This is a genomic window from Lysinibacillus sp. F12 (genome assembly GCF_057773605.1).
In genome coordinates this window covers 1-115,343 of sequence record NZ_JBYMLP010000001.1, presented here as the reverse complement: position 1 = coordinate 115,343, position 115,343 = coordinate 1, and the positions used below count along the sequence as shown (strand labels likewise).

Below are 115,343 nucleotides of genomic sequence, written 5' to 3'. Positions count from 1 at the left end.
ATTGTGCCTACAACGGGCTGAAGGAAGAAAAATAAGCCCCCACTAGAAGCATTCATTAGTTGAAGCCCTTTATTCCACAATAAAAAACCTCCAGCAGTTGAAACAATACCTAAGTATAACAAGCCGCCTGAAATTGTAGGCTGTAAAACAACGGATAAATTCAAATCTTTTAGCCTTGGAATGACAAAAGGCGTTAGTAGTATGACGGCAATCAAAGAAGAGTAGGTTGTTACAACAATTTGAGAGTAATGACTTGGAACCTTTTTTACTAGTACTGACATTAATGCCCATGTTAATGCAGCAACCAATAAGTAGAGTCCACCTAATTGTTGGGTTAAATTAATTCCGCCATGGCCTACAATAGCACCAACGCCAATTGTGGCAAGAATAATGGACAATCCTTTTTTCGGCGTTATGTTTTCCTTCAATATGATACGAGCAAAGACCACCATAAAAGCAGGTGTTGTAGCCGTAATAATCGCACCCATTTGGGCAGTGGAAAGCATAGTGCCCATTTCTTGGGTAACTATCGAAATTGTATTCCCAATGAGGCCGACAAGAATAATAAGGAGCCTATCTTTTTTGGCGATTTTCCAAGATTGCTTCATCATAATGCCAATTAAACCAAGCGCTAATACGGCAATCAAATAACGAATCCAAACAAGCTCCAACGGTGGCACGACTTCCACCACTACTTTAACAACTACATACATAGCGCCCAAATGCTCGCCGCAAGCGATAAAAAGAGGGCACCGATAATTTTAATTCTCATGTTTTTTCCTCCGTTTTCATAGATACCTATGTCCTTAACGGAGAAAAAGCGCTTCTACCGTTAAGGAAGAAGAAGTGCTGGAACGTCCTGTTCAAACAATGGAGCATACATCATTTAGATCACACCATCCTATTCATATATTTTTATAAGTACAAGGGAAACGTCATTGATTTCAGCAAGGCGATTCAGATTGAATAGCAATACTAGTTTCGAGCTGTTCTAAACAACGATACACTACTAAAAACAAAGCCTATAAATCCACAAACGAAGAACATATAAGCTACAAGCTGGGACATAGCTTCCAAGTGATTGGTAAAGATTTTATAGGCTCCTACTAAAAATAATGCTAAGCCGCTAACTAAACAGATGAAAATCCTACTCTTAACAGTCATCACATCCCCCCTGAAAATTAGATTGACGAACGAAGCTTGATACATGCCACTTCTTTTTTGCTCTTTTAGGGAATAGTCAGCCTAAAAAAACCTATAAAAGAGGAGGGACACCAATAAAACTAAAATAGCTCCTACTCCATAAACAGAAATAACTGTAATCATGTCCTTTTTCATGAAAACACCACCTAATTTGAAACTTCATCCATCAAAGTGGTTCTTTTTATCACCAGTTTACTAAAAATTGATGCAAGCACTTGCTGAAATAACATGCCAAACACGACAGGCATTGCTACTTTACCCGGGAAGTATGTAGTAGCAACAATGACCCCAACGGCAATATTTCTCATACCGCCAGTATAAACAAAGGTAGCCATATGTGAATAGTCTTTTAGCAAATAGCGACCTATGTAAAAGGCGAAAACATAGCCGGATACAGCAATTAAAAACACTAATAATATCACGAACAATAGGTGTAGATTAAAATCCTTCAAGTATGGAGCGATCGCACTGCTATTAATTAAAATGACAGTAAATAAACATAGCTTTGAAAAAGGTGCAAGCTTCTTTCCAATTTTCTTGGGTATTTCTCCCTTTGACCATTCATTCACCAATATACCGACAATCGTCGGCAAGACAATCATTAAAACTAAGTTAAATACAAGCGATAGAACGTCTAATTCAATTTTTTCACCCGACACAAAGAAGAGAATGAAAGGGAGAATGAATGGAGAAAGTAGCGTATCGATTAAAATTATGGATAAGCCTAATGGTAAGTTTCCTTTGCAAATATTGATCCAGATAACACTTGTAACCCCTGTTGGAAGTGCAACCGCTAAAACAAAGCCGACCGTTAATAAATGGTCGTCAAAGATCACAGTGGATAAGAAATACGCCCATAACGGCATGAATAGGTGAAGAAAAATAATGGAGAAGATAATAAGTCCTGGATGCTTCATAAAGATTTTTACATCTTTAAATTTCATATGTAAGCTTCCTGAGAATGTCATGAATGCAAATAGCCAGGACACGAGGAATAATAAATTTTGTCCCCAGCTTTCAACTAATACACCTAAAATTAAACTTAATGGTGTCAAGATGGCAATGTATTTTTGGAGAAATACATTTAATTTTTCTAACATCAAAAGACCTTCTTTTTCATCTGATTTTATACCTTAATTATAATAATAACAGGAAGAATAGGGGGATAGGCAAATAAAAAAGCAGAAGGTTCGATAGCATCCGGTCTAATAGGCTTACCAGTGATTTATCGCTATTTTCACCAAGACAACGTATAATAAGTGAAGCAGAAGAAAAAGAATTTATTTTTCCTCTAGTCAAAAAAAGAGGTGCAATTACTTGAAACAGTTTGAAACAGCATTACCTGAGCAGTATGAAACATTAAAAAAACAGGCCAATTATACATCTAGCTGGCGAGAGCGTTTAGACGCAGTCGAAAAGTTATCGGCTTATCAACATGACAAAATCATAGATTTATTATTAAATCGTATGCAGCATGATACTGTCTACAAGGTGCAGGTAGCAGCCTATGAAGCACTTGTGGCGCTTGGCGAGGACGTAGAGAAACCATCACCTGCACGTTTTGATATTATCAAGGGAACAGACAAAATTTTCCTGCGGGTTAAAAAAAGCTTGCCGAAGGACCATACAGTGGCAGACTTTGCAGATAAACTAAAACGTATGCGTTTAGATGTCTTTGATGCGTATGAAGGCGACAAAGGTGTACAATTTATGAACTGGTTAGAGGAACGTTGGGCAAAACTGTAATCAATTGTATACCGATTTATGAAGGAAAGTTATTCTCTCCCAATGTAGAGAGAATGGCTTTTTCTTAGCTAAAGCTGCGGTTCAACAAATAATAAAATGTATTACTTTTTTACTTTGCATCAGGGAACGACGCATACTTTACATAACGATCTTTAATTAACCGGCACTTTTTACGAAATAAGGAAAGCATCAGATGTCAGCTATGTATATATAGCTAAAAGAGCACCAACATTGACTTATTCCTGCCTTTTAGTGTGTTTCCAAGCTTTCGTGTGGGAACGTTTATTGAATTTATAATCTATAAAGTATTTATTAATCAAGAATAGTCATTGCAGTAATACATCAGAAAATGAATACAAAACATTAGTTATCCACGATAATGATGAAAACACCAAATAACAAGAAACATACTCACTATCCCCCAAGCAGTGGAACTCCATAGCCACCAAATTACGGATTTAGCTTTGAATGAATTTTCCTCGTTTATAAAAGCAACCTTACTTTCCATCCCTTTTTTCATGGAAGTGAGAACAATAAATCCAATTATTATGAAGCCAATAGTTATCCAAAGTAATAGGTCCATTTTTACACGCCCTTTATAATTGAAAGTCACTCCAATTTATTATAGTAATTAGATTCTACAAGGAAAACAATAAACCTTGTGATCATTCAAGTGCAATTTAGTATTTAAAATACCCTGTGAAAATAATAGATAAACACATGCTGAAACTTAAAGTTCCAAAAGCTATGTTTGGAATCTTTTCTTTCAATCTGACCTGATTGTAGATGAATAGATTTTGCACATCAACAAAGGATTTTTAATCAAACTTTATTGATCAATTTGCTTGTCTCATTTGCATCATTTCATAGTTTCTTTATTGATTATTTGATATTTGTCTCCATTATAGTAAAACAGCCCCTTCAAAATGAAAGGGGCTGTTCGTGGGGGCTGAAATTACCCTCAAGTCCAAGGGATTTATCGAATTTTGACTTGTCTTTTATCAGTTTCCTTCGAAAAAGGAATCCGTACAATACCAACGATCAATAAAATATTACCTGTCCATCTTAGCCAGACATAATAGGGATGATCCTTTAACAGAAACAGTGAGGTTAGTATAATAATCATCCCAATCCCAATGAGCAATTTTATATAAATGGGTATTTTCGACATTTCCTTCCTCCTTTTAAAATAATGTACTTATCATCAATCTATAATGTTGCTAAGTACTTAAAAGACTAGAAGTGGGTAACGATAATTGCTATTGATCCAAAGATAAGGATGCCCATATTTAGCATACTAATCATTGAATAGTTTCAATATATTATAAAATTTATGTTTACTAAACCTTCCTAATAACTTATGTAAGTCATGTAAAACATATGAAGGGTCACTTTGGTTAGAAGTGACCCTAAGTAACAAATCAGGAGGTTGTTAAACTAGTTTAGCTTAACTATTACTATATATATGATGAGTTCACTTCGTATATCTAGTTGATGGCCTCTTCAGTAGAAATTAAAACTATATTGAAGAAAAATTATTTTTTTAGCAAAAAAATAGTTATCGGAGGACTCGTATTTTCAGTAAAAATCTATAATACCCATACAAACATAAATAAGGGAGCAAATAGGAGAAAAAGGTAAAATAAATATTCCATCCGTTTTGGTAGATGACCCTTTCAAAGAAAACAAATATCCCTTCTAAAAAAGTGGTGAGCAAAGTCATTAAAAATAGAACCAAAAAAGGTTTGTTCGTTTTTTTTATGAAATAGATACAGTAGCAGGATAAGACAGGGTATATGCCAACATCAAAAGGGAGTGAAGCGAAACTTTTTTGTTCGGGAAAAGGTAGCACCTCCCAAAAATCGAAATAAAAGCCGAGAGCATTCATGAGATAAGCAACGACACTAAAAAATGGAGCCACTAAAAAAAGCAATATTTTTTCTTTTTTGTATAGATGCATGAGACAAATCATCCAAGGAATGAGAAAAACTAAAAATAAATGTAAAATCATCTTTTACCCTTTCATTACTAACTAATCTAATCTTTATTAGTATTACTGCAGAACCGTAGAAACATACAGATGTTGGTGATGTGGAATATAACAATACGTCAAAAATATTTTAATTGATGTGGACAATAATGAGGACGGGAGTTGAATAAAGTGAGTGGAATTGATAAACGTAATCGATTAAGCGAGGAGCCATTTACGTATGAAATTACGAAAAAAGGGACTGTCGCTATTTATTACGAGGGGAAACAAATTAAAGTGGTTAAGGAAAACGAGGCAGAGCGTCTTTTAGCAAAAATCCATGAAGCGGAACAACAGACAATAGAAGTTCAATTATTATTAGCGAAAATGACGGGCAATTTTAAAAGAGGGAATGAAAAATTAGGGAAACAAAAAAGAAAGGTTTAGCTATGGAGAATCAAAATTTATGTGATGAATGATTTTTCGGTATAATATTTATGCAATTTATACATCCAATTATTGTATTTCATTTTCCTTTTTAAGGCATTGAGCTAGGTGCGGATCGTGATTTTTTATACCTCATCATCCACTTATAAAAATACAAATGATTGTTATGTCCAATTATAGGGGACTTCTAATGGCGTGCTTTCTTTTGAATTTGAATATTTTGTTAATCATTCGCTCATTTTACCATTTCTGTGGAAATACGTGTTATTCTATATTGGAATAATAAATAGGGAGGCGTTAATATGTATTACAGCAATGGTAACTATGAAGCTTTCGCACGTCCTAAAAAACCTGAGGGGGTAGATGAAAAATCTGCTTATCTAATTGGTTCGGGTCTAGCCTCGCTGTCAGCAGCATGTTTTTTAATTCGGGATGGCCAAATGAAAGGTGAGAACATTCATATTCTTGAAGAGTTAGATATTTCAGGAGGTAGTCTGGATGGCATACTTAATCCGACGAGAGGGTTTATTATTCGCGGTGGTCGAGAAATGGAGGACCATTTTGAATGCTTATGGGATTTATTCCGTTCCATTCCTTCATTAGAGGTAGACAATGCTTCTGTTTTAGATGAATTTTATTGGTTAAACAAAGAAGACCCCAATTATTCAAAATGCCGATTAATAAAAAATAGAGGTCAAAGACTTGAAGATGATGGCAAGTTTACCTTATCGGATCAGTCATCTGAGGAAATGATTAAATTATTCTTTACGCCTGAGGAAAAGCTAGAGGATAAAAAAATCACAGATGTTTTCTCTGAAGAATTTTTTGAATCGAACTTTTGGCTATATTGGTCTACGATGTTTGCATTTGAAAAATGGCATTCAGCTATGGAAATGCGCCGTTATATTATGCGTTTCATTCACCACATTGGTGGACTACCAGACCTATCAGCATTGAAATTTACGAAATATAACCAATATGAATCATTAGTATTACCGATGATAAAATATTTAGAAAGCCATGATGTTGATTTTCAATATAATACGGTAGTAGAGAATGTTTTGGTCGATAAAGTGGGCGACAAAAAAGTAGCTCATACGTTAGTTTTAAGAAAAAATGGCGTGAAAAAGAATATTGAGCTAACAGAAAATGAATTGGTGTTTGTGACAAATGGTAGTATCACGGAGAGTACAACATACGGAGATAACTATACACCAGCCCCTATCAATAAAGATTTAGGTGGAAGCTGGTCACTGTGGAAAAACATGGCTGCCCAAGATACAGACTTTGGACGACCAGAAAAGTTCTGTGATCATCTTCCAGAAGAAAGCTGGTTTGTTTCCGCCACTCTAACGACATTAGATGATCGTGTGGCTCCCTATATTGAGAAAATTAGTAAAAGGGACCCTTATGCAGGTAAAGTAGTGACTGGAGGCATTGTCACAGCTACAGATTCTAATTGGATGCTAAGCTATACGTTAAACCGACAACCTCACTTTAAACAACAACCAAAAGACCAATTAGTCGTTTGGATTTATGGTTTACTATCAAATAAACCAGGTGATTTTATTAAAAAAAGTATTACGGAATGTACTGGTATTGAGATAGCACAAGAGTGGTTATACCATATGGGTGTACCGGTTGATGAAATTCCTGACATCGCCCAAAATTCTTGTAATACTATTCCGTGCTATATGCCTTATATCACCTCTTATTTCATGCCAAGAGCCATGGGGGATCGTCCACTAGTTGTACCAGAAGGCTCTGCTAATTTAGCCTTCATTGGTAACTTTAGTGAAACAGCAAGAGATACGGTTTTTACAACTGAATATTCAGTAAGAACTGCGATGGAGGCAGTCTATCAACTATTAAATATTGATCGTGGAGTTCCAGAAGTATTTGCATCTTCTTTTGATGTTCGCACTTTATTAGCTTCAACTGCTCGCTTATTAGATGGCAAACAATTAACAGATATTGATGCCCAATTTATCTTAAAACAAATTGGTAAATTAGGTATTCACAAAACAAAAGATACGATTATTTATGACTTATTGAAAGAAAGTAAATTAATATAGACATGGGTAATTAGCGGAATCAGCTTACTCAATAGACAAAGCCCTTAAAGGGACTTTGTCTATTTTTATGACGAACATAAATCTTCATCCTAGAAAGAATGAACGGAATGTAATGAAACTATTAAATTTAGTCTATCGTAGCGAGCGGATACCGAATCAATCGAATTACGTTTCTCAGCAGATTTTATTAACGAAGAAATAATCAATGGGTAATAGGTTCTTTGAGCGAAAATATGTATGAGCCGCTGCCATAAAACGAAATAAACATCAAAATGTCGCCCCTATATAGGCGACTTTTTGATGCTATTCATTTGAAGATTGGAGCGCAAACATTTTTATAAAATTGCTCTATAGCGAGGGAGAAACTATACTATAATTCAAAGCGCATCGTATGGTTTATATCCTTAAACCCAAGTTTTTCATATAAGGCTATAGCTCCTTTATTTCCAGACAGAACGTTCAACTCCAAGTAATTTAATTTGCGAGTATCAGCCCATTTCTTCGCTTCTAACAGTAAGGCAGACCCGATTCCTTTACTTTGGTATCGCTTTCCAACAATGACATCAATAATAAAGGCGTAAGTGTATTCGACCATGCATGTATAGCGAGGAGTCGTCATCTCCTTTATTAATAAAAATCCTAGGATTTCATGATCTTTTTCAGCGATTAAAATATCCGAATCATCCTCGATAATGGTATATCGAATAAAATTAACATCTTGTTTAGCAGGTCTGATATATTTAGGTTGTAGAATAGACATTTCTAAAAAGAGCTCTTGGTATAACACCTCGATCTGTGGAATGGCATCAAGTGTGGCAATTTTTATTTCCATCGTCATATACCTCCATTTATGTTTTACTAATATGGAATATTTTACATGATTGGATGAATAATAGAAAGGGGAGAGAGCATGAGATTATGGCATGTGGATGTAATAGGCTTCCTACCAAAAGGGCAGCTACTTTCACAATGGCGAGAATTAAACAGTATATTTGCCAAGGAAGATAAGCATATACTCATTAATTATATTTATGAATATCCTAAAGACGACTTGTTTATTTATACGGAAATGGTCATTGCTGAAATGAAGAAGCGTGGCTATCAAATTAGAGCCTATGAAAAAATGAATAAATACTTTGAGGATTTAGGGCCTGTCGAGGCAAAAACACCTTTTAAGCAACATCATAATAGGGAATATCTTGAAATTTGTTATTATAATTTAAAAGAGAAATTTATTCGCGGTCAGAAAGATTATGATGAGGACATGTATCAACAATTATGTATGTTTGTAAATAGCAATCATTGATAGGGAAGGTGGGGTTGGCCATGCTACAGGCTATTATTTTTGATGTAGATGGGACGATGTTGGATACAGAAAAAGCGATTTTACAGTCGCTGCAAAGGACATTGCGTGAGGAAACGCAAAAAGAATATGCTTGTGAGGAATTACGATTTGCCCTAGGTATTCCAGGGAAGGACACATTACAGCGTTTAAACGTTGAGGATATAGAGGCGGTTCATCAAAAGTGGTCTGCAGCTGTTCTTGATTTTTCTCATGAGGTTTCCGTCTTCCCTAATCTGGAAGCGGTCATCCAATCCTTAGCAAGTAAACCATTAGAGCTCGGCATTGTTACATCGAAAACTAGACAAGAAGTAATAGATGAATTTGATCCGTTTGGGTTAAGTGAATATTTCACCCAAATTATTAGTGCCAGTGATACGGAGCAACATAAACCCCACCCAGAGCCTCTTTTAAAATGTCTGGAATTATTGCAGATAGCCCCTGAAAATGCTATCTATATAGGGGATTCCATATATGATCTACAATGCGCAAAAGAAGCAGGAGCGAAATTTGCCCTTGCCCTGTGGGGTGCCAAAACGACTGAGGGGTATGAAGAGGCGGATTATGTGTTACAGGAACCGTCGGATATCCTGACCCTTATATAGAAAGAAGGTGTATCCATTATGTGATACACCTTCGACTATTAATCCCAAATTTTCGGTATCGTCACTTTCGCTGTTCGCAAATAATCCAGTAATTGCCCCGTATGAACGGACTCATGATAGGCAATCCTCAGCAACATATCGCCTAAATTTCTTATGTATCCTACATCTGAGCGGTCAATTTGAATACTTGTTAAATCCTCATCTGTGAATGATTGAACTGTTTCGATAAATTCAAGTCTATAGGGCGCTGTCGTTAATAATTCTGCTTCAACAGTGGAGTATGCTTGGTTTTCAAAGGGTGAGTCATAATCAGTTAGACTACCTTTATTTTTAATTGCTAGATGGTAATAATGCTCACTTTCAAGAACATGTCTTACCATTTCGATGCAAGACATAGCCTCATTGTCGGGCTTCCAAAGTAATTTTTCTTGGGGGATCGACGTCCAAAGTTTTATACTACGTCTACGTACTTCTTCAAAATTTAATACTAGTACATCAATTGAATTCATATTCTTCCTCCATTCGCTAGTATAATAAAATTATACACGAATGTACGTTCTTCTGGGGAGCTATTTCTATCAGCTTAGCGTATGATTCTTTAATTGTTTATATAAAAAATCATAAATTTGGCTTGTGCTTTTTTCTTCACTATTTGTATAACACGTCTATTATGTTAAAGATACTTTCTGACGTGGTGATTCGCAAAAAATAATTCTTGGTACCGATCATCTTGGTACATTTCCTCAAACCAATCATTCTGTAGTAGTCTTTCCAAATTGCGATCGAATTTTCTTGTATGTAAAGTCGTAGAACCATTCAATGCATTGGCTAAAATTGCTAACAAATTGGGTGTTCAGGAGATACAATCCTTTTTGACACTTGCTGCTGTACGAGAGAAGTGCAACGGTATCTCCCAATTTTGGTTGGGTTCTTTATCGCAGTACATTCTTCGTCAGTTTCGATTATATGCGAAACTGGATGGGGTGACGATTTTTACTTTACTGTTGAAAAAGGTTACCAACGTGCAGTTGTGAAAATTAACTTAGATGCACGATTTATTGAAGATAGGTTAACTTACCGTGAAATATTAGAAATTAAAGACAAAAACTTTATATCAGCATATAAAGAATTTTTTTATAAATGAAATTTTATTAGTCGTGTAGGGTAGTTATCAATAACTTATAAAAAGTAAAAGAGGCATGCAAAAATCATTTATCAAGTGAATTTTAGAATTTTTACTTCGCGAAGTTAAATATGCCTTCCTAAATCAAAAAATGTTGGACCGATTGTATCCTGGTCTACCATTTTTTTCTTTTTGTCCCAACATCTTTAAGGATTGAGAGTAGCAACAGATAATTCTTTTTAAGATTAAATGTAAAAAATTTCATTTTATAGAAGGGATATTCCAATTTAGTGTTGAATTAATAAAGTGTGTAATAAAATACCAAAAATAGGAGGTTTTATTATGTCGAAGGCGAAAAAAATAATTTTGCCAGTATTAATGATCTTTACTATTTTTTGTTTAGGTTTTTCTCCAGCTCAAGATATGTCTGTGCAAGCTAAGGATTCTCCGAGTGTTGTTGTAGTTTCTGGCAAACTTGCTAAGGAACTGGTAAATTCGACGCTCCGAGCAGTCAAGGAGGGTGAAGTTGAGAATGTAGCTCCTGTGTCTGCTTTTGATTTGGAAGGTTCGAGTGTGTACACTGTTGGGGGTGGAGTTACGGTTGTTACAGTTCCTTTGCATGGGGATTATAGCCTTCCTAGTAATATAACAGTATTCTTCGATGAGGATAATACTGTATTACAAACAAATGAAATGTTGGTTACCAAGAATGATTTAGGAAACTTCCGAGTTGAGACGTATTTGGATGGATCACTTAGTAATTCTGTGGATACTGAGCTTGCATATATTACAGATGAAGAGATGCTTGCAGAGGAGCCAGTTATGGAAGCGATGGGTGTAGGAGCAGTGGCGAGTTGTCTTGGTGCAGTACTTGGTATTGGTGCTACGGCGGCATATATTATTGCAGTTGCGTGTGGTGGTTCGTGTGCAACACCGACACCAGTGACTGCTGCGATATGTGCTGCATGTATTGGTGCATATGCAGTTATTGGTGCCGGTGGTATTGCCGGAGCGGTAGCTTGTTTCAATTACCTGTGAGGTGAATAGATGCATAAGGTTTTGGCAATCTCGATTTTGGGAATGGGTATAACTGGGGCCGTTTTAATCATCTCGGTCGCATTGTTATTCAAATCTCCAATTGGAAATGTGGTACTGATGGTTACAGCTGCTTCAACAATAGCATTCATTATATTCGCTGTTGCAGCTTTAGTATTTCGTCGGCGATTAGATGCAAATAGAGAGTAATATATTTATTAAATTAATAACGAGAATAAAAGGGGTTGGGAAAAAACAATCTCTACTTAAAAAGCCTGTGAATTTTTACGAAGAGTAAAAATTCACAGGCTTTAAATTTATATCTGAAGAGATTTAGTTTTATATATCGAAGAAGGAAATAAAGAACAAAAGCAATGAAAATCAATAATAAATTAAACACTAATCACAAGATAATATTAGGAGTGCATGTATTCGTTCAAAAACAAAAAACCTACTATATTTACAACTGATTATGTTCATTTTTTTTAGTTATGGCAGACAATATTATTATGCTTACTTTCAATGTTAATAATGATTAACCAAATGAATGAAGTAGACCGTTCTTATCTCTCGTATTCAATGACCGAAAAATGGGAAGGGCACACCCCTCGGAAGTGCCCCACAGTAACAAATCAGGAGATGCCTTGTTAAACGACTTTCGCTTAACATTACTATTTATATGATTGGATAACTTGGTTTTGTAGACCCTTGTACCGACCCTTAAAAAAATCTATTTATAATTATAGGCTATATGAAGAGATAAACCAGGTACCCATTATTTATGAGTACCTGGTTTATTGTATGAATGAGGATGAAATTGTCTATGTAAAAAATGGATGCCTATAAAAATGCTGCTGACACCGATGATTCTTAATAATACGTTTTGGAGAAATTGCCTATCGCCTACTGTGATAACGATAAACATAAGGCCCATTGTTAATAATGCAGAGCCAAAGATCCCTTTTATTACTCTCATAAAGATGTTCGGTTGATAATGTTGCAGAAATAATCGCTCCTTTCTGAAAAGTAAAAGGATCACTAGGCTGGTTTAAGTGACCCTTTCATTATATTGAAGGGATATTTCTAGGTGCTAAAGGGATGTATTAGTATCCACCACTCATAAAACTAGCGCCAACGATAATTAAAAGAATGAAAAGAACAACGATTAATACAAATGATGAACCGTTATAGCTGCCGCCATTGTCGCCGCCATAATAACAACCGCCACTGTTCATATTACCTACATTTCCGCCGTATCCGTATCCCATTGAAGATCCCTCCTTTCTACAACCTATAATATGTAGGAGGGGAGGATAGAGAAATGTTATTTACCCTATACTAGCTTATTTATTTTCAAGAATAGCATAAATAGAGGGAAATAAAAGAGGCTATTCTTTCAGCAAGTATGGTCGTCTCCCCCTAAAGGTACGTTCCTTCCGATAAAGAATCTGTCTATTGGGTTCTTTTTTTATAAAGAAACCGTCTAAATGTGTCTTAGTGTTCAAAATTCGAAAGAAAATATTCCTAAATATAACATTTTATGTTGATATTTTTACATAATATGTTATTTTTATAGAGGTAATATAGTACTAAAAATTAAATATATTACCAAAAAACCTGAATAGGACTATAGGAGGATATAACATGAAGAAAAAATTTACATTCAATCAGTTATTAATTGGGGTTAGTACAATGGCCATTTCGTTAGGTGGGTTACAGGCTGAAGCATCCGCAGCAGAAAAAACACCGTATAATGTATTACAAATGAAACCTATTGGCATAGAAATGCCGAAAGATGAAATGGTGCATTCCACTATGGCAGAGGAAACATTATCCTATGAAGAACGTTTGGAAATTGGAGATTTTTCACAACGCCCTGCTCCAACTTTAGAGCGCATGGATACACAGCAATTGCAAGAGCAGTACTCGATGGCAGAGCTAAATAAAATGAGCGATCGGGAGCTTATTCATACGCTTGGAAATATACGTTGGTTCCAAATTACAGACTTATTTCAATTCAATGATGACACAAAAGCCTTTTATCAAAATGAAGAGCGCATGCAAGTAATTATCAATGAGTTAGGGAATAGAGGAAGCTCTTTTACAAAAGATGATTCAAAGGGGATTGAAACATTTGTTGAGGTACTCCGTTCTGCTTTTTATGTAGCGTTTTATAATAATGAACTAGGTTATTTAAATGAGAGAAGTTTCCATGATAAGTGTTTACCAGCATTAAAAGCAATAGCCAATAATCCGAACTTTAAACTTGGTACAGATGAGCAGGATAAAGTAGTATCTTCTTATGGAAAATTAATAAGTAATGCTTCTAGTGATGTGGAAACCGTTCAATATGCTACGAAAATTTTAAAACAATATAACGACAATCTTTCTACATATGAAGCCGAAAATTCAAAAGGACAAGCTATTTACGATTTAATACAGGGTATTGATTATGATTTACAGTCGTACTTATATGATACTCGTAAAGAGGCTAATACAACGATGTGGTATGGAAAGATTGATGGCTTTATTGAGGAAGTTAATAACATTGCGCTTATACATAATGTGACGGATAACAATAGTTGGTTAATCAATAATGGCATTTATTATGCAGGGCGTTTAGGGCAGTTCCATAGTAAACCGGATAAAGGTTTAGAAGTTGTGACACAGGCGATGCATATGTATCCCTATTTAAGTGAAGCTTATTTTGTGGCAGTAGAGCAAATTACGACCAATTATGGTGGACGTGACTTACATGGTAATACGGTGGATTTACAAAAAGTACGTGAAGAAGGAAAAAAACAGTATCTACCGAAAACATATACATTTGATGATGGATCGATTGTATTCAAAACGGGAGATCAAGTAACGGAAGATAAAATTCAAAGATTATACTGGGCTGCAAAAGAGGTAAAAGCACAGTATCATCGTGTAATCGGGAATGATAAAGCACTGGAGCCTGGTAATGCTGACGATGTCTTAACAGTTGTCATTTATAACTCTCCCGATCAATATCGATTAAACCGTCAATTGTACGGATATGAAACAAACAATGGTGGTATTTATATTGAAGAGACTGGAACGTTCTTTACATATGAACGTACACCTGAGCAAAGCATTTATAGTTTGGAAGAGCTGTTCCGACATGAATATACGCACTTTTTACAAGGCAGATTTGAGGTGCCTGGTCTATTCGGGACAGGTGATATGTACCAAAATGAGCGATTAACATGGTTCCAGGAAGGAAATGCAGAGTTTTTTGCTGGGTCAACACGTACAAATGATGTTGTGCCACGTAAGAGCATAATTAGTGGGCTGTCACATGATCCGTCACAACGCTATACAGCTGAACAAACAATGTTTGCAAAATATGGTTCCTGGGAATTCTATAACTATTCATTTGCATTACAGTCTTATATGTATACTCATCAATTTGATATGTTTGATAGAATTCAAGATTTAATTCGCGCGAACGATGTGAAAAATTATGATGACTATCGTGAGTCGTTAAGTAAAGATTCACAGCTTAATATGGAATTCCAAGCGTATATGCAGCAATTGATCGATAACCAAGAAAAATATGAGGTGCCACAAGTAGCAGAGGATTATTTAATGCAGCATGAACCAAAAGCATTAAACGAGGTTCAGCAAGAAATTGTCGATATGGCACAATTGCAGGATGCAAAAATGACCAAGCATCAGTCTCAATTTTTTAATACATTTACACTCGAAGGGACATACGTAGGTAGTGCCACACAGGGTGAGTCTCAGGATTGGAAAACGATGAGTAAGCAAGTAAACCAAGTGCTGGACCAATTGTCTAAAAAAGAGTGGAGCGGCTATAAAACAATGACAGCGTATTTTGTCAATTATCGTGTAAATGCGGCTAACCAGTTTGAGTATGATGTGGTTTTCCACGGCGTTTCTACAGATGAAGGCGAAACGCAAGCACCAATTGTAAATATAAATGGTCCATATACAGGCATGACCCATGAAAATATTCAGTTTAAAAGTGATGGGACAAAAGATAAGGATGGAGAAATAGTTTCTTATCTTTGGAATTTTGGGGATGGCACAACAAGTGAAGTGGCAAACCCTACTCATGTATACGAAAAAGAAGGAACTTACAATGTGACATTAACAGTGAAAAATAATAAGGGACTAGCAAGTAAGGGGCAAACAATTGCAACTGTTCGAAAGGGAGGACAGACAGAGCAAGAACAAGCAACAATCATTCCATTTAATAAACCACTAAAAGGTAGTTTGATTGATAATGATACAAATGTCTATCAATTTGACATTACGTCTCCAGAAGAACTAGATATTTCTGTTGTAAATGAAAATCAAATTGGTATGACATGGGTGCTCTATCATGAATCTGATATGCAAAACTATGTAGCATATGGACAGGAAGATGGAGATACAATCAAAGGTAAGTTTAATGCGGAGCCAGGAAAGTATTATTTATATGTTTATAAATTTGATAATAAGAATGGGACATATACCGTTCAAGTACAAAATGATACAAAAGCTGAGATAGAACCAAACAATCGTCCAGAAGAAGCCACTATACTTCCATTTAATACACCATTAAAAGGTCGATTAATGGATGATGATCATACGGATGTTTACGAATTCAATGTTACATCTCCAAAAGAACTAGATATATCTGTTTTAAATGAAAACCGAATTGGTATGACATGGGTGCTTTATCATGAATCAGATAGTCAAAATTATGCATCTTTTGGACAGGAAGAGGGAAACATGATAAACGGTAAATTACATGCAGAGCCAGGAAAGTACTATTTATATGTTTATAAATTTGAGAATGAGAACGGAACATATACAGTACAAGTGCAGTAATGAAGGGAAGGAAATGCAAATAGTAGTATAGAAAATATGCCCGTTCAGCGGTAGACAATAGCCATCGAGAGGATTCACTCTTGATGGCTATTGTCAATATGATAGGTAAAGTAGATGTGAAAGCAGTTCGACTCGCTGTAGTGGCAATCATCGGCCTTACGTTTACGAGCTCTAAATGTTAAAAGATTGTCGGTATCATCCCTCCATCCATACGAATTGGAGAGCCTTTGAATGCGGAAGCATAGGGACTACAAATAAATGTAGTAATTCTCCCGATTTCAATTGGTTTGATAAATCTCTGTATTTCCGATTGAGGGAGATTAGTCTTCATAAATTTTTTTTCTTTCTCTGGAAAGCTCATCTCTAAATTAGCATTCTCTTAAGAGCATCACGATAATCACGAGCATGGTAGGCCGTTAAAACAGTAGGCGGGAAATGATTGCTATCAAAGCTAGTTGCCAGTTTAATGATTCCTTCGGCCATGTTGTCAATAAGATCAGCAAAAGCCTACCAAATTCCGTAATATTGTGCTAAAGAAACAGTTGGTTCAGTCATCAATGCGATAGGTAGTTGTGCTTTTTGAATAACATCGTGAGGGGCTACCCCTAATTGACGGAGCCCCTCCCAAAATCCTAACGGCATTTTCATATGAGTGGACGTACGTAACATCAACGTATCAGGCTCCTTTATTCATTTTATTGTGTAGATGATGTTACGTTTAAACGGAACAGTATATATAGTATCTTTTTCATCGCGCCATGTAACTAGCAAACACTGACTACCAACTTGCTCATTGCGCCAAATTTTTAGAATTAAAACGTGTGCATTACTTTGCAAAATAACGGTACTTTATAAATGAATCAGAAAGGATTGGGCTATATCATACATTCTTTTTTATAAACATCCTTTTGGTTATTTTCTTATAGTGTTTAAGTAAAATCAAAATTTTACTAGATACAGCTTCGTTATATTGGTATAAAGTAGTAAATATAGGAAATTGATATAGATATTATTAAGGTATTGAAAGGTTGTAGCTTTAAATGAAGAAAAATTATTTATTATTATTATTTTTAGTTGTATTAATGTATGGATGTTCTAATGGAGTAAAGGAGACACCTACTGTCACAGCTAAGGATGCTGAAAAAATAGTAACAAATGATCAAGAGAAGCAAGTGGTCAATCGTCAATTATATGAAAAACTATCTGAAGCAGTGGAAACTTTAGGTTTTACATATGACATGCATACTTTTGCAGACAATGAGCATGATCGAGGAGTTTTATATGCGGAATTAGTCGATTTTGATAATGATGGTGTTAACGAGGTTTATACATTCATGAAAGGAGCTGACTACCCACTATCCGCTTATCCTCATCGTAATAAAGATAATTATATACAAGAAATTTGGACAGGACATGCAAATGGAGAAAATGCGTTGCTATCTTTTTCAAGTGAAATTGATAAATTGGTATGTTCGGCTTGTGACATGAATGTTTCTTTAGTAAAGGGGAAGGATGGGCGTACTTTCCTTAAAATGTTTTCCCATCAAATGAGTCAAGGTATTGCAAATAACAAAATATGGGTATACGCAAAGGATTCCAAAAAATCAGAGATGGAATTAGTTGTGTCCGGTAATTTCGGTCATAATAATGAGGGTGATCTCTTTTATACATTAAATGATGAGGAAACAGATCGAATTACGTTCGAAGAAGAATTAGCACGATATGATGGAGAGGAGCGTCCCATACTGATTAGCAATTTTGCTGAGAAAAATTACGGTTTTGATTCTTCTAGTCCAGCCACTATTGTTGGAAAAACCCTTGCAACTCTTTCACCGAGTGTAAATACTATTGTAGGCAAAGAAAAATTACTTGAGAAGGATAAAAAGAAAGAGATTGTTAAAGCATTAGATGAATTTAGTAGTATGAGGAGCATTAATCATCATGACCCGAAAATTGTCATGTCTTTAGTGTTAGACGTTGTCCAGAAGTACAATATTGATCATGAGTATTCGGACAATGGCGAAATGGTTTATGATGGAGCTATCGTTCAAGCGAAATATAAAGAAGCATTCGGTGTTGAACTTGCTATAGATAGTATGAACTTTCCATCGAGAGATAGCCAAGACATTGTAACTTATGAGTTGGGTAAGTTTTATATCTATCCAACTGGCTTTTATTTCGATTCCATTCATCGTAATTATCAAGATGTCTATCAAGTATCTAAAGATGTCTATTATGTAACATTTCTTGACTCTGAATTTAATGACTTAGAATATTCCTTAACAAAAGATGTAATGGTCACTTCTGAGGATATGTTTAAGAAGGACATTGCAAGTTGGCCAATGGATGCTCGGGTATGGCTAAAGCCAGATATACAAAGATATGCGGTAGTTAAATATGTGGATGGAGAACCAAAAATTCAATATATGGGAGCACAAAATTTAACCGATAACCAATTACAAACGTTTTAAATAGTACGGTTCTTCTTATCATTCCGACAAGTGAAATATGATACTATAAACTAATAGCATGTATGCTGGAGGGATGATAGTGAAAGCAGAAAAACGTTTACGGTTTTGCGAAAAAGGACATAGTTTTTACAAAAGCACGGACTGTCCCAGCTGCCCGACCTGTGATAAAGAAAATAAGCCTACGAGTGGCTTCCTTTCAAAGCTGAGTGCTCCTGCAAGAAATGCCTTAGTTCACGAGGGGATTGATCCCTTACATGCACTATCCAAATACACCGAAAAAGACCTATTAAAAATTCATGGAATTGGACCAGCGTCTGTACCTATGTTGAGAGCTTCATTGAAAGAAGAGGGATTATCATTTACGAGTGAGGGAGAAAACTAAAATGACAAATAAAGAATTATCCGTTGAACAACGCGAGGAACTATTGCAAACATTGCAAGCTCGATTTGAAAAAAATATGAATCGTCACGAAGACCTTGAGTGGACAAATGTCCAGGCTAAACTGGAGGCTAATTTGGACAAACTGTGGTCGCTCCATGAAATGGAAGCAACTGGGGGAGAACCGGATGTTGTGCACTATCATCCAGAGACAGATGAATATATCTTTTATGATTGTTCGGCAGAAAGTCCAAAAGGTCGCAGAAGTGTATGTTATGACCGAGAAGCATGGGAAGCAAGAAAAAATCATAAACCAGAAACGACCGCCATGGATATGGCTACAGAAATGGGAATAGAGCTTTTAACGGAAGAGCAATATCGGGAGTTACAGCAACTAGGTAAATTTGATCTAAAAACATCTAGCTGGATTCAAACCCCTGAAAAAATCCGTAAGCTGGGCGGTGCCATCTTCTGTGATCGTCGCTACGACACCATCTTCGTATATCATAATGGGGCAGATTCTTACTATGCTGCTAGAGGTTTTCGAGGATCACTAAAGGTTTAAGTAAAAATGATAATGAAAAAACAATGATCTCTAGGTAATCAAATTACTTGATTGCCTGAGATTTTTTTATAAGTACATGCAAACATGTAACGAGCAAAAAAAATTGATAATGGATTTTTTTACTTAGTACTAGACAAATATGGTTTTTTATTATACAATGATATTAATAAAATCGGTCGTAGTCGTAAAGAAACAATGAATTCACATATTACAAAGAGTAATCGTGTTTTTTGGATACTTTTTGCAATATGTGAATTTTTTCTTTAGAGATGTAAGATTTTATTTAATACAATTAATGGAGGTCATTCAAATGACACAAGGTACAGTAAAATGGTTTAACTCAGAAAAAGGTTTTGGATTCATCGAAGTAGAAGGCGGACAAGACGTATTCGCACACTTCTCAGCTATCCAAGGTGAAGGTTTCAAATCACTTGAAGAAGGCCAAAAAGTAGAATTCACAATCGAAGATGGTCAACGTGGACCACAAGCTGCAAACATCGTAAAACTTTAATATTTGCATGCTTTCAATACCCATATCGGGTACTAATAAAAAACCAGGCGCTCATTTATAATGAGTACCTGGTTTTTTTTCTATGATTACATAAGAACACTTATAATGGCATGGGGTTTTATGACATTTATATTTCTTTTGATTACTTCCACACCATTTTTCCCATGATAAAGATAGATGGGGGGTGTTGGTTCATGGATTATGAATATACAGTGAAGTTCCACTTCAACGAAAGTCGTGAAGAGGAATATAAAATCAAAACTAATATCGGCCAAGAAACATTTACAGAAGAAATGTTTAATGGGTTCAACGAGAAACCTTGGTATACCTTTACAGAAACTGAACATTTTCAATCAATATTAATTAATACGAAAGATGTTTATAAGGTATCCATCGTACAACATACTATACAATTTGATTAATGTATGACGAAAGCCACATCTGTTTTGAACTGCCCTGTAAAAGTTAGACATCAATCTAACTTTTACGGGGGTTTTTTATCATGTCGTTGACTCTATTGACAAGGAAGAAAAAATTAAAAAGAGTCACCCAAGGAAAGTGACTCTAAAAAAGATAAGTGTATGGATGATTGTTATTCCCAGTATTGGAGGATTTATTGCTTTCACGGGACGGATTAATGGGTTGAACCCTTGTAAAAATATTAATATGAATTATACAGGAAAGCAGCTCCAACGATTATGAGAAGAATGAATAGAACAACAAGAAGTGCAAATCCTGCACCATTCCCGTAGCCTCCACCGTTACCACCATAGTATCCAGACATAATGATAAACCTCCTTTCGTAATTTTATAATATGTATGCCTAACAAGTTGATTAGCGATAAATGTCATAGGAACATCAGAAAAAAATTAAAAGTTTAATTCATGAAGGTGAAATTGAATTGGATACAAAGGGAAACGGAGGATTTTTTGAATTATGAAGTGGAAGGGTGTGGTTATATATAACGGTCATTTGTAAGCTGTATGAATAATCCAAAATCAAAAAGTAAGCGCACGAGCACCTGCTTTTGATAGGGACTACATCCAAATGGACCATCATTACATATTAGTTTTTTCCTTTTTTCTTTTCTTGCATAATATGATCTAATGATGGTATTAAATACAGAAGTGGATATGATTATATACCATGGTGCCCCCACCATCTTCCCCGTCGTAACTCGATCATAAATTCCCCAAACTAATACAGAAACCAATAAAAATACGGCAGTATATCTTTCTGATTCTGGATAAATTTTGTACTTTTTGTAGCCATGCTCACTAATGATTAACCACCTCATTTATTTTTTATAGGACTATATTCTATTTGGGGAATCTCTAAAATATAAGCTGATGAAGAATGCCAAAAGGTAGCGCATTGGATTTATTTAACCTAATATTGGAATATTAAGTAATTGTTAGTATATTATAGGGTGTGCGGAAAATAATCAATGGGGGTGATGAAACGGTGGTTAAGGCTTTATTTGCCAAACGTGTTGCAACGTTTATTCCCCGAGGCTTTATATGTGCATACTATGGCAGTTACATAATTACGGCATTCAATTATCAGTTAAATGAAATTCAAGACCACCAATGTCTGATCTTTCCGCTCATGCGTGAAATCTGAATCTGAAATTATAGTGAGGTATACATCTAGCTGACGGAGATGAGCCGTGCTTGATTTAAACTTTTTTATCTCAAAGAATGAGGGTGTTTAATAGGAATGGTACAGAAATCACCTTTGTCGTTTATGGTGGAAAGGAGTGGATAGCTTAAATGGAAGGGGCTATAAAACAAAAATAACTAGACAGGGGCAAGGTCTTATTCATGTTGAAATTGTCATCTTTGATTGGCATCACGAATTAGTTTTATGTTATCTGATTGACATAAGGAGGATTTGAATGAAAAGTTTAGCAGGGACACTATCATTATGTTTTTCATTTACATTATTCATCTATTTGTTTGGCTTAAAAATGGAGCATTCCATCAAATATAATGCAGGATTCTTTTTCCTTCCCGTTATTTTACTAGGACTTTCACTCTTTTTCTTTATTTCAGATTACAAAATAAATATAAAAAAATAAGGGAAGGGGGCAATGTATTTGCTTAGGCGATGACAATACATTATTCAGTAACGGCGTTGGAATTAATTCAATTGGATGTAGCTTCGAAGCAAACATCAAAGCCGAATAATCTTTTTTATCAAGCATCCTCTTATGATAATTTGGATGCTTATTAATATGTATCTAATTGGAGGGCTAAACAATAGTAAATGGTAAAATACGGATTTCAAAAAATCCTGGTAATTCGACGCTAGCCCTCTGTTAGCACATTAAATACCTAACATATATTATTCCTTCAAATCAGAGGCTAACATTCCATATACAATGCTATCAGTCCACTCATTTTTATTCCAAAAATCTTGTGTGAAATGGGCTTCTTTTCTCATGCCAATTCGTTCACATAATTTTTGTGAAGCGATATTCCGTGCATCCAGTTTAGCTTGTATACGATGTACATTAAAAACATCAAATAATTTACCTACTAAACTACTAACTGCTTCGGTTGCCAAACCTTTCCCAGCCACTTCATTAGAAAAGCTATATCCAATTTCAACTGTATCTTTCATATCTGTATACCATACAGACAAATCACCAATTACTTTGTTCTTATATACAACTGCCAAACTTAGCATGGACTCATTAGAGAGTAATCCATTTGCTACTTTCTTATTGAATTTTTTCTCCATATTTTCATGAGTCCATTTATTATGTAATAGGAACTTACAAGTATCTTCATTATTATAAATAGCAAATACGTCCTGTAAATCGGTATTCTTAAAAGGTCTAATTATTAATCTTTCTGTTGTGAATTCCAAGCTAGTTCGCCTCCCTTTCATTCATTCTACAAAATCAACCAAAAACATACAATGTTTAGGTGCTTAATAGAAAACCTTAATGAAAAAATATGAACCTGTGCCTTGAGATGTTTTCTGAAAGTTTGAGGTTGGGCCTGATATACTGACTAGTGGTGATTAGAAAGAATTAGATATTTTAAACAATGTAGTAAAAAGTAGCCTTAAAACTCAGGAGGTCACATCATAATATTACAATTATGTGAAGAAGATTTATTAACTTGATATTTCGAAATTAGTTTTTTTCAATTGTTTTTTCTTATGTTCACAAGAAATATTACTTTTGTAGTATGGAAAATTAGGAACATCATTAAAAGTGTTCTCAGATGACGTGAATTGACTCTTGAATTAGAAAAATTGCCATTTAGATAATGGAGGATATTTATTATGAAAAATAACTTAATTAAAAGTATTATAGGATTAATTTGGTTTACATTGGTTCTCAGTATTATTTCACCTAGTTTTGCACAGGCGAATGAATCTTAGGGTTTACAAATAAATTCTTTGAGTCAAGAAACAGTTGTAAATAATGGAATGGATAAAGAAAAAGTGATAAATGATTTTTTGTATAATGAAGAAGATTTCCAAGACACTCTTCCATATGAAGAGTCTTTCTCGATAAATTGAAATAAACTACTAGAAAACTCTAACTCAAATGGTGGAAATTGTAATTGAGGTGTTTTATGGAGGACATTAAATTAAATAATTTTATTGTAAGAATAGATAAGGATAAAACTCTTGAATTGTATAAAGAACTTCCGAAAAAACTCATTGTGGTTGCGAGGATTGTCAACTTTTCGCTAAGCAAATTCAACAGGCGAGTCCAGAAGTTTTGAAATTCTTGGAGTGGACCCTACAAAAAAGGCAGAAGTGTCTTTTGGACTTGCAAACCATATTGACGATTTACCAAGTCCGATGATTCCAAGTACTTTTTCAAAGCCAATTGTAGAATTAGCTGTAAGAATAACAATGCCACATGTGGACATATAATATAGAAAGTAATTATTCTATAAAACTATATATACCATTATAATTTTTAACTTCAAAGCCTAGGTACTCAATTTGAGTCGAGGCTTTTCTTTGTGTTTTGGTAAATTTAGTAATTCTAAGTATACTTTACATTAAATTTATACTAGGAGCGATGAAGCATGTTGAAAGCTTTGAATTGTCAAATGGTGCTGCAGTATTCAATCCCAATGACAGCACTCGTGGTTACTGAGGGAGTTACATCATCACAAATGACTCCAAACAATTTACATACATCCAAATTTTAATTGAGAAATTCGACTAGCAGACAAAGATTGAGCCGTGTTTGGTTTAAATCTTCTTATCTCTCGAAGAATGAAGATGTTTGATGAAAAGGTACGGAAACCATCTTAGTCGTTTAAGGTGGAAAGACGTGGTTAGCTAAAATAGAAGGGGCTAAAAACGGAAATAAAGAGCAGTGACATTGAATACTTTGCGTGAAAAACAAATCAAACGCAACCGTAAAATAGTATTTTTATAATTTTTTGGTAAAATTAATAAGTATGTCCTGTTAGAAAATGTATTGGGGGTGTCTATATTGAGAATAATTGGAGTTGCGCTTTTAATTATGGCTGGATTGATTTACACAATAGAGTGTGGGTTTACCATGCTATCAACTAGCATTGTTCAAGCTGGATTTTTTGCAGGTAATATGTCCGGAGAAGTTCCGGATATTAAAATGAGTTCGTTTACCGACAATTTATTTGTTCCACTTTTTTTTGTTTTAGGAATAATTACACTAGTTTATAGTTTTCTTAAAAAATAAAAAACAAAGAGATTTTTTTGTTCCTATTAAAGTTATTTCTTCCAAATAAGTTGCAGATGCAATTGTAAGTCGAGTAGTTGCTATTGCACGTAAGCTAGGCACAGGGTGAAGATTGGACAGGTAATATTGATCATCCCCATTTTGTGGTTAAGCCAATTTGGATTATGCCGAAGAGGTACAGAATTGAAGGTCAAATAATTATTCCAACTAATAGGAAATACCAAGCCAATACAACTAAAGGATGATGATAAATTGCCATTTACTTGATAAATTCGACCAAGGTACGATGACAAGTGGTGATTTTGAGGGATTAAAAATTATAATCTCCCAACGATAAAACAAATGCCTGTTACCTAAATTAGTAATGGGTATTTTTTCACAAATTATTGCTTAAAAAAGGAAAAATATAACGAAAGGTAGAATTACTATTCCAATCATAAACATAATAAGCCAGTGTATAATTTCGATGTTATCTAAAGAAATCATGTACGAAAATACACTTATAGCTGAGAGTACCAAAAATAAGAATCCGTTAATATGAGTATATCCCTCATTAACATTGCCTCCATATTCATTTTCAAATTCATCCTGGACTTCTGAATTAACAATCTTCTGGTATTTTTTTATCTTCTATAACTGTATTACAGTACTCACACTTTATTAATACTAAACCATCTTTGTATACTTTCGTAAAAGAATTATTGGCTAAACAATTAGGACAATTATTCATTCATTTCCACCGCAATATATCTATCTACTATTTACCATTTTAGGCAAATTAACATGTTTTGTACATTGAAATAAAAATCGGTAATTGAATTAGATAGAAGGGTATTTAACCTATTATGTAGAAATATCTGTAAAAAGGAGTAGGTATTATGAACTGTGAAGTAATAGTATTCAAACGTGAGCCTGACAATGTACCAATTATAGATTTATCAAGCTTACAATTAACAAACAAGGATTATAAGGTAGTAACAGAGGATGTTGCTCTACTATTTTTGTTGCTGCAGAATCAATTTTAGGGTGCTTCATAATGGAATGGAGTAATAGCTATAGAATTATGTCCAGCTAACTCAGCATCATCTATTTACTTATAAATGCGTCTATACTTTCATTTAAATCATCCACAATCTATCATTTGTATGTAACTTAATTGAATTTCTATAGTATCATGTAAACTAATTGTTTGGATAGAAGACAAATAATTTTGAACATCTCTTTGTAATTAGAATTTTCTGGAGTATCTAAGTAAGACCAATCTTTGGAATACCCCCTGTTGCAGGATTTTTTTTATAAATTCTTCGTCGATAGATAAAGAATCAAAGACTGTACCTTCACTAATCAATAAAATGAATAGCATAGAAAAATGATATTTTTTCATTGTAAAATTCATCCTTTTGTAACATATAGAGTGCTGATCGGTTAATGAATTTTCAGATAATAAGATAAATTAAAGTAGGAGATAGTAAATGTTTTTTATATTGATTGGAGTTTTAACTATTTTATCTGTTGGTATTACTTATCTTTGGTTTTTAGGAAGTCAAGTTTATATAGACCTTAGTCGAAGCTATGCAGCCTCAAATTTTCCAGGAGATATAACAGCTACACAAAAAATGGCTTACCAAATTTTTTTCCCTTCGTCATTACTAGTATCTTTATTCATTTTTACATTTTTACTATATTTACTATTTAAGAAAAAAATAGATTTCACATTTGGAAAAAAAGTAGCTATGTTCAGTGTATCCATAGCTTGTACTGTATATTTTTCTATCAAATTGTACATTTTTATTTTTTTATAAAATTATAATGATTGACCAAGGCTTTTTTAAGGTTATTTTTGTTTCACTCTTAGTGAAACAAAAGTTGGAATTTTGTGAATTTATAACACCGATGGACATTATAGTGAGATTTTCAGTTTTAACTTCAGGGTGATCCATACTGGATATATTTTAAAATATATTTTGGATATCTAACATTTCATAAAAGGTGATTAAATACCATAGTTTACCAATTGATAAATATTAAAACCATATGTGTTATAAATAAGTAAATTAAAATTTTTTAGGAGGTTTATCACATGGATCCAAAGGAAACACCAGAAGAAAAAAGAGAACGTTTAAGACAAAGTGAACTTAAAAAGAATCCTACTGGTTCTTTAAATGATGGCATTAATAGAGGAATTGGCGGGAATTTAACTGGTATGGGTTGGAAAGAATCGATTGCGTTAATTTTGTTGATATTTGTCGGATATATCATATATAAATTATTTTTTAGTTAAAATTTCAGAAAATTATATATTTTCAGTCTGTTATGTGTTGATATGGAAAAAATAAAGAAAGGGTGATAATAATATGTTCAAAAAAATCTTAAATTCTATTTTTGCACTAGCTATTTTCGGATTTTTGTCAACGGGTACAAGTCATGCAAGTGAGGATTTATTAAGCTCTAAGTTAGATAATGTTTAAGCTTACGTTAAAGTTAGTATTACTAATGATTAAACAGGCGAAACAAAATTTTTAGGCCCGAAAATTTTGAAGAATAATCGGAAGGCTAAATCTTTTAGTTCTGACAATGTATCATCTTTGTTAATCGCTTTATGTATGAAACGGATACGATGCAACATATCGTGAAAATGATAGTTTTTCAATTGAAAGTGAGTACCTTATAAAATCCTCTCTAAATTAGAGTGATGGCCGCAATAACTAAAATCCCACCCATTAATTCCGTTTTTGGGGTTGTAACAAGCGATTAACAAACCAACCCTCGTTACACAAAAAGTCACATTCCCCCCGAAAACCCCCGAAATCAAACAAAAAGCATGTCTTTGTACATTCATACAAAACCTTGCTATAATAAGGTTTGCGAATACATAGGAAAGAGGGTAAAAGCATGAACGCTTATGATGAATATATGAAGCAGGTTGTGAAACCAATGCGTGAGGAGCTGGTGGGAGCTGGGTTTACGGAGCTGACGACGGCTGATGCGGTGAATGAATTTATGGCTGAGACGAAGGGGACTTCGTTAGTAGTCATTAACTCGGTGTGTGGTTGTGCGGCAGGGCTTGCTCGTCCAGCAGCGCGAGAGGCGATTGCGGCAGTGAAGCCAGATCATCTTGTGACAGTGTTTGCGGGGCAGGACCCAGAGGCGACTGCGGCGATGCGCGGTTACTTTGAAGATGTGCCACCAAGCTCACCTTCCATGGCGATTTTAAAGGATGGAGAATTGGCTTACTTTATTCCACGTGAACAAATTGAAGGCTTCCCTGTGGAGCAAATTGTTGCTCATTTAACGGGCGTGCTAGAGCAAACATGCGAGCAATAAATACGATTGTAACAACAGCGGGCAGACCAGACGAGGAATCGATGGCGCTCGCTGCTTTTGCATGTCAAACATTAGGAGCTGCGTTTGAGCCGAGGAAAAAGCGCTCTGTTTGGAAGATGTCACAGGAATTTCAGGCGAATATCCTAGTAGCAGGGAAGAATCGCTATGATTATTATGCTTTTGGGGCAGGAGAGCCGTTTTTCTTCCATCCTAATTCTGCGGCGTTTCGCTTAAAACGGATCGCTCGAGGTGAGGCGGAGCCATTTTTAGAGGCTGCCCAGCTTCAGCTAGGTGATACAGTGCTGGATTGTACGCTTGGGCTAGCGGCGGATGCCATGTTGGCGGCTTATATCGTCGGGGAAACAGGGCGCATAGTAGGCTTGGAAGCGAATCCAAATGTGGCCTTCGTTGTGGGGCAAGGGATGCAAACTTATGATACAACAGAGCTACCATTAACGGCCTGTATGCGACAAATCGAGGTCGTCCATGCCGAGGCAGTCCGTTATTTAAAAGAATTGCCAGCGAATGCGTTTGATGTCGTTTATATGGATCCTATGTTCGAAGAAGTGATTGAAGAGTCCAATAATTTCGAGGCATTGCGCTTAGCAGGTGAGCATGTTAATTTAACCGATGAATGGGTGCAAGAAGCGATGCGGGTCGCTAAAAAGAGAGTGGTGCTGAAAGCCCATTTTCGATCAGAATGGTTTAGGAAATATTATTTTCAGCAATACGAGCGAGTGACAGCTAAGTTTCATTATGGTGTTCTCGAAGTGTAGGGGCTTGTTTTTAGACAGGCCTCTATTTAACTAGATTGTAATAAGAAGGAGGCTCCAAATCCCATATGACGATTAACGAAATTAGAACCCCTTTTGAACTAGATTTACTAGCCAAGGCACAATCTTTGAAAACTACAAAGCCTCCGAGTCCGTGGGAACATGAAACGGTAATTGCTGCCAATGGTGTCCTAGCATGTGGATGGGATCAAGATGAAAATATCATCCTCATAAGTGGGTCTGGCTTTAGTGTTACTGAACCGATAACGGGTCTTCGTCTTCATCGAGAACGAGATAAGGAATTGACGGAGGACTGTGTCAGTGAAGACCGCTTAATTTTTCACTCTCCGATATCAAAAAAGCCTACCGCCATTTTTGGCTTGGAAGCGGGAGATGGGATACATGTGACACCGGATGGCTGGCAGGTTGAAGTCATTTACCCGTGGTGGCCACGTGCAACAGTAGTACTCGATTATCTATTTACACCCCGTTATAGCTATTTGAACCATGCTACAGCTATTGATATACAGCGTTTGGATGGTGCTATAAAATGTGGGTTTTCTCCTTCCGGTAAACATGTAATGATTATGGGATCAGGTGGTGCCTTCATCTATTCAAGAAAAGAATGCCATTCAATATAGGAACTCAATTGATTTTTGTCCTATAATTCGAATGGTGCTAACATACTTTAAATTAGTGCTTTACATTTTTAATGTAGAGTGCTATAATTGGAAACGTGCTATTTTAGGTGGCATATTTCAGTAATCTGGCATTCTGCTTTTTGTTTTTGTAGATACTTATTCACACTGGCGCATGCTTTGGGGCTGCAAGGACGCAAAAGATGGTAGGGTTTGCGTTGCTTAAGTTAGAGAGCACACAGTGGAATTTTACCGCGGTGATGAAACAACTATTGTTTCAAGATAATATTCCCCAGATGATTGGGTTGAGACTTTTACAATTTACGAAAATGTTACCTATAAATACTAAAGGGGTAGTTTCGCATGAGCGAGGCTGCCCCTTGTCTAATTGATGAACGCTGTCGCATGAGTTGCTGGCAGTTTTTTTTGTTGCCAAAATTATGCTGGTATACATTGCCGTTTACTATGCTAGACAAATAAGTAATAATGAAAGCAAGAATTTTAGTAAAAGTCAAAATTCTATAGTTGAAAATCTGAAAAATCAAAAAGGTGAGGGAAGTTTATGGAGAAAATCAATACACAATCAGCAGATGTAATCACACAATTAACAAAAATGGCAGAAATGAAGAATGCAAGCATTGAGCAATTAATACTGTTTTATTGTCAGGAAAGACTTCTCAACCGTTTATCAACATCATCCTATTATGATCAATTTTACATAGAAGGGGATTTTTTATTCTTTACATTGGCTGAAGGAGTAGGGATGCCACCAAATGAACTAACGCTTACAGCCCAACAAAGCGCTTATCAAAACGACTTAGTTCAACAGGCATTTGCAGAAATTTGTTCGATTAAGATACCAGAGGACGGTGTTCAATTTTTCGAAAATGACATAGAAAGTATCATAATGGATACGAGTATTCACTTGAAAATACCAGCTACATTGGGCTCTATCACTACATACATAGAATTAAAAATAACCTTTATAGAAAATCGAGTCGCACCACAGATCATTACTTCCCCATCAGTGCTAGACATGAAGCCAGCGGAGCTCTATACATATCCAATTGAATATGTAGTTGCCCAAGCCCTGCTTGACATTTACCAATATCCAGCTGTGACCTCAAAGGTCGTATTGGATATAGAGAGGGTACTACAAACACAACACATAGAAGGTCGTAAATTACAGGCTTATCTTGAAGAAATGCTTGATCAACATCGTCTGACATTAGAGGTAACACCTATACTAGAAAAAGGAATCGTTAAGCAATTTTTCGATCCCATATATGAAGCCATGGTGGCAGATGGAGAGTTTTTTAAACAATGGAATAGTAAGGAGCAAGCTTGGCAATAAAAATACTACCCTTGCGAATAATAATGAGCTGCACCCCAATTGTTAGATATGTGCTACTGAGCTAATGCAAAAAATCATTTCCAACGGTATCGCAATAGGGGATAATAAAGGTGATTTTTAAAGACTGCAACCACAACCCGTGCAGAATTGGCGATAATAATGAATTGTCTCCTTAACAAGCTAGGGTATATATAAACAAGCCGTTGGAGCATAATATAGCAGTTATCAGTTATAGTAAGACCCTGAACATACGTAAATATGGTTTTATAAGAGCATCATTCCTGAAAAGGATGATGCTCTTTATTTTTAATTTAGAATAGGAACTGGAGCAGATCGAGTCGAATAGAAAGCTCTTTATTCTTTATCAAATTACCAATGTAAGCTGATTGATGGTGTTAAATTACATTTCTTGAAACTCATTTCATTAAGATTCGTTCTATAAAATGGTACTAAAAAAAGGATAAAGAATATATTTTTGGAATCTAATCTAATATATTATTCCAGCTAAATAATACACGAGGTGAGTGTGGTGGCATTTGATAATAGAAAAACGACGTTCATTTATATGGTACGGCACGGTGAATCTCCGTATGTTGGAAATGAACGGACAAGAGGGTTAACTGTGAAAGGACATTTAGGTGCTCAAAGTATAGCTGATGTGTTAAAGAGTGAAGGAATCGATATTATCCTATCCAGTCCATATACTCGTTCAATATTAACTGTTGAGCCATTAGCTAAACAATTGAGTCAGGAAGTGATCGTTTGTGAAGAATTAAAAGAGAGAATTTTTTCTTCAGAAGAAAAGCGATTACCTGATAGTAAATTATTTCCGCTATTGGAGAAATCCTTCTTGGACCCCAATTTTGCAATAGAGGGTGGAGAATCGAATACCGATTGTCAAACAAGAGCTGTAAAAGTTTTAAAAGAGCTATTAATTACTTATGAGGGACAAAAAGTAGTAATAGGAACTCACGCATTAGTCATGACCTTGATGATGGGATACTTTCATGAAACGTACAATTTAGATTTTTTGCTACAAACAACCAAGCCGGATATATACAAAATGGAATTTAGGGGACAGCAATTGGTGGGTGTTAAGAGGCTAGGCATGTAGTAAGGACGGCTAATGCATGTGCTTAAAGTTTGGTTATAGAAATCATATGTTAATAGACCAGTTTAGATTGAGCAGTTGGTTTCCTGAACGCACAGGAAACCGACTTTTTTTGGCTTAATTTTATGTGCTAGATACATCTATCGTTGCCAATAGAAAACAACTATCATCGATAATTTTTTTATGATAAAAAATGTTCAAGCAGTTTTTCAATTTCTTCCAATGAATAAATAGAGAATTTTTTATTTTTATAGCTTATAGGGCCCTCATTTCTGTTCGTGTTCATTATGCCCTCCAATAGATTAATAGTTTAATTCAAAAATTTTTGCAGGTTACTGTGGTGACGCTACGAGGAAAGCTTTCCAAATCGCTCTTTAACGAAGTAGAAAGGTGAAAATGTAAAATATTTGAAATAATTGCATGGTTAATATATTCTAATATGGTAATCAATTACCAATTAATTGATTTCAAGGAGGTTATTTATGAAAATAACAGAAGGCTACGGCAAAGTGATGATAGATGATTTTGAATTTTATGGTGAAATGAAACAAGATAAATGTTCTAAATGCAAATGTAATTTATTATATTACGATGATTTTGATGCTTATTTTTGTCCTAAATGTAATAGTTGGACTGAATCAACATGTAGTGATCCTACTTGCAAGTATTGCTCTAGTCGACCAGAAACACCGTTAACTCGCATATAACGAAATTAAACTCGAGAACTTAACCAGCTTTCAATTTCTGTGATGGCGTGCTAACTTGGCCCTACAAGGAAGGCACACGGGTGGTGCTTTAATGAAAAGAGGATTTAACGTATACATAGATAAACTTAAAAACATTCCCAAATTAAAGTTTGGAGAGAAATCGAAATTCGAGAAATGCTGTTAAGCCAACATTTCATGGATTTTCCTTTGATTATTGTTTATACAGCTTTGATGTGTAAGTGTGTTTGCTGAATAAAAACCTGTATATTGACGCTTTAAAACTACATTTTCTATCGTTCCTATACTTCAATTATAGGGTCTTTAAGTGATAAACGATATTCAACAATCGGGAACATTTCTTTAATAAGGAATGTGAAGAATGTCCAACGTGCTGCTACGATTTTTACAATGAACTGAATTGTATTAAAAAGCAATTGTAAAAAAATGAAAAACCTTGCGCTTTCCATATAAGAGGGCACATGGTTTTTCATTTAGGTTTAATTCAACGATGAGTGGGTCCTGAGAAATAAAATTTTTAATTACTATATATTGGATTTCTTAAGCTTCATAAGGTAAATCTAGTGTTGTAATAATTGAGTCGTGACCAGTAACAATTAGCGTAGCTAATAGAGCAAGAATTAATACTGTTTTTAATTTTTTCATTTGATATTCTCCTTTTAAATATATTTAAAGGTAAAGAGGTGTTAGAAAATGAATATACAAGAGTTAGGAAATGTAATATATAATACTAGAAAAAACTTAAAGCTAACCCAAAAGCAGCTTAGTGATGGAATATGTACACAACCGACAATCAGTTTAATTGAGAAGGGTGAAATATTACCAAGCTTAGATACAATTTATTACTTATCTCTCCGTTTGAAAAAACCATTTTCTTATTTCCTCCATGTCTTGTTTATGAATAATTACAGTCAAGTCCACCAGCTGGTCATGTATTTCGAAGAATTGACAGCAAAACATAAATATGAGCAAATTTATGAAATTGCGGTAAAAGAAATCGCAGAACCCGTTGATCCATGGCTTAACCATTTCTTAAAATGGCAATTAAATTTGAGTTCTTATAAATTAAAGAAAATACGATTCAATGAAGTAATACGTAATTTAAAAGAGCTCCTATCAACAAAATACTCTGTGATATTAGATAAAGATTTTTTAAAGGAACGTATTTGTAATACTATTGCGTTTATCTATGCAACGAATAATGATTATAAATCCGCATTGGTTTACTATAATAAAATCAATTTAGAGCTACTTAATGAAACTTCACCAAAAATGAGCAGGGACGTTTATATATTAAGAGTTATTTATAATAAATCCAAAACTTTCTATGATATGAAGTCATATAAGGAAGCAATAGATTTACTACAAGAAGGGATTAAACGATCTGTCAAATTAGAAAATATGTCTTTTCTTGGTCACTATAATTATTATTTAGCAAAATGTTATGAACGTGTTGGAGAAAATAAGGATTTAATAAACACGCATTATAAGAATGCAGGATTCTTCTTTAAATTATTAAATAATTCTTTGTATTATCAAATTGTCTACCATGAGCAAAGGCACTTGTTCACATGATATGTATAAAAAATTGCTTCCCTATGAATCAGGTAAAAGGGGAGCTTTTTTTTATTTACCCACTCTTCATAATTCATATACCTCCTAGTGAAACATTCTTATATCCTATTCTTACCCATTTCTAAGGCTAAATGGGTAAATATAAGTATCTTTATATTTTTCACTTCAGATCGAAATGATTTTTTACAATATTTGTATTAATATGAGTACATCCTTAAACGCAAAGGGGGGAAATGATGATGAAAAAGCCATTATTGGTACGCAAATCAAAAATCTATGTTTATAATGGTTGATTTTTGAAGTTGCTGTAATCTGTAACTAGATACTTAATGTTATGGGTTATTGAGGGTGTTTATTTGCGTAAGTGAAAGTAATTATTTTAATAGTCTAGTTATTTGGTTGACAGGCTAAAAACATCAATAGACTAGAATTATATGACTCTGTCGTTATTTCATTATAATTTAATTAGAAGGGTGTATGATATCATGGTTTTAAAGAAATTAGTACTTTCAGTTTCATGCGCAGTTATGACTTTCGGTTTAATAGGCACATCAACATCATTTGCCGCAGAGAAAAAGGATACTATTAGCTTAGAGGCGAGTCAAATTTCACAGTTTACACCAGAACAACAAAATATTGCAGATGAAGTGGTGACACAACTTCAAGCAATTAATGAAGTATTAATAGGGTTAGACACTGAGAAACAACAAGAAGATTTTTTAGGTGCACTATTTGACCCTAATTTTAGTACAGATCAATTAGATAGTAATATTGTATTAGCAGAAAATGCTAAAGAAGTAACGGTTTTAAATGACATGTTTGAAGAACTTGGATCTCCTGTTCATTTTTCAGCAGATGTCAAATCTGTTATAGTAGAGGAGAATGGTGATTTAGTTGCTATTAAAAAATCTGGGGAAAATGAAATTATGCCATTAGGTTTTTGGGGAGATCTTTGGGACGACATAAAGGTTATAGCTGGTAAAACTTGGGATATAGCTAAATGTGGAGCTGCCATTACAGCAGTATTTGTTCCAGGAGCGGCTGCCTATAAAGCAATTAAAGGATTAGGCGGAGTTAAAGCTACTGTTCAATTATTAGCTAAAGCATCAACTACTAGCGATTGGTTAGCAATTGGTGGAGGAGCGGCTGCTGAAATTTTAGGTATCGATGGAGTTCAAACCTATTGCTTTGAATAAGAGAGGTGTTTAAATGAAGAACCCTAGGACCTCGCAAAGTGGAATTTTTGATCCAATTAGTCATGGATTCATGTCATTATTAGTTTTTGGGATGCTATTTATTGCTTTAATGATTGCATTGAATGGACCTATTACTTTTGATACGCTTATTATGCCGGCTGCTTTTATTTACGTAGTAGTTCGAGTGATAGAATATGTGACAATAAAGAAGACTAATCATGTTCCGCGCTGGTTAGTACTGGGATCTTTTGGAGTGGCTGTTCTAACAGCTATTGGCATGACATACTGGATCATTTAAATACTTAGAATTTTTTAAAACATAAGGCACTGTTAAATTTTAATGTTGTTTTATCTGGTATAGATGAGCCCTTACAATCGATTTTTCCTTATTTTTAAAAATGCCTTTTTGTGGTATTAATATATATTTGAAACTAAATGGTTAAAGTAGTCGTATAAGGTATTATAGATTAGAGGAGGTCGGAAAAATGGATTATACTAAAATCTATAATAAAGAACTGATTGCCTTAGTAAAAGAGAAAATAAAGTCCGACGGTGAAATTAAAGCGGTGAAGTTTGTGAGAGAGCAAACCGATATGTCCTTAATACAGGCAAAAAAATTTGTGGATTTTTGTAAAGAATAGACATAAAATTAGAGTCACTAAACTGTGGCTCTAATTTTTATTAAAAGTATCTTCAATAGTCATTGAACTACTAAATAAAAAATACGACAGTGTCCACTACGATATGTTTCTGTCATTTTTTGTGCCTTCATTACTATGACTATCTACAAATAAAAACCGCTCTAAGTAATGATTGAGGTATTTACAAACAACTCCTTTAAAACGATTTATCCAATGTTTTAAACGTGCATGTAGTCGGTTCACAAAGAAAAAGAGACTTTATTAAACGAGAAAATTAGTCCAATTTTGATGCAGAAATCGATACTCATAAAGGCGAAGGGTGGATGCACAGTTAATGCAGCCAAAAGTTAATACGCATTACTACATAAATTTACTTTGCGTTAATCTGCATTGTAAAGAATAAATGAAAAACCCCAAAAGCTGCATAGAACAGGCTTTTGAGGGCTTTGTAGGGTACATATTACAAAATAAAAAAATTAGTCCGTGAAACATAAAGATGATAAATAACCTAACATTAATAAAAGACCAATACCCATTGCGATGCTCATGCTTTGTACCTCCTTTAAAAAACGACACATTATTCATAAATATTGTACAATGAATTATAGAAATATGAAACCTTTTAATGGCGAGAACGTATATAATAATAGGAGAATTACCAATTTGTACATAAAGAGTAGGTGATACTGAATGAAAACGTGGGTTAAAAAAAGTATTGTCATAATGGTTGCGTTTTTAACATTTGGTTTAATTACGCCAACGCATGAAATATGGGAAGCATTTGATCAAAATCCTTCGAATCGTGCATCTATTGGTCCTGCATCAGGGACAAGCACGGCTCTAGCTGCTGAGCCTGATCTTAGTAGGGACGAGCAGGTTCATATCCAAGAGGAAGAAATTGATTATAATGCCTTGCTTATGGATGCAGCGAGAGAGCAATCATACATAAAGTTTGGTACTAAAATTGGTCCAAAAATTAGCCATGAATTCGACAACATCATCTTCCCAAAAATGGAGGAGGCGATTGCAATGACTGTCGCTAGTTTGGACGAGCAAGCTTTAGCATCTTTAACCATCTCAGAAAAGCCAAGTGGTAATTATGGTGAGAAAATTTTTAACGTGATCAACACCGACACAGGAGCTGATGTAATCCGCTTCCATGTACGTACAGAAAAAAGACCACAGGAAGGCTATTATTACAACTTCCATTATCACAGTGTCGAGGACAACTTCATGGCACATTATAACCTAGGCGATATTTATTGGGAAAAAAACACACCACCGAAGTGGTTGTCATAAAAGATTCGAAACACTCGTTTACAAAACGGGTGTTTTTTTGTGGGAAAACGTTGATATATCAATGTTTGTGTTAGTTCATTAATTTATTAATGCTGAATGTAATAGGGAGAGGGACAAGTAGGAGAAATAATTTTAAGTTTTTACTTTGGATTTAGCAAAAATGTATCTTTTGGCTTATGAGGGATAAAACAACGCCAATTCACGCCAGTGAATGACGAAATAATTGGCGTGATAAGAATTGCGCGCCATATAATTGGAATATGACCACCAAGGATTTGGCAGTAATCCCCCCTTGAAATGGCGTTGCTGGAAATGATAGGATAATAATTGTTCGAGTTAAATTTAGCTATAGCTAGATAAAAAGTATTAAATGGCATGTTAGTACGTACCTATGGTATATAGTTCTACTAATATATTTATTTTATCGATTCACCACAATAAAATAATAGATTCAAAAGCTGTTTTATACCAAATATATAAAATTGACTATGGAAAAGATAAAAATAGTCATTTTACGAAAAAAAGCTTCAATTTTAATTTAGAAATTTAACGCTTATTTCATTTAGGCAAAATCTTATATTAAAAATTTTTAACCACTCCATTGAGTGGTTTTTTATTTTGCCCTGATAAGTAAGTATAGGGCAGTTCCTCACCCTTGATTCACAACCAACAACTACGTATAAATGTGATTAGGTGAAAAGATTTACAAGATATTAATATCTATTTAAAAAACAAATGTTATTTTGTTTAGGTAAAAGAATTAATTACCTATAATGGAGGAGAAGAAATAATGGAAGAAAACATTGAAGTGTTAAGAACAGAGGGGGACATTAATTTAACAAAAACTCGTTCTTTATGGCAAGAAAAACATTTGAGCAAAGAATCTTTTGAGTTTTTAAACGATGACTCTAAGTATTATTTACATCAATCTCTTTCTACTCCTTGTTTAAATATTATTGAAAAAAGCTATGGAATTTACATAGAGGATATAGATGGAAGGAAGTATATGGATTTTCATGGAAATAATGTTCATCAAATAGGCTATGGTAATGAATATGTTATCCAAGCAGTAAAAGAGCAGTTGGATATTCTTCCATTCTCACCAAGACGTTATACAAATAAAGTTGCGATCCAGTTGGCAAAAAAATTAGTTGATATTGCACCAGAAAGTTTAAATAAAGTACTGTTGACTCCTGGGGGAACTTCAGCTGTTGGAATGGCTTTAAAACTTGTTAGAAAGGTAACAGGTAAATTTAAAACTATATCTATGTGGGATTCATTTCATGGTGCATCTTTAGACGCTATTTCAGTTGGAGGAGAAGCACTTTTCCGTAACGGTATGGGCCCTCTAATGCCAGGGAGTCTGCATATAGCTCCTTACAATTCATATCGTGGTTTATTTGATGATGTCAATGGTAGATTTAAATCCCTTGACTATCTAGAATATGTACTTGAAAGAGAAAATGAAATCGGTGCAATTATTTTAGAGCCTGTTCGTTGTACAGACGTACATATCCCACCAAAAGAGTACTATCAACGTTTACGTAATATTTGTGATAGGAACAATATATTATTGATTTTTGATGAAATTCCAACAGCTTTAGGGCGAACAGGTAAAATGTTCACTTTTGAAAACTTTGGAGTTATTCCAGATATTGTTTTATTGGGAAAAGGATTGGGTGGAGGCGTATTTCCAATGGCAGCGATGCTTGTAAAAGGAGAACTTGATGTTGCCCAAGATATTGCACTCGGTCATTACACTCATGAAAAAAGTGCATTAGGTTGTGCAGCAGCATTGGCTACTCTTAATTATATCGAGGATTTTAAATTAATTGATAAAGCTAATCAATTAGGAAATTATATGAGAATACGTCTTAAAAAGATGCAAGAGCACTATGAAATTATAGGTGATGTTCGAGGAATCGGTCTTTTATACGGAGTAGAATTAGTATTAAATCGCAATTCGAAAGAAAAAGCTATATCTGAAGCAGAGCAAGTTATGTATAAATGTATGGAAAAGGGATTAAGTTTTAAAGTATCCCAAGGAAATGTGCTTACTCTCACTCCACCACTTATCATTAAGGAACATGAATTAGAACTGGCAATGGATATTTTAGAACAATCTATCCAAGAGGTTTTAGAGCAGTAATATAGATTTACGATTTATTAGACTGAAGAAACTAAACATCTCATATGAGGTGTTTTTATGAAATAAAGAAATTTGATGTAGTATTCCAAAACAAACAAATGATGTCGGTGGTGGTTATGTTAGATGGCATTGGGCAACCTAATTGTTATTTTGAAAAAAACAGTTGTCATAAAAGATTCGAAACACTCGTTTACAAAACGGGTGTTTTTTTGTGGGGGAACGTTGATATATCAATGTTTGTTGTAGTGTATTAAGTTATTAAATATAACATGAAAGGTTGAGGGGAGAGGTAAGGAATAGTATGTACCCCAAATTGTACCCCAAAATCATCATGATTTGATTTCATAAGATTTTTCAAATGAATTTAAGGTGATGATTTTATCCATGAGGGTAGATACATGTATCTCATCTTTTTCGAATGAATGTTATTGATAGTGCATTTCCATAAATTAAGTGGCATGACAGCATCGATTAAAAAACAAAAAAATTAAAAATTGGGGTTTATTAGGTTGTTCATTACGTCAGTTAATATTTTGCCGTAGGGGATGGGCAATCGCATTGTTAGCCTACTTAAAGCAAAATTGAACAAAGTTTTAGAAATCATAATATACATAACCTGCTGTAAGTGAGCGACATAAAAATAAAGCCCGAACATTGGCAAGACACTTCAACATGTGCCTTGCGCAATGATTCGAGCTACAATACCTTTATTTGAATAATGTTTTACAGTGAAAATTTATCTATTTCTTTTCTTAGTTGCTCCGCGAATAAATTCAGGTCACGAGCTTTTTCTGATACGATGTTGATACTCTTTAATTGTTCTTGTGCAGATGCGGAGACTTGCTCTGTTCCAGCAGATGTTTCCACTGCCGACCCAGAAATATTGTGAATAGAGCTAATAATTTTCTCCTTGCTCTGATTCATTTCAGATGAAAGCTGCTGAACATCACGAGCAACTTCAATTGTTTGATCTAAAGCCTCTTTAATTGTATTGAAAATATTGCTAGTGTCTGTAGCTGCCTTTGCATTTTGTTCAACGATTTCAATGCTAGTTTTGATTTCCGTTACAGCACTTTTCGAAATCGCTTGAATGGCTGTAATTTTACTTTTAATAATTTCTGTTGCGTTAGATGTTTGCTCAGATAGCTTCCGAATTTCATCAGCAACAACTGCAAAGCCTTTACCAGCTTCGCCAACACGAGCAGATTCAATCGAAGCGTTAAGAGCAAGTAAATTTGTTTGGGAAGCAATTTCTGTAATTGTATTAACAATACTCGAAATGTCTGAAGATGTTTTATCAACTTCTTGAACAATTGTACTAACTTGCTGTGATGAATCGCGATTTTTTTCCGACCATATAGAAAGCTGCTGAACTGTATCTACACCTTGATTGCTTAAATCATCAATTTGAGCTGTCATTGTTGCAATTTTTTCAGTATGCTCAAATACACGGTCAATATTGCTTGAAAGCTGTTCTAATTGTTCGGCTCCTTTTTCGGTATCGTATGCCTGCTCCTCAGTGGATTTAGCAATTTCGCTAATCGCTATACCAATTTCATCCGTTGTTTGTACAGTATCATCTGCAATCTGTAAAAGTGTTGTAGATGATTCTACTAACTCATTGCTTGTACTTTGAATATTAACCGTTATATCTCTAAGGGCGGAACGCATGGCTGTGATGCCTTGAGCCATTTGTCCAATTTCATCTTTGTGATTCGATAGCTTTACTAATTCCACACTTTCATGGAAATCTAAATTTGCGGTTTGCTGTAGCGTATTTTCTAAACTTTTTAGTGCTCTAACGATACGATCAATAATCCACCACATTAAGCTACCAATAATTAAAAAACTAGCAATGCCAATAATGATTTGAAACATTAGAACAGGTTCAATAATGGATTTGATTCCACTTTCAGGGACTCCGATGTCCATAACACCATAAAGCTCACCATTACGGTAAATAGGTTCCATAATATCATACGTCCATATACCTTGAACTTCGGCATACCATCTTGTAAATTGTTTTACCCCTTTAGTGGCCCCTTCTATTGTGTAGTCATCCTCATAGACTTTATTTAACTTATTTGAGTCACTATGTGCAACAGCTTTGACATTTTTATCAATAATAATGGCGTATGTTACATTGTCCTGTTGTACTTTTGTATCAACTAATTTTTGTAGTTCAGGTATTGGATCTGTTTCAGCATTTAAAATTGTTTCGGCTTGTTTAGCCATTTCAAAAACTTGCTCTTGAGCCTTTTCTATTAGTACTTCTTGGCTCTTTTTATTAACAATCCATACAGCTAAGCCCGCATTAACAATGGAGGCTACTAATAGTAATCCCAGTGTGAAAAAAAGTAACCGCTTTTTAATGCTCTTCATGTTTTTTCCCCCTATACCAAAGTTTCAGTGGTTTAGCCTCTTCGTTGATAGTTAAATGTAAAATCTCTAATGAATTCAAGCAAGCTCAAAAATCTGGAATAAAGTTAATCGATATATAATGGATAGAGGCTTTACTACTGGATAACATACTAAAACTTTGGTAGATTTATCATACTTAAAAATAGTATTATATAAGGGAAATATAAAGTCAATACAGTTTGTGTAGAATAAAGACGAATTCTGTCTAAAAAACATTATTCTAGAATATGTTAAAGAGTGAAGCGTTAGGCCTCCAATGGCAGATAGTGAAGATACATTTTATCGATTTTAGCAGTTTATCTTTAATGTAAAAAAAAGCACATTCTAATCTTCCATAGAAACGTCCAGTTGGACAGGAACCATTGCAAAATGTATCCGCTTATTAAAGTGTTAGCGCCAGGAGTTTCGTTAACTATTCTATGACCTTGACATCTTTGGAGCACATTCGTTCATTTTTTATAATAATAGGGTGGGTAATCACTACTATAAGTACAACATGATATTCAATTAATGATAAAAGAATCCTACGGAAAAGAAGTCTGCTTTTCCGTGGGATTTTTTGTGTTGTGTTTGGTATAGAACCAGTATCTACAGCAACTTTGTGGAGTTGTAAAAAATACATACTCAATTAACAGAATATTCCAACTTTAAATAGAACCCGATTTTAGAGGCGCCAAAAGTTCCATCAATCTATCTAACAGTTTCTGATAATTTAAAGGTATCAGGATCATCTATAAAGAAGGTTTTATAGGGGGGATTTTCGTTATACCAGCAAGACCCTAAGTCATTCTCCGTAATGGGTATTTTTTTAATTCTTCACTTCCGATTTTTGTTCCACCTACCTTTCGATGGAGAGGTACAAGCTAAAGATGTTGGAACTAATAATTACATATATAAGAAAGGGATTGGTATCTTGAAGAAAATTTTGCTTTCTGGCTATTTCAGTATAATTTTTTGTATAGGTATATTGTACGTACCTGTGTCATTAAAGTGGGGGCCACATCTTGAATTTTATGATAAAAGGTATGTTCCTTTATGGCAATTACACACGCAGGAATTCCAAGTTGATGATTATTATCCAATTTATGAGCTTGATATGATAAGAATAATTTATGAAATTGGCATAGTAACTTTATTATTCTTAATAGTGTATTTACTATTAAAGGAAGTCTTTCTTAAAAATTCATAATTATAATTCTGAAAAATAGGGTGGTTAAACGGAAAAAAGCACCCTCAACATGAGCGTGCTTTTTATAAAACAAATGGTCACTGATTTAAATTTGGGATGAATTAAGAGCATTAACGGCTCTTGTTCATTTTACGGCTGCATCCTATTTTTAATATTTACATATTTTGTTACTCGAAGAAGATATTATTTTTTTAAATTATACTGCTCCCCCCAATCTCTCATCAGTTTGATTATTGGTTCGAGTGTTCGACCGAATTCAGTTAATGAATATTCTACTTTGGGTGGTACTTCTTTAAAGATTTCTCTATGGATTATGCCATCCTTTTCTAATTCACGAAGTTGTAACGTTAGCATTCTTTGAGTAATATCGGGCATTAAACGTCTAAATTCATTGAAACGCTTCGTCCCTGACATAAGGTGATATAAAATCACACCTTTCCATTTACCACCAATTACTGCGAGTGTTGCTTCAACTGGACATCCATAGGCATCCGGACAAGCAGTATATAAAGTTAAATTACTATTATCTGTCATAAGATAACCTCCAAAATATTTAGTATACAAATTGATACTATCCAACAAAAATGTGTGTACTTACATTAAATATATCATCGTATTATTATAGCTGATATAAAGAATTAAAAAATGAATGGAAAAGGAGCAATTTTAATGATGGAAAAAATGAAAGCTGTAGGTCTACATCAATACTTACCTGTTGATGATGCAAAGAGTTTATTAGATATACAAATAGAAAAGCCGGTAGCTAAGGATAGGGACTTATTAATTCAAGTAAAGGCTGTTTCAGTGAACCCTGTTGATTATAAAGTTAGATCTCCGAAAGAAAAATATGAAGAAATTCCTAAAATTTTAGGGTGGGATGTGGCAGGCATTGTCGTCGAGGCTGGTCCTCTATGTACATTGTTTAAACCTGGTGATGAGGTATATTATGCTGGTGATATAACTCGCCAAGGCTGTAATAGCGAATTTCATCTTGTCGATGAGAGAATTGTAGGTCATAAGCCAAAGTCATTAAATTTTGCAGAATCTGCCGCATTACCATTGACTTCAATTACTGCATATGAGGCCATTTTTGATAGAATGAAAGTTAGTCATTTTTCAAACGAAAATAAAAATAAAACAATTTTAATTATTGGTGCAGCTGGTGGGGTAGGTTCTATTGCAATCCAACTAGCTAAATGGGCTGGATTAACCGTTATAGGTACAGCTTCTAGACAAGAGTCACGCATTTGGGCTACTGAACTAGGTGCAGACTTTATGATCAATCACTATGAGGAATTTATTCCACAGCTAAAAAAAATAGGTTTTGAAGCAGTTGATTATATTCTATGTTTGAATTCGACACAAGAATATTGGGTCAATATGGCGGAGGCTATCGCTCCACAAGGAACAATTTGTTCTATTGTAGAAACAGATGAGCCAATGAATTTGACATTACTTAAAAATAAAAGCGCAACATTTGTGTGGGAGTTTATGTTTACACGATCTATGTATCAGACTGAAGATATGAATGAACAACATAAATTATTAAATAGAATAGCAATTCTAGTGGATAGTAATATTTTAAAAACCACAATAACTAAAATTCTATATCCCATTAATGCAGACAATTTGAGAAAGGCGCACTCTATTCTAGAAAATGGAAAAACCATTGGGAAAATTGTGCTTGAGGGTTTTAAATAAGCAATTGTGACTGCCTTTGTATGAGGCAGTCAATTTGCTTATTCAACTAATATGGAGGTAGGGAAAAGCATGTATCCCCAATTTTTTATAAGTGATGATTTCATCCATGAGATTAGAATGCATGTACCTTATCTTTTTAAAATGAATGTGCATAAACTTTATAAATCGTCTGAGGAGTATCTCCAACTAAACCGCAACTGTAGATATAGGAGTATGTACATGTTGAAACAACTTATAAAAAAATGGAAAAATCATTAATACCGGCATATGGTTCTTGATGTCTGATTTTGTCTTCTAAATTCTGTAAAGTATATCCTTGCCATTCTTCTAAATTACCTGTATTCCATTTTTCTTTAAATAATTGATATAAATAAATCTCTCTTATTTTTAAGAAAATAGGAATTTGTATAATTATATCCTTATGAAGCATATTTTCTGTTCTATAGCCTGCAAAAAAATTACTCATAAAGAGTTCACAAAAAGAATTTGTACTGTCATTGTATGAGCTATGCTGCCAATAAGCATGATAGAAAGCTACTGCAATATCTTGAGCATACCAATTAAAAGAGCAGTCATCAAAATCAATGATAGTTATACTACCTTCCTCATTAATAATGAAGTTTCCTTGATGATAATCATTATGAATAAGCCCGAAAGTATCAGGAGTAATCGTGTATGAAGTGAGACTGTGCCCCAGCTTTTTATATTTCTCGCTAATCCATGGTTCTAACTTGCCTCTAATATTAAATACATCAGGGTTTTCAACTTTCCATTCAGGACGTTCTATCGTTTGTAATTTGAAATCTTTGGATAGTGCATGCATTCTCCCCAAAATTTTACCAATTTTTTTAAACGTTTTTTCATTCCAGTGGGATTTATTTGTAACATCAATGTGATCTCCCTTCATAAATTCAAAATATGTTTTTACCCGTTCTTCCTCATATTCTAAAGGAGTTATTGGCTTGGGTACAAGAACACCTTTTTCATATAAAAAATTCATCCACGCTATTTCCTGTAAAACCATCTCCTTTGTTTTGTTCTTTTCAGAAATTCTAGCGATCTTTTCTTTGTCTTTGATATAAAAAACGTCGTTATTAAATCCTCCATTCAACCTCACACGGTTTTCTTGCATTTTGTTTCCTCCTTTTTAACTATCAATTTACGAGAACATTTTTTATTTAACATTAACCTAGTAACTTCTTTGTCACTTCTTTCGTATTAAATAATAAATTATGCGTCATAATAATAATGTACGATAAATATCCTTTTTTTTTCTTTCCTATTTAATAAAATGTTAATTAAATTGAAGAAATAGAATTTCGAGTGAAGGTACCGACAGACTTCGGTAGTATAGGAGGGGGGATAGGTGATGGTATTTACTCCAATTAAACCAATGCTTTTACATACGGGTAACACCAATGAAATAGTAAACGATGATGAAAATATCTTAAGGTTGCCTTATCCTTTTGACTAAACAAGATAATAGATTTTCTTGACCTAGTAATACTTTGACTGCTGAATTTTCTGAGTTATAGGATGTAGGACTTCTATATAGGAACCATACTGCATTTATTGATTGCGAAGGTGTTGTGCTTAGAAATGGTTACTGGTGTTAAATACTTAACTTACCATGGCAAGTTAAAAAAACAACAGCCAGCAGAGGCTGCAGGCTGTTGTTGATGCGTATTATTTTGAGTTGTTTTCATTTGCAAATCGACCAGAAGCAAATTTTTTGTTAGCTTCAGCTTGTTGGATTTGTTGTTTAATTTGATTAACATCCGTCTCCATACCAAATTCTTGGCTCATCGAGTTCGTTGAACCAGAAGCTTGGTTTTTGTTAGCTTCAGCTTGTTGGATTTGTTGTTTAATTTGATTAACATTCGTCTCCATACCAAATTCTTGGCTCATCGAGTTCGTTGAACCAGAAGCTTGTATTTTGTTAGCCTCAGCTTGTTGGATTTGCTGTTTAATTTGATTAACATCCGTTTCATTTCCAAATTCAACGTTCATTGCGTTGGGAGTTGCGTTTGGAATTTTTGAGTTAAAGTTTTGATTGTTGTTTGCCATTAAAAATCACCTCCTGAGTTTAGTTTGTACAGAAGGTGAATTAGTATCCGTTTTTTAGTGTGTTAAAAAAATATTATGGTGGTATATCAGGTCCACTTCAATGGTATGATAAAGCTTCAGCAAATTACACGAGATTGACAAGGTGAAATTTAAAACGTATATTGAAAAAGCCTTAAAGAGGCAGATACAACTTTTTCAGATGCCTGTAGAATAGCACGGGATTTCCCGGAATGTAACTATTTTTAAAGTTGTAATCATTCAAGTTATAAAAAAGGACGGATGTAATGAAATATAATAAAACAATTATGCTAAAGCTTATCAATGAACATCGAGCGTTGCATGATGAACTAAAAAAGCTAAAATCTGAAATGGGATTAGAGAAAAATTTCGCAGTAAAAGCTTTGTATCATTCATATGTGGCAGAAGATGGCCCTTATATGAAAGAATACCAGGATTTAGAGCGATTATAATAAAAGGCGGTACCACTAAAAAGCATGTTTTGGACAATCATTATTTTCAAAACATGCTCTTTAGATTTGTTCTCATATAAAGGAGAATAGGTACTTTATTATAACAAGTCATTCAATATGGATGGCTTGTTTGTTTTTGTCTTTTTTTGTAGGCGTCATAAGGAATGAGAACAACTGAACTTTCGAACAGTTTAGTGTCATACATAATAGAGGGTGACCAACAAAGCTAATTTAGTCAAATATAAGTCTTAAGACTGATATGGTATAAGCCTATCAATGTATTTACGAGCCTTATAAAACTAAGATATTCTATTTATAGGAAATGTTTCTTGGTTTTGGGAAATGAAAATCTTAAAATCAATCATACCTATCTAAGGAGGGAAATTTTTCATGAAGAAAAAATTATCTGGGGTGTTAGCTGCTACATTAGCGTTAACGATTAGCCTACCAACAGGAGCTCTGGCGGCTTCTGGCAACAATCAGTCTACGGTTTTGGTTAGCCAGGAAGTTGCTAGCCAAGCTCTGCAAAAAATTGCGGCAGAGAAGGCTAATCTACTCATTAAGTCTTATGAGACAACAAGTGTACAGTATGCGCTAATTGATAATGGTCATATTATTGTGTCGGGTCAGACTGGGAAGAACGATATGAAAGGAAAACAGCCGTTGACTAAAGATACCCTATATGGAATTGGTTCAGTCAGTAAAATGTATGCAACGGCGGCTGTGATGAAATTGGTCGATGAAGGAAAAGTTGATTTAGATGTTCCTGTCGTTCACTATGTTCCTGATTTCAAGATGAAAGACGAGCGTTACAAACGCATTACGCCACGTATGCTGCTGAACCACTCATCCGGCTTGCAAGGTACTGGGTATGGTAATAGTTTTTTATTTGACGATAATGATACCTTCGCCCATGACAACTTGTTGCAACAATTGTCCACCCAAAGCTTAAAGGCGGACCCAGGTGCATTCTCGGTATACTGCAACAACGGCTTTACGTTGGCTGAGATTATGGTGGAAAAAGTAAGTGGTATGAGCTTTACTGAATTTATACATGATCGGTTTACAAAACCCTTAAAGCTAAATCATACGAAAACACCGCAGGACAAAGAGGAAAACGATAAGCGAGCTGGACTTTATTTTCCTACGTACCATGGGCAACTTCCTGCTGAATCGGTGAATGTGATTGGTACGGGAGGGATCTCTTCCACAGCAGAAGATATGGTACGATTCGCACAAATATTTATGGGACAGGGACAAGGAATTCTCTCTGATAAGGCAGTCAAGGCGATGGAGCAAGAAGAATATAAAAAAGGAATGTGGCCAGAGGATGGAGCCAATATCATCAACTATGGTCTTGGCTGGGATAGTGTGAAGCTATATCCATTCAGTGAGTACGGGATAAAGGGCTTAGCTAAAGGTGGCGATACAGGACTGCAACATGCTTCATTGGTCGTACTTCCTGAACAGAAGATGGCTGTGGCTGTATTGTCATCGGGCGGTAGCAGCTCTACAAATCAAATGATGGCGACAGAAATATTGCTCGCTGCGCTTAAGGAGAAGGGCACGATTAAGGAGATTAAGCCGAACAAATCCTTTGGCAAGCCAGTCAAGGCCAAGATGCCTCAAGACATAGTAAAGAAAGCAGGTTTTTATGGCAATAGCTTCAGTCATTTTAAAATAAAAATTACGAACAATGGAGAACTACTTTTACCAGCTATTTCTGAAGAAAAATATGTATATACTGCGAATGGAAGCTTTATTAATGAAACAGGTACCTCCAAGTTCAACTTCGTCACAGAGAAGAATGGCCGAACATATTTGGTGGAAAGCACATTTATAACTTTACCAGGTTTAGGTCAAGTAGCGGTTACTCAATATTTAGCCGAGAAATTAGAAGACAATGTGTTATCGAAGGAAACCGCTGCCGCATGGGCAAAGAGGGAAGGCGTTAAGTTCTATCTCGTCAACGAGAAATTTAGTTCTGCTCAATATCTCTTACCAATGATGCTTACCACACAAATTACTCGCGATGAAGAACTAAAGGGCTATTGGAATGGCAGAAAAATTACAGGTCCAAATACAGCCGCGCATCAGCTTCAGATCCCTGTGATGGCAGGCCGTGATACAACAGAATCTCGTTTCTATACAGAAGGCGGTAATGAATATATGGAGATGTCCGGATTAATATATGTCAGTGGATCCAACTTGAAATCACTGCATGCAGGCCAATCATCCAAAGTTAAGCTGCAAGCAAATGGGCATGCGGAATGGTTTACGATCCCTCAAGCAGCAGCAGGGAAAACAATGACTGTGGAGCTGCCAGCAAAGAGTTCGTTTGCCGTGTATGATGAGGCCGGACAATGCGTCAACTTTACAATTGTGAGCGGCAATAACAAAGTAAAGCTGCCGAAAAACGGAACGGTTGTATTTGCTGGTGCGCCGAACGCGGAAATGGCAATTACGTTGAATTAACTACTCCATTATGTGTGCCATAAACTATGTAGAAGATTATAAATCATACTCAAATGAAAGATAAAATGTAGGGATTCGCCAAAAAATGGCGAGTCTCTTTCCTTTTTAATGATTTTTAACTGTCTATACATAGGAAGAATAATAGGCTCATCTTATGTCGTACAACGGGGTTACTCGCATTAGATTGGCTCCAATTGTTGCTTCGGACATTTTCCTATTATGCGCAGAGGCTGATGATTCTAGTAAGTAATGCGGAGGATGCAAAGTTTATAGGGGACGTGGGAGAGAGCTAGAGCAAATTAGGCATTTGCGTAGGTCGGCTAAGTAAAGAATTGAAACATAAGATGCAGTAAAAATCTACAAAAAATAATTCTTACGGCATAGTGTAGTTTTATAAAAAAGATTGATCGTTCATAATAAAGGTTGATTAAAAATCCTATGCTGATATGCACGATTTTTTTGTTCAATAAACTGGTCATATTATTGAATAACAATTTTTAAAGATATATTTCCAAACGACGCTTTGGTAACTTTATTTGCTTATTTAGACTTGGCTCTTTATTCTTAATAAAGGTTAAACAAGTAACAAGAGGGGCGATAAATAGTGAGGATTCAAGAAGTAGAAGGTTATTTGAAAGGAAAAATAAATGTTGATACAGATTCAGTAGCGTCTATTTGGACAACATTTAAAGAATTTTGTGAGGAAGATATTGTAGGAGAAGATGAAAAGGAAATTTTATTCGAATGTGGTACTTACCGTAAAGAAATGTTTCATTTTTCGTTTGTACGCCAGTTTACTGAATACGAAGATGATGAATATTTAGGAATGAGCCAGCTTCATTGCAAACTATTATTTACTCCTATTGATGAATTTAAAAAATTACAAGTTACAGAATGGTCAATGGATTTTGAAAGCTTAGATGAATTTTTTAGACATATAGAAAATCTTAAAGTATTTAAAAATATAGTTAATTTAAAACCTAAAACAGTTCAAATTTATCAAGATGAATGTTAAGAAGTTGAGCTGTATATCTGTACATCCAATAACGAAATAACGTTCCCAAATAAAAGTTTGGGTAGACACATAAGCCAAGAAACGCTGTAAAACAAACGTTACTTGGCTTTTTCATTGGATATTGTTTATACATTTTTTATACAAAGGTATATAAAGAGAGTTTACAATAAGACTTTTCAAAATTTTGCAGAAAACATTGTAGGGGTGTTATATGAATAAAAACCTGTATATGGAGACTTTCTAAATCTGTATTCTTCTCAATCCATTATTACAATTGCTGGTGGTTTAAGTGAAACCATCTTCAACAATCGTGCGCGATTGTGGAGCAACACAGGTAATAAATAATCAAACTTTTTTATAAAAACCTAACTTCAAACTGCTAAAGAAAATCCCTTTTGATTAATCTTTTTCAAAAGGGATTCTACTTATTTAACGTAAAATAAGGGTTTTCGAGGTATTTTTGCTCAAACTTTATTGCCAAGCAACACTTATAGAACATTAAATAGTCGTTGATGTGTGGATCAGGTGTTGGTGGATATACTCATTAACTTGATCAGGTCTATCTAAATTAGTTGCGTGATGGGCATTTTTAATTATTTTTAACTGTGACTTTTTAATCTTTATATGTAGATACTCTTGTTGTCTTTGAATCATCGTATCGTGGTCACCATGTAATAATAAGGTAGGACAATTTACTTTTCCTAATTCATGGCCACTTTCCATTCTCGATACGGCATTCCAAATTCGAATCCAATTTTTATAAGACATTGCTGCAACTGTGGAATAAATATAGTGTTTATTTGCTTCGTTAAACTTTGATAGTGTATGTGCCTGTATTTTTGCTAGAAGTGACATTGGAATGAATAAGCTAGAAAATCGATTAACAGGAACTAGTATCTTTTCATACCAATTAAATTTGTTTGTGAAGGGGGTCCCTATTAATGTAAGTGATTTTACGTAATCTGGATAGTGAATGGCGGCTTGTAAAGAAATATGTCCACCCATTGATAAACCACATAAATGGGCCCGTCTAATTTTTAGATGATGCATCAAACCAATTAAATCTTTAGTGAAATCTTCAGCATCTACCTTCCCGTTCGGAAGAGATGAAGCTCCATGACCACGAACATCCCAGGTGATGGTTTGATAATATTTAGAAAAATAATCCACTTGTTTATCCCATTGCTGATGGTCCCATGATGCACCATGAGTAAAAATTAATGGCTCTCCATGTCCTTTTGTTTCATAATACAAATCTACATTATTAATTGTACATTTTGGAATGTAAAACACCTCTCATTTATCTAAGATAATCGTGACTAAATGTTAACATAAAAGTGATTGTCAGAGAAAATATTCCCATTTTACTGCGCCCGATAAATGTGTTAGCGGCAAGACATACATAACCAGCAGATGTTTTACAGATTAGGTATAGAAATTAAAACAAAAGGTTTTTTGGGAATTATATCCATGTTATTAGTTGTATTGTATAATCAAAGATACAATATCTAAAAGGTGATGATTATTTTGCTAACTATATTACAAATTATTTTTTCAATCATAGTAGTATCACTCTCAACTTACGGAATTATCACAGACGATTACCAGTTGAATTTTTTAATGATATTCTTCTTAGGATTATTGATGTTAATTTTAGGGATTAAAGAATTTCAAAGAGAGCAAAAAGTTTATGGTTGGCTTTTTATCGGAGTATTTTTATTGATAGAATATGTATTCATTCAAACTTTTTTATGATTTATTATATCCTATGCACATAGACAAGGTACTACTGCTTTTGCTTTGAAACCTGCATCCAAAAGCAAGAGAGCAACGTTTGGTGGGGCTATGAGAGTGAAAATGGTAGAATTAGATTCCAATTCAATGACTCTTACATTATTATGAAGTATGGGAGATATTAATACCCCCTTCATCATATATAGCAACGGAGGACTATCATGACACCAGAGCATATTGTTAAGAAATTTTTTGAAGAAGTACGTTCAGGCAAAAATCCCGATTACGCAACTGAATTAATGGCAGACCAAGTACTGGCACACCAAGTTATTTCAGAAGAAGAATTAACGGTTAAAAGAACGCCAAAAGATTATGCTGACCATGTAAAAGAAATGGTAGAAGCGTATGGCAATTTTTCATTAGAAATCCAAGAATTTATTGTACAAGATCATAAAGTATATGTACGCTGGAAACAAGTTGGGACGCATGTTGGCGAGGTCGATGGATATGAGCCAACGAAGCTTCCAGTGATAGAAATAGCAAGCGCAGTTTATAGAATTGAAAATGGAAAAATAGCAGAATATTGGATTCAAATTGATCGTGCTGGTATTGAAAACCAACTCAAACGAAATCAAAGTATTTAACATCCTTCGGGGTGTTTTTATTTTGCCCTGAAGAGTGGGGAAATTTACTAAGGTGTATTGTTGAATAATCTTAATAAACGGAGTCGGACCTAATGGTGGAATTACATTTATTTGTAAAAATATTCTAATGTCCACTTTGCAAATTCTTTATTAATATAGTTATACCCATTTCAGTCTAATTACCGATAGCATTTTAAGTGATTTTCCTTTATGGTTAATAGGTCGTAAAAGACACTATCAGGAATATCCTGCAAATATTGAAATGATAGGTGGAAAACAATGAATTATCAAGTATTATTATATTACCATTACACAACGATTGAAGATCCTGCTGAATTTTCAGCAACGCACTTAGCCATGTGTAATGAAATTGGTTTAAAAGGTCGTATTTTAGTAGCCAATGAGGGCATTAACGGTACTGTGTCAGGTACGATTGAGCAAACAGAGCAATACATGGCAAACATGCAAGCTGATCCATTATTTGAAGGCATAGTCTTCAAGATGGATGCGGCAGACGGACATGCATTCAAAAAGATGCACGTACGCCCACGACCTGAGTTAGTAAACTTAGGCTTAGAAGAAGACGTAAACCCACATGAATTAACAGGTCGCTACCTGTCACCAGAACAATTCCTTGCTGAAATGCAAGATGAAAATACAGTAGTATTAGATGTGCGTAACACCTATGAATACGATGTCGGCCATTTTCGTGGTGCGATTCGACCAGAAGTAGAAAACTTCCGTGATACACCGGAATGGGTACGTGCAAACCGCGAGTTATTCGAGGGAAAAAATGTTTTAACCTATTGCACGGGTGGGATTCGTTGTGAGAAGTTTTCAGGCTGGATGAAACGTGAAGGCTTTGGCAATGTCGGTCAATTACATGGCGGTGTTGCAACATACGGAAAAGACCCTGTAGCAAAAGGTCAATTATGGGACGGAAAAATGTATGTATTTGATGAGCGTTTAACGGTGCCCATTAATCAAGTAGAGCATGTGATTATTGGTCGTGATCATTATGACGGTGAACCCTGTGAACGTTACATTAACTGTGCAAACCCTGAATGTAACAAGCAAATCATTGCTTCTGAAGAAAATGAAGCAAAGCATTTAGGTGGCTGTACAATCGAATGTACCAAGCATGCGCGCAACCGTTACATCGTGCGTCACCATTTAACAGAAGAGCAAGTAGCTCAAACGATTGAGGCGTTACAAGCAGAAGCATGAAGAGCTGTCTAAGTCTACAAAACTTCATGAAATATTTTTCATAATCTCTATAAATCTTATAGAGATATTTAAAACACTCGAATGAAAGTGTTCAAACTATCCATTTCAAATGGGACTAGTTTGCTCGCTTACGTCGGGTGTTTTTTCTTTGGTATGGAATCATAATGGACTGAGGAAGAGGGGAATAGAGCTGAAACCGTTTAAAGAGAATGATCACAGGGTATTCAAAACATGTAACAGGATTTAGTTAATGCAAGCTCGCAATCATTCACCGTATATTGCTTTTATAAAAGCTTCATATCTTTTCTTATCACTATTTTTTTTGAGATGTCTCTCCCAATGACAACTTCCCTTAAATAGTTGTAAAGTATGTTGATGCATCATGTTATATTTTAAATAAAGGGGTATATATGATGAACTTTGAGGAAAATCAACATTTACATGTAGGATTTTACGATAATGGTTTTGATTTAGAAGGAATATTTTTAAAGGTGGAAAACTTGGATAAATGGTGTTTATTTTTCAATTCTACATTTTATAATATGACAATGAAAAATAACTATGATTTGTTTGATACTCACTTTGGCTATATGGTTCGGGAATATGAAATCAAAGAAGTGGATTTAACCTATGAGAAATCTAGTAAGTTATTTAAAGAATTTTTGCTAGAAGAGGGATTAATCTAATATTTTGGTTAAGGAGGATGCTTTCTTTTTGGATATGTTATGTTCTCCAAACCAACGCTTCTTTAATGTCTTTTGAATTTTTTAACAGGACAGCTAGAGGTGACAGCATTAAGAGAATCGGTCGTTTTTTAGCCACAATTGTTATAGCCTTGGATTATAAGAAAACATTGGTTTTTTGATAGTTAAATGAACATACATTATAAACAGTAAATTGCCTCCACCTTTGCTACATACACATAAAGGAGAGGAAAGCCATTATTTCTTCGTTAAAAGAAATAATGGCTTTTATTTTAGGTAACTTAGGTACGAGCATACCCAAAGCAACTTACCTTTAGTAAAATAAAATTTGAAGAGAAATTTGTCAATGAACTATAGACTAGAGCTACCTAACATAAGTGATGGTGAAGTCTTTATACTGTGATGTTGTGATTTAATTAGTATGGATAATTATTATGAAAATGTTAATAGGAATGGGACTAGAGGGCAATGGTAGGATGGTCCAAAGATTTTTAATAGGAGGGGTTTATATGTTTATTCCAAAATATTATAAAATAACAGATATGAAAGAAATTAATGAATTTATTAACATGAATTCATTTGCAACAATTGTGGCGATAAGTAAGGGGAGACCTATTGCATCTCATGTCCCATTGCTGCTTAATCAAGATCAGGATGACTATTACCTCACGGGTCACTTAGCCTACGGCAATCCTTTATGGAAAACTTTCGAGAATACGGATCAAATTTTAACTATATTTAATGGTCCACATGCTTATATTTCTTCGTCATGGTATGAGCAAGAAAATGTCCCCACATGGAATTATCAATCCGTTCATATTTATGGAAAAGCAAGTATGATAGATGGAACGGAATTAGAACAGGACTTAACAAAATTACTTGAAAAATATGAAAAATTTCGTGAGAATCCTGTCTTGTGGGAAAAGCTTTCTCCTATCATGTTACAAAAAGAAATAAAAGGAATAAAAGGATTTAAAATCAAAGTAGAAGAGGTTCAGGCTGCCTATAAATTAAGTCAAAATCGAAATAATACGGATTACGCAAATATTATAAAAGAGCTATATAAAGAAGGCGACCCACATGCTTCTGCAGTGGCTGAAGCAATGAAGAAAAACAGACATGACTAAAACAAAGGGCAGAAACGAGGTATTAAGAACGTTCCTGCCTTTAAAATTACTTTTAATTAGTGATTTCATCGATTAATAATCAAAAAGGCTGTCCTATTAATTATTAAAATTATTTAGCTGATTTAAAAAACGGAGCCATTGTATATTGAAAGTGACCTCATAATTTAATTTATATGTAGAATAGAGGCAAGATAAAGTGCAAAAGGGGTGTAAGTATGTGGTGGAAACTTAAAAAAATGATTGATGATGAACAACAAATTGTTTACAGGTATAGTCGCGAAAGTGATGAGTTGGATGGAGAAATTGCGTTTAATAGAGAAACTAATACGTTCCATTGCCTAAACTTAGCAAGTGGTGATACTGAAAGAGGAGTTGAACGGTTCTATCCGCATTTATGGAGAACAATTAGTAAAGAGAATGCGCCAGATGAACATTTTATAGCAATTGGTTAACAGTATTTAGAAAGAAGATAGAGTGAAAATAATCATTCTAATTTATTAAAGCATCCTCTAATGATGAGCCACCTCATAAGTTTGCGACATAAATCTGGGGAGTATATAAATAAACAAACAAAACAAAGCAGTTCAATGATGGATGGACCTAATACTATAAGTGTAATTGCGTGTTCCTTTTAGAGAAACATCAGGTCATAGGTATTTGAATTCCCAGACAGTTGAGCTGTGAGCAATGAACATTAAAAAAAGGGTCCATTTTTAGTGGCGACCCTTTTATGGTAAATGTAGTAATGGAAGTAGATAAGCATGTTATTTTAATTCGAAGAAGGAAGGTAATTGGGAGACTTTTTGTTATTGTCAACATAAGACGTTAAATTAATGAACATCACTAGCGCCTTGTGCCGACAATCATTAAAAGTATGAATAGGACAATGATTAGTGCGAATGATAAATTATCATGTTTGCCATAGTTGGTACCCATAATAAATCCCTCCCCTCTATCATCTAGAATATGTAAAGCTAGAGATGGGAGAGATGCTATTCATCTAATATCAATCCCTTTTTTTGAAAAAATTAGTCATGATAGTATGTTGACTAGGATCGTATGTATGTTAAGTAAATAGAAGATTGCTGAAATCGGTCGCTTAGTGCTGGAATATGAATCGATTATGTCAATTTCTGCGCTTACCCGGGAAATTTTTTTCTTATTTCCTAGGGAAGGAACCTAATACATAAGGGAAATATACATCATTAGATGTTGAAATAGTGGCGGATAAACAAATTACCGAGGAAATAAGACTGTACATGGAGCCTAATCTTATAGGGATATGATTGCTAACATAAAGGCAACATTCATTCAAAAAGGGAAATATACCTGTTATAGTTGATGCTTTGATAGATAAAAAGTTTGGTGAAAATAGAGCCAGCATAGTGATTCATAAAGATTTAAACGAAGAGTTTATATGGAAATCTGCTACTGAAGTTTGTTACTCAGAAACAGCATTTATTAAGTAAATTGACAATCAAACGCCTACTTCAATGAAGATAATACTACCTTTTTTTGAATACACTTGCGGGCACACTTTCTGTTGAAATCAATCCATCATTTATAATAATGAAACGCAAGCACTTGTCTGTGGATATCATGCTAGCATTAAAAATAAAGAATAGCTGGTTCGCATAGCTGGATGTAATTATATTGATGTTAAAAGGTGAACTACATTCAGCACAAGGCTTTGGAGATATGAATTACATGAGTGTTATTTGAAATGAAAGGATTGTACATCTCTATAATTTTCTTTGAAAATCTCGCACTTATGTTAAAATGATACAAAATAAAGGGGGGCATATGATGAAATATCCATTATTAAAAGAGGACATCACCATTGGAGTGACAGCACCTTCCTCTGGTGTTCCCGTTGAACTTCATGATTTATTGAAAACAGCCTGTATGCGTATGGAAAATAAAGGGTATAAGGTTGTTTGTGGAGAAACTGCTTGGACTCAGGATAAGGCAAAATCTGCCCCTGCTATAAAACGAGCAGAAGAGTTTAATAATATGATGTCTAATGATGAGATCGACATCATTATTCCACCATGGGGTGGGGAGCTTCTTATTGAAATACTGGAATATATTGACTTCTCCAATATTCAAACTAAATGGATATTAGGGTACTCAGATGTTAGTCTTTTATTGTTGGCAATGACTTTAACAACTGGTATCGCTACCGCACATGGTACGAACTTAGTAGATTTAAGAGGAGAGTATTCTGATGATACAACCGCTATGTGGCAGTCAGTTTTATCCTTAAAAAAGGGGGAATCCATACTACAGCATTCGTCCAATCAATATCAAAAGGAATGGCAGTTTGATAACCCCACGCCTTATGTTTTTAATTTTACCGAAAAAACGAAATGGCAAACTACATCAGATCATAGGGTGAACATACAAGGGCGGCTACTTGGTGGATGTATCGATACCATCAGACATCTAATTGGAACGAAATTCGGTAATGTTCAAAGCTTTCAAGAAACGCATATACAAGGTGAATCTATTGTATGGTTCTTTGAAAACTGTGAATTATCCACAACTGATTTACGCAGGTCTCTTGTACAAATGAAATTAGCTGGATGGTTTACTAATTGTTCAGGTATGATGTTTGGTAGAAGTGCTGCTAATACATCGGTTGGAAATTACACAATTGAAGATGTGTATCAAGAACTTTCGAAAGAACTACAAATTCCTATTATCTATGACATGGACTGTGGTCATGTGCCACCACAAATCACTTTGATTAACGGAGCTTATGCAGAAATAGATTCATATAATGGTAAAGGCACCATTTACCAACACTTTATATAAGTTTTCCTCAGTGTACAAACACCCTCTAAAAGAGTAGAGGGTGTTTGTATGGTTATGGTGCTTAGATGGAATTACGATAAGCTTTTTGTGTGGAGATGTACGTTGATTTTGATAATATATTTTGGAGATTATGTTTCCCTAATGGACCTAATTTATTTATACTAGAGCCCAACAAACCATCCTTAGCCGCATTTTTAAGTGTTTCAATTTGTTTTGTTGTGAGTTTAGAGGTTTTGCTGCCTTCAATAATTTTATTGACATTATTGATTCTCTCTTTCTCTTTAGAAGTACGGTTAATGTCGTTATTGTTTTGGTTGTTTTGTTTTTGTTGTGTGAGACCATATTTATAAGATCTGCGAGTCATTAAATATTGCATAGTTGCTGAATTTCTCGATGTCATCATAAAATGTTTCCACCTTCCTAATTTTTTAGTATTTACCATACATATCCTATTATCGTCCAAAACTCTCATTACATTAGCTTTAAAATTAAATTATGGAGAAGATGAAGATGAAAATTAACTTAGCACAGATGAATTTAAAAAAACTACCTGATGTAGAGGAATCTCAAATAAAAGAAATAAAGGAATTAAATCTTTTTGATAACGACTTAAGAAAAATACCTACAGAAATATTTGATATGACGAGTATGGAAATACTGAATATTTCAGTCAATAAAATTAACAAATTGCCAGCAGAAATCACGAACTTAAAGAATCTGAGAATGTTAGATGCAGGGCATAATCATATTGACCTCATTCCTCCTGAAATTGGTCATTTAGTGAATATGGAGGACTATTTGTATTTTCATAATAATCAATTGCAATCGATTCCTCCAGAAATCGGCCAGCTTACAAAAGTAAGATATTTAAACGTAAGTGATAATTTGTTGAGTGAACTACCAGAGGAAATAGGGAATTTAAATAAACTGGTAGAACTGCGAATAATGAATAATCGATTAACGGAGTTGCCAGAAGGTTTGAGTAGATTAACGAATTTAAGAGAATTACATTTGAAAAAAAATAAAATAACTATATTGCCTGAAAAGATCGGAGAACTAGCATTATTACGGGTTTTAGATTTAGAAGACAATCAATTACAGAAAATGCCTGATTCCTTACACAAATGTTTAACATTAAGACGGTTAAATGTAAGACATAATAAATTAAGTACGTTACCTGAATCGATAGGTCATTTGAAAAATCTATTGGAATTAGATGTAAGAAGTAATGATTTAAAGGAATTACCGGAGTCATTATTGGCAATGGAAAGCTTAGAACGACTAGATTTAAGGTGGAATCATGAATTAAAGATCCCAAGCTGGTTAGATGAATTAGAGGCAAGAGGCTGTATCGTTTATTTGTAGAAGGGAGATAGTTCGATTTCCGTGAATGCTGCTCTTGAACTTTTAACAACTGTTGTCTTTATTGTGATCATAAGTAATCCGAATGTAATGAACCAAGAGTTTATAACTCATATGAGTAAATTATTTACCACAACAACGAAGCAATTTGAAATATGGGTAGTTAGTGGGGGAATCATCATATTTATTTTATCTGTAGCCATCAATATATTTGATGGATTCCGTAAGGCTCGAATCTGTTAATTCTTTTTGCTATCTTCCATCACTACATCTAGCTTCAATCATTTTAGCTAGTCCAAAAAAGAACATATTGACCAATACGAACGTTGAATAAGATAGCTTCCATCTATTTTTTGTATGCCAGCTCATGTTATAATGAGGAGCTTAAGTTAATTAAGACCTTGAACGGATGCCAAGAAAAGCCTCCGCAGAACGAGACAGTATGGAGGTGTAAGAAAATGAATAAACGTTGGACGATTGGTAAAATTAAAGAATTTGTTGAGAACAATTCGGAAAGTAAGTTGCTAACGACAGAATATCACGGATTTTCTCAAAAGTTACTATTCAAATGTGCATGTGGAAGTAACTTTGAAAAAACATTTACTAAATTTAAAAATAAACATCAACGAAAATGTGATGTATGCCAGCCACCAAAAGAGTCACGCTAAACGTAGTGTCGATACTTAATAAAGCTTTATGTGACCTATAGTATAATAATTTTATATGAGTTTGATTTAAATCACCTTCCTCCTATAGTTCCTTTATAGAGGAGGTGATTTTTTGTGTCTGAAATTATTTCTGAAGTTTTTCCAGGCAGGATGTGGGAGAGGAATAAAGAGTCAAATTGCGCTAGTCATTAAAAAGGCAGAAATGTTGCCTACACAACATTCCCGCCCTTGTTTCAATTATTTATGGGTTATTCGTTGGAAAAATTCGCGCGTTCTATTCATATCTGATACATGCTCATTACATGTTTGGCTATCTGCACAAATATAATTACTATGGTTAGTAAATGTACCCACTACTTGCCCTTTAATGGAAGTCGTAAATAAGCCAACATCTGAATGACGATTACAGATGGCGCAAATACCGCGAACAGTATTGTTGGAAAATATACCTTTAATCCCTTGTAGTTTGTCGTCTTGTTCGAGGACAACGTATTTTCGATGTGTCCCAACATCATCCCATGCTAGGTAACAAATTTGTTGAAAATCAAGTTCATCTAAATTAGGTAGCTTCAGCTTTTTCTCCTTTTTAAACAATGATTTGAGCGTACTAGCTGTCACTGGCTTAAACGGTATGACATAGGCCTTTAACTGCTCTAACAAGGCATCGCCCTGCGCACGATCTGTGACGGTGAAAAGTTGTTCAACAAGCTGTGTTTCCTCAGTGGATAACTCTAATTTGGTAGTAATTTCCGTTTCGACAAGCCCCCGTACTGCAAGAATGACACTTTTGTCCTTCGTTGTGGTAAGGGCATGTAAAATTTTACTTAATTGCTGTTCCAGTAAGTGATAGTTTGCGACCGTTAAGAACGGCTGAATAGTTTGTTTTTCCATTTGAAATCTCTCCTGTTGTATAGGCTAATTTTAAAAGCATTTGGCCTAAGAGATCATTCAATTTCTGTTATGGATATAACTTCATTTAGACCTCTTGGACCTCAGAAGCCGTTCTAGAGCATGCATTACAAGTGAATGCGGACATTTCGATCCCTCCCTTAAGGATTTTGATTTATATAAGTTTTTTATTTTTAGTCTAACAAGTGAATTATCTTGATTTTTTAATTTTATCAAATGTTACGCTTGATTTTCAATAGTCAAATGACCAGTGAAGTGGTGGTAAGTATTTAAACATATATGACCCAATTGCCTTTGAAACTTACTTCATTAACATATTATGCTCATAATCTATATAACAGCCCGTTGGATTTGAAGTCTAGAGCTTCTTAAGAGAAATTTAGGATTGTTTGCTTATTTTTAATAAACTAATTATGTTTCTACCATAAAAAAGAATAAAGTAAATAAGTGTAACATCTATAAAGAAATAAAGTATATTAAATTGAATTGAAGTAATACCGTTTTTGGTAAATAAAGAAAATACAGATGATAACTCATTCTCACCGATGTAACTTATAAATTGAAAAGGGGCTCCAAATTTATTGGTACCATAAGATACAAAGAAAATGGACAATAAGGTCATGATAATGCTAATCCATAATAACCCCTTTTTATTTGTAACTTGCATTTAGCCACCTCCTTTTTATAGTTTCACCACCTAATAATTATAACTTAAAAATTGGAATATGGTATTTTGTTGGGAATATTAATTGAAGTATTTTCCAATAAATCTTATTTTTATATGTGTAATTCAAGTTAATAGAAGGAAAATGAGAATGGTAACATTATTAGTAGCAGTAGGGTCATTTTCAATAAGTTTTACATCCGCACAGAGTGTTAAAGCGCAGGAGCCAGTAATACAGGAAGAAGTATGCACAGCAGAATAGGGGCTTAGAGAAACTCAACAAAAGTATAATAATATTGAAGAAAACTAATATCGTAGCTGATATTTATGGAGTAAGTGCTTGGACATGGACTCAATCAGGAAAAGGAAAATCAACAATAAGTAACACAACGATTGAAACAGACGGATTTTACACTTTAGGTGTAACTTTAAATGGATTTACCATTGGAGCGAAATTACCAGGTACTATTAAGAGAACTTATGATTTATCATAAATTTTAAAAGTTTATGTAATAGAAAGCCCAGACCTTCCATTAAATTTATGGTCTGGGCTTTTCCTGTTTTCATTAAATTATAATAATATTGACCCTTATCATATGGCAAATGGCATTATTTATTTTCTGAATTGTTCGGTAAATGAATGATTGCTATAATGGAATGAATTGGTTTATAAAGGAGGAATTGTGATGACACAGAAAATGAATCGTCAACGAAACAATGCTTGGAGAATTTATTCAATTTAGGAGGCACTATGCTATTAAATCAACAAGGTTTTGATCTATGGGCGGATGGTTATGATCAAACCGTTCAACTTAGTGAGGAAAATCAGCAATACCCATTTGCAGGCTATAAAGATATTTTAAATAAAATTTTTAATGAGGTGATGCAAGTCCCAGCTTCGACTGTATTAGATATTGGCTTTGGGACAGGTGTTTTAACAGCTAAGCTTTATGACCATGGGCACATGATCTATGGTCTTGATTTTTCTTCGAAGATGATGGCTATTGCACAGGCAAAAATGCCACAGGCTAACTTAATCGAATGGGATTTATCGAAGGGTCTACCTGTAACATTGATGAACTATCAATATGATGCAATTGTTAGTACGTATGCCCTACACCATTTTACTGATGAGCAGAAGGTTACGTATATTACACAATTATTACAGCAACTAACACCCGATGGTAAAATTTTAATTGGCGATGTTGCCTTTCAAACAAGAGAGCAGCTAGAACAGTGCCGTCAGGATAGTAAAGGCTATTGGGATGATGATGAGTTTTATTTTGTTCATGAGGAGTTAAAAACTAGGTTGGAGAATTGCTGTCAGCTACAATTTTACCCAATCTCCCATTGTGGTGGTGTTTTTGTCATATCGAACTATACAGAGGTAGAGAGATAAATGCTCATTCAAGACGTTTTATATGGAGAATTCGAAATAGATGGTGTGCTAGAGGAACTTATTCAGTCAGCGCCTGTTCAACGATTAAAAGGAATTCATCAAGCTGGAGCTGGCTATTTGGTGAATCGTCAATGGGCCATTACGAGATACGAGCATTCAATAGGTGTTATGCTGCTGATTAGACGATTTGGAGGTACGCTGGAGGAACAAATTGCAGGGTTGTTGCATGATGTTTCTCATACTGCTTTTTCACATGTAGTAGATGCGGTCCTTGAAAATGCAGAAGAAGATTATCATGATACGATATTGCTAGATGTTACCCAGCCTTCTGCAATTCCAGGAATCCTTAGCAAATACAGTTATAATATGGAGAAAATTTTATGTAATCTAACGAAATGGTCTTTGCTTGAGCAGCCAGCACCAGAACTATGTGCAGATCGAGTAGATTATACATTACGAGATATGTTTCACTACGGACAAGCCTCATTTAAAGATATCCAACGATTTTTACAGGATGTATTTGTATATCAGGGGAAGCTATGTGTGAAAACGATCGATAGTGCAGAATGGTTTGTAAAAACGTATTATCAAGAAGTTATAGATTTTTTTATGGAACCAATCAATATTTATGCAACTAATAAGCTAGCACATGTCCTACAGCTCGCAGTAGCGAAAGGCATTCTATCCATGGTCGATTTTCAAAAAGATGATGCAGCAGTATGGGAGCAATTGAAAGCATCAAATGATGAAGATATTCAACGTTTATTACTACAGCTTCATGAAAAGGTAGAAGTGATTGAGGATCTAGAGAACTATGATATTCATGGTCGACAAAAAGTACGTTTGATTGATCCAAGTGTATATCAATACCAGCAATTGTATAAGGCGAGCGATTTATCAGACTATGTAAAAGAAGTGAACACCTGGGCGAATAAAAAGTTTGAGAAGGGTGTTTATGTGAGAATCATCAATGGTTAGTCTATGACAGATAGGCTAAGGTAATTCATACAAAAGGGGCTATCATAGGATAGCTCCTTTTGCTTGTTAGGCGAACATCGACAAACACAGCATAGACAGCAAGCGTACGTACTTCACTGGCATTTTTGCTCTAGCAAACTATCTGAAAATATAAACTTTATAGGAAGTACTTTTATTATATCGTATCATACGATATAATCGTATTTGACGATATATAGAAGGGGTTCCAATATGATTACAAATATAAATGAGTATTTTACTACGATCTTTTATCATCTACATACAACACATGAAGATGTGATTTCTCACCAAAGCGTGCGGATTTTACAGATGATTCAAAAGGAAGAAGAGGTAACAGTACGCGATATTGCAGGGTTACTGAATATTTCTCCTAATACAGCGTCAGAGCATGTGAAAAAACTAGAGCGACATGGCTGGGTGTCGAAAGAACGTGCGAGCGACGATCAACGTAAGGTAATTCTTCATTTGACAGTCGAGGGCTTACAAGTGCTGAAGAAAAACTCAGAATTAGATGAAGAAAAGCTAAAGCATGCCCTTAATCAGCTAACAGAACAGGAACAACAAGCCATCCTACAGGCATTCCGACGTTTAAGTGAGGTGGCGAAATAATGTACACGTTATTTAAAATTCTTAGCTCAGCAGCAATTATTGGTGTAGTCACAGAAGTGGCTCGAAGATTTCCATCCTATGGCGGGATTATTGCGGCATTACCTTTAGTGAGCATTTTAAGTATTATTTGGCTGACGGTGCAAAGTGAATCGAGTGAGCATATTCAGCGTTTTACAGTTGGTGTTATTGTTGGTTTGCCAGCAACGATGTGCATGCTGTTTGTTATTTACATGGCGATGAAATCCTCTATTCATATTGTCTTCGCTATTGGTTTAGGTATACTTTCCTGGGCGGTTTTCTTGGGCATTCAAAAGGCCATTGCAGGGGTTTTTCATATTTCCATTTAACGAGGAGTTCAGACATTACAATCATTGATATTCAACAATTACCACAACAAAATGTACTTCATTTTTTTAAGGAACATTGGGGAACTACAGAAATGGTCATTTCTAGTGGGGTTTATGACTGTAGCCAGTTAGAGGGCTTTGCTTATGTAAATGACCGTCAAGAGGTGATAGGGCTGATTACTTACGTGATTCGTAAGCAAGAGTGTGAAATCATTTCCCTCGATAGTCTAGTAGAAGGCAAAGGTATCGGTTCCGGGCTTCTCCAAGCAGTAGAACAGATAGCTTTGGATCACGGTTGTACAAGCATGACGCTTATTACAACGAATGATAATCTACCGGCGCTAAAATTCTATCAAAAACGGGGATATTACTTTATCGAAGTATTACCTAATGCGGTGGAAAAAGCAAGAGCCTATAAATCCTCCATCCCACTTATCGGCAATGAAGGCATTCCAATACGAGATGAGCTACGACTACAAAAACAACTGGACTTGTAAAAAGTCCGGTTGTTTTTTGTTATACTGAAAAAGTGGAAAGAGAGGGAAAGTATGAAAAAAATAGTATTTGCATTATTTCTAAGTGTGCTTTTGGTTGGCGCAGCATTTCTAATTTATCTTAAGAGTAATCCACCACTTGTCATTCAGAGTTACACAAGTAAACAGGGCGACGAAGCGGTAAAGGTCATTGCGATAGAAAATAAAGGATTACGTGAAATTAAGCTTAAGCAACTACTTGTCGGTGACAAACTTCCTGACAGCGCGGAGCTTATCATTAGTAAGTCTGAACCATTGAGGTCGAAACAAAGCTTGAGGGAAATACAAATATGTCATTTCATAAATTAACGCAAGTAAAGATTTTACCTCGTGCATACATAGATCAACAAGCAATTGGCAAGCAGCCACAGTATTACGCTGTTCAAGTCAAAGCAGCCGACATTGAGAAGGTAAAGATTCAATATGAATATTTACAAATACCTTTTACCCTAACAGCGGAACTCCAGCAAGGCCAATAGATAGATTAAACGCTAATTTTGTCTTATCGCTTATGCGTGTGTCATTTTCTAAGATTGTTTGATGAAAACCACTTACTCCTCCTAAAACATGGTAATATTATAGGAACAGCAATCGTGATACTAGGAGGGACCTAATGGCAATTCTCATAATGGGTATAGTACTATTTATCTGTGTTATCACTGTGGCTTTAGTGTTTATGAAGAAGTTTTCGAGGAATGAAATTATGCTTGAAGTAACAGCCACCTCAGAAGGGAAAAATGAATTAGATCAAGCCATAATGAAAATATATTTTACGTATTCTATCGGTAAACTTGCTAGTAGGAAACGTCAAATCCTAGGCAGTGTTGAGTGGTCTGAAGGATGGATGCCTGTTAGCTATAATCTAAAGGAGAATGGTATGTATCGTGAGGAGAGACTACTTTATGCAACAAAAAATCAGTCTTACTCTACCTTTGAGATTCATGCATCCAATGCAATCGATGAGCAAGGGCGAGGTGAGGGGTATGCAGTTCTCGTATTAGAAAATCCTGAAATTTCCCATAGATCATCTAGAGCTGGTGTTATCCTTGCCGTCACAGCCAATATGATTACATATCAATTATCAGATTCCACTAGCTGGAACAATGATGTTGTCATTAATTAACCTGAGAAAAGCTATCCAGTTTGGGTAGCTTTTTTTAGTGCTAAAAAGTAAAATTAGGCTGATTATGGAACTATATGATGGGAATAACGTATAAAAAGAAGAGGGCCTTGTAGGATGGAGAAGGATATAGGTGAACGAAATGTAAGGAATCGGCGCAAAAATAGGGCTTCGATGACACTTATTTTGAGATGATTTTTAGTATGATCAAATCAGAAAAATACAATCAATTATGTGTTGAACCAGTAGGATTTCGTGAATATAATCCTGTTTTACATCCCAGGAAGTGGGAGACCGAATTTATACGGTTTTCTATGCTCGCTCATACAGCTATTGATTGACTGGGATTAGTAGCAAGATTCCGATCAAGCTATTCGTCAAAGACTAAATCGCCATTTTTTAGGGCTATTTTTAGACCCTCCCTACGAATGTTGTCACACAGGAGCGATTAGCTCAGATGGGTAAGAAAGTATTAGATATGTAGTGACCCTCCATTAGTCAATGACATACAAGGACTCAGCTTTATCTTTACAGAGTACAAGGATAAAAAACCAACTGGATTGACTGTTACCATGCATTGTGAGGGGGAATATAAAATGAAAAAATGGATAATGCCAATGATTCTAGTACTTCTGTTAACAGCCTGTCAGAGCCCTGAAAAGGAAGTTCATTATATCGCCAAAAGTGATCATTGGAAAGCGATCTACCATAGTAATTCTGATCAAGGATTACGCTTATATTATCTTGAAGATAAGGCTGATTTAGGACCATTACAAATCACCATTGAAGGGGAAAAGGAATCCCAAGATATAGTGGATGTGCAGTTGAATAAAGAGGGGTATTATTCCTTTACTAAAAAAGAAAGTGAGAGTTTTTTTAAGCAGAATGCTACGCCAATTATTCATATGCAATGGCAATCTGAAAGTGAGACTTTAGAAATAAAAAATCATTAATGACTAATAATAATACACTATTGATTAACAGGCATGTTTCCTATGCCATAGGCTTATTGTGCATGATGTGCCATGGTATATAATCGACCAGAACAAATGGATAATTTATTTATTTCTATGTTTGACAAAAAAAACTGTATTCGTTATAGTAATTAACAATTTCATGCAAAAATGAAATGGGCAATGATGAGGACAAGAGAATCGATTAACCATTTTCAGAGAGGGAGGCATTCGCTGCAAGCTTCCTAATGTTGTGATCCCTTCTTACTACCTTGGAGCTGTGCTTGGAAACTTGCACCGTCTTTTGCAACGTTACAGCAAAATCAATGAGCCACTAGTCTATTTACTAGTGGGAATTTGGGTGGAACCACGGGTAATGAACACATACTCGTCCCTATGCAGGGGCGGATATGTGTTTTTTTATTTTGATTCCCATTCTAAAGCTGAATGAGGATCATGTCTCGGGTAGGTCCATAGAATTTCGAATTGTGTGAGCACAAACAGGACTTCTATGACGCCAGAGCAAAATTGATAAAAATTAAAGGAGTCGAGAACATGTCAAATCAAGTTATTCACATTCAATTTTCAGATGGTCAACAGCAAGCATTTACAAAAGGCGTGACACTTACCGAAATTGCCCAAGCGATTCGTCCTGAGCTTCGCAAAAAGGCAGTCGCGGGGAGTGTTAATGGAACCATCGTTGATTTGACGCGCCCGATTATGGAAGATGCTCAAATTACATTGTATGATGCAAGCTCTAAGGAAGGGATTGAGGTTATTCGTCATTCAACGGCCCATTTGTTAGCACAGGCTGTCAAACGGCTATACCCCCATGCACGGTTTGGGGTAGGACCCGTGATTGAAAACGGCTTTTATTATGATATTGACATTGCGGATACACTGACACCGAGTGATTTACAACAGATTGAGAAAACGATGAAACAAATTGTGCGGGAAAATGTGCAGATCAAGCGACGAGAGGTTTCACGGAATGAAGCCAAGAAGCTATTTGCTCATGATGCGTTAAAGCTGGAACTGTTGGAGTCTATTCCCGCCGATGAAACCGTGACAATTTATGAGCAGGGGGAATTTTATGATTTATGTCGAGGTTCCCATGTTCCATCTACAGGGAAATTACAACACTTCCAATTAATGCATGTTTCGGGTGCATACTGGCGAGGCGATAGCAACAATCAGATGCTACAACGTATTTATGGGGTTGCCTTTGCTACAAAAGAGGAACTGCAAAAATACTTCGTGTTTTTAGAGGAAGCTGAAAAGCGAAATCACCGTAAACTGGGCAAAGAGCTGTCATTGTTTATGTTTTCAGAGGAAGCACCGGGAATGCCCTTTTATTTAGCAAACGGTCAAATTTTACGTAATGAGCTGGAATCCTATTTACGAAATTTACAAGCAAAATATGACTACCAGGAAGTAAGAACACCTCTAATGATGAATCAGCGTTTATGGGAACAGTCAGGTCATTGGGATCATTATAAAGACAATATGTACTTTACGCAGGTGGATAATCAAAGCTTTGCCTTAAAGCCAATGAACTGCCCAGGACATATGCTAATCTTTAAAAATAACCTACATTCTTACAGAGATTTACCGATACGAATGGCGGAATTCGGGCAAGTGCATCGACATGAATTTAGCGGAGCGCTGAATGGATTGTTACGTGTTAGGTCATTTTGTCAGGATGATGCACATATCTTTGCTACACCTCAGCAAATTGAGGATGAAATTGCATTGGCACTAAACATAATTGATGAGGTGTACGACGTATTTGGTTTCCAATACACGGTTGAATTATCGACACGTCCAGATGACTATATGGGAGAATTGGCGCTATGGGATCAGGCAGAAGAGGCGCTTGAAAATGTTCTGTTAAATTTAGGCATCGACTATACAATTAATGAGGGGGATGGCGCTTTTTACGGACCTAAAATCGACATCCATATTAAAGATGCTATTCACCGAAGTCATCAGTGTGCCACAGTACAACTCGATTTCCAGCTACCTGAGAAATTCGATTTAACATACATTAATGAACACAATGAAAAAGTTCGACCGATTGTCATCCATCGTGCGGTGTTTGGTTCCATTGATCGTTTCCTTGGTATTCTCATTGAGCACTTTGGAGGGGCGTTCCCCACTTGGCTTGCACCGCAACAAGTGCAAGTCATTGCAGTAGCGGATGCACATCAAGACTATGCCATGCAAGTAGTAAAAGCCCTGCAACATGAGCAAATTAGGGTGCAAATTGACGATCGTCAGGAAAAGCTCGGTAAAAAGATTCGGGAGGCACAATTGCATAAAATACCCTATATCATTGTTATCGGTGATCGGGAGACGGCCAATCAAAACATCTCCGTCCGTAGACACGGACAACAAGCCTCTGTTGAATATACAGTATCACAATTAATGAAAGAAATAACAGAAGCCATCAAACAAAAGAGCTTATAAAAGAAAGCTTGCTTTGAATAGATTTACTATTCAGAGCAAGCTTTCAAAAAAATAATTTCTATTTTTTTGAAATGACTACTAGAATCTAGATGCGATGCATACAATGAATTAAAGGTCCTTGGTCCTCTCTTGGAATTGGGATTGACCAAGTAAAACGGTTTGTGTTTCAGCGTCGATGATTAGAAATTTTCGATAGGTCTCATCGGTATTGTGCTGAAAAGATGCTAAAAAATAAACTTGTCGATTGGGATGAACAAAAGTATGTTGAGAGAGGTCTATTGTTTCTTGTTTACTATTGGTTTTTAAATAAAAGCTTTCCATCGCCTCCGCTATATCTCTATAGGCTATTTTTTGCCGAATATTCCATGAAGCATGGGGATATTCCTCGTAAATTGTACGATTTAGTTGCTGATAAAATTCGTCCTCATCACGAAACGATTGAAATTGGTTGTTTGGATATTGATATAGTGTATTTATTTCAGTTGGTGTGCAAAGTGTGGGTGCCGTAAGGTCTACTGAATGTTGGGGTGGCAATAATATTTTGGAAACAACCATAAAAGTTAAGATGAATACATGCATTATTCAACCTCCAAATGTCTTCTTATCCAAAACATCGCCTACTTTTTTTGGATCTATACATAAGAGAGGTTGTGCTAGCATGATGCAAAGATAAAACCAGCCAGAATAATGTAGGTCTGGCTTTACCCATATCTATACTTTCTTCTATTATATGCCTCGTTATGATTAGGAAGCTTGTGCTTGTTTTAAATATCTATTTAGTAGGACGTCCAATTCTTGACTGTAATCTACTACAGCCGGGTGAGTGAAACCAAGATCCTTTGCTTTTTTATACATAATTCTACGTTTGATCTCAATTTCCGCCTTCAAGAATTGTTTAAGTAATAAGTTTACCAAGATATTTTCCTCCTAATTTTTTATCCTTATTCATAAAATTAATTCCCTATGACCTCGATTCAACTTTTTCATTGTATATCACTTATATTAAAAAAAATGTCATATTGTGTATCGTAAATCAAATTCGTAATTTAGTCACAGATAGGGACCTTCATCCTGCAAAGTAAGAAACAAACTATTTTTACCTAATAGTAAAATAGTTTCTGATAAAAAACCATTTATTAAATATTAGCTAAGTATTATGACCCTAAATAAGAAGTTATTGGGGTTATTTTCATGTTTTTATTTAGAAAAAATTAAGTGTGAAAAAGATGGGGCTTAAACCATTTATACTATGAAAAAAGTTGTTATTTGATATTGAATTTTCTAACAATTCATGGCGTTATCCGTATCTTGTCACATTTTATCAAATTAGCTTTGATGTTGTTTAGAAATGGGGACATTTCATTGTGTGTGGAGAATTATTGAGAATCTTTGAAATTAATGGAATAATAGAAGGTGGAATGAGGTGGGGAGGTGCATGCTGAAAATGCTAGCTTCTGTCGTTTCTTTTCTATTTCACTAGTAGGAGGAGCCTTTTACAGGAACCATCCATTATGTATATCCAGTCAACCTCCATTCATTTTAGTTATGTAGAAGATTTCCTTTAACAAAAAAGAAGCCTACCCTCCATTTTTAAAATGATGGAAAGCAGGCATTTTCATCAGAGGAAATGCTGTTAATGATAGGAATGAGTGCTGGAGTCCGTATGGATGCATTATATGCCATTACATATAGCGAAAAAAATTTCCAAAAAAAAGCAGTGCTATGATGAATCCCTTGAAGGTGATTTGCTCAAAGCACATGTATTATATAGGTTTATGACCGAATAGTATTCCTGAAGCGATAGGTAGATTGCCCAACTGGAAATTTATGTAGGTAGCTAACGTTATATAGAGGCCTTTACATTACAATTGCAAGAGCGTATTTGGAAGATTCATTTACCTTGATTCAGCAAATGATGAATAGAGGTGACAGGAATGACCGAATTATATTTTGTGAGACATGCACATGCCGATTATTCAGAGGTTGAGTATCACCGTCCGCTATCCTTAAAAGGGATTAGGGATGTGGATCGAGTAACAGCCTTATTGAACGATCAGCGAATCGATGCGATATATTCGAGCCCTTATAAAAGAGCCATTCAAACAGTACAGGGTATTGCTAAGTATCATGATGTGCCAATTAAAATAGTGGATGCACTAAAAGAACGACGGCTTGCCAATGGAACGATGGAAGATTTTCAGGAAGCGATACAACGAGTTTGGCAAGAACCAAGTTTTGCGTGGGCAGGTGGGGAATCTAATGAGCAGGCAATGAGGCGTGCTATACAGAGCTTACAATCCATCATTCTTTCTCACCCCCATGACAGCTTAGTTATTGGTACGCATGGCAATATTATGGTGCTGATGATGCAATCCTTTGATGCCCAATATGGTTATGATTTTTGGCAAAGGCTGTCTATGCCTGATGTGTATCGATTATCTTTCCGTGGGCTAACTTTAGTAGAGGTAGAACGTGTATGGCAAAAGGGCTGACAGACAACCAGTGAAGGTTTTTTGAGAGGGCCAACGTAAAGGACTATTACTGAGGCAGTTGGGCAAAACAACAATGTGTCTGTGGGGCAACGTGTTATGCCGATTCGTTAAATCTAGGAGAACCCCAAAGAAGACAAGATTTATGTATCTCCCTTGGGGAACAGCTACTATTTGATTTGTGTCCATTCAGAACGTAATAGACCAAATACTAATATGTCATGGAAGGTGCCGAAGCGGAATATTTCTTTTCGTAAATGCCCTTCCTTAGTAAAGCCGCATTTTTCATAGGAGCGAATAGCTGCCGTATTAAAGCTAAAGACTTGCAGCTTGATTTTTTGGATAGCCATGTATTGGAAAATGAATTCAATAAGTGTTTTCATAGCATCCGTGCCATAGCCCTTTCCTTGCCATTGCTGGCCAATTGAAATACCTACAGAGCAAGTGCTGTTTTGCCAGTTAACGGCGAAAACACCGCAGGAACCAATTAATTGCTGAGTCTCTTTTTCATAGATACCAAAGAAGAATTCATCTTTTTTTCCACTGATAGAACGGAAGAATGTGGAATGGTCCTCCATAGTTTGGGGAAAGGGAATTTCATCATTGGCTAGGAGTAAAGATTTTGTTTCACTTTCAATGGCTACAAATGATTCTAAATCAGCGGGGGACATTTGCTGTAAAGTAATTAATTGACCCGTTAAAAATGTTTTTACATAATGTTCCATGTATTATTCTCCCTTTAATAAGGGCTGCAAGTATTGTTACAACCCCTAGATTGATAGCAAAACGTTAGCGTTTACTACATTTTTCGCACTCACAGGCACTACTCCTTTAATTAGAATGCTTAAATTGTACCATGTCTACCAATTTCGGGGAATATTTTTTAAGAGAGGAAGGAATGGCAGTGCATACAGCCTATTTTAAAAATTTACTACAATTTTTACCGCAGGAGGAGCAACAACAATTACAGAAGGCACAAGGTGCCTCAGATGCACAAATTGAAAGTTTACTAGAAATATTTCCTCATAGTCCGCAATCCTTAATTGAACTACTACAGGATGTCAACGGCACTTATCATTGCAAGCATGGAAAAGAAACTATCAGTGTGCTTGTACTAGGCTCTGATTTGGGAGAATACCCGTATTATTTAAAGTCAGTTGAACAAATCCTAGCAGATTTTCAACATCAGCGTGACACAATTTTTGAGCGTTATCAGGACTTTTTAGAGTATGTGGACATAGATAATAAGATTAATATGCATGTACCGTTGAATGAGCGATTATGTTTTGCAGATTGCATGAATAATGGAGGAACATCTAGTTTGTATCTTGATTTTTCGCCAACTGAAAGGGGCCAAATAGGGCAAGTGGTTCGATATGTCCATGATCCCGATGGCTTTGAAGTCATTGCCTCTTCGTTTGATGAATATTTACAGCAGCTTGTTGAGGGGGATTATGAATTTACAGCTCTCTACGAGGAGGAGTTTTGATGGCTCTGACTTTAATGCTTTATGAGGACAAGTCTCAATCGTTAGTAGAGCAATATACCATTACAGAAGAGCAGCTTCGTTATACAAAGTCACCAAAGGATAGCATTGAACTTGCTAAGTCGGATGACAGTAGACATGCTGTTTTAGCTTTAGATGGAGATAAGCTAGTAAGCTTTTTTGTGTTACATGAAAAAGAAGGAGTGAGGCCTTATTCCTCGAATGAACAGGCATTATTAATTCGCTCATTTTCTACCGATTATCATGAACAGGGCAAGGGCTATGCTAAGGAAGCTCTACAATTGTTACCAACCTTTGTTCGTCAGCATTTTCCATCCATTAACGAGCTAGTACTAGGCGTTAATATTCCAAATGTAGCGGCACAAGCACTCTATGCAAAATGTGGGTTTGTAGATGAGGGTAAACAGGCGATTGGCTTTGGCGAAGAGCTTAAGGTCATGAGTTATTATATGGAGGGTGTGGAGATTTGAGCGATATAAAAGTGGCAAGGTTGGAGCATTTGGAGGCACTATGTGCAATCGATCATGAGGTGATTGGGAATTCATCCAGAAGTGATGAAATTCAGCAAGCGATCGAGGAGAAACGTTGTCTGCTTCACCATTTTGCTGATGATATTACAGGATTCTTAATTTTTACTCAGGACTTTTTTGGCTATGATTTCATTTCCTTGGTCATGGTTAAGCCATCAGAGCGAAGAAAAGGTATAGCCTCTGCATTAATTAATGCTTATGTAAAAACGTCCACAACGTTGAAGGTTTTTTCCTCTACGAATCAGTCTAATACAACGATGCAAAATGTATTTCAGACGTTAGGGTTTGTCAAAAGCGGCGTTATTGAAAACCTTGATGACGGTGACCCGGAAATTATTTATGTAAAAATAGCCTCACCACAGTAGTAGGGTGAGGCTTCAGACTATAGACAAAAGCCGTCGAGAAGTTCATTCTCGATGGCTTTTGTTATTTTTCTATCTCTTTCATTTTCAATATTTGGTAAATCATTGCTGTATCCAACATACTCTTCGAGCATAGATGCTCTCTTAAGCTGTCTGCCACGTCCAAGTAGCTAGTTTCTTTAAATTCATGGCAGCAAAATGAAGCATCGTCTGCATGGACCATTTTTTTAGACCTCTTAAGGTTGTCCATCGCATACCATGCTTTTCTTTTGCATCCGCAAAGACACGCTCAATCGTTTCTTTGCGCTTGGCATAAATTATCACCTCAAAAATTTACTTTTCAACACCCTATATAGATAAAAGTAAGTACTTTATGTAGAAGTTGATTGGAACGAAGGGCGGCGACTCCTGCGGGAAAAGCGGGAAAGTCGAGATCCTGGACTGAGCGAAGCGAGGGAAGCAGCTCGACCCCGCCCGCGGAAAGCGTCCGCCCGTAGTGGAAATCAACGGCTTTACTTTATTTCATTGTAAAAGAAAAAAGACTGTAAGCAAACTCTCAAATTTTTTGAGTTTTTCAACAGTCTGTAGCCTCACCACAGTAGTAGGGTGAGGCTTGCATTTATTTTTTTGCTTTTACGAATAAAAAGGATGGTCGGCGAAGCTCCTTTTCAATAGAAGGTAGCTGTTGAATAGCTTCATCGCTTGGATGAGGTTCAACAATTTTGTCAATTGATAAGCCATGATCAATTAATGTATTGATGATGGTAGCAATCGTGCGATGATATTTGACCACTCCCTCCACCAGCCATGTTTGCTGTCTTATGCCTTCCTCTTGGTAGTGATCCATTGCATAATGTAGCTGTTTACCTTGTTCATCATACATCCAATTATCCTCCGTCGTTCGACGAGCGGTAGCAATCGGGTGCTCCACTGAGAAAATAAAAACGCCGTCTGGACGTAGCATTCGGGCTATTTGACCAATGACTGCCTCAAAATTTTCAACATAATGAAGCGAAAGTGAGCTTGTGATACAATCAAAACGATTGGCGGATGCTTCATAATCCTCAATAGCTTGTAGTTTATAATCAATTTGTGGATGTGCATTTTCTGACTGAGCGATGGATAGCATATTGCTTGATACGTCCAAAGCAGTCACATGCTTGGCGTGGTGTTGGATACAGTATTGGGCGAATTCTCCCATGCCACAGCCAATATCGAGTACTTGTAAATTCGTTAAAGGTGGCAGTAAAGACTTCATGGTAGGTTGCTCTAAAAGACGATTATAATTAGTTGGTCTTTGACGTAATGCCTTGTATTGATTGAAAAATTCAGGATTGTCATAAATATTTTGTTTCATTTTAACCTCCAGCTTGTGAAACATAACGTTATGTCATTTGTGCGCACTATTATTTTCCCATGGGAAATGAAAAAGAAATAGACTTATAATACAATTTTTTGTAAGATGTAGATAGAGGCATGCCATTATTAAATCGTGTTTTAGTTCCAATTATTAACAATTATTTTTTCGGAAGAAAGCTAGTGGGTTCTACTCATCACAAAGTTTTCTATATAGCCTCACGTCTTTGGTGTATTATTTTCTAACTTTCCTGGAGCATGGTAGAGCGTTACTTGGTGCTACCATGATGATCCCCATGTCTATCGGTGATTCATGTTTAAAAGAATTTCACCCAGCGACCTGTTTTTTTTACAATGTTTTCCTTCATAAAGCCTATATAATTATGGCTCCTATCCAGTATTTTCATATCCTTTTTGTTAAACCTCCTAATACTTTACGCATCATACTTCTTTTCATCATCACTCTTTTTCAACTCGTTTTGTTATACCTAATAGGGTTCACCATTGGTTCAGCCTCCGCGCTTTACTAGAAGAAATTGACTGTCGAGGTAACGTACCTGTTTATTTACTGCCCCTATAGCTGAACTAGATAAGCCCATCCTATGCCAGCAGTGTGGATAGCCGCTTTTTTGTTGCTTACTTTCAATAATTCGTGAATGAGGTCAATCCATTGTGCCTGTTGCTATTTTTCATGGAAGGATGAATGTCTTTTATGGTTAGAATATGGCCGTTTCTTCAGATAAACAAGACCTTGTCAAATATCTTATGATTTGTTTCGTCATAAAAATGTAACAATTCTTAAAAATAAAAAAAATTAAAAGGAAATTATGGCACTTCCTGTCATCCGAAGCGTTCTTATTATTTGGAAGCAAATTCCGTATTAAAAGACGTTGGAGGGATTCCGTTGAATCAAGAAACCTTATTAGCCATTAGTAGTAATGCCTTATTTTTTGCCTTCATCCTATTACTGATTGCCATTGTGCCATTAGGACTTGCTGTCAAATCGAAGGGGAAGATGTTTGGTCAGTTTGGTATACTCCTTACCTCTGTTGCCTTTGTCCTACAGCTCGTTTATTTTGTGGTGAGATGGGTAGCTGTAGAACATGCACCCGTCAGCAATATGTACGAATTTATGACGTTCTTTGGCATCATGCTTACAGGGAGTTATCTCATCATCCATTTTTTATACAAGCAACTTGTTGTGGGCTTATTTACAATTCCTGTGTCCTTAATCATTCTTGGCTATGGAAGCGTTTTCGCAAAAGAAGTGTCACCACTCGTTCCGTCTTTACAAAGTCACTGGTTAACTATACATGTGATGACCGTCGCTTTTTCCAGTGCTATTTTATCGGTGTCCTTTGCCACTGGATTAATATTTTTATTAAAAACATTGGATGTTTCCAAAAAATCCATCAGTACATATTCGTTAGAATTCGTCTTGTATTGCTTGGTTGTCGTAATTGGATTTATCGGCATTTCGACTTTTTTCAGCCTTGCAGCGGATGACGTACAGGTACAATTCGAAAATGCTCAAGGTCAGTCAGAAAAAGTAATCTATTCCATGAAACCCTTGATTGTGAATAAAGGAGCGGTCACAGAAACTGGTGATGCGGTTGGATTCATCCAAATGACAAATAAAATAGATGCTAAAAAGTTCAATTCAATTGTCTGGGCATTTATGATTGGTACGGTCCTCTATGCTGCCATTCGTCTGGTCACAAGAAAATCGGTGAGTGCCATATTAAAGCCATGGACAAGTCGCGTACAGCCACAATTAATGGATGAAATCTCCTATCGAGCAGTTGTCATAGGCTTCCCGTTATTCGCATTAGGTGGACTGTTGTTTGCCATGATTTGGGCACAAATAGCTTGGAGTCGTTACTGGGGATGGGACCCTAAAGAAGTTTGGGCATTGATTACTTTTTTATTTTACGCAGCCTTTCTTCATTTCCGTTTATCCAAAGGCTGGGAAGGAGAGAAAACAGCATGGCTTGCCATTATTGGCTTCGGTATCATCGTGTTTAACCAAGTGTTTGTTAATCTAGTGATTGCAGGCTTGCATTCTTATGCGTAGGAACTCCTTTTCTTATTTGCAACAGGACCCCGCTCCTAAATAAATGAGGGAGCCACTCATTCAGATAGATGGCGTGCTTCGAAGTATTCAAGCTAAGCCATACTTATGAAAGGAAAATTGCGATGAAGGTGTCCTTTTTTCTAAAATTGAATATGGTTAGTCTGCTGTATGGTTTGATTTTCTTTCTATCTATGGCCTTACAACTCAATTATTATCGACTACTACGACTTACGGGCTGGGCAGGGGATAAGTTGGATCTTTTCCTTCTTATTGTTCAATTAGTGGGGCTTATTGTAGCGACGATATTTATGTATAGGCTCTCAGTTACATGGCTTGGGCATCGTCGATGGGTTTATGCAACAATGATTTTATGGTTCCCGTATACTGTGATGTTCACAATGATTTTTGCCTATCTGTTTCCTATTTCCCATCGAGGAGATATGCCAGTCCCAGTGCAAGGACTTATCCTGTTGGTCATGCTTGGGGGATACCCGTTGTATATTGCCATCATAAGTCTTACTGCGAGAACATGAAAAAAGAGACATCCAATTTAAGGATGTCTCTTTTCATTTGCTCGTCTATGTGAGGTGAATATTATAGTTTCACTACATTCGTTGCTTGAGGTCCACGGTTGCCTTCTTCTACGCCGAATTCAACTTTTTGGCCCTCTTCTAAAGTTTTGAAGCCATCTGTTTGGATAGCTGAGAAATGTACGAATACATCATTGCCACCTTCCACTGCGATGAAGCCAAAACCTTTTTCTGCGTTAAACCATTTTACTGTCCCTTGTGTCATGTAAACACCCTCCCCAAAAAATTCAACAATCAATTTCTTCAATACATATAAAAAGCGTATTCCCTTTGAATACTCGTTTTTAATCGTAGCAATGAAGTAATGTAATTATTAGTTTTATTATAGTACAGAATTGTTTGTATATCCAGTAAATTCCGTTTTTAGTAAGAAAAAATTTACAATTGTAATCTATTAGTAATGAAACGATCTTCTAGCATTAGTCAATCCATGCCTTTTCCTTTGCAACAATCACTGCCTCCGCACGAGATTCAACGTTTAATTTAACGAATAGCTTGGACAAATAATTCTCAACGGTTCTTTGGGTAACACCGATGGCAGATGCAATGGCTTTATTTGTACAGCCTTGAGCCACGAGCTGTAAAATCTCCTGTTCTTTATCACTGAGCAATACTTCCTGGCGGCTATTCGGCAAGTTAGAGCGTTGCTGGACAAAGTCTAAGAAGTCTGCTGCCAGTAAAATTTCACCACGAAGGGCAGCTTGAATGGTTTGAATGACTTGCTCTTTGGTTGCCAGCTTTGATAATAAACCGTCGATCTTTTTCTCAATTAATAGCTCATAATAATCAGAAAGCTCGTAGCCTGTATATAAAATAATGAGGGCATCTGGTTGTTTTTTCTTAATCATTTCGGCAAGTTGGATACCGTTGATGGGTTTCATATTAATATCAATGAGAAATAACTGAAAGGCTTCTGTATCCATTCTTCGTATAACTGCTGTACTATCCTGTTCGGTTTCAATCTGGACATTGACTAAATCCTGTAACAATGTTTTTGTACCATCTAAAACGACAGGATGGTCATCTATAATAAGTATGTTCATCATATGAATCCCCGTCCTCTTGTATTTGAATAAAAATATGCATTCCTTCATTATGGCTAGATTGGATGGTAATGTCCCCATTAAAGGCACGGACACGCTCACGAATTCCATTGATGCCCATAGAAGCGGAAGACTGAATTAAATCCTCTATATTACAGCCTACACCGTTATCATCATATTGAAGAATAAAGCCTTGAGGTATCGCTTGAAGGATTAAAGACACTTCTGTGGCATTGGCATGTTTAATCGCATTATTTAATAGCTCCTGTACTAGGCGATAGACGACTAGATGGAGTGTGACATCCTTAAATTCTACTCGTTCAATTTGAGAGCTTACTAAAAAATTGGCTCGTATTTTTACCTTTTGAATTAATTTTTTTAAGGCCATTTGTAAGCCAAAGGTATCCAATAGGGGCGGGCTTAAATTCTCACAATATTCCCGTAAATCCTTTGTGGCATTCAGGAGCTGTTCACGAATATCCAAAATGGTTTCCCTTTGAATTATAGGGGTGCCAGCGAGGACATCGAGTTCTCTTGCTAAATGTAGCTGCTCCTGCAAAACCGTATCATGTAGTTCCTGTGCTAAAATACTCTTTTCCTTCTCAATGATATTCCATAATAGTTTATCAAGCCAAGGAAGGGGTGTATCACTCGTATTTTTCATTTGTTGAACTTCAAGTACTAAATCTTCAATTTGCTGTAAATTATTAATAGACATTGAAACATATAGTGCAAGTAGCTCGAGCCACAGCAGTTCTTCCTTTTGTAGCGCATGCTTAATTTCTAACACTATTTTTTCGTCACCTGCATCATGTAGCAGCAATTGAGTATAGTGGGTTTCGGGCAGGGGAGCAGGTGTATCTTCTGTGACTATGCTTATGTTGAAGGCTGTCGTGCCTAGCTTTTCGGTGATTTCATACTTAAAGCGCTCCAGTAAATCTTGTTGATTTTTAGCCTTCCCCATACGTTGAACGGCGGCATATAAATTATGTACATAATTTCCAGTAGAAGAAAAAATAATTTTTCGATACTTAAAATCAATACGTTCCTTTATATAAAAACTAGCCATCATCACCATGAAAACTAGTAAAAAAATACTTGTAACATGCACTATGGATAATTGTCCCATAAACAAAAGAGCAATACCTGTCGTCAGTAGGAGAGCACTGAAAAACGCCAGAGTCGAATAATAACGTAATCGAGATAATTGGTATTCAATATCAAATAATCGTTCGTTCACTTGGATGAACAGAAATGAAAAAGGTATAAATAATAAAAATAACGAGGCTATGTCAGCGTGTAATAACGGCTTATGCCCTAAAATTTCAGGTGTCACGAAAAACATCAGAAATGGTAAAAACGGAATGATAAAGGCAATGGCAATCAACCGAATTTTAGCCAATTTTGTGCGCAAATAACTCGTTAATAAAATATAAATAGCATATAGCACAAGGATGGCGAATATACCTAAGTTCAGGAGAGGGGTAATCTCTCGGAATGACGGTTTTAAGCCTTCCAATAAGTAACAACCAGGGATGATGAATGGTGAAAAATACAGCCACTTGCTGTCCATATAAGTCCATTGAATTTGAAGATAATGGAAAAGGTGCTGTAAAAAATGAATGAAAAGCACCATGCATAAAATAATACCTATACCAATAACTACTTGGCCAATGAGATTGCCCCTTGCTGATGCCCCTGTACTAATATAAGCCAAGGAGCAGGTTAATAAAAATAACGTCAATAAAAATGTTGGAGGGTTATCCTTGTTGCGTCGCCATAAATAAATAGCTACACCGAAAGCGAGAAGAAAATAGAAAATCGGGAATAGAATTTGCAAATATAATTCTTCTGGCATATCTATATGCCTCACATCAATTGTTTGAATCGTCCCATCAGACTTTTGGATAGTTAGTTGTTTGGCACTTCTAATCAGTGAGAATAATTGCACAGAGCGATTTTCCCAGGAAGGTTGCCCATCAATGGCTAGAACAATATCACCCTGTTCAATATTTTGTTGAGAAGCCCAGGAAGAATAGTAGCTATCCATAATAGCTGCTTGCCCGCTTGTCGTATCAAGGGTGAGACTAATAAAAGGTGTTTTTATGGCAATTGCTAATACGTAGGTGCCGAGCATTAAATAGGTAAGAAAAATACCATATGTCCATTTTTTCATTATGAAACCTCTGTTTGTTAGATGATAATAAACTCCTATATATTATCGCTAATTATTGATAAATTTGGAATACCGAAATATAGGCTTTCGGAAAACCACTATTGCGTTTTCGGAATGACGAAATAGTTTTTTCGGACATGGCTATGATAGTGTAAATTTAATAATTATGACGAAAAGGGGGACTTTTACGTGAAAAAAGGCGTTTTAACACTGATTCTTTTTTTCTTGATTGCGTTGATTACGAGCCCATTGACCACGAAGGCTAAGATGGTTAATGAAGATAAAGTGGAAGTTGAAATTTGTCTAATCGGTAGTGATAACCATTTTGTTTATAAAATTCCAAAGAGATTACATAAAGATATCCCATATACGGAGATGAGAAATGGCATTCAAGCATCCCTAGCCAGCCATTGGGAAATTGAAGAGGCTCGTTACGATACCAATAAATCAGATGTATCCTATACCTTTTACATTCAGGATCTATTTCAAGAAAAACAAGATGGACAGCTAAAAGTAGCCATTCCTTATAGTATTTTGGTAGGAATGTTTGGCGAGCAAGATCCAATTCAATTGAAAATTTTAGCGAGTAAATTATCGAATTGGACGGTGAATACGAAGGATTGGGCAGCACTCGGTTTTATGGAGCCTTTTCCTTTTTTAAGTGAACGTCAATATGTGTATGAAGGAGCCGTTAATGATTTATTAAACCAAAGAGTCGGTCATTTTGATGGTACGATACAGAAACGTCCATTTATCCTTTATGCGGTCATTTATTTTAGTTTTATGGTGGTTCAATTGCTTGCTTGTTTTATTTTATCGAGACGGTTAAAAAGGAAAGTCATCGACAATCCAGCCAATTTACATCAGTTCCGTAAGCTAAATTACATGTATCAATCATTGCCAATCATGATTATTGTTGCGCAAATTGTATTCCTTGTTTTTTCGGGGCTGATTACAGCATTCGGTCTATATTTTAGTCCAGGCATCGATTTATTAGTGATTGTAGGCCCTGTTTTATTAAATATTATTTTGCTTCCTACCTTTTTTGTCACGACAGAGAATGAGATTTCGAGAGAGCTGAAGAACTCTTCCTCTCATTCAGGCTTACAATGAAATAATTTCTTCATACGAAAATCCGGGATGAAATGGTATAATGGTCAACAGCAAACTGGAAGGAGCTGTTGAAGAAAAATGACGCATCCAGAAATGGCGTACTTAAATTTACTACAACATATATTAGAAAATGGCACGAAAAAAGAGGATCGAACTGGTACGGGGACATATAGCGTCTTTGGTTATCAAATGCGTTTTGATTTAAGCAAAGGGTTTCCACTTTTAACGACAAAGCGCGTACCTTTTAAGCTTGTCGCGAGCGAATTGTTATGGTTCATTAAAGGGGATACGAATATCCGTTATCTATTGCAACATAATAATCATATTTGGGATGAATGGGCATTTAAAAGATGGGTGGAATCAGATGATTATACTGGCCCGGATATGACCGATTTTGGTCGACGTTGTTTAGTCGATGACGCATTTAATACCATGTACCAACAAGAGTTAGCCTCTTTTTGTGAGCGTGTTTTAGCCGATGATGATTTTGCTCAAAAATATGGAGAGCTTGGTAATGTCTATGGCAAGCAATGGCGTCATTGGTCAACTTCTACTGGGGAAAGCATCGACCAGTTACAGGATGTCATTCATCAAATAAAGCATAATCCAGATTCACGTCGGATTATTGTCAATGCGTGGAACCCTGAGGATGTAATCAATGCAGGTGCGAAGGGCAGTAAAGCCGCATTGCCACCATGTCATGTTATGTTCCAATTTTATGTATCTAATGGCAAATTAAGCTGTCAGCTTATGCAAAGAAGCTTAGACACTTTATTAGGCTGTCCTTTTAATATAGCTTCTTACGCATTGTTAACTCATTTAATTGCACATGAGTGTGGATTAGAGGTGGGTGAATTTATTCATAGCATTGGGGATGCTCATATTTATGCGAACCATGTAGAACAAGTAAAAGAACAGCTTGCTAGGGAGCCAAAGGACCTACCGACATTACACATCAATCCAAATAAAACTTCGATTTTTGATATCGAGCTTGAGGATTTATCAATCGAGGGCTATGACCCACATCCCGCTATTAAAGCGCCGATTGCGGTCTAACATAAGCAGCAGCCAGTTTGGCTGCTGTTTTTTAGGCTCAATAAGTAGGTCAAAATATATGTTTTACTAAATAGGCTAGCAGTTGGATGACTGATTGCTAGGAACTTGATTATAGTAATTGTGGGATTGTTAGCATGATTTGAAATGGAATGTCGGTCAAATTTATGGTAGAGGTGAAATGGTGAAGAAAACAACAGTACTTCAAGTGGAAGATAATCCCCAACAGTCTAATCATCTAGAACGAAAAATGGTTTCCGAGCAAAAGGCGCAGGACGCTCACACTTCCCATTTATCCCGGCAACAACTTTTCGACATGATGCAAGTGATTGAAGAAATTCGTATGAAAGGCTATAAAGAAAGACTATAAATGTAAGCGCCTTCTAAGCTATAATAGCTGTGGAGGTGTTTTTTATGAACGTAATCTTTCTAGATTCAGTCACGGGCGATGAATTATTACACATGGTTTCACACGATGTGGCAGGTATACTTGCGGCTGTACAGGGAGAAAGTGTGACTTTTCCGGTAGGTCATTTTAAATATGAATTTCATAATTTAGATTTTTATGAGGACAATGGGCAAATACGACAGGAGCTAGTGATATATGTAAATAAAATCTAAGTTGTATGTATAATGACATGAAGAAACGTAAAAATAAAGACAGGTAGTGAAAAACAAAGTGCTTGCTTTTTTACTTACCTGTAACTATAATGGTTACAACAGGTGGTGATACATATGGTGAACAGTCGATTTTCGGTGGCGATCCATATTCTTTCGCTAATTGCTACAACATCTGATAAAAGCTTACTTACATCGGACTTTATCGCTGGGAGTGTAAATACAAATCCAGTGGTCGTAAGACGAATGATTGGTGTTCTGAAAAAGGCAGGATTACTTTTATCACATTCCGGGGTTGCAGGGTACGAGCTTTTAGTGGAGCCAAAGAATTTAACACTTTTAGCAATTTATCAAGCAATCAATGGGCCAGAACAGCTTTTTGCAATTCATGATGAGCCAAATCCAGCGTGTGCAGTGGGACGAGAAATCCAACATACTTTGGAAGATGTGTATACATCTATTTGGCAGGCAATGGAAGCACAGCTACACGCACAAACTTTGCAGGATGTGCTAGATCAGCTTCGTACTTAAGCGAAGATGGTCTTTCTGTATCTAACCTGTAACTAAAATAGTTACAACTATAATTTAAGGAGGAACATACAATGAAAATTGCTGTCATTGGTGCAACAGGTAAAGCAGGACAAAAAATAGTAGAGGAAGCGGTGCAACGTGGTCATGAAGTAACAGCCATCGTTCGTTCTGCAGCAAAAGTAACAACAGCTATCCCCGTAATTGAAAAAGACGTGTTTCATTTAACGCAAGAAGAAATGAAAGGCTTCGATGTAGTGGTGAATGCGTTTGGCGCACCAGCAGGTCAGGAGGATTTACATGTGAAAGCTGGTCGTCATTTAATCGAAATTTTTAAAGGCATTGATACAAGATTATTTGTTGTCGGAGGGGCAGGCAGCCTTTTTGTAGACCCTGAAAAACAAATTCGTGTGATGGAAACACCAGATTTCCCAGCTTTGTACCTAGCAACTGCGCAAAATCAAGGACAAAACCTACAGGATCTACAACAATCTGCTATCCATTGGACATTTTTAAGTCCGTCTGCATTTTTTGATCCAGAAGGTCCACGTACAGGTCACTATACAGCAGGGGTAGATCATTTATTAGTAAATGAAGCTGGTGAAAGTTATGTAAGCTACGCAGATTATGCAGTGGCAGTATTGGATGAGCTTGAAAATCCTCAACATCAAAATAGCCGTTTTACTGTCACATCGAATAAATAATAGAAGAAGGAACAAACCAATAGAATGGACCTAGTCGGTTATTCTATTGGTTTTTTTGCATAATTGCTGAACGAGACAGTAGCTGTTGTAATACGATCTCAAACAGTTGCCTAATTATTTTGGTAATCGGCTAATAATGCTAGCGCATTATTAAAATGTGCTCGGTTTTTAGCGATTTCTTTGCTTTTTTGAAGGATTTTTTTCGTTTACAGAAAAATGACTGTTTACAATACGACTTTTATTAGCTACTATCAAGTGTGAGTATTACATAAAAGGAGACGACAATGATGTCAACACAACGTATAGAAAAAGATTTTTTAGGTGAGCGCGTATTACCAGCAGAGGCTTATTACGGAATTCAAACATTACGTGCAACGGAAAACTTCCCGATTACAGGCTACACAATTCACTCTTCACTTATTAAAGCGATGGGGATTGTGAAGAAAGCAGCTGCTTTAAGTAATATGGAAGTACACCTATTATCAAAAGAAATTGGTGAGGCAATTGTCGAAGCAGCACAAGAAGTAATTGATGGCAAATGGGATGCAGAATTCCTTGTAGACCCAATCCAAGGTGGAGCAGGAACATCCATCAATATGAATGCCAACGAAGTCATCGCCAACCGCGCCCTGGAAATTTTAGGAAAAGAAAAGGGTGACTATCATACAGTAAGTCCAAACAGTCATGTCAATATGTCACAATCAACAAACGATGCTTTCCCAACAGCTATTCATATCGCTGTGTTAAATTTAATAGATGAATTATTAGAAACGATGGATTATATGCAATCTGTTTTCCATCAAAAAGCAGAGCAATTTGCACATGTCATTAAAATGGGACGTACGCATTTACAGGACGCTGTGCCAATTCGCTTAGGACAAGAGTTCGAAGCTTATTGCCGTGTCATCAACCGTGATATTGTACGTATACGTCAAACACGTCCAAACTTATATGATGTAAATATGGGCGCTACTGCTGTAGGAACAGGTTTAAATGCCTTCCCAGATTATATTAAATCTGTCGATGAGCACCTTGCAGAAATCTCTGGTTTACCATTAAAAGGTGCGACACATTTAGTTGATGCTACACAAAATACAGATGCTTATACAGAAGTATCGGGTGCGTTGAAAATTTGTATGATTAATATGTCGAAAATTGCTAATGACTTACGCTTAATGGCTTCTGGTCCACGTGCCGGATTAGGGGAAATCCTTTTACCAGCTCGTCAACCAGGTTCTTCTATCATGCCGGGTAAAGTGAACCCTGTGATGCCAGAAGTACTGAACCAAGTGGCTTTCCAAGTAATTGGTAACGACCATACAATTTCATTAGCTTCTGAAGCTGGTCAATTAGAGTTAAATGTTATGGAGCCTGTTTTAGTATTTAACCTTATCCAATCTATCAGCATTATGAATAATGTCTTCCGTGCGTTTACAGAAAACTGCTTAAAAGATATCGAAGCAAATGAAGAACGTATGAAAGAATATGTAGAGAAAAGTGTAGGGGTACTAACTGCTGTGAACCCTCATATTGGCTATGAAGTTGCTGCTCGTCTTGCGCGTGAAGCGATTCTAACAGGTCGTTCAATCCGTGAACTTTGTATTGAAGCGGGTGTCTTAACAAATGAACAGCTAGACCTAATTTTAGACCCATATGAAATGACACACCCAGGAATCGCTGGCTCTAGCATCATGAATTTAAAATAATGGTAAGGACTGTAGATATGCCTTCGTGGCTGTCTACGGTCTTTTTTATGGAGATTTAGACCTTTATTCTTATGAAAAGGGGGCTTTTTCTTATGTTTTTAGGATTATTCAACTATAATAATGGTATGGAAGTAATATTTTAGTTGGAGGAATTTGTTATGAGTTTACGAAATAAGAGTTTACTTGGCTTTTCAGCTTTAAATGTGTTAATGATTATTATTTTATTTTTAGATTTGGCCAATGTAACAACATTAGAATGGCTTGCAACTGTTTTAACCATTTTAGGAATTGTCCTTACACTTTCGTACACGGTCTATGTCCATTTTAAAGTGATACAGCCCATCAAACAGCTGACGGAGGCTGCACAAGGGATTACTACTGGCAAATTAGATACAGTTGTCATTGAGGTACATGACAAAGGTGAAATCTCTCAGCTAGCACAATCTTTTTTAGACATGAAAAATCAATTACGAACAATGACGCAAAAAATTGCGAATAGCTCTACAGATTTATCGACGAGTATTGAAGAATTATCAGCAAGTACAAATGAAATTACGCTAGCTGTGGAAGAAGTAGACCAACAGATAGAGAAAACATCGGATGGCTTGAAGCAAGCTGCACAATCCGCTAGTGATAGTGCCCAAGCTATGCAAGAAACTGTTGATGGAATTGAACGAATTACGGTAGCTACACAGGATGTTTTTAGTCATGCCAAAGAGGCGAATGAGGTTGCTGGAAACGGGGTAAGCATTTTACATGTAGCGAAAGAACAGATGCAATATATTTCATCGTCAACAGAGATAACTAGTGGTCTTATGCAGCAGCTGTCCACTAAAATGTCAGATATTAAATCGATGACTGATATGATTACAGCGATTACAGATCAAACGAATTTATTAGCTTTAAATGCTGCCATTGAAGCAGCAAGGGCGGGAGAACATGGTAAAGGCTTTGCAGTAGTGGCCGAAGAGGTGCGCCAATTAGCTGAGCAATCGAAGCAATCTGCTACGCAAATCGTTGACTTAGTCGTAGGTATTGAACATGATACAAAACAAGTCGCTTCCTCTGTGGACGAGGATTTGAAAAATGTTCAGCAAGGTGTTTATGTCATTGATGAGGCGACAAAATCATTTGGGACAATCTCTCAGCATGTAAGTCGAATGAATAACCAGCTTGAAGACATTTCCGCAACAGCTGAACAGCTTGCTAGTAGCGCTAATGAGGTGGCATCAACCGTCATAACGATTGCGGATGGAATGGGCAGATTATCGAATTATACAGAGGCTGTTTTGCAATCAATGGATGAGCAAACTGCGTCTATGCAAGCTGTCAATCACGTCACACAGGATTTAAGCATACAAGCTGATGATTTACAAAAATTAACAAATAAGTTTGGGGTATAAGATATAAGTGAAAAATTTCAAGGGTTTATAGCCCTGAAATAATAACCCTAATAACATAAAATTACAATTTTTTTAGTATAATTTTATTTTCACTTTACTCAACATGATAAGAGGCTTATTTACAGTTGACCGATTTTCTGTAAAATAAGCCTCTTTTTTTGTGAGTTATTTATAAAACTTGTAAATTCACAGATAAATAAAAATGTTGAATTTTTTAATGTAGTTTTTTATAATGGACTAGCTGTTACCTCTATTACTCACTTCAACTATTGCAACCCGCGTTTGCCGGGTCAACAAGTCATTTCTATTTCTCTTCGCATATCCCTTGCGAAATCATAATTTGTAAGACAACAATTATATGCTAAAAAACTAAATGGTTATTAAAAAGCACATGCAATTGAAAGGAAGTATGCTTCGAAAATTGTTATTGAAAGATAATTCTGAATATAGGAAAGAGAGAGATTAATTTGAAGCTATCACCAGTAGAACAAGAAAAACTACTCCTCCATGTAGCAGGAGAACTTGCGCTGAAAAGAAAAGCTCGCGGCTTAAAGTTAAATTATCCAGAAGCAGTTGCTCTTATTAGTAGTTTTATAATGGAGGGTGCTAGAGATGGAAAAACTGTTGCACAGCTAATGAGTGAGGCAAAGCATGTTCTGTCAGCAGAGGACGTAATGGAGGGTGTCGGTGACATGATTTCAGATGTACAGGTGGAATGTACCTTCCCAGATGGTACGAAACTGGTCACAGTTCACCGTCCAATTCAGTAAAGGAGTGTGGGTAAATGATTCCTGGAGAAATCCGACCAAAGAAGGGTGTAATTGAAATCAATGTAGGCAGGGCAACCAAAAAGGTACTAGTAGCCAATACAGGAGATCGCCCGATTCAAGTAGGTTCACATTTTCATTTTATCGAAGTCAATAGATTTCTAGAATTTAATCGAGAAGATGCAATCGGTATGCATTTAAATATTCCATCGGGGACGGCCGTTCGCTTTGAACCTGGGGAAGAAAAAGAAGTAGAGCTTGTCGAATTTGGTGGTAAGCAGCATGTCTTTGGCTTAAATAAGCTAACAGAAGGGTCTACCCATCATAAAGATGAAATTTTAGACAAGGCAATTGAAGGCGGCTTTAAAGGAGCGGAAGAAAAATGAAGGTAACACATGAAGCTTACGAGAAAATGTTCGGTCCTACAGTTGGCGACAAATTGCGTTTAGCCGATACGGATTTGTGGGTCGAAATTGAGAAGGACTATACATCCTATGGAGATGAAGGTGTCTTTGGTGGTGGTAAATCATTGCGTGTTTCGATGGGGCAAAACGGTAAAAATACACGCAATGAAGGTGTGCTAGATACCGTCATCACAAACGTCGTCATCATTGATTATACGGGTATTGTGAAGGCTGATATCGGTATTAAAGATGGTCGAATTATTGGCATCGGCAAAGCTGGCAATCCGAATAGTATGGATGGTGTCGATCAGGACATGATTATCGGCGTAGGGACAGAGGTATATGCAGGTGAAGGGCTTATAGCTACAGCAGGTGCTATTGATACCCATATCCATTTCATCAGTCCCGATCAAGTAGAGACGGCCCTATTAGCAGGAACAACTACTTTTATTGGCGGCGGAACAGGACCAGCAGCAGGTTCAAAGGCGACAAGCTTAACTGCAGGTGAATGGCATCTACATCGCATGTTACAGGCCATGGAAGGCTTTCCAATCAATGTTGGACTACTTGGAAAAGGCAGTGCCTCAGACCCAGCACCAATTATCGAGCAAGTTCGTGCAGGTGCCATTGGTTTGAAAATTCATGAGGACTGGGGGGCAACACCTTCTGCACTAGACCAAAGCTTAACTGTTGCAGATGAATACGATATTCAAGTAGCCCTGCACTCCGATACATTAAATGAAGCAGGATTTGTAGAAGATACAATCAATGCCATCGGTGGCCGTGTTATTCATATTTTCCATACGGAAGGTGCTGGTGGTGGACACGCGCCAGACCAGCTAGTAATGGCATCTTTACCAAATATTTTGCCAGCTTCGACGAACCCTACGAAACCATTTACAACGAACACGATTGATGAGCATTTAGATATGCTGATGGTGTGCCATCACTTGAAGCATGATGTGCCAGAAGATGTCGCATTCGCAGATTCACGTATTCGTCCTGAAACGATTGCTGCAGAAGATATTATGCAGGACTTAGGAATCCTGAGCATTATGTCTTCGGATTCACAGGCGATGGGCCGTGTGGGAGAGGTGACGATTAGGACGTTCCAGACAGCAGACAAAATGAAAAAGCAACGTGGACCTTTACCACAGGATGAGGGCAAGGAGCATGATAATTACCGTGTCAAGCGCTATATGGCGAAGCTAAATATTAACCCAGCAATTGCACATGGTATTAGCCATGAAGTAGGTTCATTGGAAGAAGGAAAATTAGCCGATATCGTTTTATGGGACCCAGCATTCTTTGGCGTAAAGGCAGAAGTGGTCATCAAGGCTGGTATTGCCGTCTATGGGATTACGGGAGATCCAAATGCATCCATTCCAACACCACAGCCAATGAAAGGCCGTCAGACTTATGGCTTCTATGGACAGGGTCCTCAAAATTGTGGCATGACATTTTTACCAAAAATAGCTGTCGAAGAAGGTTTGCCAGAAAAATTAGGCTTGAAAAGAATGATTGGGACGGTTTCGAATTGCCGAAATATTCGCAAATCTGACATGAATCTAAATAGTGAGACGCCAGAAATAGATGTGAATCCAGAAACCTATGAAGTAAAAATTGATGGAGAATTAGCAACATGCGAGCCAGTGGATGTACTACCGATGGCTCAACGATATTTCTTATTCTAAGCAATTAAAGTGAGTGTAACAGCCAATAAAAAGACGATGAGGTGCTAAACATATGTTAATTGAAAAAATCATGGGGAACATTGCACACGAAGAAGAACATCATGAAAAGAAAACAGAGTGGATTGAACTAGAGTGGGAGGAATTAAGCAAACGAATCCTACGCACAGAAACAGATCAAGGTACAGACATTGCTTTACGTTTAGAAGGGAATGAACCATTAAAATATGGCGATTTATTATGGGAGGATGAACACCGTCGTATCGCCATCCGTACAAAATTAGAGCCTGTTATTGTTATAACGCCAAACGACATGCATGAAATGGGAAAATCAGCTTTCGAATTAGGGAATCGCCATACCCCTTGCCTAATTGAAAACAATGAAATCATCGTACGAGCGGATCATACGATTAATCCATTATTAGATGAAATAGGGGTGCACTATGAAACAACAGAAAGACGTTTCAAGCAGCCATTCAAATACCGTGGACACTCTCACTAATTTATCGATACTGCAACTATTGCAAATTCATGATTCGGCATTTCCAATAGGTTCTTATACACATTCCTATGGTATGGAAACGTATATTCAAGCAGATCTCATTCGCACAAAGGATCAATTAATCGAATTTTGTCAGGGCTATTTATTTCATAATTTAGTGCATGGAGATGCGATACTAATTAAAGAAGCATTCCACGCAGCAAAAGACAGAGATCTTGCTCGTCTTACAGAGCTGGATGAACTTTGTGGGGCTATGAAGCTGGCCAAAGAATCTAAAGAGGCGAGTGTAAACGTAGGGAAGCAATTTGTGCGAACGGTGACACCACTTATGGAATGCCCTTTTTTATTGCAATGGAAGGAGAAAATTGAGCGTGAAGAAGTGAAGGGACATTACGCTGTGCTTTATGGAATTTATTGCGAGGCACTTGGTGTCAATGTCTTTCACGCAGTGATGACCTTTATGTATGCTTCAATTAGCGGCTTAGTACAAAATGCTGTACGTGCAGTACCATTTGGTCAAAATACAGGTGTCCAAGCATTGAATGAGCTATTGATTTCGGTAGAAGAAGCAGCGCAAACAGTGATGTTGTTAACGATGGATGATTTAACGAATAATGCGTTAGGGATTGAATTGGCATCCATGAAACATGAGTTTTTATATTCCAGATTATTTATTTCATAGAAAGAGAGAGGATAACAATGAAACCAATACGTATTGGCATCGGCGGCCCAGTTGGGTCAGGAAAAACGTCATTAGTAGATCAATTAACACGTGTGATGCATGAGCATTATCAAGTAGCGGTAATTACCAATGATATTTACACAAGGGAGGACGCCCAATATTTAATTACGAATGGTGTTTTAGCCGAAGAGCGTATTATTGGGGTAGAAACAGGAGGTTGTCCTCATACAGCTATTCGTGAGGATGCATCAATGAATTTTGCAGCGATTGATGATTTAACTAAACGCTTCAAAAATTTGGATATAATTTTCATTGAAAGTGGTGGGGATAACTTATCTGCAACATTTAGTCCTGAGCTAGTGCATGGCTATATTTACGTCATTGATGTGGCAGAGGGACAGGATATCCCACGTAAAGGCGGTCCAGCGCTAACGCGTTCAGACTTACTGCTAATCAATAAAACATCATTGGCGCCTCATGTGGGGGTCGATCTAGACATCATGGATCAGGATGTGAAAAAAATGCGTGGTGGCCGTCCATACATTTTTGCAGATGTTCGTTCTCAAACGAATGTAGATAAGGTGGTTGAATGGATTCAGCACCATATGCTACTTGAAGGTGCAGAAGCCGTTGACAACCATGGTTAATCCACAGAAAATAAATCATTTTGGCAAATTAGAAATGGCCTTTGAGCCTAGGAGGGGCTATACACGACTGGTTCATGTGTACCAACAGCCTCCCCTAAAGGCTAGCCGTGAATTATATGAAGGTAGTGATCCAACTGCCACAGTATTCTTGATGGAATCCTCTGGTGGGATGGTAGCGGGAGACCGCAATGAAATCAATGTCAAACTTGCGTCAGGAAGCCGAGTAAGGCTGAAGCAACAATCGGCATTGAAAATCTATCCTTCCCATACAGGCGATCATTGTACCCAGGCTATTACCGTTGAGATGGCTGATGAGGCACGATTAGAATGGCTCCCTGAAGTAACTATTCCATTTGAACGAGCCAAGTTTCAAGCAGATACAACCATTCGCATGAAGGAGAGCTCGACATTAATTTGGGGTGAAATTGTTGCACCAGGTCGAGAAATGCGAGGGGAAGTCTTTGATTATCAAGCCTACCAGTCGAAATATAAGGTCTATGTAGAGGAACAACTTATTGCGTTTGATTCCATCCATTTCAAACCACAGGAAATGAATTTTGCAGCGCTTGGCTTGCTCGAAAAAGCACTTTATATCGGCTCTTTATGGATTGTGTCACCACTAGTGAAAAATCTTAACATGCGAGATTTACAGGATTTAATTCAACAGGAGCAATCTCTTCAGGCAAGCGTAACAAAGCTAACAGATCAGGCGATTCATTGTAGATGGCTCGCCAAAGAGCAACGAACACTTCACAAGGAAATAAATCGTATGTTTGAACAGATGACAGCATTATTGTAATTTCTGTTGTGATAAAGGAGATAGTGAATTGAAAAAGTTTTCAGTATGGATACTTCTAATGATACTTTGTCTTGCAGGCTGTACGAAAGAGTCCAGTCAAGGCGAGGAGAAACAGTCATCTGCTTTGTCGTCTTCACAAGCAAATGAGCTTGTTTTTGCGTCAGAGTCTGAGTTTGCAGGTTTAAATCCTCTTTTAGAGGAAACGAATTTAGATGCCTTTTTATTTAGAGGTTTGATGCGTTTCGATGAACACAATGTACCAGTATTTGATATGGCTAAAAGTATTAAAATATCAGATGACCAGATGACGTATACAATTGTGATTAATGATCATGTGCTATTTCATGATGGGCAGGCTTTAACGGTGGACGATATTATTTTCACCATTGAAAGTATTCTTGACGATGCAAACGGCTCCTATTTAAAATCTGATTTTATCCATGTGACGGGCATGAAAAAAATCGACGACACGACAATGACCATCCAATTAGATGAACCATTTACACCGATGCTAGACAAATTAACTGTGCCTATTTTGCCAAAGCATGCCTTCGAAGGACAGGAAATGAGAACCGCTTCATTTAACCAACAACCAATCGGCGCAGGGCCTTATAGGTTTGAACAATGGGATAAAGGGACAAGCCTGACGCTAAAAGCATTTCCTACTTTTTATGGGACAAAGGCTTCGATTGAACAAGTCATTTTTAAATTTATCCCTGATAGCAATGTGCGTGCCCTACAGCTAAAATCGGGTGAGGTGGATATTGCATTACTTGATCCAAATCAGGTTGAGGAACTGTCAAAAGTCGAACGTTTAAAAATGTACGAGGTTGAATCCGCTGATTATCGAGGTGTTTTATTTAATATGAAGTATCCTATTTGGAAGGATGTTTCACTAAGAAAAGCAATTAGCTACGCAACGGATCGTGCAGGCATTGTAAAAGGTATATTACATGGCTATGGAACAGAAGCTTATTCACCGCTACAACAACATAATTTTGTAAATGAAAAAATCGAACATTATACTTACGATGTAAAAAAAGCAAATAAGCTGCTCGAGCAAGCAGGCTGGCAATTAGCCGATGACGGTTTCCGCTATAAGGATGGTCAAAAATTAACATTTACCATTACTGCGCCCATAACTGATACTGTGCGTGTAAATATGGCCAATTATGTGGCAGAGGGCTATAAAGCTGTTGGGGCAGATGTGAAAGTGGCCGCGCTAGATTGGAGCAATATTGTTATTGAAGAAACAGAAGCCTTTATGGTTGGATGGGGAAGTCCCTATGATGCGGACCATCATACCTACAGCCTATTCCATTCTGGAGAATCCAGTCTCACAAGTGCTGGCTATAATTACGGCAGCTATGCCAATGCAAAAGTAGATGCATTGCTAGAGGAAGGCCGTACTACAGTCGATCCTGAGCAACGTAAGAAGGTCTATATGGCATTGCAGGAGGAGCTAGCTCAAGACCCACCTTTTGCCTACTTTGCTTATGTAGATGCTGTATATGGTATCGATAAACAAATTAATGGTGTTAAAGAGCGAATTTTAGGTCACCATGGGGCAGGCTTCTTATGGAATGTTGAGGAGTGGAAATGGAATGATCGCTAAATGGCTTGGGAAGCGAATGATAATGGGGACAATTGTCCTCATTATCGTGAGCTTCCTCTCTTTTTTCATGATGCATGCCGCTCCTGGTAATCCCGCAGCAGCTTATTATGGAGGCAATGCCCAAACATTATCGACCGCAGAGAAGGAACGTATTGAACAAGCCTTTGGACTCGATCAACCTGTTCTCTTACAGTATGGACGGTGGTTAGGTGAAGCACTACAAGGTAATTTGGGATATTCAGCTAAAGAAGGAAGACCTGTTTTGACGATTTTACTTGAGCGGTTACCCAACACACTACAGCTCGTTGTTCTGACGTTATTTCTAGTAACGATTGCCTCTATTTGGCTAGGCTTACAGGCTGGCATGAGGGAGGGCTCATTACTCGACCGCGGACTTTCCATCTTTAGTATTGCAAGCTCAGCCATACCACCATTTTGGCTAGGCATAGTATTCATCATGGTCTTTTCCATAACATTAGGGTGGTTTCCATCTTCAGGAATGAATGATGTGCGGGGCAACGGAGGGTTCATGGATCGTTTATATCATATGGCACTCCCGCTTATAGTCCTCGTGATGTCGCATGTGGGCATCTTTGCCCGTTTTTTGCAGGATAGTGTGAAAGTAGAGAATCATAGCTACTATGTTCAAGTAGCACGCGCGAATGGAGTACCAGAACGTGAAATTCGAAGGATGATTTTACGAAATGCTGTCATTCCTTATATCAATTATGTTGGGGTGACCATCCCATCATTTTTCGGAGGCTCCATTGTGGTCGAAACATTATTTGGTTGGTCAGGCTTAGGACAGCTTTTGGTAAAATCCGTCATGCTCAAAGATTTCCCCGTTTTGATGGGGGCTATTTTAATCATAGGCGTGGTCGTGGTCATCTGTTTATTCGTCATTGACATACTGATGATTGGTTTGAACCCTCGATTAAGAAGAGGGGGCTTTGTATGAGAAAACAGCGATATCCGATTTTTTGGCTTGTGCTTTTAGCTCTTATTTTTACAACGACTATTTTTTCTTCATTATTAGCTCCTTTTGAGCCTAATGTAATGGATATGAATCAAATTTATCAAGCACCTAATGCCACACATTTATTAGGGACTGACCAGTTGGGTAGAGATGTTCTTTCTCGCTTATTGGTGGGGGGGAAGGTGACGCTATTTATTGCCATTGTATCGGTCGTCCTATCTAGCATAATTGGTATCATATATGGGGGCATAAGTGGTTATTTTGGTGGTGCCATTGATGCAGTAATGATGCGTATTCTCGAAGCCTTTTTAACAATTCCTTCATTGGTCATCGTGCTAGCTCTACAGGCAATGATGCAGGGCAGTATGTGGCATATGGCGATGGTGATGGGTATCACGGGATGGTTTGTGACAGCTCGTATCGTCCGCTCAGAATTTATCCGATTAAAGGAGCAAGAGTTTGTGCAGATGGCGAAAATGTTCCGCACGCCGTTGTGGAAAATTCTCTTTGGCCATTTATTACGTAATTGTATGCCTGCGATATTTGTGGTAACCATTTTTAATTTTGCTGGGGCTATTTTTACCGAAGTTTCCTTAAGCTTTTTAGGAATTGGTGTCCCACCAGCTACTCCATCATGGGGAACAATGCTGTACACAGCGCAAAATGATTTACTTGTGGGGGCTTGGTGGATGGGTCTTTTCCCTGGACTGTTAATCTTTATAACGATTTTATGTGTGCAAGTTATTGGAGGTACTTTCAAACAAGGAGGGAACCGAACGCATGTTTAAAGTTGACAATTTGGCTGTTCAATTAGACGGCAAATCCCTTATTCAAGGCTTGACTTTTACTGTACCTAAAGGTCAAATTACCGCTATCATTGGCGAGAGTGGCAGCGGCAAAAGTACGACCCTTTCAGCTCTGCTTGGGATGCTACCAGCACGAGCAACTATGGAGGGTTCCATTGTATTTAATGAAAGAAATGTCATGACAATGTCAGAACCGGAGCGTGTGAAGCTACGCAAAAAGCACTTTTTTACCATTTTTCAGGATGCAATGAATAGTTTTTCACCCACCCAAAAAATAAAGCATCAACTCTATAGGTTGACCGCTTCGAGGCTAGGGCAAAAGGAAGAGGAATTTTTAGATAAAATCACAGCCATTTTAAAGGAGTTAAACCTACCTAAGGATGTGTTAAATCGCTATCCATTTGAGCTTTCAGGTGGCATGCTACAACGCTGCATGCTTGCCTGCGCCTTCTATCATGAACCAGACGTTTTGATGGCGGATGAACCAACCTCTGCTCTAGATATGCTCCATCAACAAGAATTTATCAAATTGCTAAAAAATCTCCATGCCCGCTTAGGGACGACGATACTATTGATTACGCATGATTTAGGAGTTGCTAAGATGGCTGATTCTATTCTGGTGATGAAAAATGGCGAAATAGTAGAAAGTGGGAGAATGTCTGAAATTTTTAAGGAGCCCAAGCATCCATATACGAAGCAGCTTGTCGCTCATCATTTTTAGGAGGCGGTTGATATTGTTGCTTCATGTAAATCATGTTAGTAAAAGCTATCAAGCAGGACAGCAAGTATTACAGAATATAAACCTAACCGTGGGAAAAGGTGAAATCGTAGGACTCGTAGGAGAAAGCGGCAGTGGGAAAAGTACTTTAGCCAAAGTGATAATGCAGCTAGAAAAGCCTGAAAAAGGGGCGGTGTTTTTTGAAAATCAATTGATGACGAAGCAAAATCGCTCGCATTTTTATGAGAACTGCCAAATCATTTTTCAAAATGCTACGGCTGCCTTAAATCCAGTATGGACCGTCAAGGAATTGTTACGTGAGCCTCTAATGGCAGCACATAAGTCTTTGACTGATCGCGAACTACAGATAATGCTAGAAAAAGTGATGCTCCCAACCGATATATTAGAAGCCCTGCCATCTGAGCTAAGTGGAGGGGAGCGACAACGGGTTAATTTACTAAGGTCGATTTTAGTCGAACCCCAACTATTAGTTTGTGATGAAATTGTTTCGAGTTTAGATCGCTTGATTCAACGAGAAATGATAGATTTATTAATAACTTTAAAAAAAGAAAAAAACATGGCCATTTTATTTATATCGCACGACTTAAAGGCGGTTTCTTATTTGTGTGATCGTATTTATGTCATGAAGTCGGGTAAAATTGTCGATGAGAGCCATAAAGGCGAAGGTGGCTTTGCTTTTACAGACCGATATGCGCAAATGCTGTTTCAAGCCGTAGTATGATTAATCCAAAAACACTTTCCTTATTTGAATGGAAAGTGTTTTTTATTCTTGCAGCAATGATCTAAGTGGGGCAATCAAATCTTCAGAGATGCTATAAATCGTATGGGTATCCTTCACGTTCATCAACGTTCCCTTTTGCCCCATTTCCCCTACCCAAAGATGGAAGCCATATTGGTTTCCATCCATATCCACTACTTGTACATCATATGGAGGGGTAGCCATATTAACAATTCCCTTATTTCTCACAGCAGTAGTAATGACTTCATGGAACATTTCAAGAGACTCTTCATCCTCATATTCTTAGATAAAATCAGTATTCACAGTGTCAAATCCTTCGCCGTTAGAAATGCTGACCTTCGCCATTTTTCCACTGCTAGCTCTTTATCCGTACAGCCTAAAACAACTATAGCTAGGAGGGACATGATAATAAATAGGAATGCTCGCAATGAACCCCCTCCTTACAGAAAAAATAATACCAAAACTTGGAGTCGTAGCCTGGTTCTCTTCATAATATATTAAACAAACAAAAGCTGAAAGGGGATAAAGAATGGGCTTATTTGATGGATTAATCGGCAATGCAAGCGAGGTGAATTTTGAAAAATTACAGGAGGAGGTCAAAGATTTATTAATTCCAAACGAAACCATCAAAAATGCCTATAAAATTATTAGAGACATATTTATTTTTACGAATAAACGATTAATCCTCATTGATAAGCAAGGAGTTACTGGTAAGAAAACGGAATACCATTCGATCCCCTATAAAAATATTATTCATTTTTCAGTAGAAACGGCTGGTACATTTGATTTAGACGCAGAGCTAAAAATATGGGTATCAGGCAGTTCGCTACCTATCCAAAAAAGTTTCAATAAGGCGACCAATATTTATAAAGTGCAAAGTGTTTTAGCGCAGTATGTTTTAGTATCGTAATGATGAAATAAAGCCACCATCATGAATCACATTCAAAGCCCGCATAGATGCGAGGCTTTTTTGGCTGTGCTTAGAAAGGGGGAATAGGGATGGGGAAATTACTATGTGAGGGGTGTATGCTGTCGCCCCGTTCCAATTAGGGAGCAAGCGCACAGAGCTTAGAAATTAGCAAAGAAACGCTGACTGGTTCTACCTTACGCATAACCTTTTATATTGTAAAATAATAGATATATTTCAATAATATTGCTAGAATTCAATGGATGGAACTGTTTTTTGAAGAAGTGTGATTCGTAACATTAGATTGTTGGGGGGTGAGGGAAATGGTTGAAAAAATTGAAATGAATAATAAATCTATCATTTCATTAACGCTTGGTATTCTTTCTATCATCGTACCATTTATTGGATTAGTTCTTGGGATTTTCGGAGTAGTTTTATCAAGAATGGCAACAAAGGAAATTGCTAAAAGAAATGAAAATGGCAGAGGTTTGGCAATTTCTGGTTTAATTTGTAGCGTGATCGGGATTATCATTCAAACCTTTGCAGTATTGTCTATTATCCTTTTTTATTCAATTACTGGTGTTTAGCTTAGTATTTGACCTTAGAAAATACCGTTTTAAGTTGGACGGGAAGAGGAAAAGTGGAAATGGCCATGAGTCAGGATACCAGCCTGTTACGAATACACACCATAAACCTCTTTTTTTGTGTTGAAAATGCATGACCTTCCCAAGCCCCCTGTTTTTAAGATTTTGCTCAAAGCTTTTTTTCTTTTTGAAGAATAATAGTTATACACATTACTATTTGTAAAGATGGTGAAACGATGGAACAGATGCTAAAGGAAATAATGTCTCCAAGTCATCAATATAAAGTTCAAATTATAAAACGGAGAGATGGTCTTTTTACAACAGAAGTATATATGTGGCAAGAAGACTGCGGATATGAATTTTGGAGTCCTATTAAAAAAGGATTGAGTTTGATTGAGACTGAGGAAGTAGCCGTAACAGTAGCCATTGAACAATTAAGACAATACTCTGGTGAAGTTATTACTCTTTAGTTACATCACTCAACGCTGTCAGATGTAGCGAGAATCGTTGAATCGCGTAGTTGTGCGTATAGGTTTGTCTGAGGTGCGTTTATAGGTTGTTTATGTTAGTATTTCAAAATGATGCAAGTGTCTTATCCCGATTTAACTCGCGGTTTTGCGTTAAAAAAATGAGCGTAGGAATCCCCTGCGCTCGTAACTCATTTTATCAAATATTACATAACTAATAACCTAAAATAAAAGTGTCGTAACTCCTTTTTTAAAAGCCGTTAATCATTCGCTAAAATTTATTCTCATGCGAGTATGTACGCCGAAAAATAGATGAAGGTGATACGGATGTTAAAAGAAGATATTCGGTAAAGGACGTATTAGGACAAAACATTAACTAGTGTCGTTGATTTAATATGTGAAAAAGACGACCATTTTGCTGATTCGTTGGAAAAGACCAGAACGTATAGCGGTAAAGAAATTGAAGCTATTCAGTATTATGCTGCGTAGAAAATCCGAGGGGATTTCGAAAGAGATGACCCGCATGAAGCTGAGGAAGTATCATACTATCAAAGTAAATAGGAAGACATGTTGTCAGAATTTCAGAGTTTGTAAGATTAAGTGAAGAAATGGTTTGGAAAATATTGTGATATTTGACTTTAGAAATCCACTACTTTACAATTGATTTTAGTAATCTAATAGGAATGTGGAGTACACCCGATTCCTATGACAATTGAATAGCGTGTAGTAATAGGTGTAAATTGCGTGCAATTTGCTTAAAAGGGAAGTCGGTGTGAATCCGACACTGTCCCGCAACTGTAAATGTGAGCGACTTTTCAGCAACCACTGTCAAATGATGGGAAGGGGAAAAGTGGCGATGACCATGAGTCAGGATACCTGCCTGTTATGAGTACACACCATAAACCTACGAGGAATAGGAGGTGGCATGTTGACAAAACAGAATGCTCTGTTCGTCACAGTACGTCAAACGCCCAAAGTTCATGAAAGGGTTCATTTTCGAACTCCTTCACATTTACTTAGGGTTTGTTTGGCATTGTGTGATGAATCACATTAAAGCGAAGGATTTCCTCAAACATAGAAGGAAGTCCTTTTTGTTTTGAAAATATGTACGCAAAGGGGATGCACATAGGATGAATATTCATGCAACGATAACACAGGAAACGCCTTTTGTAGATATGACCATTTGTAAGCAGCCAAGGACAGAAATTGCTAAAAAAGCGAAAACAAGAATGGTGGTTGAATCACTGATTGATCAATTATTAGCAACGAAGCTGATTCGCAACAACCGCTTTTTTGAGCGAATTTTATATAATAAAGACATTATTTGGATAAGAAATGGTGAGGTAGAAGGCCATCTTTTTGCTCTGGCAACGTTAACGGATCAACTGAAAACGAAGACGAATAGCTTTATGATGTATATGCCGACGAACCCTATTATATATGAGGTGAACGGGGAGCCGTATCACTTAATTACACGCATTGATTCAACACGAGCAAAGCCTAACCTTGATCGCCTTTCACAAGAGCCCAATCCCGTGTTAAGCGCTGCACGTGTCAATGATTTACTATGCTCCATTGTTATACGTTTTTATGAAACTTATATAAATGATTTAATGGAAATTTCTCATCAGGATCAACTAATCGCATTCGCGCAGCAGGAATATAAACAATTTCTGGATGCGGTTCAGGAGTTAAATGGTGATCACTTAAATTGGCATCCACGAGGGAACGGCCATGAGCTATTGTTAACATTAATTGATCAACTACAAATATTAAAAAGTCAGCCTGGTAAAGTTTTAATCGACTTCACTAATACGCAGGGCTATGTGGTGGTTGAACCTGCTTATCAGGTCCATAAGCCCTCAAAGAAAGCTGTCGGTGCGATATGAAAACAAGCCCTCCATGAAGCGGGGGGCTTGTTTTATTTATGCCAGCGTATCATGCTTCATCTGAGGCTATTAGCCTAACACACCGTCCTTGCAAATACTTTACTTGACTTATCCCTGAAAGTGCATGGCTGCTTGAGCCTCTTGCCAAGGGACAGTATAGCCTTTGCCTTTAGCGCAAAAAATGCTGGAAGAACTGTATTCAGGGTCCGCATTTTTATCATAGCCTATCTGGGCTATTACTTCTTCTGCATTATGACACACATCATAGCCATCAAATTGGAGGGTAAGTGAGCCTTTCCCATTGGTATAGGCAGCAAAGATTGTGCTATAGCTCATAAAGGTTGCTACAGGTGCACGTCCTGTCAAAACAACGTCAGTTTCGGTGAGGTCTGGGTCGTCGAATGTGCCGGCAGCCTGTTGAATGTCAGTCATCATACGGCCAATAAAATCATTGGAAGCTTTCATTTTAAAGCGATAATATGGCTCAAGCAGGATGTTCTGTGCTTGTTCTAGTCCTTGACGTAGTGCTCGGAAAGTAGCTTCTCGGAAATCACCACCAGAGGTATGCTCATTGTGACCACGCCCCGTTAATAGCGTAAAATGAATATCTGTGACGGCGTAGCCTGTGAGTAAGCCGTGATGATCACGCTCAAACAAGTGCTTCTCAACGAGACGCTGGTTGCCCACTGATAAATCATCGGCATGACAGGCATTACTAAAGGTAATTCCTGCTCCGCGTTCATTAGGCTCCATTAATAAATGAACCTCTGCATAATGCTTGAGTGGCTCAAAATGACCGTAGCCTGTAACGGTTGTCCCAATTGTCTCCATATATAATATTTGCGGCTCTCCAAAAGAAATGTGTAATGCAAAACGTTTCAATAACACGTCAATCAGGACTTCTAACTGAATGACACCCATTATGTGCACATGGATTTCCTGAAATTTTTCCTGCCACACGACACGCAATGACGGCTCCTCGGCCTCTAGTAAACGGAAAATCCTTAATACTTCTTTTATATGTTGCTCACCCTCATATTGAACTTTTGCCTGTAATGTAGGGACAAGCTCATAGGGCAGTGATAGCAATTTACTGCCAATTCGATCCCCAATATTTGCCTGACTGAGCCCTTTAACAGCGAAGATTTCACCAGCCTCAACTTGCTGAACAGTTTCAAATCGACTGCCGTTATATAGGCGAATTTCTGTTACTTTTTCTGTGATATCTCCAAATGTAAATTCATCCCGAACATGTAACTTGCCTGTAAGGGCCTTGATGAACGTTAAACGTTGATGTCCATCATGGCGTATTTTAAAGACCTCTCCTTGAAAAGGTGCTTCTGGCTCGAAGTGAGTACCCGTTAGGAATGGAAGTTGAGCAATAAATTCCTCAATGCCTTCATCCTTCAACGCAGAACCTATAAAACAAGGAAAGGCATCCTCATTTTTAATCATCGTTTGTAGTCTAGTCATGCATTGGCGATGTTCCAATGTTTCATTCAAAAAGTTATCTAGCAGTTCTTCATCACGCTCTGCCAGCAATTCCATAATCGTGCTTGAAACATAGTTTTCCTGCAGTGGTTCATCTATGAGGATTACATGTTCTGAGAAATCCTTATGCAGCTGAGTCATAACAGCTCTCACATCTGCTCCGTCACGATCTATTTTATTAATAAAAAAGAATGTAGGGACATGATAGTTCCGTAAAAGCTGCCATACAGTTTCTGTATGACCCTGTATACCCTCTACAGCACTAATAATAATGATGGCATAATCCATGACACGAATGGCACGCTCCATCTCAGGGGAGAAATCGACATGCCCTGGTGTATCGATCAGCGTATATGTATCGTCGCCGATAGTCATGCGACCTTGCTCGGCAAATATTGTAATGCCACGTTTACGCTCAAGCTCATGATTATCTAAATAGGCATCCTGATGATCGACACGCCCCCGCGCTTGAATACTATTGGTATGATAAAGCATTTGCTCAGAAAAGGTTGTTTTTCCTGCATCAACATGAGCAAGAACCCCAATCGTCTTGTACATACTAAATCCTCGTTTCTATAGGTGGCTATGTTCTCATTGTATCAGAATACTAGCACAAATAATTCTTGTAAAATGATTCGTCTTTTTGTCGAAATAGTGCTAATATAATGATGATTGCAGATTTTGCAATTTACTCTGATTGCGAATTAACTCATGAACTGCTAGTCTATCAATAGAATGAATAAAACATATTGGTGCAAATGGCATTTGTCATTTTGCTTAAAAGGGAAATCGGTGTAATTCCGATGCTGTCCCGCAACTGTAAATGGGGAGTCTATACAGGATGCCACTGTAGTTTAACTATGGGAAGGTGTATAGATGATGAACCTAAGCCAGGATACCTGCCAGTATGTGTATGCTAACTAAGAACCACGAGGATGGGGATAGTGATAAAGGTAACTATACCGTTTTTTCACTATGCTACTCTCTTGGCGACAAGAGGGTTTTTTTATGCCCTTCCAATGATCCTGGTAGCAAAGAAGTCTCTGATTTCTTTCTATATTTATGACAACAAAGGAGAAAAGGACATGAAAAAATGGAGAAGTATATGGCTGGTCATGCTCATCGCGCTCATCGCAGTTTTAGGAGCGTGTGGTACAAAGGACAAGCCTGAATCAGCAACGCAAACTGAAAAAGTTGAACCGTCTGAGGCGACAACGACTGAGGTAATCATTAAAAATAATGGAACTACCCAAACCTATAAGGAAGCACCTACAAAGGCAATTAGCTTAAATCAGCATGTAACAGAAATTATGCTTGCATTAGGGCTAGAGGATTCCATGGTAGGGACTGCTTATTTAGATGACGAAATCTACGAGCCGCTTCAAGCAGCCTACGATAAAGTTCCTGTTCTTTCAGATCAATACCCAACGAAGGAGCAAGTCATTGATGCCGGGGCAGATTTCTTGTATGCAGGCTGGAAAAGTGGCTTTGGTGAAAAAGGTGTAGGAACACCAGAGGAGCTTGAGGAATTAGGAATTCATACGTATTTACATACAGCTTCTAATATGACAAAGCCAACATTAGAGGATATTTTCACTGATATTCGTCATATTGCAGAAATATTCCGCGTGGAAGATCGCGGCGAAGCATTCATTGAACAAATGACAAAAGATGTCGAAGAAGTTCAAGCTAAATTACCAAAAGATAGAGAAAATTTACGTGTTCTAGTCTTTGACAGTGGTGAAAAAGATGTATTCACAGCTGGCCAAAACTTTATGAATGAGCTGGTGACAATCGCTGGCGGTCAAAATATCTTTGGAGATGTGGAGTCAGGGTGGACAACCGTGTCGAAGGAAGATGCAGTAGATCGCAATCCAGAGGTGGTTGTCATAATTAATTATGGTGAAACAACGGCTGAACAAAAGATAAATTTCTTAAAAAATGATCCAGCCTTGAAGGAAATGGAAGCAGTCAAAAATGATCGCTTTGTCATCCTTCCACTTTCAGCGGCATCTGAAGGGGTCCGTGCAGCAGAGGCCATTCAAATTTTAGCTAAGGGCTTCTACCCAGAAAACTTTTAAAAATTTCGAGCTAGCAAAGTGCTAGCTCCTTTTTCTTAAGGAGCGATAACTATTGAACGCATTTCGTCAAAACATACCAGATAAAACATTTGAGACCCTTAATCAGCAAGGTGGATTTTCGCGATTAGCAGTAAGCCCTGGCATTATCAATAAGCATTACACACCAGCCCAATTTCAAAAAATAGCAGAAATTGTAGGAGAGAAGGGAGCCATTAAATACTCGGCTTCCTATAGCATATTATTATCGATTCCCTCTAGTGAATTAACTGAAGCTACCCGTGCCTTACAGGAGGCTGGACTGTTTGTTGCATCGTCAGGGCCTCATATTGTTATGAAAGCATGTGATTTTTGTGACGGTGAAAAAATGGAAGCAGTTCCTCAAACAGAACAGCTCTATCAGGCGTTGGATGGTATAACCGTGCCTGCAAGAATGCGAGTCAATGTGAATGGCTGTGCATCCGCCTGTTATAATCCCACATATGATGACATCGGTTTGGTCTATCAGCATGAGAGCTTTGATGTTTATCTAGGAGCCATTCCTATGGGGACGAAAGCACAGGCGGGTACTCTCTTTGCAAAGAGAGTAAGGATCGACCATATTGAAAATTTTTTGCTACAAATCATTCGTCTTTATCAGGACCAAGCTCGTTCCAATGAACCTTTTTATAAGTTTTATCGCAGAACAAAATCGAATGCGGATTGGGAACTAGTAAAAAAATCGATCGAGTAGCAGGAATAATACTTAGGGTGTCGAAATATTGTAGTAGAGCATAGAAAATGACAATACAAAGGAGCAAGAACATGACATCTAAACAAGGGATTCAACCAGAGGATCTTTATCGCTTGAAATCAGTGGCAGATCCACAGCTCTCACCTGATGGGACTGAGGTAGTTTATGTAGAGACACGTATTGATGAGAAGAAAAAGGACTATATATCTAATTTGTTTTATATGAATTTAAAAGACAAACGTCCTCAGCAATGGACATATGGTGACTATCGGACAAGCTCTCCTGTGTGGTCGCCAGATGGCAGTCAAATTGCTTTTTCTTCTACAAGATCAGGCAAGCCGCAAATTTTTGTGCTTTCGAAAACAGGTGGGGAGGCAAAACAAGTAACGTATTGTAAAAACGGTGCGTCAACGCCTGTCTGGTCTCCATGTGGAGAGAAAATTGCCTTTTCCGTTATGCTCGGTAAAGATGAAACTATTCTAGATAAAGTTGAAGATGACAAGAAAGAAGAAAAAGAACTAAAGCCGCTAGAAATCGATAAGATGAAACATAAATCAGATGCTGGTGGATTTACGGATATGGACCAGCATACCCACATCGCTATTGTCGATTTAAAATCTGGTGACTTAGAGCAAATGACAGAAGGGAACAAGCATTGCCATCTGAGTACATGGTCGCCCGATGGCAACTATCTTACGTACTTAGCAGATCAAGCAGAGGATTTAGATTTTTCATTTAATGCGGATATTTACTTATTAGATATAGAAACAAAAAAGAGTCGCAAGGTAACCGAGGGAATTGGCTCTTATTACCAAACATCATGGTCTCCTAATAGCCGCTTCCTTTCCTTCGTTGGGGGAAAACGTGAGTTTGAAAATGCCACACAAGCGAAGCTATGGATTTATGATATGGAACAAAATCTGCTCAACTGTGCCACAAGTGAATTTGATGCCCCTGTCGGTGACTATGTCATCGGTGATTTCCTGCAAGGGGTAGCAGCTCCACCTGTGCAATGGATGAATGATAATCATAGTTTCTACTTTCAAGTAACAGATCACGGCAATGCGGCAATTTATTTTGGTAATGTGGATGGAGAGATTTATCCAGCTATTCACGATGATCAATATGTTTATGGATTTTCATTAGATGCTCAAAATGACCAAGCAGTTGTCGCAATAAGTACGACAACAAATCCGGGCGATTTATATTACGTCAACTTAAAGACGGGTGAAAAAGAACGGTTGACAACCGTCAATGAAGAAGTTTTAAAGACGAGAGAGATAGCTGTTCCTGAGAGTATTGAGTTTGAAGGAGCTGAGGGCTGGAAGGTCAATGGCTGGATCATGAAGCCAGTGGGCTATGAAAAAGGGAAGAAATATCCTCTTATTCTTGAAATCCATGGTGGTCCACATGCGATGTACGGCAACACTTATTTCAATGAATTCCAAATCCTAGCTGCTCAAGGCTTTGCGGTGCTGTATACAAATCCGCGCGGAAGTCATGGCTACGGACAAACGTTTGTGGATGCAGTACGTGGTGATTATGGTGGCAATGACTATCAAGACCTAATGGCTGCAGTGGACTATGCTTTAGAGCACTATGATTTCATTGATCAGGATCGACTAGGTGTAACAGGTGGGAGCTATGGTGGCTTTATGACCAACTGGATTGTTGGGCATACGAACCGCTTTAAGGCAGCAGTTACACAACGCTCAATTTCAAACTGGATTAGCTTTGCAGGTGTGAGTGATATCGGCTATTACTTTACAGACTGGCAAATACAAGCGGGGCTCGATAATATGGAGAAGCTATGGCATCATTCTCCATTGAAGTATGTAGACAATGTTGAAACACCGTTGCTCATTTTACACGGTGAAAAAGATTATCGTTGTCCGATTGAACAGGCGGAGCAATTATTTATCGCCTTGAAATATCGTAAGAAAGAAACAAAATTCGTCCGCTTCCCTGAATCGAATCATGAACTGTCAAGAAGCGGAAAACCAACATTAAGAATTCATCGTCTGGAATATATACGAGATTGGTTTGTGGAAAAACTTTAACAAAGAGGTGGCTTAGGAAGTGAACATACTTCTTAAGCCTTTTTTATCGAAAAAAAGAATCACAGCAAAGTGTGATTCTAGATCAGTTAGTCGATTTTTTGAATAAAAACGACCTTCAAATAATTAAATTCAGGATATTCACGAGGCACACGGAAATCCTTTGGTAAACCATATTCCTCTACAATTTTATAGCGTGTACGAGTCTCTTTAAATGCTTGGTCGATAAATCCTTTAAACTTTTTCATACCGAAGCTTGCATTATTTGTAGAAGCCACAATAATACCATTTTTGGCTGTAATCGCAATTGTATCCTTCAGTAATTTTGGATAGTCCTTCGCCGTTGAGAACGTCATTTGCTTTGTACGAGCAAAGCTAGGTGGATCTAAGACAACAAGGTCAAATTTTAATGCGTGACGCTGTGCATATTTAAAATAATGAAAAACGTCCATTACTTTTATATCCTGGGCTTCATAATCAATTTGATTGACGCTAAACTGCTCAATTGTTTTGGCTAAACTGCGCTTCGCAACATCAACACTTGTTGTTTTAATAGCTCCTCCAAGCGCGGCTGCTACTGAAAATGCCCCTGTGTAGGAGAAGGTATTAAGCATATTGGCTGTGTTTGCATAGCGCTCACGAATAGCTAATCGTACTTCCCGTTGATCAAGAAAAATCCCTGTCATCGCACCATCATTTAAATGGACTGCATAGGTCATCCCATTTTCCTTGACCAAAATTGGAAATTCGCCAGGAGTCCCCATAACAAAATCATCCTGTTCCATATATTGGCCTTTACCATCAAATCGTTTTTTCTCATAAATAGCTTGGTAGTTGATGGTTTCAGCAAGCGCCTCATAAACGACTTCTTTCAATGAGTAAATACCCTCGCTATACCAACTCACCATATAGTAGCCATTAAAGAAATCGATCGTTAGGCCACCAATGCCATCACCCTCACCATTGAAAACACGGAAGGCTGTTGTATGTTCATTCTGGAAAAATGCTTCTCGGAGTTGTATGGCTTTTTTGAACTTTTTAATGAAAAAAGCTTTATCGATGGTTTCATTGATATCAGTCGTCAAGACCCAGCCAATCCCTTTATTTTGAATACCGAAGTAACCTGTACCAATAAAACGATTATGGTGATCCATCAGCTTAAGTAGTGTCCCTTGCTCGGAAGGGAGTTGTCGTGCATCCACCGCATCTTTTGAAATTAATGGGTAGCCTTTTTTTAATTGATCAGCAAAAGGCTGCTTTATTTGTAGGGCAATTGTTTGTGTCATGTTGTCATCCTTTAAAAAACGTTTTGCTCTATTATCGCACTGTTTGGACGGGATAGCCAAACTTATTTCAGGAATTCAGCAATTTTTGCCACTGTTTCGATGGTCGCCTCTTCAAAATAATGCATCTTGCTAAAATAGCTATGAATCAAACCAGACATGGTCATATGCTCTACAGGTACTCCTGCGTCCACCAGTTTTTGGGCATAACTTAAACCTTCGTCAAAGAGTACATCTGCCTCTGCTGCAATGAGGAGGGTTTTAGGCATATGGCTTACATCCTCAAGTTGTAGAGGAGATACAAATGGATTCGCATAGTTGGATTCCTCTGTATAGTGCTGAGAAAACCATTGCATACCTTTTTTATCGAGGCCGAAATTTTCACCATAAGCCTGATAGGATACGGTCGTGAAATCTACATTCGTAACGGGATAAATGAGTACTTGTGCTTGCAAAGACGGACCACCCGAAGAAGCAGCTAAGTGGGTCACGACCGTTGCTAAATTTCCGCCGGCACTGTCCCCAGCAACCGTCAACTGAGCAGCATCGCCGCCAAATGCTTTGATATGGTCATGCACCCATACTAAGCTATCGTAGGCATCCTGTAATGGAGTTGGAAAAGGAAATTCTGGAGCTAAACGATAATCTACTGAAACGACAATAGCTTGTGCTTGTTCTGCTAATAGCTGACAGCCAGCATCAACTGACTCTAAATTACCATATACCCAGCCACCACCATGATAATAGACAATAACCGGTAATGGTTGGTGATGAATAGGGATATAGAGTCGTAGCGTAATTTGAGCACCATCACGCACTGTAATTGCTTGTTCTTGTATGGACGCAAGTGTTGGTTTGTGTACGGATTGCCATGGCATAACCGTCCGCATCGCACGAGCTTCCTGTGGTGTGACTTGATAGTAAGGTGTCACACCATGCTGAGCTTGAATATAATGAACAGCTTCTTTTCTTAATGTAGTCATCCTCATCATTCCTTTATCTTGACGTTTATATCTTATATTATAAACTATTCATATAATTTTACTAGGATTTAATTGTAGAAAAAGAAAAATCTTTTATAAAAGAGGTGAAATGATTGAATTGTGTTTATAATAAAAGGGAAGAAAGTATTTGGAGGGACAGTATGATTTCTTTAATTGTGGCACATGATGACAACCATGTAATTGGGTATAATAACGGAATGCCTTGGCATTTACCTGGAGATTTGCAGTATTTTAAAAACAAAACAATGGGCAAGCCAATGATTATGGGCCGAAAAACGTTTGAATCCATTGGTCGTCCACTACCAGGACGTCGTAATATTGTTATTACACGAGATGAAAATTATCGTGCAGAAGGCATTGAAATTGTGACAAGCCTAGAAGAAGCAATAGCAATGGCAGGGGATGTACAGGAAATTATGATTATTGGCGGCGAGCAAATTTTCCGTTTATCGATGGAAATAGCAGATCGCTTATATATTACGAAAATCAATCATTCTTTTCAGGGCGATACCTTTTTCCCAAGCTATGAGCAGGATTTTGTAGAGGTTGCTGCTGAACAGCCTGAAACAGCTTCAGAAGGCTATACATTCCAATATCAAATTTTTGAACGTAAATAACATGGAGAGACGCACGGTTTTGCTAGACCGTGCTACTTCTATATTTAGGGGAGATATTGATGCGCAACATAGTATTATCGAGTGGAGAAAATGTTTATGTTGATTGCTTGAGCTGTGCAATCATAAGTGGACAAATCGAGCCCAATGGGGGTGTTCTAATTGAAACGGATTATTTTCACGCCCATCAGGATATAGCTTATCCAATAAAGGGATTAGTTATAGTAGCCTCAAAGTGTCATATTCATTGCTTGGATGAATTAAATAATGACGAAAAACTGGATTACATCCATCTCTTAACAAAAATAAGACAAGCTCAAAGGGAAGTATTGGGCATAGCATACGTTTATTATTTTTACAACGAAGATATGACTCATCATTTCCACATTTGGATGGTGCCCCGCTATGAATGGATGAATGCATTCGGGCGATCCGTTGAATCCTTGAGGCCCGTGTTACTTCATGCCAGGAAAAATATGAATAATGAGGAGCATGAAAAAGAAGTAAGGGAAGCGATTAAGCTTTTAAGAGATTCCATAAAAAATCGCTCCTTGTGAAGAAGGGCACTGAAAAAGTCCATATCTTTTTTTCATTTGGCACTGTGACTCTACTGTTGTTTTCCGAAGCATTCCGCTCGCTTTCCGCGGGCGAGCGCCGAGTCTCCTCCTACGCTTCGCTTCGTGCGGGGTCTCGTCTGTCTCGCTTTCCCGCAGGAGTCGAGCGATGCTTCTGCAAACAACGCAATGTATCATACTATTATTTTAGTCACACTTTCCTTTATAATAAAAGAATGAATATGTAGGTGGAGCCCCAATGATTTCAAATTAGGAAACCCTTAATTTAAGTCCATACATGGCAATCTATGATATTGTTGTGCCAAAAGATAACATGCTTCGCCAGGTCAATGAACTTGTTGAATTTTCATTTTTTTTAGAAGAGCTAAAAACAAAATATTGTTTAGATAATGGACGTAATACCATTCCTCCAATTCGCATGTTTAAGTACTTATTATTAAAAGCGATTAATGATGTATCAGACGTCGACCTAGTAGAGCGCTCAAAGTATGATATGTCATTTGGATATGGCAACAGAAGATCCAGTGAGACAGAAATAAGGCACTTCCTGTTCAAAATTGAACAAGAAGTGCCTTATTTTTATCTGAAAAAGGTTCG

123 protein-coding genes, 4 pseudogenes and 2 riboswitches (1 of these 129 running past the window's edge) are annotated in these 115,343 nt (G+C 36.6%); of the genes and pseudogenes, 91 read left to right on the top strand and 36 right to left on the bottom strand.

Going from position 1 to position 115,343, the window contains the following annotated elements:
• The 3 genes and pseudogenes from AC3CH7_RS00635 to AC3CH7_RS00625 all read right to left on the bottom strand — a co-directional run.
• Nucleotides 1–772: pseudogene (locus AC3CH7_RS00635) on the bottom strand (DMT family transporter); it reaches 100 nt to the left of the window's first position.
• 203 nt (nucleotides 773–975) lie between these two features.
• Entirely contained in the window at nucleotides 976–1,164 is a 189-nt protein-coding gene (locus tag AC3CH7_RS00630) for a hypothetical protein (RefSeq protein ID WP_031419943.1), read from the bottom strand.
• A gap of 185 nt (nucleotides 1,165–1,349) precedes the next feature.
• Nucleotides 1,350–2,303 carry a bile acid:sodium symporter family protein gene (locus AC3CH7_RS00625; RefSeq protein WP_036166190.1) on the bottom strand — a complete coding sequence of 318 codons (954 nt, stop codon included), beginning with the start codon at nucleotides 2,301–2,303 and terminating at the stop codon, nucleotides 1,350–1,352.
• Nucleotides 2,304–2,520: 217 nt separating this feature from the next.
• On the opposite strand from AC3CH7_RS00625, the gene AC3CH7_RS00620 reads away from it, so the two are divergent.
• On the top strand, nucleotides 2,521–2,949 hold the full coding sequence (locus tag AC3CH7_RS00620) for a HEAT repeat domain-containing protein (RefSeq protein ID WP_012294160.1): 429 nt from the start codon (nucleotides 2,521–2,523) through the stop codon (nucleotides 2,947–2,949).
• Nucleotides 2,950–3,316: 367 nt separating this feature from the next.
• Here AC3CH7_RS00620 and AC3CH7_RS00615 read toward each other — a convergent pair whose 3' ends face one another.
• The 3 genes from AC3CH7_RS00615 to AC3CH7_RS00605 all read right to left on the bottom strand — a co-directional run bounded on the left by AC3CH7_RS00615 (nucleotide 3,317) and on the right by AC3CH7_RS00605 (nucleotide 4,909).
• Nucleotides 3,317–3,532: a hypothetical protein gene (locus tag AC3CH7_RS00615; RefSeq protein WP_031419946.1), complete on the bottom strand. Its 216-nt coding sequence runs from the start codon at nucleotides 3,530–3,532 to the stop codon at nucleotides 3,317–3,319.
• A 393-nt stretch (nucleotides 3,533–3,925) separates the two neighbouring features.
• On the bottom strand, nucleotides 3,926–4,120 hold the full coding sequence (locus AC3CH7_RS00610) for a hypothetical protein (protein WP_031419947.1): 195 nt from the start codon (nucleotides 4,118–4,120) through the stop codon (nucleotides 3,926–3,928).
• 387 nt (nucleotides 4,121–4,507) lie between these two features.
• Nucleotides 4,508–4,909: a CBO0543 family protein gene (locus AC3CH7_RS00605; RefSeq protein WP_281486528.1), complete on the bottom strand. Its 402-nt coding sequence runs from the start codon at nucleotides 4,907–4,909 to the stop codon at nucleotides 4,508–4,510.
• Between the two features lie 201 nt (nucleotides 4,910–5,110).
• On the opposite strand from AC3CH7_RS00605, the gene AC3CH7_RS00600 reads away from it, so the two are divergent.
• On the top strand, nucleotides 5,111–5,365 hold the full coding sequence (locus AC3CH7_RS00600; protein WP_031419952.1) for a hypothetical protein: 255 nt from the start codon (nucleotides 5,111–5,113) through the stop codon (nucleotides 5,363–5,365).
• Nucleotides 5,366–5,667: 302 nt separating this feature from the next.
• Nucleotides 5,668–7,440 (top strand): oleate hydratase, encoded by a 1,773-nt coding sequence (locus tag AC3CH7_RS00595; RefSeq protein ID WP_488381502.1) that lies wholly within the window; start codon nucleotides 5,668–5,670, stop codon nucleotides 7,438–7,440.
• A 370-nt stretch (nucleotides 7,441–7,810) separates the two neighbouring features.
• On the opposite strand, the gene AC3CH7_RS00590 is transcribed toward AC3CH7_RS00595, so the two are convergent.
• On the bottom strand, nucleotides 7,811–8,272 hold the full coding sequence (locus AC3CH7_RS00590) for a GNAT family N-acetyltransferase (RefSeq protein WP_036161441.1): 462 nt from the start codon (nucleotides 8,270–8,272) through the stop codon (nucleotides 7,811–7,813).
• A 78-nt stretch (nucleotides 8,273–8,350) separates the two neighbouring features.
• Here AC3CH7_RS00590 and AC3CH7_RS00585 point away from each other — a divergent pair, with 78 nt between their 5' ends.
• Together AC3CH7_RS00585 and AC3CH7_RS00580 are read left to right on the top strand one after the other, a co-directional pair.
• Nucleotides 8,351–8,746 (top strand): pyrimidine dimer DNA glycosylase/endonuclease V, encoded by a 396-nt coding sequence (locus AC3CH7_RS00585; RefSeq protein WP_031419957.1) that lies wholly within the window; start codon nucleotides 8,351–8,353, stop codon nucleotides 8,744–8,746.
• Between the two features lie 20 nt (nucleotides 8,747–8,766).
• Nucleotides 8,767–9,387 carry an HAD family hydrolase gene (locus AC3CH7_RS00580; RefSeq protein WP_031419959.1) on the top strand — a complete coding sequence of 207 codons (621 nt, stop codon included), beginning with the start codon at nucleotides 8,767–8,769 and terminating at the stop codon, nucleotides 9,385–9,387.
• A gap of 38 nt (nucleotides 9,388–9,425) precedes the next feature.
• On the opposite strand, the gene AC3CH7_RS00575 is transcribed toward AC3CH7_RS00580, so the two are convergent.
• Nucleotides 9,426–9,896, bottom strand: coding sequence for a DinB family protein (locus tag AC3CH7_RS00575; RefSeq protein ID WP_488381501.1), 471 nt, complete (start codon nucleotides 9,894–9,896; stop codon nucleotides 9,426–9,428).
• 956 nt (nucleotides 9,897–10,852) lie between these two features.
• Here AC3CH7_RS00575 and AC3CH7_RS00570 point away from each other — a divergent pair.
• A complete protein-coding gene (locus AC3CH7_RS00570) occupies nucleotides 10,853–11,548 on the top strand; it encodes a hypothetical protein (protein ID WP_012294169.1) in 696 nt (231 codons plus the stop codon).
• Between the two features lie 9 nt (nucleotides 11,549–11,557).
• Nucleotides 11,558–11,755 carry a hypothetical protein gene (locus AC3CH7_RS00565; protein ID WP_012294170.1) on the top strand — a complete coding sequence of 66 codons (198 nt, stop codon included), beginning with the start codon at nucleotides 11,558–11,560 and terminating at the stop codon, nucleotides 11,753–11,755.
• 893 nt (nucleotides 11,756–12,648) lie between these two features.
• Here AC3CH7_RS00565 and AC3CH7_RS00560 read toward each other — a convergent pair.
• Complete coding sequence (locus AC3CH7_RS00560) at nucleotides 12,649–12,780, bottom strand: YjcZ family sporulation protein (protein ID WP_139015357.1); 132 nt, start codon at nucleotides 12,778–12,780, stop codon at nucleotides 12,649–12,651.
• 409 nt (nucleotides 12,781–13,189) lie between these two features.
• Here AC3CH7_RS00560 and AC3CH7_RS00555 point away from each other — a divergent pair, with 409 nt between their 5' ends.
• Nucleotides 13,190–16,408 (top strand): collagenase, encoded by a 3,219-nt coding sequence (locus tag AC3CH7_RS00555; protein ID WP_447402860.1) that lies wholly within the window; start codon nucleotides 13,190–13,192, stop codon nucleotides 16,406–16,408.
• A 178-nt stretch (nucleotides 16,409–16,586) separates the two neighbouring features.
• On the opposite strand, the pseudogene AC3CH7_RS00550 reads toward AC3CH7_RS00555, so the two are convergent.
• Both AC3CH7_RS00550 and AC3CH7_RS00545 read right to left on the bottom strand, forming a co-directional pair.
• Nucleotides 16,587–16,781, bottom strand: a pseudogene (locus AC3CH7_RS00550) (SDR family NAD(P)-dependent oxidoreductase); the annotation flags it as partial.
• A 134-nt stretch (nucleotides 16,782–16,915) separates the two neighbouring features.
• Nucleotides 16,916–17,080 (bottom strand): hypothetical protein, encoded by a 165-nt coding sequence (locus tag AC3CH7_RS00545; protein ID WP_447402861.1) that lies wholly within the window; start codon nucleotides 17,078–17,080, stop codon nucleotides 16,916–16,918.
• A gap of 368 nt (nucleotides 17,081–17,448) precedes the next feature.
• Between AC3CH7_RS00545 and AC3CH7_RS00540 the strand changes: the two genes are divergently transcribed.
• From AC3CH7_RS00540 to AC3CH7_RS00520, 5 genes are all read left to right on the top strand, one after another.
• Nucleotides 17,449–18,879, top strand: a complete 1,431-nt coding sequence (locus AC3CH7_RS00540) for a DUF4238 domain-containing protein (protein ID WP_036166175.1) — start codon at nucleotides 17,449–17,451, stop codon at nucleotides 18,877–18,879.
• Between the two features lie 73 nt (nucleotides 18,880–18,952).
• Nucleotides 18,953–19,261: an RNA polymerase alpha subunit C-terminal domain-containing protein gene (locus AC3CH7_RS00535; RefSeq protein ID WP_418936746.1), complete on the top strand. Its 309-nt coding sequence runs from the start codon at nucleotides 18,953–18,955 to the stop codon at nucleotides 19,259–19,261.
• Nucleotide 19,262: 1 nt separating this feature from the next.
• A complete protein-coding gene (locus AC3CH7_RS00530; protein WP_099805201.1) occupies nucleotides 19,263–19,823 on the top strand; it encodes a DUF4256 domain-containing protein in 561 nt (186 codons plus the stop codon).
• Between the two features lie 310 nt (nucleotides 19,824–20,133).
• A complete protein-coding gene (locus AC3CH7_RS00525; protein ID WP_008175097.1) occupies nucleotides 20,134–20,334 on the top strand; it encodes a cold-shock protein in 201 nt (66 codons plus the stop codon).
• Nucleotides 20,335–20,528: 194 nt separating this feature from the next.
• On the top strand, nucleotides 20,529–20,756 hold the full coding sequence (locus AC3CH7_RS00520) for a hypothetical protein (RefSeq protein WP_012294177.1): 228 nt from the start codon (nucleotides 20,529–20,531) through the stop codon (nucleotides 20,754–20,756).
• A gap of 239 nt (nucleotides 20,757–20,995) precedes the next feature.
• Here AC3CH7_RS00520 and AC3CH7_RS00515 read toward each other — a convergent pair whose 3' ends face one another.
• Nucleotides 20,996–21,118: a YjcZ family sporulation protein gene (locus AC3CH7_RS00515; protein WP_080695187.1), complete on the bottom strand. Its 123-nt coding sequence runs from the start codon at nucleotides 21,116–21,118 to the stop codon at nucleotides 20,996–20,998.
• A gap of 1,114 nt (nucleotides 21,119–22,232) precedes the next feature.
• Between AC3CH7_RS00515 and AC3CH7_RS00510 the strand changes: the two genes are divergently transcribed.
• Nucleotides 22,233–22,415: a hypothetical protein gene (locus AC3CH7_RS00510; protein WP_036215091.1), complete on the top strand. Its 183-nt coding sequence runs from the start codon at nucleotides 22,233–22,235 to the stop codon at nucleotides 22,413–22,415.
• A 266-nt stretch (nucleotides 22,416–22,681) separates the two neighbouring features.
• On the opposite strand, the gene AC3CH7_RS00505 is transcribed toward AC3CH7_RS00510, so the two are convergent.
• Nucleotides 22,682–23,209, bottom strand: a complete 528-nt coding sequence (locus AC3CH7_RS00505) for a GNAT family N-acetyltransferase (RefSeq protein WP_197148914.1) — start codon at nucleotides 23,207–23,209, stop codon at nucleotides 22,682–22,684.
• 1,600 nt (nucleotides 23,210–24,809) lie between these two features.
• Here AC3CH7_RS00505 and AC3CH7_RS00500 point away from each other — a divergent pair.
• The 14 genes from AC3CH7_RS00500 to AC3CH7_RS00435 all read left to right on the top strand — a co-directional run bounded on the left by AC3CH7_RS00500 (nucleotide 24,810) and on the right by AC3CH7_RS00435 (nucleotide 36,374).
• A complete protein-coding gene (locus AC3CH7_RS00500) occupies nucleotides 24,810–25,037 on the top strand; it encodes a hypothetical protein (protein WP_488381500.1) in 228 nt (75 codons plus the stop codon).
• An 878-nt stretch (nucleotides 25,038–25,915) separates the two neighbouring features.
• Nucleotides 25,916–26,062, top strand: coding sequence for a hypothetical protein (locus AC3CH7_RS00495; RefSeq protein ID WP_171821088.1), 147 nt, complete (start codon nucleotides 25,916–25,918; stop codon nucleotides 26,060–26,062).
• A gap of 447 nt (nucleotides 26,063–26,509) precedes the next feature.
• Complete coding sequence (locus AC3CH7_RS00490; RefSeq protein WP_036161453.1) at nucleotides 26,510–26,839, top strand: hypothetical protein; 330 nt, start codon at nucleotides 26,510–26,512, stop codon at nucleotides 26,837–26,839.
• A gap of 278 nt (nucleotides 26,840–27,117) precedes the next feature.
• Nucleotides 27,118–27,318, top strand: a complete 201-nt coding sequence (locus tag AC3CH7_RS00485) for a DUF6366 family protein (protein WP_200991191.1) — start codon at nucleotides 27,118–27,120, stop codon at nucleotides 27,316–27,318.
• A 611-nt stretch (nucleotides 27,319–27,929) separates the two neighbouring features.
• Nucleotides 27,930–28,361, top strand: coding sequence for a BrxA/BrxB family bacilliredoxin (locus AC3CH7_RS00480; protein WP_012294187.1), 432 nt, complete (start codon nucleotides 27,930–27,932; stop codon nucleotides 28,359–28,361).
• Nucleotides 28,349–29,137, top strand: a complete 789-nt coding sequence (locus AC3CH7_RS00475) for a class I SAM-dependent methyltransferase (protein WP_488381499.1) — start codon at nucleotides 28,349–28,351, stop codon at nucleotides 29,135–29,137. Before AC3CH7_RS00480 ends, AC3CH7_RS00475 begins: the two co-directional genes overlap by 13 nt.
• A 65-nt stretch (nucleotides 29,138–29,202) precedes the next feature.
• Entirely contained in the window at nucleotides 29,203–29,775 is a 573-nt protein-coding gene (locus tag AC3CH7_RS00470) for a hypothetical protein (RefSeq protein ID WP_488381498.1), read from the top strand.
• A 559-nt stretch (nucleotides 29,776–30,334) separates the two neighbouring features.
• Entirely contained in the window at nucleotides 30,335–31,126 is a 792-nt protein-coding gene (locus AC3CH7_RS00465; RefSeq protein ID WP_289449058.1) for a nucleotidyl transferase AbiEii/AbiGii toxin family protein, read from the top strand.
• 565 nt (nucleotides 31,127–31,691) lie between these two features.
• Nucleotides 31,692–32,240: a histidine phosphatase family protein gene (locus AC3CH7_RS00460; RefSeq protein WP_488381643.1), complete on the top strand. Its 549-nt coding sequence runs from the start codon at nucleotides 31,692–31,694 to the stop codon at nucleotides 32,238–32,240.
• A gap of 479 nt (nucleotides 32,241–32,719) precedes the next feature.
• Nucleotides 32,720–32,944, top strand: coding sequence for a hypothetical protein (locus AC3CH7_RS00455; protein WP_031417169.1), 225 nt, complete (start codon nucleotides 32,720–32,722; stop codon nucleotides 32,942–32,944).
• Nucleotides 32,945–33,655: 711 nt separating this feature from the next.
• The gene (locus AC3CH7_RS00450; RefSeq protein WP_207974148.1) at nucleotides 33,656–34,537 is read left to right on the top strand and encodes a helix-turn-helix domain-containing protein; all 882 of its coding nucleotides are present in this window, start codon (nucleotides 33,656–33,658) and stop codon (nucleotides 34,535–34,537) included.
• A 485-nt stretch (nucleotides 34,538–35,022) separates the two neighbouring features.
• Nucleotides 35,023–35,733 (top strand): hypothetical protein, encoded by a 711-nt coding sequence (locus tag AC3CH7_RS00445; protein ID WP_036161455.1) that lies wholly within the window; start codon nucleotides 35,023–35,025, stop codon nucleotides 35,731–35,733.
• Nucleotides 35,734–35,746: 13 nt separating this feature from the next.
• Entirely contained in the window at nucleotides 35,747–36,031 is a 285-nt protein-coding gene (locus tag AC3CH7_RS00440; RefSeq protein WP_036161459.1) for a hypothetical protein, read from the top strand.
• A 187-nt stretch (nucleotides 36,032–36,218) separates the two neighbouring features.
• Entirely contained in the window at nucleotides 36,219–36,374 is a 156-nt protein-coding gene (locus AC3CH7_RS00435; RefSeq protein ID WP_012294197.1) for a hypothetical protein, read from the top strand.
• 111 nt (nucleotides 36,375–36,485) lie between these two features.
• On the opposite strand, the pseudogene AC3CH7_RS00430 reads toward AC3CH7_RS00435, so the two are convergent.
• Nucleotides 36,486–36,617 (bottom strand): annotated as a pseudogene (locus AC3CH7_RS00430) (IS1595 family transposase); the annotation flags it as partial.
• 447 nt (nucleotides 36,618–37,064) lie between these two features.
• Between AC3CH7_RS00430 and AC3CH7_RS00425 the strand changes: the two are divergent.
• Nucleotides 37,065–37,673 carry a YpjP family protein gene (locus AC3CH7_RS00425; protein WP_031417167.1) on the top strand — a complete coding sequence of 203 codons (609 nt, stop codon included), beginning with the start codon at nucleotides 37,065–37,067 and terminating at the stop codon, nucleotides 37,671–37,673.
• A 790-nt stretch (nucleotides 37,674–38,463) separates the two neighbouring features.
• On the top strand, nucleotides 38,464–39,822 hold the full coding sequence (gene pbfA, locus AC3CH7_RS00420; protein ID WP_036161519.1) for a (R)-1-hydroxy-2-aminoethylphosphonate ammonia-lyase: 1,359 nt from the start codon (nucleotides 38,464–38,466) through the stop codon (nucleotides 39,820–39,822).
• Between the two features lie 723 nt (nucleotides 39,823–40,545).
• Here the strand turns inward: pbfA and AC3CH7_RS00415 are convergent.
• Together AC3CH7_RS00415 and AC3CH7_RS00410 are read right to left on the bottom strand one after the other, a co-directional pair.
• Complete coding sequence (locus tag AC3CH7_RS00415) at nucleotides 40,546–42,204, bottom strand: methyl-accepting chemotaxis protein (RefSeq protein ID WP_012294270.1); 1,659 nt, start codon at nucleotides 42,202–42,204, stop codon at nucleotides 40,546–40,548.
• Nucleotides 42,205–43,615: 1,411 nt separating this feature from the next.
• On the bottom strand, nucleotides 43,616–43,966 hold the full coding sequence (locus tag AC3CH7_RS00410) for a winged helix-turn-helix transcriptional regulator (protein ID WP_012294272.1): 351 nt from the start codon (nucleotides 43,964–43,966) through the stop codon (nucleotides 43,616–43,618).
• A gap of 111 nt (nucleotides 43,967–44,077) precedes the next feature.
• Here AC3CH7_RS00410 and AC3CH7_RS00405 point away from each other — a divergent pair, with 111 nt between their 5' ends.
• The gene (locus AC3CH7_RS00405; RefSeq protein ID WP_012294273.1) at nucleotides 44,078–45,133 is read left to right on the top strand and encodes a zinc-binding alcohol dehydrogenase family protein; all 1,056 of its coding nucleotides are present in this window, start codon (nucleotides 44,078–44,080) and stop codon (nucleotides 45,131–45,133) included.
• Nucleotides 45,134–45,365: 232 nt separating this feature from the next.
• Here the strand turns inward: AC3CH7_RS00405 and AC3CH7_RS00400 are convergent, their stop codons facing one another.
• Both AC3CH7_RS00400 and AC3CH7_RS00395 read right to left on the bottom strand, forming a co-directional pair.
• Nucleotides 45,366–46,265: a phosphotransferase enzyme family protein gene (locus tag AC3CH7_RS00400; RefSeq protein ID WP_281486510.1), complete on the bottom strand. Its 900-nt coding sequence runs from the start codon at nucleotides 46,263–46,265 to the stop codon at nucleotides 45,366–45,368.
• Between the two features lie 554 nt (nucleotides 46,266–46,819).
• Nucleotides 46,820–47,200, bottom strand: a complete 381-nt coding sequence (locus AC3CH7_RS00395; RefSeq protein ID WP_289449053.1) for a gamma-type small acid-soluble spore protein — start codon at nucleotides 47,198–47,200, stop codon at nucleotides 46,820–46,822.
• 284 nt (nucleotides 47,201–47,484) lie between these two features.
• Between AC3CH7_RS00395 and AC3CH7_RS00390 the strand changes: the two genes are divergently transcribed.
• From AC3CH7_RS00390 to AC3CH7_RS00380, 3 genes are all read left to right on the top strand, one after another.
• On the top strand, nucleotides 47,485–47,670 hold the full coding sequence (locus AC3CH7_RS00390; protein WP_012294276.1) for a hypothetical protein: 186 nt from the start codon (nucleotides 47,485–47,487) through the stop codon (nucleotides 47,668–47,670).
• 390 nt (nucleotides 47,671–48,060) lie between these two features.
• A complete protein-coding gene (locus AC3CH7_RS00385) occupies nucleotides 48,061–50,145 on the top strand; it encodes a serine hydrolase domain-containing protein (protein WP_289449052.1) in 2,085 nt (694 codons plus the stop codon).
• A gap of 604 nt (nucleotides 50,146–50,749) precedes the next feature.
• Nucleotides 50,750–51,160, top strand: coding sequence for a hypothetical protein (locus AC3CH7_RS00380; RefSeq protein ID WP_036215994.1), 411 nt, complete (start codon nucleotides 50,750–50,752; stop codon nucleotides 51,158–51,160).
• Nucleotides 51,161–51,658: 498 nt separating this feature from the next.
• Here the strand turns inward: AC3CH7_RS00380 and AC3CH7_RS00375 are convergent, their stop codons facing one another.
• Nucleotides 51,659–52,453, bottom strand: a complete 795-nt coding sequence (locus AC3CH7_RS00375; protein ID WP_416277765.1) for an alpha/beta fold hydrolase — start codon at nucleotides 52,451–52,453, stop codon at nucleotides 51,659–51,661.
• Between the two features lie 225 nt (nucleotides 52,454–52,678).
• Between AC3CH7_RS00375 and AC3CH7_RS00370 the strand changes: the two genes are divergently transcribed.
• The 6 genes from AC3CH7_RS00370 (at nucleotide 52,679) to AC3CH7_RS00345 (ending at nucleotide 57,048) form a co-directional block, all read left to right on the top strand.
• Nucleotides 52,679–52,915: a DUF3953 domain-containing protein gene (locus AC3CH7_RS00370; RefSeq protein ID WP_230586158.1), complete on the top strand. Its 237-nt coding sequence runs from the start codon at nucleotides 52,679–52,681 to the stop codon at nucleotides 52,913–52,915.
• A gap of 200 nt (nucleotides 52,916–53,115) precedes the next feature.
• Nucleotides 53,116–53,538 (top strand): ester cyclase, encoded by a 423-nt coding sequence (locus AC3CH7_RS00365; RefSeq protein ID WP_012294281.1) that lies wholly within the window; start codon nucleotides 53,116–53,118, stop codon nucleotides 53,536–53,538.
• Nucleotides 53,539–53,817: 279 nt separating this feature from the next.
• Nucleotides 53,818–54,765, top strand: coding sequence for an oxygen-dependent tRNA uridine(34) hydroxylase TrhO (gene trhO / locus AC3CH7_RS00360; protein WP_012294282.1), 948 nt, complete (start codon nucleotides 53,818–53,820; stop codon nucleotides 54,763–54,765).
• Nucleotides 54,766–55,178: 413 nt separating this feature from the next.
• Nucleotides 55,179–55,451 (top strand): DUF3986 family protein, encoded by a 273-nt coding sequence (locus AC3CH7_RS00355; RefSeq protein ID WP_031419674.1) that lies wholly within the window; start codon nucleotides 55,179–55,181, stop codon nucleotides 55,449–55,451.
• Between the two features lie 527 nt (nucleotides 55,452–55,978).
• On the top strand, nucleotides 55,979–56,596 hold the full coding sequence (locus AC3CH7_RS00350; RefSeq protein WP_031419676.1) for an FMN-binding negative transcriptional regulator: 618 nt from the start codon (nucleotides 55,979–55,981) through the stop codon (nucleotides 56,594–56,596).
• Between the two features lie 215 nt (nucleotides 56,597–56,811).
• Nucleotides 56,812–57,048, top strand: coding sequence for a hypothetical protein (locus AC3CH7_RS00345; protein WP_012294285.1), 237 nt, complete (start codon nucleotides 56,812–56,814; stop codon nucleotides 57,046–57,048).
• A gap of 391 nt (nucleotides 57,049–57,439) precedes the next feature.
• On the opposite strand, the gene AC3CH7_RS00340 is transcribed toward AC3CH7_RS00345, so the two are convergent.
• Entirely contained in the window at nucleotides 57,440–57,532 is a 93-nt protein-coding gene (locus tag AC3CH7_RS00340) for a YjcZ family sporulation protein (RefSeq protein WP_080695193.1), read from the bottom strand.
• Between the two features lie 867 nt (nucleotides 57,533–58,399).
• On the opposite strand from AC3CH7_RS00340, the gene AC3CH7_RS00335 reads away from it, so the two are divergent.
• Nucleotides 58,400–59,413 (top strand): S66 family peptidase, encoded by a 1,014-nt coding sequence (locus AC3CH7_RS00335; RefSeq protein ID WP_197148355.1) that lies wholly within the window; start codon nucleotides 58,400–58,402, stop codon nucleotides 59,411–59,413.
• Nucleotides 59,414–59,474: 61 nt separating this feature from the next.
• Here AC3CH7_RS00335 and AC3CH7_RS00330 read toward each other — a convergent pair whose 3' ends face one another.
• A complete protein-coding gene (locus AC3CH7_RS00330; protein WP_031419681.1) occupies nucleotides 59,475–59,816 on the bottom strand; it encodes a hypothetical protein in 342 nt (113 codons plus the stop codon).
• A 107-nt stretch (nucleotides 59,817–59,923) separates the two neighbouring features.
• On the opposite strand from AC3CH7_RS00330, the gene AC3CH7_RS00325 reads away from it, so the two are divergent.
• The 3 genes from AC3CH7_RS00325 to AC3CH7_RS00315 all read left to right on the top strand — a co-directional run bounded on the left by AC3CH7_RS00325 (nucleotide 59,924) and on the right by AC3CH7_RS00315 (nucleotide 61,443).
• On the top strand, nucleotides 59,924–60,778 hold the full coding sequence (locus AC3CH7_RS00325; protein ID WP_230584397.1) for a leucine-rich repeat domain-containing protein: 855 nt from the start codon (nucleotides 59,924–59,926) through the stop codon (nucleotides 60,776–60,778).
• 21 nt (nucleotides 60,779–60,799) lie between these two features.
• On the top strand, nucleotides 60,800–61,018 hold the full coding sequence (locus AC3CH7_RS00320; RefSeq protein WP_197148356.1) for a hypothetical protein: 219 nt from the start codon (nucleotides 60,800–60,802) through the stop codon (nucleotides 61,016–61,018).
• Between the two features lie 215 nt (nucleotides 61,019–61,233).
• Entirely contained in the window at nucleotides 61,234–61,443 is a 210-nt protein-coding gene (locus AC3CH7_RS00315; RefSeq protein ID WP_031419684.1) for a hypothetical protein, read from the top strand.
• 237 nt (nucleotides 61,444–61,680) lie between these two features.
• Here AC3CH7_RS00315 and AC3CH7_RS00310 read toward each other — a convergent pair whose 3' ends face one another.
• Together AC3CH7_RS00310 and AC3CH7_RS00305 are read right to left on the bottom strand one after the other, a co-directional pair.
• Nucleotides 61,681–62,334 (bottom strand): FusB/FusC family EF-G-binding protein, encoded by a 654-nt coding sequence (locus AC3CH7_RS00310; RefSeq protein ID WP_036168098.1) that lies wholly within the window; start codon nucleotides 62,332–62,334, stop codon nucleotides 61,681–61,683.
• A gap of 397 nt (nucleotides 62,335–62,731) precedes the next feature.
• Entirely contained in the window at nucleotides 62,732–63,019 is a 288-nt protein-coding gene (locus AC3CH7_RS00305; protein ID WP_031419686.1) for a hypothetical protein, read from the bottom strand.
• 293 nt (nucleotides 63,020–63,312) lie between these two features.
• Here AC3CH7_RS00305 and AC3CH7_RS00300 point away from each other — a divergent pair, with 293 nt between their 5' ends.
• The 11 genes from AC3CH7_RS00300 to thrS all read left to right on the top strand — a co-directional run bounded on the left by AC3CH7_RS00300 (nucleotide 63,313) and on the right by thrS (nucleotide 71,445).
• A complete protein-coding gene (locus tag AC3CH7_RS00300; RefSeq protein ID WP_198696172.1) occupies nucleotides 63,313–63,510 on the top strand; it encodes a hypothetical protein in 198 nt (65 codons plus the stop codon).
• Between the two features lie 257 nt (nucleotides 63,511–63,767).
• Nucleotides 63,768–64,415, top strand: coding sequence for a class I SAM-dependent methyltransferase (locus tag AC3CH7_RS00295; protein WP_012294293.1), 648 nt, complete (start codon nucleotides 63,768–63,770; stop codon nucleotides 64,413–64,415).
• Nucleotides 64,416–65,393 (top strand): HD domain-containing protein, encoded by a 978-nt coding sequence (locus tag AC3CH7_RS00290; RefSeq protein ID WP_488381497.1) that lies wholly within the window; start codon nucleotides 64,416–64,418, stop codon nucleotides 65,391–65,393.
• 231 nt (nucleotides 65,394–65,624) lie between these two features.
• Complete coding sequence (locus tag AC3CH7_RS00285) at nucleotides 65,625–66,023, top strand: MarR family winged helix-turn-helix transcriptional regulator (RefSeq protein WP_031419688.1); 399 nt, start codon at nucleotides 65,625–65,627, stop codon at nucleotides 66,021–66,023.
• The gene (locus tag AC3CH7_RS00280) at nucleotides 66,023–66,370 is read left to right on the top strand and encodes a DUF3147 family protein (RefSeq protein WP_012294296.1); all 348 of its coding nucleotides are present in this window, start codon (nucleotides 66,023–66,025) and stop codon (nucleotides 66,368–66,370) included. Before AC3CH7_RS00285 ends, AC3CH7_RS00280 begins: the two co-directional genes overlap by 1 nt.
• A 14-nt stretch (nucleotides 66,371–66,384) precedes the next feature.
• The gene (locus AC3CH7_RS00275; RefSeq protein WP_031419690.1) at nucleotides 66,385–66,867 is read left to right on the top strand and encodes a GNAT family N-acetyltransferase; all 483 of its coding nucleotides are present in this window, start codon (nucleotides 66,385–66,387) and stop codon (nucleotides 66,865–66,867) included.
• Between the two features lie 51 nt (nucleotides 66,868–66,918).
• Nucleotides 66,919–67,212 (top strand): hypothetical protein, encoded by a 294-nt coding sequence (locus AC3CH7_RS00270; protein ID WP_488381496.1) that lies wholly within the window; start codon nucleotides 66,919–66,921, stop codon nucleotides 67,210–67,212.
• Nucleotides 67,194–67,382: a hypothetical protein gene (locus AC3CH7_RS00265; RefSeq protein WP_488381495.1), complete on the top strand. Its 189-nt coding sequence runs from the start codon at nucleotides 67,194–67,196 to the stop codon at nucleotides 67,380–67,382. The genes AC3CH7_RS00270 and AC3CH7_RS00265 overlap by 19 nt, the downstream gene beginning before the upstream one ends.
• A gap of 134 nt (nucleotides 67,383–67,516) precedes the next feature.
• Nucleotides 67,517–68,026, top strand: coding sequence for a hypothetical protein (locus tag AC3CH7_RS00260; protein WP_036168112.1), 510 nt, complete (start codon nucleotides 67,517–67,519; stop codon nucleotides 68,024–68,026).
• Nucleotides 68,027–68,619: 593 nt separating this feature from the next.
• Nucleotides 68,620–68,976, top strand: a complete 357-nt coding sequence (locus AC3CH7_RS00255; RefSeq protein WP_031419694.1) for a hypothetical protein — start codon at nucleotides 68,620–68,622, stop codon at nucleotides 68,974–68,976.
• A gap of 555 nt (nucleotides 68,977–69,531) precedes the next feature.
• A complete protein-coding gene (thrS, locus tag AC3CH7_RS00250; protein ID WP_488381494.1) occupies nucleotides 69,532–71,445 on the top strand; it encodes a threonine--tRNA ligase in 1,914 nt (637 codons plus the stop codon).
• 108 nt (nucleotides 71,446–71,553) lie between these two features.
• On the opposite strand, the gene AC3CH7_RS00245 is transcribed toward thrS, so the two are convergent.
• Both AC3CH7_RS00245 and AC3CH7_RS00240 read right to left on the bottom strand, forming a co-directional pair.
• The gene (locus AC3CH7_RS00245) at nucleotides 71,554–72,024 is read right to left on the bottom strand and encodes a hypothetical protein (protein ID WP_036161549.1); all 471 of its coding nucleotides are present in this window, start codon (nucleotides 72,022–72,024) and stop codon (nucleotides 71,554–71,556) included.
• A 165-nt stretch (nucleotides 72,025–72,189) separates the two neighbouring features.
• Complete coding sequence (locus AC3CH7_RS00240; protein WP_025117185.1) at nucleotides 72,190–72,360, bottom strand: aspartyl-phosphate phosphatase Spo0E family protein; 171 nt, start codon at nucleotides 72,358–72,360, stop codon at nucleotides 72,190–72,192.
• A gap of 1,019 nt (nucleotides 72,361–73,379) precedes the next feature.
• Between AC3CH7_RS00240 and AC3CH7_RS00235 the strand changes: the two genes are divergently transcribed.
• On the top strand, nucleotides 73,380–73,937 hold the full coding sequence (locus AC3CH7_RS00235) for a histidine phosphatase family protein (RefSeq protein WP_099805180.1): 558 nt from the start codon (nucleotides 73,380–73,382) through the stop codon (nucleotides 73,935–73,937).
• Between the two features lie 167 nt (nucleotides 73,938–74,104).
• On the opposite strand, the gene AC3CH7_RS00230 is transcribed toward AC3CH7_RS00235, so the two are convergent.
• On the bottom strand, nucleotides 74,105–74,659 hold the full coding sequence (locus AC3CH7_RS00230) for a GNAT family N-acetyltransferase (protein ID WP_031419701.1): 555 nt from the start codon (nucleotides 74,657–74,659) through the stop codon (nucleotides 74,105–74,107).
• 173 nt (nucleotides 74,660–74,832) lie between these two features.
• On the opposite strand from AC3CH7_RS00230, the gene AC3CH7_RS00225 reads away from it, so the two are divergent.
• Genes AC3CH7_RS00225 through AC3CH7_RS00215 form a run of 3 tightly spaced genes read left to right on the top strand, consistent with a single transcriptional unit; the run spans nucleotide 74,833 to nucleotide 76,336 of the window.
• Nucleotides 74,833–75,423: an SMI1/KNR4 family protein gene (locus AC3CH7_RS00225; RefSeq protein WP_241740542.1), complete on the top strand. Its 591-nt coding sequence runs from the start codon at nucleotides 74,833–74,835 to the stop codon at nucleotides 75,421–75,423.
• Nucleotides 75,423–75,911: a GNAT family N-acetyltransferase gene (locus AC3CH7_RS00220; protein ID WP_036168123.1), complete on the top strand. Its 489-nt coding sequence runs from the start codon at nucleotides 75,423–75,425 to the stop codon at nucleotides 75,909–75,911. The genes AC3CH7_RS00225 and AC3CH7_RS00220 overlap by 1 nt, the downstream gene beginning before the upstream one ends.
• A complete protein-coding gene (locus AC3CH7_RS00215) occupies nucleotides 75,908–76,336 on the top strand; it encodes a GNAT family N-acetyltransferase (RefSeq protein WP_036168127.1) in 429 nt (142 codons plus the stop codon). Before AC3CH7_RS00220 ends, AC3CH7_RS00215 begins: the two co-directional genes overlap by 4 nt.
• A 141-nt stretch (nucleotides 76,337–76,477) precedes the next feature.
• On the opposite strand, the pseudogene AC3CH7_RS00210 reads toward AC3CH7_RS00215, so the two are convergent.
• A pseudogene (locus AC3CH7_RS00210) lies at nucleotides 76,478–76,651 on the bottom strand (transposase); the annotation flags it as partial.
• A 301-nt stretch (nucleotides 76,652–76,952) separates the two neighbouring features.
• On the bottom strand, nucleotides 76,953–77,690 hold the full coding sequence (locus AC3CH7_RS00205; protein ID WP_036161554.1) for a class I SAM-dependent methyltransferase: 738 nt from the start codon (nucleotides 77,688–77,690) through the stop codon (nucleotides 76,953–76,955).
• 903 nt (nucleotides 77,691–78,593) lie between these two features.
• Here AC3CH7_RS00205 and ccsB point away from each other — a divergent pair.
• Entirely contained in the window at nucleotides 78,594–79,763 is a 1,170-nt protein-coding gene (gene ccsB / locus AC3CH7_RS00200; protein WP_031419871.1) for a c-type cytochrome biogenesis protein CcsB, read from the top strand.
• Nucleotides 79,764–79,915: 152 nt separating this feature from the next.
• Complete coding sequence (locus AC3CH7_RS00195; RefSeq protein WP_080695248.1) at nucleotides 79,916–80,296, top strand: hypothetical protein; 381 nt, start codon at nucleotides 79,916–79,918, stop codon at nucleotides 80,294–80,296.
• Between the two features lie 61 nt (nucleotides 80,297–80,357).
• Here the strand turns inward: AC3CH7_RS00195 and AC3CH7_RS00190 are convergent, their stop codons facing one another.
• The 3 genes from AC3CH7_RS00190 to AC3CH7_RS00180 form a co-directional block, all read right to left on the bottom strand.
• Entirely contained in the window at nucleotides 80,358–80,558 is a 201-nt protein-coding gene (locus tag AC3CH7_RS00190) for a cold-shock protein (protein WP_012294314.1), read from the bottom strand.
• Nucleotides 80,559–80,772: 214 nt separating this feature from the next.
• Nucleotides 80,773–81,396, bottom strand: coding sequence for a response regulator transcription factor (locus tag AC3CH7_RS00185; RefSeq protein WP_230591387.1), 624 nt, complete (start codon nucleotides 81,394–81,396; stop codon nucleotides 80,773–80,775).
• Nucleotides 81,374–83,572 carry a sensor histidine kinase gene (locus tag AC3CH7_RS00180; RefSeq protein ID WP_488381493.1) on the bottom strand — a complete coding sequence of 733 codons (2,199 nt, stop codon included), beginning with the start codon at nucleotides 83,570–83,572 and terminating at the stop codon, nucleotides 81,374–81,376. The genes AC3CH7_RS00185 and AC3CH7_RS00180 overlap by 23 nt, the downstream gene beginning before the upstream one ends.
• A gap of 189 nt (nucleotides 83,573–83,761) precedes the next feature.
• Here AC3CH7_RS00180 and AC3CH7_RS00175 point away from each other — a divergent pair, with 189 nt between their 5' ends.
• From AC3CH7_RS00175 to AC3CH7_RS00080, 20 genes are all read left to right on the top strand, one after another.
• Nucleotides 83,762–84,685, top strand: a complete 924-nt coding sequence (locus AC3CH7_RS00175) for a hypothetical protein (protein WP_031419867.1) — start codon at nucleotides 83,762–83,764, stop codon at nucleotides 84,683–84,685.
• 78 nt (nucleotides 84,686–84,763) lie between these two features.
• Nucleotides 84,764–85,741, top strand: a complete 978-nt coding sequence (locus AC3CH7_RS00170; RefSeq protein WP_012294318.1) for a thymidylate synthase — start codon at nucleotides 84,764–84,766, stop codon at nucleotides 85,739–85,741.
• Nucleotides 85,742–85,919: 178 nt separating this feature from the next.
• Nucleotides 85,920–86,108, top strand: coding sequence for a hypothetical protein (locus AC3CH7_RS00165; protein WP_012294319.1), 189 nt, complete (start codon nucleotides 85,920–85,922; stop codon nucleotides 86,106–86,108).
• Nucleotides 86,109–86,152: 44 nt separating this feature from the next.
• Nucleotides 86,153–86,359, top strand: a complete 207-nt coding sequence (locus AC3CH7_RS00160; RefSeq protein WP_031419865.1) for a hypothetical protein — start codon at nucleotides 86,153–86,155, stop codon at nucleotides 86,357–86,359.
• Nucleotides 86,360–86,473: 114 nt separating this feature from the next.
• The gene (locus tag AC3CH7_RS00155; RefSeq protein ID WP_012294321.1) at nucleotides 86,474–86,887 is read left to right on the top strand and encodes an Rrf2 family transcriptional regulator; all 414 of its coding nucleotides are present in this window, start codon (nucleotides 86,474–86,476) and stop codon (nucleotides 86,885–86,887) included.
• Between the two features lie 71 nt (nucleotides 86,888–86,958).
• Entirely contained in the window at nucleotides 86,959–87,588 is a 630-nt protein-coding gene (locus tag AC3CH7_RS00150; RefSeq protein ID WP_012294322.1) for an NAD(P)-dependent oxidoreductase, read from the top strand.
• Between the two features lie 284 nt (nucleotides 87,589–87,872).
• Nucleotides 87,873–89,294 (top strand): aspartate ammonia-lyase, encoded by a 1,422-nt coding sequence (aspA, locus tag AC3CH7_RS00145; RefSeq protein WP_012294323.1) that lies wholly within the window; start codon nucleotides 87,873–87,875, stop codon nucleotides 89,292–89,294.
• A gap of 158 nt (nucleotides 89,295–89,452) precedes the next feature.
• On the top strand, nucleotides 89,453–90,697 hold the full coding sequence (locus AC3CH7_RS00140) for a methyl-accepting chemotaxis protein (RefSeq protein ID WP_031419862.1): 1,245 nt from the start codon (nucleotides 89,453–89,455) through the stop codon (nucleotides 90,695–90,697).
• A gap of 467 nt (nucleotides 90,698–91,164) precedes the next feature.
• Nucleotides 91,165–91,467, top strand: a complete 303-nt coding sequence (ureA, locus tag AC3CH7_RS00135) for an urease subunit gamma (RefSeq protein ID WP_099805177.1) — start codon at nucleotides 91,165–91,167, stop codon at nucleotides 91,465–91,467.
• A gap of 14 nt (nucleotides 91,468–91,481) precedes the next feature.
• On the top strand, nucleotides 91,482–91,850 hold the full coding sequence (locus AC3CH7_RS00130) for an urease subunit beta (protein ID WP_012294326.1): 369 nt from the start codon (nucleotides 91,482–91,484) through the stop codon (nucleotides 91,848–91,850).
• On the top strand, nucleotides 91,847–93,562 hold the full coding sequence (gene ureC / locus AC3CH7_RS00125) for an urease subunit alpha (RefSeq protein WP_488381492.1): 1,716 nt from the start codon (nucleotides 91,847–91,849) through the stop codon (nucleotides 93,560–93,562). The genes AC3CH7_RS00130 and ureC overlap by 4 nt, the downstream gene beginning before the upstream one ends.
• 52 nt (nucleotides 93,563–93,614) lie before the next feature.
• Nucleotides 93,615–94,061, top strand: coding sequence for an urease accessory protein UreE (locus AC3CH7_RS00120; RefSeq protein ID WP_197148377.1), 447 nt, complete (start codon nucleotides 93,615–93,617; stop codon nucleotides 94,059–94,061).
• On the top strand, nucleotides 94,003–94,743 hold the full coding sequence (locus AC3CH7_RS00115; protein ID WP_488381491.1) for an urease accessory protein UreF: 741 nt from the start codon (nucleotides 94,003–94,005) through the stop codon (nucleotides 94,741–94,743). Before AC3CH7_RS00120 ends, AC3CH7_RS00115 begins: the two co-directional genes overlap by 59 nt.
• 17 nt (nucleotides 94,744–94,760) lie before the next feature.
• A complete protein-coding gene (gene ureG / locus AC3CH7_RS00110; protein ID WP_036168136.1) occupies nucleotides 94,761–95,390 on the top strand; it encodes an urease accessory protein UreG in 630 nt (209 codons plus the stop codon).
• Nucleotides 95,383–96,189: an urease accessory protein UreD gene (locus AC3CH7_RS00105; protein ID WP_036162731.1), complete on the top strand. Its 807-nt coding sequence runs from the start codon at nucleotides 95,383–95,385 to the stop codon at nucleotides 96,187–96,189. The genes ureG and AC3CH7_RS00105 overlap by 8 nt, the downstream gene beginning before the upstream one ends.
• 28 nt (nucleotides 96,190–96,217) lie before the next feature.
• The gene (locus AC3CH7_RS00100) at nucleotides 96,218–97,804 is read left to right on the top strand and encodes an ABC transporter substrate-binding protein (protein ID WP_422762399.1); all 1,587 of its coding nucleotides are present in this window, start codon (nucleotides 96,218–96,220) and stop codon (nucleotides 97,802–97,804) included.
• Entirely contained in the window at nucleotides 97,794–98,762 is a 969-nt protein-coding gene (locus tag AC3CH7_RS00095; protein ID WP_036216051.1) for an ABC transporter permease, read from the top strand. Before AC3CH7_RS00100 ends, AC3CH7_RS00095 begins: the two co-directional genes overlap by 11 nt.
• On the top strand, nucleotides 98,759–99,568 hold the full coding sequence (locus AC3CH7_RS00090) for an ABC transporter permease (protein ID WP_099805175.1): 810 nt from the start codon (nucleotides 98,759–98,761) through the stop codon (nucleotides 99,566–99,568). The genes AC3CH7_RS00095 and AC3CH7_RS00090 overlap by 4 nt, the downstream gene beginning before the upstream one ends.
• Nucleotides 99,561–100,307 (top strand): ATP-binding cassette domain-containing protein, encoded by a 747-nt coding sequence (locus AC3CH7_RS00085; RefSeq protein ID WP_099805174.1) that lies wholly within the window; start codon nucleotides 99,561–99,563, stop codon nucleotides 100,305–100,307. Before AC3CH7_RS00090 ends, AC3CH7_RS00085 begins: the two co-directional genes overlap by 8 nt.
• 13 nt (nucleotides 100,308–100,320) lie before the next feature.
• Nucleotides 100,321–101,046 (top strand): ABC transporter ATP-binding protein, encoded by a 726-nt coding sequence (locus AC3CH7_RS00080; RefSeq protein WP_180276554.1) that lies wholly within the window; start codon nucleotides 100,321–100,323, stop codon nucleotides 101,044–101,046.
• A gap of 42 nt (nucleotides 101,047–101,088) precedes the next feature.
• On the opposite strand, the gene AC3CH7_RS00075 is transcribed toward AC3CH7_RS00080, so the two are convergent.
• Both AC3CH7_RS00075 and AC3CH7_RS00070 read right to left on the bottom strand, forming a co-directional pair.
• Nucleotides 101,089–101,319: a YhfM domain-containing protein gene (locus tag AC3CH7_RS00075; RefSeq protein ID WP_243432698.1), complete on the bottom strand. Its 231-nt coding sequence runs from the start codon at nucleotides 101,317–101,319 to the stop codon at nucleotides 101,089–101,091.
• A gap of 44 nt (nucleotides 101,320–101,363) precedes the next feature.
• Entirely contained in the window at nucleotides 101,364–101,492 is a 129-nt protein-coding gene (locus AC3CH7_RS00070) for a hypothetical protein (RefSeq protein ID WP_279382353.1), read from the bottom strand.
• Between the two features lie 101 nt (nucleotides 101,493–101,593).
• Between AC3CH7_RS00070 and AC3CH7_RS00065 the strand changes: the two genes are divergently transcribed.
• From AC3CH7_RS00065 to AC3CH7_RS00050, 4 genes are all read left to right on the top strand, one after another.
• Nucleotides 101,594–101,974 carry a PH domain-containing protein gene (locus tag AC3CH7_RS00065; protein WP_012294339.1) on the top strand — a complete coding sequence of 127 codons (381 nt, stop codon included), beginning with the start codon at nucleotides 101,594–101,596 and terminating at the stop codon, nucleotides 101,972–101,974.
• 320 nt (nucleotides 101,975–102,294) lie between these two features.
• Nucleotides 102,295–102,558, top strand: a complete 264-nt coding sequence (locus AC3CH7_RS00060) for a DUF4190 domain-containing protein (RefSeq protein WP_036216056.1) — start codon at nucleotides 102,295–102,297, stop codon at nucleotides 102,556–102,558.
• A gap of 233 nt (nucleotides 102,559–102,791) precedes the next feature.
• Nucleotides 102,792–103,025 carry a hypothetical protein gene (locus tag AC3CH7_RS00055; protein WP_012294341.1) on the top strand — a complete coding sequence of 78 codons (234 nt, stop codon included), beginning with the start codon at nucleotides 102,792–102,794 and terminating at the stop codon, nucleotides 103,023–103,025.
• A 711-nt stretch (nucleotides 103,026–103,736) separates the two neighbouring features.
• Nucleotides 103,737–103,920, top strand: a riboswitch (cobalamin riboswitch).
• A 232-nt stretch (nucleotides 103,921–104,152) separates the two neighbouring features.
• On the top strand, nucleotides 104,153–104,911 hold the full coding sequence (locus AC3CH7_RS00050) for a hypothetical protein (protein WP_036168153.1): 759 nt from the start codon (nucleotides 104,153–104,155) through the stop codon (nucleotides 104,909–104,911).
• Between the two features lie 108 nt (nucleotides 104,912–105,019).
• On the opposite strand, the gene AC3CH7_RS00045 is transcribed toward AC3CH7_RS00050, so the two are convergent.
• Nucleotides 105,020–106,960 (bottom strand): GTP-binding protein, encoded by a 1,941-nt coding sequence (locus AC3CH7_RS00045; RefSeq protein WP_488381490.1) that lies wholly within the window; start codon nucleotides 106,958–106,960, stop codon nucleotides 105,020–105,022.
• A gap of 175 nt (nucleotides 106,961–107,135) precedes the next feature.
• Nucleotides 107,136–107,323, top strand: a riboswitch (cobalamin riboswitch).
• 164 nt (nucleotides 107,324–107,487) lie between these two features.
• Between AC3CH7_RS00045 and AC3CH7_RS00040 the strand changes: the two genes are divergently transcribed.
• The 3 genes from AC3CH7_RS00040 to AC3CH7_RS00030 all read left to right on the top strand — a co-directional run bounded on the left by AC3CH7_RS00040 (nucleotide 107,488) and on the right by AC3CH7_RS00030 (nucleotide 111,273).
• Entirely contained in the window at nucleotides 107,488–108,483 is a 996-nt protein-coding gene (locus AC3CH7_RS00040; protein ID WP_447402943.1) for an ABC transporter substrate-binding protein, read from the top strand.
• Between the two features lie 52 nt (nucleotides 108,484–108,535).
• Nucleotides 108,536–109,213 carry a precorrin-3B methylase gene (locus tag AC3CH7_RS00035; protein ID WP_488381489.1) on the top strand — a complete coding sequence of 226 codons (678 nt, stop codon included), beginning with the start codon at nucleotides 108,536–108,538 and terminating at the stop codon, nucleotides 109,211–109,213.
• A gap of 71 nt (nucleotides 109,214–109,284) precedes the next feature.
• The gene (locus tag AC3CH7_RS00030) at nucleotides 109,285–111,273 is read left to right on the top strand and encodes a S9 family peptidase (RefSeq protein WP_488381488.1); all 1,989 of its coding nucleotides are present in this window, start codon (nucleotides 109,285–109,287) and stop codon (nucleotides 111,271–111,273) included.
• Between the two features lie 86 nt (nucleotides 111,274–111,359).
• Here AC3CH7_RS00030 and AC3CH7_RS00025 read toward each other — a convergent pair whose 3' ends face one another.
• Both AC3CH7_RS00025 and AC3CH7_RS00020 read right to left on the bottom strand, forming a co-directional pair.
• Complete coding sequence (locus tag AC3CH7_RS00025; RefSeq protein ID WP_036161571.1) at nucleotides 111,360–112,556, bottom strand: class I SAM-dependent rRNA methyltransferase; 1,197 nt, start codon at nucleotides 112,554–112,556, stop codon at nucleotides 111,360–111,362.
• A gap of 62 nt (nucleotides 112,557–112,618) precedes the next feature.
• On the bottom strand, nucleotides 112,619–113,536 hold the full coding sequence (locus tag AC3CH7_RS00020) for an alpha/beta hydrolase (RefSeq protein WP_036168167.1): 918 nt from the start codon (nucleotides 113,534–113,536) through the stop codon (nucleotides 112,619–112,621).
• Between the two features lie 161 nt (nucleotides 113,537–113,697).
• Here AC3CH7_RS00020 and AC3CH7_RS00015 point away from each other — a divergent pair, with 161 nt between their 5' ends.
• The 3 genes from AC3CH7_RS00015 to AC3CH7_RS00005 form a co-directional block, all read left to right on the top strand.
• Nucleotides 113,698–114,174 (top strand): dihydrofolate reductase, encoded by a 477-nt coding sequence (locus AC3CH7_RS00015; protein ID WP_031419846.1) that lies wholly within the window; start codon nucleotides 113,698–113,700, stop codon nucleotides 114,172–114,174.
• Nucleotides 114,175–114,233: 59 nt separating this feature from the next.
• Entirely contained in the window at nucleotides 114,234–114,728 is a 495-nt protein-coding gene (locus AC3CH7_RS00010) for an HIT family protein (RefSeq protein WP_488381487.1), read from the top strand.
• A gap of 295 nt (nucleotides 114,729–115,023) precedes the next feature.
• Nucleotides 115,024–115,343: transposase (locus AC3CH7_RS00005; protein ID WP_488381486.1), on the top strand; the 320-nt coding region annotated here is incomplete at its 3' end.

Coding starts and splice junctions, on each gene's coding strand:
- AC3CH7_RS00475 (WP_488381499.1), top strand. CDS start 28,349: ATGCGAGCAATAAATACGATTGTAACAACAGCGGGCAGACCAGACGAG.
- AC3CH7_RS00395 (WP_289449053.1), bottom strand. CDS start 47,200: ATGGCAAACAACAATCAAAACTTTAACTCAAAAATTCCAAACGCAACT.
- AC3CH7_RS00305 (WP_031419686.1), bottom strand. CDS start 63,019: ATGCAAGTTACAAATAAAAAGGGGTTATTATGGATTAGCATTATCATG.
- AC3CH7_RS00285 (WP_031419688.1), top strand. CDS start 65,625: ATGATTACAAATATAAATGAGTATTTTACTACGATCTTTTATCATCTA.
- AC3CH7_RS00185 (WP_230591387.1), bottom strand. CDS start 81,396: ATGAACATACTTATTATAGATGACCATCCTGTCGTTTTAGATGGTACA.
- AC3CH7_RS00045 (WP_488381490.1), bottom strand. CDS start 106,960: ATGTACAAGACGATTGGGGTTCTTGCTCATGTTGATGCAGGAAAAACA.
- AC3CH7_RS00625 (WP_036166190.1), bottom strand. CDS start 2,303: ATGTTAGAAAAATTAAATGTATTTCTCCAAAAATACATTGCCATCTTG.
- AC3CH7_RS00235 (WP_099805180.1), top strand. CDS start 73,380: ATGACCGAATTATATTTTGTGAGACATGCACATGCCGATTATTCAGAG.
- AC3CH7_RS00355 (WP_031419674.1), top strand. CDS start 55,179: ATGAACTTTGAGGAAAATCAACATTTACATGTAGGATTTTACGATAAT.
- AC3CH7_RS00040 (WP_447402943.1), top strand. CDS start 107,488: ATGAAAAAATGGAGAAGTATATGGCTGGTCATGCTCATCGCGCTCATC.
- AC3CH7_RS00055 (WP_012294341.1), top strand. CDS start 102,792: ATGGAACAGATGCTAAAGGAAATAATGTCTCCAAGTCATCAATATAAA.
- AC3CH7_RS00255 (WP_031419694.1), top strand. CDS start 68,620: ATGAAAAAATGGATAATGCCAATGATTCTAGTACTTCTGTTAACAGCC.
- AC3CH7_RS00470 (WP_488381498.1), top strand. CDS start 29,203: ATGACGATTAACGAAATTAGAACCCCTTTTGAACTAGATTTACTAGCC.
- AC3CH7_RS00020 (WP_036168167.1), bottom strand. CDS start 113,536: ATGACTACATTAAGAAAAGAAGCTGTTCATTATATTCAAGCTCAGCAT.
- AC3CH7_RS00330 (WP_031419681.1), bottom strand. CDS start 59,816: ATGATGACATCGAGAAATTCAGCAACTATGCAATATTTAATGACTCGC.
- AC3CH7_RS00560 (WP_139015357.1), bottom strand. CDS start 12,780: ATGAACAGTGGCGGTTGTTATTATGGCGGCGACAATGGCGGCAGCTAT.
- AC3CH7_RS00595 (WP_488381502.1), top strand. CDS start 5,668: ATGTATTACAGCAATGGTAACTATGAAGCTTTCGCACGTCCTAAAAAA.
- AC3CH7_RS00580 (WP_031419959.1), top strand. CDS start 8,767: ATGCTACAGGCTATTATTTTTGATGTAGATGGGACGATGTTGGATACA.
- AC3CH7_RS00425 (WP_031417167.1), top strand. CDS start 37,065: ATGAAAACGTGGGTTAAAAAAAGTATTGTCATAATGGTTGCGTTTTTA.
- AC3CH7_RS00190 (WP_012294314.1), bottom strand. CDS start 80,558: ATGACACAAGGGACAGTAAAATGGTTTAACGCAGAAAAAGGTTTTGGC.
- AC3CH7_RS00385 (WP_289449052.1), top strand. CDS start 48,061: ATGAAGAAAAAATTATCTGGGGTGTTAGCTGCTACATTAGCGTTAACG.
- AC3CH7_RS00415 (WP_012294270.1), bottom strand. CDS start 42,204: ATGAAGAGCATTAAAAAGCGGTTACTTTTTTTCACACTGGGATTACTA.
- AC3CH7_RS00520 (WP_012294177.1), top strand. CDS start 20,529: ATGGATTATGAATATACAGTGAAGTTCCACTTCAACGAAAGTCGTGAA.
- AC3CH7_RS00170 (WP_012294318.1), top strand. CDS start 84,764: ATGACGCATCCAGAAATGGCGTACTTAAATTTACTACAACATATATTA.
- AC3CH7_RS00340 (WP_080695193.1), bottom strand. CDS start 57,532: ATGGGTACCAACTATGGCAAACATGATAATTTATCATTCGCACTAATC.
- AC3CH7_RS00085 (WP_099805174.1), top strand. CDS start 99,561: ATGTTTAAAGTTGACAATTTGGCTGTTCAATTAGACGGCAAATCCCTT.
- AC3CH7_RS00575 (WP_488381501.1), bottom strand. CDS start 9,896: ATGAATTCAATTGATGTACTAGTATTAAATTTTGAAGAAGTACGTAGA.
- AC3CH7_RS00155 (WP_012294321.1), top strand. CDS start 86,474: ATGGTGAACAGTCGATTTTCGGTGGCGATCCATATTCTTTCGCTAATT.
- AC3CH7_RS00570 (WP_012294169.1), top strand. CDS start 10,853: ATGTCGAAGGCGAAAAAAATAATTTTGCCAGTATTAATGATCTTTACT.
- AC3CH7_RS00400 (WP_281486510.1), bottom strand. CDS start 46,265: ATGCAAGAAAACCGTGTGAGGTTGAATGGAGGATTTAATAACGACGTT.
- trhO (WP_012294282.1), top strand. CDS start 53,818: ATGAATTATCAAGTATTATTATATTACCATTACACAACGATTGAAGAT.
- AC3CH7_RS00230 (WP_031419701.1), bottom strand. CDS start 74,659: ATGGAACATTATGTAAAAACATTTTTAACGGGTCAATTAATTACTTTA.
- AC3CH7_RS00105 (WP_036162731.1), top strand. CDS start 95,383: ATGGTTAATCCACAGAAAATAAATCATTTTGGCAAATTAGAAATGGCC.
- AC3CH7_RS00540 (WP_036166175.1), top strand. CDS start 17,449: ATGAAGAAAAATTATTTATTATTATTATTTTTAGTTGTATTAATGTAT.
- ureC (WP_488381492.1), top strand. CDS start 91,847: ATGAAGGTAACACATGAAGCTTACGAGAAAATGTTCGGTCCTACAGTT.
- AC3CH7_RS00365 (WP_012294281.1), top strand. CDS start 53,116: ATGACACCAGAGCATATTGTTAAGAAATTTTTTGAAGAAGTACGTTCA.
- AC3CH7_RS00060 (WP_036216056.1), top strand. CDS start 102,295: ATGGTTGAAAAAATTGAAATGAATAATAAATCTATCATTTCATTAACG.
- AC3CH7_RS00445 (WP_036161455.1), top strand. CDS start 35,023: ATGGTTTTAAAGAAATTAGTACTTTCAGTTTCATGCGCAGTTATGACT.
- AC3CH7_RS00495 (WP_171821088.1), top strand. CDS start 25,916: ATGAACTGTGAAGTAATAGTATTCAAACGTGAGCCTGACAATGTACCA.
- AC3CH7_RS00165 (WP_012294319.1), top strand. CDS start 85,920: ATGGTGAAGAAAACAACAGTACTTCAAGTGGAAGATAATCCCCAACAG.
- AC3CH7_RS00075 (WP_243432698.1), bottom strand. CDS start 101,319: ATGTTCCATGAAGTCATTACTACTGCTGTGAGAAATAAGGGAATTGTT.
- AC3CH7_RS00220 (WP_036168123.1), top strand. CDS start 75,423: ATGGCTCTGACTTTAATGCTTTATGAGGACAAGTCTCAATCGTTAGTA.
- AC3CH7_RS00260 (WP_036168112.1), top strand. CDS start 67,517: ATGGCAATTCTCATAATGGGTATAGTACTATTTATCTGTGTTATCACT.
- AC3CH7_RS00160 (WP_031419865.1), top strand. CDS start 86,153: ATGAACGTAATCTTTCTAGATTCAGTCACGGGCGATGAATTATTACAC.
- AC3CH7_RS00480 (WP_012294187.1), top strand. CDS start 27,930: ATGAACGCTTATGATGAATATATGAAGCAGGTTGTGAAACCAATGCGT.
- aspA (WP_012294323.1), top strand. CDS start 87,873: ATGATGTCAACACAACGTATAGAAAAAGATTTTTTAGGTGAGCGCGTA.
- pbfA (WP_036161519.1), top strand. CDS start 38,464: ATGGAAGAAAACATTGAAGTGTTAAGAACAGAGGGGGACATTAATTTA.
- AC3CH7_RS00335 (WP_197148355.1), top strand. CDS start 58,400: ATGATGAAATATCCATTATTAAAAGAGGACATCACCATTGGAGTGACA.
- AC3CH7_RS00610 (WP_031419947.1), bottom strand. CDS start 4,120: ATGTCGAAAATACCCATTTATATAAAATTGCTCATTGGGATTGGGATG.
- AC3CH7_RS00370 (WP_230586158.1), top strand. CDS start 52,679: ATGATTATTTTGCTAACTATATTACAAATTATTTTTTCAATCATAGTA.
- AC3CH7_RS00310 (WP_036168098.1), bottom strand. CDS start 62,334: ATGGAAAAACAAACTATTCAGCCGTTCTTAACGGTCGCAAACTATCAC.
- AC3CH7_RS00295 (WP_012294293.1), top strand. CDS start 63,768: ATGCTATTAAATCAACAAGGTTTTGATCTATGGGCGGATGGTTATGAT.
- AC3CH7_RS00615 (WP_031419946.1), bottom strand. CDS start 3,532: ATGGACCTATTACTTTGGATAACTATTGGCTTCATAATAATTGGATTT.
- AC3CH7_RS00030 (WP_488381488.1), top strand. CDS start 109,285: ATGACATCTAAACAAGGGATTCAACCAGAGGATCTTTATCGCTTGAAA.
- AC3CH7_RS00465 (WP_289449058.1), top strand. CDS start 30,335: ATGGAGAAAATCAATACACAATCAGCAGATGTAATCACACAATTAACA.
- AC3CH7_RS00315 (WP_031419684.1), top strand. CDS start 61,234: ATGAATAAACGTTGGACGATTGGTAAAATTAAAGAATTTGTTGAGAAC.
- AC3CH7_RS00280 (WP_012294296.1), top strand. CDS start 66,023: ATGTACACGTTATTTAAAATTCTTAGCTCAGCAGCAATTATTGGTGTA.
- AC3CH7_RS00440 (WP_036161459.1), top strand. CDS start 35,747: ATGAAGAACCCTAGGACCTCGCAAAGTGGAATTTTTGATCCAATTAGT.
- AC3CH7_RS00405 (WP_012294273.1), top strand. CDS start 44,078: ATGAATGGAAAAGGAGCAATTTTAATGATGGAAAAAATGAAAGCTGTA.
- AC3CH7_RS00265 (WP_488381495.1), top strand. CDS start 67,194: ATGTCATTTCATAAATTAACGCAAGTAAAGATTTTACCTCGTGCATAC.
- AC3CH7_RS00460 (WP_488381643.1), top strand. CDS start 31,692: ATGGTACGGCACGGTGAATCTCCGTATGTTGGAAATGAACGGACAAGA.
- AC3CH7_RS00140 (WP_031419862.1), top strand. CDS start 89,453: ATGAGTTTACGAAATAAGAGTTTACTTGGCTTTTCAGCTTTAAATGTG.
- AC3CH7_RS00390 (WP_012294276.1), top strand. CDS start 47,485: ATGAAATATAATAAAACAATTATGCTAAAGCTTATCAATGAACATCGA.
- AC3CH7_RS00025 (WP_036161571.1), bottom strand. CDS start 112,556: ATGACACAAACAATTGCCCTACAAATAAAGCAGCCTTTTGCTGATCAA.
- AC3CH7_RS00195 (WP_080695248.1), top strand. CDS start 79,916: ATGGTTAGTCTGCTGTATGGTTTGATTTTCTTTCTATCTATGGCCTTA.
- AC3CH7_RS00565 (WP_012294170.1), top strand. CDS start 11,558: ATGCATAAGGTTTTGGCAATCTCGATTTTGGGAATGGGTATAACTGGG.
- AC3CH7_RS00150 (WP_012294322.1), top strand. CDS start 86,959: ATGAAAATTGCTGTCATTGGTGCAACAGGTAAAGCAGGACAAAAAATA.
- AC3CH7_RS00585 (WP_031419957.1), top strand. CDS start 8,351: ATGAGATTATGGCATGTGGATGTAATAGGCTTCCTACCAAAAGGGCAG.
- AC3CH7_RS00510 (WP_036215091.1), top strand. CDS start 22,233: ATGAAAAGTTTAGCAGGGACACTATCATTATGTTTTTCATTTACATTA.
- AC3CH7_RS00120 (WP_197148377.1), top strand. CDS start 93,615: ATGTTAATTGAAAAAATCATGGGGAACATTGCACACGAAGAAGAACAT.
- AC3CH7_RS00535 (WP_418936746.1), top strand. CDS start 18,953: ATGATAGTGAAAGCAGAAAAACGTTTACGGTTTTGCGAAAAAGGACAT.
- AC3CH7_RS00410 (WP_012294272.1), bottom strand. CDS start 43,966: ATGACAGATAATAGTAATTTAACTTTATATACTGCTTGTCCGGATGCC.
- ureG (WP_036168136.1), top strand. CDS start 94,761: ATGAAACCAATACGTATTGGCATCGGCGGCCCAGTTGGGTCAGGAAAA.
- AC3CH7_RS00435 (WP_012294197.1), top strand. CDS start 36,219: ATGGATTATACTAAAATCTATAATAAAGAACTGATTGCCTTAGTAAAA.
- AC3CH7_RS00115 (WP_488381491.1), top strand. CDS start 94,003: ATGAAACAACAGAAAGACGTTTCAAGCAGCCATTCAAATACCGTGGAC.
- AC3CH7_RS00605 (WP_281486528.1), bottom strand. CDS start 4,909: ATGCATCTATACAAAAAAGAAAAAATATTGCTTTTTTTAGTGGCTCCA.
- AC3CH7_RS00290 (WP_488381497.1), top strand. CDS start 64,416: ATGCTCATTCAAGACGTTTTATATGGAGAATTCGAAATAGATGGTGTG.
- AC3CH7_RS00010 (WP_488381487.1), top strand. CDS start 114,234: ATGCGCAACATAGTATTATCGAGTGGAGAAAATGTTTATGTTGATTGC.
- AC3CH7_RS00530 (WP_099805201.1), top strand. CDS start 19,263: ATGACAAATAAAGAATTATCCGTTGAACAACGCGAGGAACTATTGCAA.
- AC3CH7_RS00590 (WP_036161441.1), bottom strand. CDS start 8,272: ATGGAAATAAAAATTGCCACACTTGATGCCATTCCACAGATCGAGGTG.
- AC3CH7_RS00270 (WP_488381496.1), top strand. CDS start 66,919: ATGAAAAAAATAGTATTTGCATTATTTCTAAGTGTGCTTTTGGTTGGC.
- AC3CH7_RS00485 (WP_200991191.1), top strand. CDS start 27,118: ATGGATCCAAAGGAAACACCAGAAGAAAAAAGAGAACGTTTAAGACAA.
- AC3CH7_RS00350 (WP_031419676.1), top strand. CDS start 55,979: ATGTTTATTCCAAAATATTATAAAATAACAGATATGAAAGAAATTAAT.
- AC3CH7_RS00490 (WP_036161453.1), top strand. CDS start 26,510: ATGTTTTTTATATTGATTGGAGTTTTAACTATTTTATCTGTTGGTATT.
- AC3CH7_RS00345 (WP_012294285.1), top strand. CDS start 56,812: ATGTGGTGGAAACTTAAAAAAATGATTGATGATGAACAACAAATTGTT.
- AC3CH7_RS00245 (WP_036161549.1), bottom strand. CDS start 72,024: ATGCATGTATTCATCTTAACTTTTATGGTTGTTTCCAAAATATTATTG.
- AC3CH7_RS00065 (WP_012294339.1), top strand. CDS start 101,594: ATGGGCTTATTTGATGGATTAATCGGCAATGCAAGCGAGGTGAATTTT.
- AC3CH7_RS00525 (WP_008175097.1), top strand. CDS start 20,134: ATGACACAAGGTACAGTAAAATGGTTTAACTCAGAAAAAGGTTTTGGA.
- AC3CH7_RS00455 (WP_031417169.1), top strand. CDS start 32,720: ATGAAAATAACAGAAGGCTACGGCAAAGTGATGATAGATGATTTTGAA.
- AC3CH7_RS00205 (WP_036161554.1), bottom strand. CDS start 77,690: ATGAAACAAAATATTTATGACAATCCTGAATTTTTCAATCAATACAAG.
- AC3CH7_RS00555 (WP_447402860.1), top strand. CDS start 13,190: ATGAAGAAAAAATTTACATTCAATCAGTTATTAATTGGGGTTAGTACA.
- AC3CH7_RS00095 (WP_036216051.1), top strand. CDS start 97,794: ATGATCGCTAAATGGCTTGGGAAGCGAATGATAATGGGGACAATTGTC.
- AC3CH7_RS00050 (WP_036168153.1), top strand. CDS start 104,153: ATGAATATTCATGCAACGATAACACAGGAAACGCCTTTTGTAGATATG.
- AC3CH7_RS00015 (WP_031419846.1), top strand. CDS start 113,698: ATGATTTCTTTAATTGTGGCACATGATGACAACCATGTAATTGGGTAT.
- AC3CH7_RS00325 (WP_230584397.1), top strand. CDS start 59,924: ATGAAAATTAACTTAGCACAGATGAATTTAAAAAAACTACCTGATGTA.
- AC3CH7_RS00130 (WP_012294326.1), top strand. CDS start 91,482: ATGATTCCTGGAGAAATCCGACCAAAGAAGGGTGTAATTGAAATCAAT.
- AC3CH7_RS00225 (WP_241740542.1), top strand. CDS start 74,833: ATGGCAGTGCATACAGCCTATTTTAAAAATTTACTACAATTTTTACCG.
- AC3CH7_RS00515 (WP_080695187.1), bottom strand. CDS start 21,118: ATGTCTGGATACTATGGTGGTAACGGTGGAGGCTACGGGAATGGTGCA.
- thrS (WP_488381494.1), top strand. CDS start 69,532: ATGTCAAATCAAGTTATTCACATTCAATTTTCAGATGGTCAACAGCAA.
- AC3CH7_RS00090 (WP_099805175.1), top strand. CDS start 98,759: ATGAGAAAACAGCGATATCCGATTTTTTGGCTTGTGCTTTTAGCTCTT.
- AC3CH7_RS00630 (WP_031419943.1), bottom strand. CDS start 1,164: ATGACTGTTAAGAGTAGGATTTTCATCTGTTTAGTTAGCGGCTTAGCA.
- AC3CH7_RS00180 (WP_488381493.1), bottom strand. CDS start 83,572: ATGAAAAAATGGACATATGGTATTTTTCTTACCTATTTAATGCTCGGC.
- AC3CH7_RS00450 (WP_207974148.1), top strand. CDS start 33,656: ATGAATATACAAGAGTTAGGAAATGTAATATATAATACTAGAAAAAAC.